The organism is Actinokineospora sp. UTMC 2448 (genome assembly GCF_024760565.1).
Taxonomy (GTDB): domain Bacteria; phylum Actinomycetota; class Actinomycetes; order Mycobacteriales; family Pseudonocardiaceae; genus Actinokineospora; species Actinokineospora fastidiosa.
Window position 1 is genome coordinate 4459927 of sequence record NZ_CP031087.1, and the last position, 112921, is coordinate 4572847.

Here is a 112921-nt window from a genome sequence, read left to right on the forward strand (position 1 = left end):
GGCCAGGGCCCAGCCGTCCGCCTTGGGAACCAGCAGCAGGTAGAGGAACACCGGGACGCCCGCGAGGCGCAGCACGCTGAGGGCGTTCGGGATCGTCCAGATCTTGTCCGCCGGTTCCGTCGTCACGGGCGGAGCGTATTTACGCCCGCTCGAAGACCTCGACGAGGGTCCGGCAGAAGGCGGGCAGGTCATCGGGCTTGCGGCTGGACACGAGCGTGCTCGGCGCGCCCTCGCAGACCACGACCTCGGCGTCGACCCACTCCCCGCCCGCGTTGCGGATGTCGGTCCGCAGGCTGGGCCACGAGGTGATCTTGCGGCCGCGCACCGCGTCCGCCTCGACGAGCGTCCACGGCCCGTGGCAGATCACCGCGACGGGTTTGCCCTGGTCGAAGAAGGATTTGACGAACGCGACGGCGTCGTCGTCCATGCGCAGCTGGTCGGGGTTGGCGACGCCCCCGGGCAGCACGAGCGCGTCGAAGTCGTCGGCCCCGGTGTCGGCCGCGGCGCGGTCGACGGGGAAGGTGTCGGCCTTGTCCAGGTGGTTGAACGCCTGCACGCGGTCCTTGCCCGTGGACACCAGCTCGGGCCTGCCGCCCGCCTGCTCGACGGCCTTCCACGGCTCGGTCAGCTCGACCTGCTCGGTCCCCTCGGGGGCGACCAGGAACGCCACTCGGCGGTCGGTGAGCATCGAGACCTCCAGATTGGTCGGTGGGGTTGCCCGAGGGTGTCCCGGATAGGTGGGTGATCAAACCTTTGTCGCTAGCGTGGTGGGGTGGATCTGGTGGCGCGGCTGCGCGCTGAGCTGGGGACCGGGCACGTGCTCACCGACCCCGACCTGCGCGCCGGGTACGAGACCGACTGGACAGGGCGGTTCACCGGCCGGGCGCTGGCCGTGGCGCGGCCCGGCGACCGCGACGAGGTCGCCGCCGTGCTGCGCGCCTGCGCCGAGGCCGGGGTCGCGGTGGTGCCGCAGGGCGGCAACACGGGCCTGGTCGGCGGGGGCGTGCCGCGCGGCGGCGAGGTGGTGCTCAGCACTACCCGGCTGACCGGCCTCGGCGAGGTGGACCGGGTGTCCGGGCAGGTCACCGCCGGGGCGGGGGTGCCGCTGGCCCGGCTGGGCGCGCACGCGCGGGCCGCTGGCCTGGACTTCGGCGTCGACATCGCCGCCCGCGACTCGGCGACCGTCGGGGGGATGGTGGCGACGAACGCGGGCGGGCTGCGGGTGGTGCGGTGGGGGCCGATGCGCGACCAGGTCGTCGGGGCCGAGGCGGTGCTGGCCGACGGGCGGGTCGTGGGCTCCCTGGTCGGGCTGGAGAAGGACAGCACCGGGTACGACCTCACCGGGGCGCTGGTGGGCAGCGAGGGCACGCTGGCCGTCGTGACGGCGGTGCGGCTGCGGCTGGTCCCCGCGGTGGCGCACCGGGCGACGGCGGTGCTGGGCCTGGCGTCCACGGCCGACGCGGTGGCCGCGATCGGGGTCCTGCGGGGTCCGCTGCTGAGCGCGGTCGAGGTGTTCTACGACGACGGCGTGCGGCTGGTGCGCGCGCACCGCGGCCTCACCGGGCCCTTCCGCGCGGACTGCCCGGTCTACCTGCTGGTCGAGTTCGCAGGCGACCACGACCCGACCGAGGACCTGGCGGCGGCGGTGTCCGGGCTGCCCGCCGTGGTCGACACGGCGCTGGCGACCGACGAGGCGGGCAGGCGCGGGCTGTGGGCCTACCGCGAGGGGCACACCGAGGCGATCAGCGCGCACGGCGTGCCGGTCAAGCTCGACGTCGCCGTCTCGCCCGCGCGGGCGGCGGAGTTCGAGACGGCGGTGCGCGCCGCCGTGTCCGCCGCTGCCCCCTCGGCGCGGCTGGTCCTGTTCGGCCACCTCGCGGAGGGGAACTTCCACGTCAACGTGCTGGACGCGGCGGACGGGCACGCCGTGTCCGACGCCGTGCTCACGACGGTCGCGCGGTTCGGGGGGTCGATCTCGGCCGAGCACGGAGTCGGCGTCGCCAAGGCGCCGTGGCTGCACCTGACCCGCACCCCGGCCGAGCGCGACCTCTACGCCGCCATCAAGGCAGCGTGGGACCCGGCGGGCGTGCTCAACCCGGGCGTGCTCATTCCCCGGTGAAGGACGGCGGGCGGCGCTCCAGGAACGCCTGCACGGCCTCGCCGAGGTCGCGGGAGGGCAGGAAGGCGGCGTTCCACGCCGAGACGTACCGCAGCCCGTCGGCGACCTGCTGCTCGCGGGCGTGGTTGAGCACGTCCTTGGTGCCCTGCACGACCAGCGGCGGGTTGGCGGCGATCTCGGCGGCGAGCGCGTGGGCGGCGGCGAGGACGGCGGCCTGGTCGTCGTAGACGTCGTTCACCAGCCCGATCTGCTGCGCGCGGGCGGCCGGGATGTCCTTGCCGGTGTACGCCAGTTCGCGCACGTGGCCCTCGCCGATGATCCCGGCCAGCCGCTGCAGGCTGCCCAGGTCGGCGACGATGGCGACCTTGACCTCGCGGACGCTGAACCTGGCGTCCGCGGAGGCGAGCCGGATGTCGGCGGCGGCGACGACGTCCACTCCCCCGCCGATGCACCACCCGGACACGGCCGCGATCACCGGCTTGCGGCAGCGGGCCACGGAGGTCACCGCGTCCTGCAGCGCGCGGATCTCGGTGAGGAACCGCGTGCGCGGGCCCGCCAGCGAGTCGCCCGCCAGCATGGAGCCCCAGGACGGCATCATCGCGGGCAGGTCGAGGCCGTAGGAGAAGTTCGCGCCGCTGCCGGTCAGGACGATCGCCCGCACCTGCGGGTCGGCGTCGAGCTCGGCGAAGACCTGCGGGAGCTCACGCCAGAAGTCCGGCCCCATGGCGTTGCCCTTGCCGGGGCCGAGCAGGGTGACCGTGGCGACGTGGTCGGGCGTGTCCCCGCCCGATTTGTCGACCTTCAGCGAAACCAGTGTCATGCGCGCCAGTATTACCCATGGGTAACTTAGCGGCCATACCCGATCGTGTACCCACCGGATGGCGCATGCTGTCGGGGGTGACCGGTAGGTTCCGCACGGATCATGCTGTTGATTGGAGTACCCGTGGCAGGTCAGATGTCCACGCCGATCTTCGACGAGTTGCTGCGCGAGATGACGGCCGCGGCCGAGGCCGCGCAGGCTCCCAAGCCGGAGCCCAAGCCCGAGCCGCAGGTCACCGGCACCGGCGGGCGCAGGCGCAAGCCGGAGTAGTCGACCGCCAAAGAGACGTTTGACAGAACGTGCGCGGAGTTCGCAGACTGCGGCCATGAGTGAGGGGGACCCGCGCACGAGCCTGCACGACATGCGGGCGCTGGCCCATCCGCTGCGCGTGCGCATCCTGACCCTGCTGACCGACTCGGCGATGAGCGCGGCCGAGGTCGCCCGCGAACTCGGCGGGACGCAGGCGAACGTCAGCTACCACCTGCGCAAGCTCTTCGACGCTGGCCTGCTCGACATGGTCGAGGAGGTGCCCATCCGCGGCGGTGTCGCCAAGCGCTACCGCCACCGCCCGCACCGCTCCCGGCCGCACCGCGACCGCGCGATGCTCACCGAGCTGACCAGGCGCAGCGCGCTGCGGGCCGCGCACGGCACGGCCAGCGACGCCGAGCTGTGGGTCGACCCGGACCTGTGGCAGGAGACCGTCGAGGCGGTGCGCGCGCTCAGCGAGCGCATGCACCGCGCCGCCCAGCCCCCGCACACCCCCGGTACCGTCCGGGTCAGCACGACGATCTCGCTGTTCGAGATGGAACCGGGGGAAGCACGTGGGGGACTCCGAGGCGACCGCGGTTAGCGGCACGCCCGCCGACCAGGGGAGACAGCCGTCGGGGATGTGGGAGCCGCTGCGGCACCCGATGTTCCGCAGGCTCGTCATCGGCCGCGTCACGACCTATCTCGGCAACGCCGTCGCGCCGGTCGCGCTGGCGTTCGCCGTCCTCGACCTGACCGGCTCGGTGGCCGCGCTCGGCATCGTGGTGGGCGCGCGGTCGCTGGCCAACGTCGCGCTGCTGCTGCTCGGCGGCGTGCTGGCCGACCGGCTGCCGCGCGGGGTGATCCTGCAGGGCGCGAGCGTGGCCGCCGCGGGCTCGCAGCTGGCGACGGCCGCCGCCGTCCTCATGGGATTCGCGAGCATCCCGCTGCTCGTCGTGCTCAGCGTGGTCAACGGCGCGGTCGCCGCGGTGTCGCTGCCCGCGGCCTCCGCGCTGACGCCGCAGACGGTGCCGCCCGCGCTGCTGCGCCAGGCCAACGCGCTCGCCCGGCTGGGGATCAACACGGCGCTGATCACCGGGGCGTCGTTCGGCGGCATGGTGGCCGCGCTGGTCGGCGCGGGATGGGCGATGGTCGCGACCGGCGCGGTGTTCCTGCTCGCCGCGTTCTTCTACGCGCGCGTGCGCGCCCCCGAGGTCGACAGCGCCGCACCGACCCGTCCGCTGGCCGACCTCAAGGCGGGCTGGCGGGAGTTCGCGTCGCGGCCGTGGGTGTGGTCGGTCGTGGCGGGCATGATGGTGGTCAACGCGGCCTTCGTCGGCGGCGTCCAGGTGCTCGGCCCGGCGATCGCGGACACGACCTTCGGCCGCCCGGCGTGGGGCTTCATCCTCGGCGCGCAGACGGCGGGCATGGCGCTCGGCGGGCTGATCGCCACCCGCTGGCAGCCCCGGCGCGCGCTGCTGGTCGGCACGGCGCTGATCGCGGCCAGCTCGGTGCCGCTGTTCGCCCTCGCCCACCTGCCCGCGCTGGTGCCGATGCTCGTCGCGATGGTGCTGTGCGGGGTGGCCGTGGAGCAGTTCGCCATCGCGTGGGACGTGTCGCTGCAGGAGAACGTGCCCGCCGACAAACTGGCGCGGGTCTACTCCTACGACGCGATGGGCTCGTTCATCGCGATCCCGCTGGGCGAGATCGCGATCGGTCCGCTCGCGCTGCACTTCGGCGCGCCCGCCACGCTCACCGGCGCAGGCGTGCTCATCGTCGTCGCGGTGGCGGCCGTCGTCGTCACACCGGGCATCCGGACACTGACTATCAGCAAGAAAGGCGTTGCGTAGCGCGGAGAACGGGCATGATGTGCGCCGTGGACGGTTACCAGCACGTGTCCCGCGCCCCGACGCTGCCGGGTGGCGCGCACCACGCGCACGCCGACGAGTTCGACGTCGCCGCGCTCTACGAGGGACCGTACGGGCAGGCGCGCACGGGCGACGCGCCGCTGGACGAGAAGCTGCGCCAGGCGTACTTCTGGATCGTCAACCACGCGATCATCAGCCCGCACTACGACATCGAGTTCCACGACGGGCCCAGCGCCGGGGTGACCCTGGGCGACAGCAAGGCCAGGCTGACCCTCCCGAGTGGACAGAGCTACTCCAGCTTCGTGCTCATCCCGCTGCTGACCTTCGCCGTCCGGCGGCGGTGCCTGCTGGTCGGCGGCCCCGGCCGGGGCAAGACGGCCAGCGCGGTGCTGATGGGCGTGCTCGCGGGCTACCCGCTGACCGAGATCCGCCGGGCGATGCAGCACGGCCACCCGCAGCTGACCATCGCCGACCTGCTCGGCACGCCGCTGCCCGCCGACCTGGTGCGCGCCGAGCGGCTGTCCGACATCGACATCGCGTGGCGGCGCTGGCTGTCGATGCGCGTGAAGATCATCGACGAGTACAACCGCATCCCCACACGCACCCAGTCGGCGCTGCTGACGCTGATGTCCGACGGCTACGCCGAGGTGTTCGACCAGGTCTACGAGGCCGCCGACGCCGCCTGGTACCTCACGGCCAACGACGACGCGGGCGGCGGCACCTACCAGGTCATCGACGCGCTCAAGGACCGCATCGACGTGGTGGTGCAGGCGCTGCCGTTCAACAGCCGCTTCCTCGGGGAGCTGGTGACGCGGGTGGAGCAGCGGCTGCGGCCGGAGGAGCTGGTGCCGCCGGAGATCGTGTTCAGCGAGGCCGAGCACGAGCGCATGTGGTCGGAGATCCTGCGGGTCCCGCTGCCCGCTGCCGTGCGCAGGCGGCTGGAGTTCTTCACCGCGCAGTTCGAGCTGCTGGAGGGCGCGGGCGAGCAGTTCGAGTACCGGACCAAGGACACCGCGCGGCTGGCCGGGGTCGACCCGCACCTGCTGGCCGCCGCCGACACCGGCCGCGACCGGCTGGCCGACCTGGGCGCGCAGACGCTCGGCGGGGTCTCGGTGCGGGCGCTGCAGAGCGTCCTGGCGTACGCGAAGGCGCTGGCCTACTTCCGCGACCGCGCCGAGGTCGGCCTGGACGACCTGCGCGCGGTGCTGCCGTTCGTGCTGCACGACAAGCTGCCCGCCGACGACCGCTCCCCCGCCTTCGACCAGCCGTCGCACAGTCCCTACCGGACGGACCGGGTGAGCTGGCTGCGGCACCTGTTCGACCGCGCGTGCGCCGAGTACGACCGGCTCGACCTCGACGCCGACGACCCGGTCGCGGCGATGCTGGAGGAGTTCGAGCGCGGTCTGGACGGCGTCGGCGAGCCGGAGGTGACGGCGCGGCTGGCGCGCATCGAGGGCGTGCTCAACGAGTGGGCGCGCGGGCGCAAGCTCTACGGCCACGTCCACGACGACGCGCTGGCGTTGAAGTACCTCCACCAGCGGTACGTGAACTACCGGGCGTGGCTGCGGTGGAAGGGCTGACGCCGTTCCAGCGGGCGCTGGAGGCCCGCCGCGAGCAGTACAACGCGCGGTTCCGGATGGCCAGGCACCGCAACCGGTCCCTCTCCCCCGCCGACGTGCTGGCCCACCTGCACACCCGGGTCGGCCCGGTGGTCGCCGCGGCGGGCGGGGACCCGGTCGAGGTGACCGACGCGCTGGTCGAGCTGTCCTTCGCCGCCGCGGAGCGCGACGCGCTGTCCTCGCCGGTGTTCGACGTGCTGCCCGCGCTGGCCGGGTTCGTCGGCGCGGCGCCCCGGCGGGTGCCCGCCGCGGTGCTCAACGCCGCGCTGCACCTGGCCGACGCCGACCTCGCGGGCTGGCTGCGCACGCTCGGCACGCTGGGGCGGCTGATCGCGCCGTCGGCGCCGGACCGGCTGCTGGCCGCGGGCGCGGTGGCGGCGTGGCGGCACGGCCTGGCCCGGTTGCGTGCGTCGGCGCTGGCGGCGGCGGCCGAGTTGGCGCCCGACCTGCGGGCGGTGGCGCTGGGGGTGTCCTCGCCGGTCTCCGACGCCGCGCTGGCCGCGCTGGCGGCCGACCCGTGGGCCGAGCCGAACGCGCGGGGCGCGGTCGCCGTGCGCGCGGTGCGGCGGGTGGGCGCGTTCACCGGGTTCGGCGGGCGGTTCCGGCGGCCGCCGGTCGTGCACGCCGTCGGCGGGCGCTGGTTCGCCGTGGCCGACCAGACGTGGGAGCTGGTGGCCGACCGCTTCGGCGCCGCGCTGCTGCCGGTGCCGGGGCTGCCGCCCGGCCCGCCCGGGGTTCCGGAGCTGTCGCTGCGGCCGGGCGGGCTCGTGGTGGACGACGCGGGGCCGGGCGGTGCGCTGGCGCTGCCGGAGCTGGCGTCGGCGACGAGCGTGGCCGGGCACGGCGGAACGCTGGCGGTGACCACGGCGTACTCGCACGCGGTGGTGTTCGTGGCGAGGACGACATGAGCGACCAAGCGGCGGCGGACGGGGCCGTGACGCAGTGGGCCGCGCTGTGGCCGGAGGCGCTGCGGGCGTGGGGCCGGTTCGTCGCCGTGCACCCGCCGATGCTGTGCGAGACCGGGGACGAGGCCCGCGCGGCTGGGCTGACCGGCAGCTTCGCGATGTTCCGCCTCGACGACCGCACGGTGGTGCTCGACCTGGCCGCGCTGTCCGCGCTGGGGCTGTCCGACCTGGGGCTGGAGGTGCTGGCGCACGAGGTGGGCCACCACGTGCTGTGCCCGGCGGACCTTGCCGACAACGGCAGGCTGCTGGCCCGCGTCCGGCGCGGGCTGCCCGAGCTGGAGCGGCACGCGCCGATGGTCGCCAACCTCTACGCTGACCTGCTCGTCAACGACCGGCTGCAACGCAGCAGGGGCTTGCGGATGGACGAGGTGTACCGGCGGATGCCGGGGCCCGCGAGTCCACTGTGGTCGTTCTACATGCGCGTCTACGAGATCCTGTGGGCGCTGCCGACCGGGACGCTCACGCCCAGGGTGGCCGCCGACGTCGACGCCGACGCGCAGCTGGGCGCCCGGCTGGCCCGGGTGTACGCCGCGGACTGGCTCGCGGGCGCCGGCGGGTTCGCCATGCTGTGCTACCGGTACCTCACCGACGCCGAGGCGCTGGTGGCGTTCACCTGCCGCAGCGCGGTCGGCGCGGACGCCCAGGTCCCGGGGCTGGCGCTGGACGACGACGGGCCGCTGCGGCACCCGGCGTTCGACCCGCTGGTCAACGACTTCACCGAGCCGCCTGCCGAGGAGCCGGAGCTGCCGTCGGGCGGGCAGTACCGGGAGCCGTTCGAGTACGGGCAGATCCTGCGGCAGCTCGGCGTGGACGTGTCCGATGAGGACGCCGCCACCCGGTACTACCGGGAGCGGGCCGCGCCGCACCTGGTGCCGTTCCCCACGCGGGAGCGGCCGGTGGTGCGCGAGCCGCTGCCGGAGGGGACGGCGGCCTGGGACGTGGGCGAGCCGCTGGACCGCGTCGACTGGCTGGCCACGGCGCTGCGGTCGCCGCACGTGGTGCCCGGGGTGACCACCGAGCAGCGGGTGATGGGCTGGATGGACGGGCAGGCCGCCGACCCCGAGCCGGTGGACCTCGACCTGTACGTGGACTCCTCCGGCTCGATGCCCGACCCGCGGCGGACGGTGTCGTACCTGACGCTGGCGGGCGCGATCCTGGCGCTGTCCGCGCTGCGCGTGGGCGCGCGCGTGCAGGCGACACTGTGGAGCGGCACGCGGCAGGTGCTGCGCACGGACGGGTTCGTCCGCGACGAGCAGGCGGTCCTGCGCGTGCTGACCGGCTTCTTCGGCGGCGGCACGGCGTTCCCGCTGCCGGTGCTGCGCGACACGTACCTGGAGCCGCGCAGGCCGACGCACATCGTGGTGATCTCCGACAACGGCGTCGACACGATGATCAAGGCGGTCGATGAGCGGGGCAGGCCGGGCGGCGACATCGCCGCATCGGCGCTCGCCGCGGCGGGCGCGGGCGGGACGCTGCTGCTCAACCTGTGGTCGGACGCCGAGGAGGCGCGCATCGCCGCGCTGACGCCCGGGTGGGACCTGCACCGGGTCGCCGACTGGGCCGACCTTGTCGACTTCGCCGCCGCGTTCGGCAGGCGCGCGTACGAGAGGAGCCCGGGGTGATCCCCTGCACCGTGGCCGACATGACCCGGCGGCTGGCCGACACGCCGCCGGACTTCCTGGCCGACCCGGCGGCGCTCGCGCCCGCCGCGATCGTCTCGGACACGCTGGTGCGCCTCGGCGGCAGGCCGCTGACCGACCGGCTGGCCGCGCGGTTCGCCTCCGGCGAGCCGAACTGGACGCGGCTGGTGCTGGTGACGTGCTGGCTGGCGGCGGACTCCGGCGGCTCGCCGGAGCGCCTGCACGACCTGCTGGCCACGGGTCTGGCCGACCTGGCCGCGCTCGTGCCCGCCGAGCGGTTCGCCACCGACCCGGACCGGCGCGAGGAGCTGGCCCGGGTGCTGCTGCGCGCGCTGGGCGTCGTGCCGCTGGGCGAGACCGCCGAGCAGGCAGCGGACCGGCTGGACACCGTCGACAGCGTCCGGCGGCACCGGCTGCTGGCGGACGCCAAGGCCGCCGAGGAGCGCGCCGAGGCGATCCGCAGGGCGATGGCGGAGAAGCGGGCCCGCGAGGCGGCGGCGCGGTACAGCCAGGTATGAGCGACTACCCGATCCCGGCGTACGAGCCGATGGCCGCCGCGGTGCTCAGCGACGCGGAGCGGTGGCCCGCGATGACGGCCGAGGGGGCGCGCCGGTTGGCCTGGCTGCGGTCGCACCCGCGCGCGCCGCTCTACAACCACGCGTGCGGCGACCGGCTCTCCGCCGAGGCGGTGGCCCGGTTGCGGGCGTACCCGCTGGAGTACGGGCCGCCGGACTGGGTGCCGTCGCTGCTGGCGTACGCGCGGGAGCGGGTGCCGAGGTATCGGGGCCGCACGTGGACGTCGTTGGCCGATGTGCTGCCGATCGGGCGCCATGAGCTGCTGTCGCAGGTGGAGCTGTCGGTGCCGGACGACGTCGATCTGGACGACCTGATCGTGCACAGCACGTCGGGTTCGCGGGGTCCGGCGGCGACGGTGCCGATGACGCCGGAGTTCTGCGCGCTGGACCTGCCGCTGCTGGAGCACGTGGTGGGGCGGGCGGGCATCCGGGTCCGGGGTGACGGGGTCGCGCTGGTGACGGTGTACCTGATGCCGGTGACGTACCAGTTCGCGTCGGTGTCGTCGTACTGGGGCGGGGCGGGGGTGGTGAAGGTCAACCTGCACCCGTCGGCGTGGCGGTCGCCGTCGGACGCGGTGGCGTTCCTGGAGGACTGCGACCCGGAGCTGTACTCGGGGAACCCGGTGTCGCTGGCGGCGCTGGCGGACCTGGGGCTGCGCACGCGCCCGTCGGCGGTGATCTCGGGCGCGATGGCGCTGGACGACCCGGCCGCGCTGTCGTCCCGCCTGGGCGCGCCGGTGTTCGACGTGTACGGGACGACGGAGACGGGCCTGATCGCGTACCGGGACGGCGACGCGCACACCCTGCTGCCGCGCCGCATGCACGTCGAGGTCCTGGACCCGGCTGGGCAGCCGTGCCCGGACGGCGTGCGCGGGGAGATCACGGTGACGTGCGGGGAGAACCCGATGCTGCCGCTGCTGCGCTATCGGACCGGCGATCACGCGTCCCTGGAGTGGCGGGACGGGGTGCGCGTGCTGGTGGGCCTGGAGGGCAGGGCGCCGGTCCGCTTCCGCGCGGCGGACGGGCGGTGGGTGGAGTCGATCGAGGTGACGCAGGTGCTGTCGCCGTTGGGGCTGGTGGCGTACTCGGTGCACCAGAACGGGGACGGCTCCGTGGTGGTGACCGTCCCCGTCGACGCGCCGGTCGGCCTGGTGTCCGCCGCGGCCGCGTCCCTGCTCGGTCCGGTGTCGGTGGTGCGGGCGGAGATCGGCGGCAAGGCCCAGCGGTACAGCAGCGATCTGGTCTAGACGATCCGGTAGAAGTTCCCGTAGTGGTCGGGCGAGTACCAGACCACCCCGGTCGTCACATCCCGCACAATCCGCCGCGCGTCCCGCGAGGCGCCGTAGGGGCGGGGGTGGGTGTCGTACTCGTAGAAGGTGTGGCCGGAGGGGAGCTGGCCCTCCCGGTTGTAGAACCGCCCACCCGCGAAGTTGTACTGCCCGTACGGCCACGCATACCACCCGCGGGAGGTGGGGAAGCCCAACTCCCGCCACCCGCTGTACGCCGTGCGGGCGGCGTCGCAGCCGGAGATGGTGCAGCTGGAGTAGACGGCGGCACTGGCAGGCGCGACCACAGTGGACAACAGCGCGGCCAGCAGGGCAAACAACGCAACACCCCGACGAAACACGACAACCTCCCCGATCCGATGTTGATCGGCACCATCGTGACCATGCACCTGGAAACCGATCAACATCCGGGAGGTGAACCACGGGAAACTGTCGGACCTCTGAGCTACGTTACTGCTCCGAACGGCTTAGCTTGATGTTTCCTTTGGGCGAACGCCAGTTCGATAATGAAACCAAGATCGACAACGATGGCGAGGAAGGAGGTCGCGGTCGCCGGGCCAACGGCAGCCGTCCGCAGGGGTTCGGGAGAGCTGGGGAGCTCCGCTGGTTGGCCTTGGTGAGGACCGGCTGCAGCCCCACACCAGCCGACCAGAAGACGACGACCAGGCACCGGCAGACATAGGAGCACGCACCGGTCGACGGAGGAAGAAGGGGAGGCGGCAGGGGGACACGAATGGTCAGGCAGACGCCCGCCGGACACGGATGGCCCGAGCCGTGGGCGGTGTGGGCGAGCCCAGCAGGCGGACTCGTCGCAAGGGCGGGCGGACTCGTCGCAAGGGCGGGCGGACTCGTCGCAAGGGCGGGTCCGCCTGCTGGGGGCGTGTGGGATGCGCGGGTTACTTGATGCCTGCGGCGTCCATGCCGCGGAGTTCGCGTTTGAGGTCGTGGATTTCGTCGCGGAGGCGGGCGGCCAGTTCGAATTGGAGGTCTCGGGCGGCGTTCATCATCTGGTCGGTCATGGATTGGATGAGGTCTGCCAGTTCGGCGCGGGGCATCTTGGAGGGGTCCTTGCCTGCGATGCCCGCGGACTTGGCGGCGCCCGGTTCGCCTGCGGCTCGTTTGCCTCGGGAGGTGTTGCGGCCGGAGCCGCCGACGGGGACGGTGTCGTCGGGTTCGGCCTCGGAGTAGACGCGGTCGAGGATGTCGGCGATCTTCTTGCGGAGCGGCTGGGGGTCGATGCCGTTGGCCTCGTTGTACGCGCGCTGCTTCTCGCGCCTGCGGTTGGTCTCGTCGATGGCGTGGCGCATCGAGTCGGTGATCTTGTCGGCGTACATGTGGACCTCGCCGGAGACGTTGCGGGCGGCGCGGCCGATGGTCTGGATCAGGGACGTGCCGCTGCGGAGGAAGCCCTCCTTGTCGGCGTCGAGGATGGCGACCAGGGACACCTCCGGCAGGTCGAGGCCCTCGCGCAGCAGGTTGATGCCCACCAGGACGTCGTAGTCGCCCAGGCGGAGCTGGCGCAGCAGCTCGACCCGGCGCAGGGTGTCCACCTCGGAGTGCAGGTAGCGGACCCTGATGCCCAGCTCCAGCAGGTAGTCGGTCAGGTCCTCGGCCATCTTCTTGGTCAGCGTCGTGACCAGGACGCGCTCGTCGCGGTCGGCGCGGAGGCGGATCTCGTGGACGAGGTCGTCGATCTGGCCCTCGGTCGGCTTGACCACGACCTCCGGGTCGACCAGGCCGGTCGGGCGGATGACCTGCTCGACGAACTCCCCGCCGGTCTGGCCGAGCTCGTACGGGCCCGGCGTCGCCGACAGGTACACCGTCTGCCCGATGCGGTCGGCGAACTCCTCCCAGGTCAGCGGCCGGTTGTCGACCGCGCTGGGCAGCCGGAAGCCGTGCTCGACCAGGTTGCGCTTGCGGGACATGTCGCCCTCGTACATGCCGCCGATCTGCGGCACCGTCACGTGCGACTCGTCGATGACCAGCAGGAAGTCCTCGGGGAAGTAGTCGAGCAGGGTCGCGGGCGCCGACCCGGCCGGGCGGCCGTCGATGTGCCGGGAGTAGTTCTCGATGCCCGAGCAGAAGCCGACCTGGCGCATCATCTCGATGTCGTAGCTGGTGCGCATGCGCAGCCGCTGGGCCTCCAGCAGCTTGCCCTTGCGCTCCAGGTCGGCCAGCCGGGCCTCCAGCTCGCCCTCGATGCCCTTGATCGCCCGCTCCAGCCGGTCGGGACCGGCCACGTAGTGCGTCGCGGGGAAGATGCGCAGCTCCTGCTCCTGCCGCACGACGTCGCCGGTCAGCGGGTGCAGGTAGTACAGCGAGTCGATCTCGTCGCCGAAGAACTCGACCCGGACGGCCAGCTCCTCGTACGCCGGGATGATCTCCACGGTGTCGCCGCGCACCCGGAACGTCCCGCGCGCGAAGGCGATGTCGTTGCGGCTGTACTGCACGTCGACGAGCGCGCGCAGGAACACGTCGCGCTCGACCGTGTCGCCCACCCGCAGCGGGATCGAGCGGTCGAGGTACGACTGCGGCGTGCCCAGGCCGTAGATGCACGACACCGACGCGACCACCACGACGTCGCGCCGCGACAGCAGGCTCATGGTCGCCGAGTGGCGCAGCCGCTCGACGTCGTCGTTGACCGAGGAGTCCTTCTCGATGTAGGTGTCGGTCTGCGGGATGTACGCCTCGGGCTGGTAGTAGTCGTAGTAGCTGACGAAGTACTCCACCGCGTTCTCGGGGAAGAACTCGCGCAGCTCGTTGGCCAGCTGGGCGGCGAGGGTCTTGTTCGGCGCCATCAGCAGCGTGGGCCGCTGCAGCCGCTCGATCAGCCACGCCGTGGTGGCCGACTTGCCGGTGCCGGTCGCGCCCAGCAGCACCACGTCCTGCTCGCCCGCCCGGATGCGCCGCTCCAGCTCGTCGATGGCCGCGGGCTGGTCGCCCGCGGGCTGGTAGGACGCGCGCATGCGGAAGCGCCCGCCGGTGCGCGGGATGTCGCCCACCGGCCGGTACTCGGAGTGGGCCAAGACGGGGTGCTCGGTCGCGAAAGCCACGTCCCGAGGCTACGCCCGCCCACCGACAATCAGCAGTCGCAGCCGCAACAGTCACAATCGCAGTCGCAGCTGTCGCACCACGCGTCCCGCCGCTTGTCCGACCACGGCCCCGGGTACGGGTCGCGGCAGCACTGCTGGCACGTTCCGCACTCGTACAGGCACGCGCCGCAGCCCACGAACACTCCGCGCGGCCTGGGCTGCGGGTTCAGCCTGGGCCAGCGCCAGCACAGGCACCGCGACGGCCGGTCGGCGCGGCGCCGGTGGCCGTGCGGCGGTACGGGTCCGTGCGGGCCGTGCCCGTGCGCGGCGGGCGGCCTGCCCTCCGGCGGCAGCCACTGCGGGTGCAGGTGGCCCGGCTGGTGCCCGCCCGGCGGGTGGTGGGCCGCGAAGGCCCGGTGCACGGCCATGCCCAGCTCGTGCACCAGCAGGGCGTGCACCAGCTTCTGGTCGCGGAACTCCGCCTCGGCCAGCGCGAGCCGCACACCCATCACGGCGTCGTCGCAGAGCCTGCGGATCTCGCCGAGGTCGGACCCGGTGGCGGTGATCGGGTTCCACTGGCCCGCGGCGCGGTCGGCGTCGAGGTCGTCCACGGCGTCGAGCAGGTGGGCGATGCGGCCGAACAGGCGCCCGGCCTCGGCCAGCGGCCCGGTGTTGCCCGGCCTGCCCGCCAGCACGGCGGTGTGGGCGAACGCGGCGGCCGTCGCCGTCTCGGTGGGCTCGGTGGCGGTCAGCACGGACGACCCGACGCCGACCGCGGCCTCGACCTCGCCCTGGCGGCCGACGGCGTCGAACAGGACCGCGGTGCCGAAGCCGAGGTCGGCACCGGTCCGGGCGCCCTGCCGCGCCCAGCGCCGGGCGACGGTGCGCGCCGCGGCGGCGACGGGCCTGCTGGCCAGCACGCCGTCGCGGTCCTCGACGTGGTCGCGCACCTTGGCCGAGGCGAGCACGAGCGACACCGCCGCGGCGAGCCGCGCGCCCGCCCCCTCGGCGACGGGCGTGCTGCGCATCGCGCGCAGCGGGCACGGCCCCGCGACCCGCCGGTCGTCGCGCTCGGCCTGGGCCTCCACGAGCGCGGAGATCGCGAGTCCGTCGTAGTTGGTCACGGTGCGGGCGAACTGGCCGTGGTCGTCGCGCAGGGCGAGGCAGAGGCCGCAGAGGTGGGCGAGCCACGACGTGGCGAGGTCGCCGGGCAGGCGGTGGCGGCAGGGCCGCAGGATTCCGAACATCGGGGGGTGGCCCTTTCCGGCACGGTGATCGCGCGGGAGCCTAGCCGGTATTCACCCGTTCGGGTGGGCAGTTCGGCGCGAAAGGACTGGGCTGCCGCGGGTCCTTGTGGGCACGATGGCGGCATGTCCGCCGAAACCTCGGTCCCGCTCGCCCGCCGGGACCACACGACCCACGCCCCCAAGGTCGAGGTGTTCGATCCGGCCGCGAGGACCAACGTCGATCCGAAGGGCTTCGTCCGCCTGGTCGACGAGTACCGGCACATCGGTCCCGGGCTCTACATGGCCCGGCCGGTGGACGGCCACCGCCGCATCGCCTACTTCGAGTCCGCCCTGCTGCCCGCGATGGGCCTGCGGGTCTCCCGGTGGCGCGGCCACCCGGGTGTCGATCTCGGACACGACTTCTACATCGACGTCGTCGACATCTCCGTGCACGGCGACCCCGCCAAGCACACCGACATCTGGCAGACGGTCGACCTCTACCTCGACGTCCTCGTCCGCACGGGACGGTCGGTGTGGGTGGAGGACAACGACGAACTGCTCGCCGCCGTGCGCGCCGGGGTCCTCGACCTGGGCGCTGGCGAACGCGCCCTGTCCCGCGCTCAGCGGGCGGTCGCGGGCATCGCGCACGCCGGGTACGACGTGAACCGCTGGCTTGCCGGTCACGAGATCGTGGTGCCCTGGCATCCCCTTTAGTGGGGAATGCGCGCCACGGTCAACCGCGGGTATCCGGTCGAGTCCGATTTTCGCTCGACCGATACCGCAGAGCGCACGAGTCGTGACATAACGAATCGGTTGGCGTGGTCACAGTCAGCGCGCTTGCGGCTACCCTCGGGCGACGTGGGCACGACCATCACGCCGCAGCTGGTCGACATTGTCGACACGGTCACCGCGGTTCGCAGCTACTCGTCGGGAACCTCGCGCAGCCTGCGGGTCTGCCAGATCGAACGGTGGGGCCTGCGGTTGGAGTGCCCGACGCCGGAGGACCCCTTCGCCGACTCCGAGGTCACCTGGCTGCTGCCGGAGCTGAACCTGCGGCTGACCCAGCAGCGGCCGAGGTCCCGGCACGCCCGCACCGGCCCGAGCGTGCTCAGCGCCGTCCGGGTGCGCACGGACGGCAGGCTCTGGCGCACCACCGACCTGCTGCTCGGCCTGGCCGCGCCGGGCGGCACGTCCGCGCGGATCGTGCGCTCGGAGGAGTTCGCCGCCGCCGTGGCCGGGCGCGTGCTGCGCGCGGCCGACGCCGACCTGGCGCTGTGCACCGTCCACAAGACGCTGGAGGAGCTGAGCCGCTTCCGCCACGACCTGTCGGCGTGGTTGGCCTACAAGCACATCTTCGAGGTGTGGCCGCCCTTCTAGGGCGTCCAGCCGGTCTCCCGCGCCCACGCCTCGGCGCGCCCGTGGGCCTGCTCGAACCAGGGCGTCTTGGCGTCGCCGTACTCGGTGATGGTCCCGGCCCGGGCCGCGAGCGTCCGCTTGAGCTCCTCGTACTCCGCGCGCGCGGCGGCGTCGGCGCGCAGCCAGGCGGGGAACAGCAGGCCGTAGCGCCAGTTGGGCATGCCCTCCTGACGGATGTGGACGTTGACCCACCGGTCGGGGTCGGCGCCGACGTGGGTGCGCTTGCGCCAGCGGGCCGGGTCGTCGTCCGCCGGGTACGGGGTGTCCTCCAGGCCGGGGTAGTGCGGGAAGCCCGCGTCGGCCAGCGGCGTCTCCAGCGCCTCGGCGGTGGCCGGGTCGGCGGTGACCTGGAAGTCGAGGATGTCCTTGGCGGCCAGGCCGGGCACCGACGTGGAGCCGACGTGGTCGACGCGGCAGCCGGTGGCCGCGGCGAGCCGGGCCCGGACGCGCTCGGCCTGCGCTGGCCAGGTCGGGTCGTACTCGACCAGCCGGGGCGCGCCGCGCGGGGTGTGGCGGCGCAGCCGCACGTTGGCCTCGTAGCGGACGATCCGGTCGGCCCAGAGCGCGTCGACCTCGGCGAGCACGAGGTCGGGGGTGCCGGAGTTGTCCAGCCAGACGTCGGCGAGGGCGCGCCGGGCCGCCTCGTCCGCCTGGGCGGCGATGCGGGCGCGGGCGTCGGCCTCGGCGAGGCCGCGCCCGACGAGCCGCTCGACCCTGGTCTCGACGGGAGCGTCCACGATGATCACCAGGTGGTAGAACGGGGCGAGGCCGTTCTCGACGAGCAGCGGCACGTCGTGCACGACGACGGCGTCGGCGGGGGCGGTGGCGATCAGCTCGGCGGTGCGGGCGGCCACGCGCGGGTGGACGATCGCGTTGAGCCGCTTGCGGGCGTCGTCGTCGGTGAAGACGCGGGCGGCGAGGGCGGCGCGGTCGAGCGCCCCGTCGACGATGACGTCCCGGCCGAACTCGGCGGCGATCTCGGCGAGGCCGTCGGTGCCGGGCTCGACGACCTCCCGGGCGACGCGGTCGGCGTCGATGACGAGCGCCCCGTGTTCGGCGAGCCTGCCCGCCACCGTCGACTTGCCTGACCCGATCCCGCCGGAGAGCCCGATGCGCAGCACCGGGGCATTGTGTCAGGAGCCGCCGCCGGGCGCGGTCAGCGCCCGGTCCGCGATCGCGGGCAGGACGCGTCGGGCCTGGTCGTCGGGCAGCAGCCTGGGCGAGGCGTCGACGACCACGGTCACGCGCCCGTGGCGGGCCACGACCATCCGGGACGCGCCCTCGATGTAGTGGCCGCGGCCGGGGCCGACGGCGACCTCGGTGACGGCCGCGCCCAGCTCGCGCTCGTCGGCGATGGTCAGCTCGACGCGCGCCTGCGCGGCGGCGGGCGTCTCGTAGGAGGCGAGGGTGACGATGAGCGCGGCCTTGGACCGGTCACCCGAGGGGACGCCGAAGTAGCAGTCGACGCGGGCGGTGCGCTTGATGTCGGGGACGGGCACGCCCGCGACCTCCTGCGTGCCGCCGCCGACCTTGACCTTGAGCGCGGCGAGGTCGTCGTCGGTGATCACCAGCCCGCAGTCGCGCGGGACCTTCCGCTCGGCCCTGGGGGTCGGCTTCGGGGTCGTGGTGGTGAACAGCGGGATCTCGGGCATGGTGGCGGGCTCGGTCGGGCCGGACCCGCAGCCCGCGAGCAGCAGGAGCGGTCCCCACAGCCACCTGGCGCGCATGGGACAACGGTAGGCCCGAGCCCGGGCTGTCCGCGACGGATCGACCGGGTGAAACGGCCAGTGGCCCCGCACCGGATCGGTGCGGGGCCACTGGCGGTGGAAACGATCAGACTCCGCCGGAGAGCTTCTCGCGGAGCGCGGCGAGCTGCTCGTCGCTGGCCAGGGTGCCGCCGCTCTGCGCGGCCTGCTCCCCGCCACCGGACGAGTAGTTCTGCTCGCCACCGGCGCTGCCACCCGTGGCCGCCTCGGCCGCCGCGGCGGCGTCGAGCTCGGCGGCCTTGGAGACCTGGCGCATGTGGGCCTCGTAGCGGGTGTGGGCCTCGGCGTACTGCCGCTCCCACTCCTCGCGCTGCTTCTCGAAGCCTTCCTGCCACTCCTGGGTGTCCGGGTCGAAGCCCTCGGGGTAGATGTAGTTCCCCTCGGTGTCGTACTCGGCGGCCATGCCGTACTGGGTCGGGTCGAACTCCGAGTCCGGCGTGAAGCCCTCGTTGGCCTGCTTCAGCGACAGCGAGATGCGGCGGCGCTCCAGGTCGATGTCGATGACCTTGACCATGACCTCGTTGCCGACCTGCACGACCTGCTCCGGGATCTCCACGTGGCGCTCGGCCAGCTCGGAGATGTGGACCAGGCCCTCGATGCCCTCGTCCACCCGGACGAACGCGCCGAACGGCACCAGCTTGGTGACCTTGCCCGGCACGATCTGGCCGATCGCGTGGGTGCGGGCGAACTGGCGCCACGGGTCTTCCTGGGTGGCCTTGAGCGACAGCGACACGCGCTCGCGCTCCATGTCCACGTCCAGGACCTCGACCGTGACCTCCTGGCCGACCTCGACGACCTCGGAGGGGTGGTCGATGTGCTTCCAGGACAGCTCGGAGACGTGCACCAGGCCGTCGACGCCGCCGAGGTCCACGAACGCGCCGAAGTTGACGATCGAGGACACGACGCCCTTGCGGACCTGGCCCTTCTGCAGCTGGTTGAGGAACTCGCTGCGGACCTCGGACTGGGTCTGCTCCAGCCACGCCCGGCGGGACAGGACCACGTTGTTGCGGTTCTTGTCCAGCTCGATGATCTTGGCTTCGAGCTCGCGGCCGACGTAGGGCTGCAGGTCGCGCACGCGGCGCATCTCGACCAGCGACGCGGGGAGGAAGCCCCGCAGGCCGATGTCGAGGATCAGGCCGCCCTTGACGACCTCGATGACCGTGCCACGAACCGGCTCGTCCGCCTCCTTGAGGGCCTCGATCGTGCCCCACGCCCGCTCGTACTGCGCGCGCTTCTTGGACAGGATGAGGCGGCCCTCCTTGTCCTCCTTCTGGAGAACCAGGGCCTCGACCTCGTCGCCGACCGAGACAACCTCGGCGGGGTCGACATCATGCTTGATCGACAACTCACGAGAGGGGATGACACCCTCGGTCTTGTAGCCGATGTCGAGCAGGACCTCGTCCCGGTCGACCTTGACGATCGTGCCCTCGACGATGTCGCCATCGTTGAAGTACTTGATCGTCGCGTCGATCGCGGCGAGGAACTCCTCCTCAGTCCCGAAGTCGTTGATGGCGACCTGCGGCTTGTTCGCCTGCGCGGCAGTCGGGACGGTGGTGGTGTCGGTGGACATCAGGTAGGTGGCTCCGCTACGGATTTGGGGTCGTTGTGGACAATGTGCGGCGCGCGGCGGACAACACGTCGCCGACGGACACCCAAATGCATGGAGATAGGCAGGCCAGCACGAAATCCACTGCGCGGGCGATATCCTACGCGGCTGGCCGCTGCCTGGGCAAACCTGGGGTGGCTGCGAAGATGGACCGGTGTCCAGCGACAGCCACGTCAGCGCGGAACGGGCCCTCGGCACCGCCGGGATCGCCCGCAGGCCGGTCGGGTCGACGGAGTCCCAGGCGGCGAATATCGCCTGGTGGGACGCCGACGCCGACGATTACCACGCCGAGCACGGCGAGTTCATCGGACCGGCGGAGTTCCGCTGGTGCCCGGAGGGGCTGACCGAGGCCGAGGTCGGCTTCCTCGGAGAGATCGCGGGCCGGTCGGTGCTGGAGGTGGGCTGCGGCTCGGCGCCGTGCGCGCGCTGGCTGACCGCGCAGGGAGCCTATGCCGTCGGGCTGGACCTGTCCGCGGGGATGCTGGCGCACGCGCGCCGGATGAACGCGGCGACGGGCATCGCCGTGCCCCTGGTCCAGGCGAACGGCGAGCGGCTGCCGTTCGCCGACGGTTCCTTCGACCTCGCCTGCTCGGCGTTCGGCGCGGTGCCGTTCGTGCCCGACGTCGGGGCGGTGTTCGCCGAGGTGGCGCGCGTCGTGCGGCCGGGCGGGACGTGGACGTTCGCGGTGACCCACCCGATGCGGTGGATCTTCCCGGACGACCCGGGGCCGGACGGGCTCACCGCGCGGACCTCCTACTTCGACCGGACGCCGTACGTCGAGGTGGACGCGGAGGGGCGCGCGACGTACGTGGAGCACCACCGGACCCTGGGCGACTACATCAGCGCGCTCGACGACGCCGGGTTCCACCTGTTCGACCTGGTGGAGCCGGAGTGGCCGGAGGGGCACACCCGCGAGTGGGGCCAGTGGAGCCCGCTGCGCGGCAGGCTGTTCCCCGGGACCGCGATCTTCCGGTGCGTGCGGTGATCCTGGACGCCCTGACGCGCGCGCAGGCGGCCCGGTTCGCCGCGCTGGACCCGCTGCTGCCCGAGCCCGCTCCCCCGCCGGACGGCGCGGTGCTGACCGCGGCGCTGCCCGGCGGCGAGCGGGTGGCCGGGGTGGTCGTGCGGACGCTGCACCAGCCCGGGGCGGCGCAGACGCTGTGGTCGGCGCGCGACGTGCGCGAGCTGCACCCGATCGTCGGCGGGACCGGCGGCGCGGGCGTGGACGCGCTGCTCAGCCGGTGGCGGCAGCGGCTGGAGCCGTCGGGGCCGGACTCCTCGTGCGTGGTGACCTGGCCCAGCCGGGACGCGGAGGCGACCGCGCCGCTGCTGGCGCACGGGTTCGTGCCGCTGACCGTGCTGGCGGCGCGGACCGGGCGGCTGCCGCTGGGGACCAGCGTGTGCGCGGTGCGCCGGGCGACGCCCGCGGACCTGGACGCGCTGGTGGACCTGGCGATGGCCGAGGTCGAGTACGCGGCGCTGGTGGGCGGCGGGATCGTGCGGCCGGACGCGCGGGCGATCAAGCGCGCGACGGTGTCCGGGCACCTGGAGCGCGGCGACCCGACCTGGATCGCGGAGCTGGAGGGCGTCGCGGTCGGCATGGTCGAGGCGTGGGAGACCGACGCGCAGCCGGGCAGCTGGGCGCGCACCCGGGTGCGGGCGGGGCGCTGGGTGTTCGTGAACTGCCTGTCCGTGCTGCCGTCGGCGCGCGGGCTTGGGGTGGGGCGGACGCTGATGGACGCGGTGCACGGCGCGCTGCTGGGGCCGCGGTCGGCGGGGTCGTTCCTGTACTACAACCCGCCGAACCCGCTGTCGCCGACGTTCTGGGCGCGCCAGGGGTACCGGCCGCTGTGGACGGTGTGGGAGCTGCGCCCGGCCGACGCCCTGCGCTGAGCCTTCCGGGCATAGTCGGGATCATGCGATACCGACTCTTCGGCACTACCGGGCTGCGCGTCTCGGAACTCCTGCTGGGCACGATGGCGTTCGACGACGCCGACCAGGCGCGCCGCCTGATCGGGGCGTACGCCGACGCGGGCGGCAACGTCCTGGACACCGCGTCCGCCTACGGAGAGGGCGAGGCGCTGCTCGGCTCGGTGGTCGCCGACCGGGACCGGTTCGTGATCGCCACGAAGTACACCCTCACCCGGGACGCGACCGACCCCAACGGGGGCGGGAACCACCGCAAGAACCTGATGCTGTCGCTGGAGCGGAGCCTGCGCAGGCTGCGCACGGACTACGTCGACATCCTCTGGGTGCACGTCTGGGACCGGCACACGCCGGTGGAGGAGACCATGCGGGCGCTGGACGACGCCGTCCGCGCGGGCAAGGTGCTCTACATCGGGATCTCCGACTCCCCCGCCTGGCTCACGGCGCGGGCGAACACGCTGGCGGAGTGGCGCGGCTGGACGCCGTTCGCGGGGCTGCAGGTGCCGTACAGCCTGCTGAACCGCGACGCCGAGCGCGAGCTGCTGCCCATGGCCGACGCGCTCGGGCTCAGCGTCGCGGCGTGGGCCCCGCTCGCGGCGGGCAAGCTGGCGGGCGGCACCAGGCGCAGCGACCCGGGCTCGCTCACCGGGCGGGAGCGCGCGGCGGCCGACGCGGTGCGGGCGGTCGCGGACGAGCTCGGCGCGACCCCGGCCCAGGTCGCTGTCGCGTGGACGCGGCGCCGGTCGCGCTCGGTGCTGCCGCTGGTGGGGGCGCGCGATGTCGACCAGCTCACCGACGTCCTGCGGTCCGTGGACCTGACCCTGCCCGAGGACGCGGTCGCCCGGCTGGAGGCGGCCGTGGAATTCCGGCTGGGCTTCCCCGCCGACTTCATCGCCGAGTGCGAGCCCAGCCCGTTCGTCTTCGGCGACGCCGCGACCCGGGTCGACGGGCGGTAGCGGGCGTCACCCGTCCTCCGGTTGCCCCTCGGTCCCGCGCGGCGCAGAATGTGAACTGACCGGTCAGTCTAAATCGGGGGTCGGGTCATGGAGATGCGCGCCGAGGCGGTGGCCGTCGCGGGGATGCTCGCGGCGACGTCGCTGCGGGTGGGGTCGGGCCAGCTCGCGGTGGTCGCCGGGGAGCCGGGCGACGGGCACACCGCGTTCGGGCTGGCGATCACCGGCAGGCTGCGGCCCACGTCGGGCACGGTGACCGGGGTCGAGCCCCGCCGGGCCGCGGTGGTGGACGCGCCCGGGGTCAGCGAGCCGGAGGGGAAGCTGCGCACCGCCGACGTCATCGCCGAGGCGCTGGCCCTGGCCGGGAGGCGGGCCGACGCGGGCGAGATCGCCCGCGGGCACGGCCTCGATCCCCGCGCGCGGTTCGAGGCGGCGCCCGCCGAGGCGCGCACGGCGCTGCTGACCGACCTCGCGGCCGCCGACCTGCTGGTCCTCGACTCCCCCGACCGGCACAGCGGCGACCCGCAGGCCTGGTGGCCCACGGCGCTGCGCCACGCCCGCCGCGGCCGGGCCGTCGTCGTGCTCTGCGGCGGCGCGGCCGCCCGGCTGCTGCCCATCACCCCCGCCCTGCTCGGCGAGACCGAGCAGCCCGAGCCCCTGGAGACCCGGTGAGCGAGCTAGCGAGCGAACCAATGTCACAGGGCCGCCGCGAGCGGCGCCTCGGAGCCTGCGAGGAGGCGTCGTGAGCGCCCTCCGTCTCGCCCGCACCGAGCTGCGGCGGATCACCTCGGGCACGCTGCCGAGGCTGGCGGTGCTCGCCCTGGTGCTGGTCCCGCTGCTGTACGGGTCGCTGTACCTCTACGCGAACGCCGACCCGTACGACCGGCTCGACCACATCCCGGCGGCGCTGGTCGTCGAGGACACCGGGGACGCGGGCGCGAAGGTGGCCGCCAGCCTGCGCGAGTCCGGCGCGTTCGACTGGCACGAGGTGGCCGCGCCGGAGGCGGTCGACGGCGTGCGCGCGGGCCGCTACACCTTCTCCCTCACCCTGCCCGCCGACTTCACCTCGGCCCTGACCTCCGCCGAGGGCGAGACGCCCCGGCAGGGCCTGATCACGGTCACGACGAACGACGCCAACAACTACCTGGTCGGCACGATCGCCGACCGGGTGGTGGCCGAGGTGCGGCGCTCGGTGGCGACGGAGGTGGGCACGGCCGCCGCCGAGAAGTTCCTGGTCGGCTTCGGCACCATCTACGACCGCACGCGCGAGGCCGCCGACGGCGCGACCCGGCTGACCGACGGCGCCACCCAGGCCGGGAACGGCGCGGCCGAACTCGCCAAGGGCCAGCGCGCGCTGCTGGACGGCGCGCGCTCGCTGGCCGCGGGCGCGGACAAGGCCGCCACGGGCGCGGCGACGCTGTCGGACGGGCTGGCGACCCTGCGCGCCAAGACGGCCCAGCTGCCCGCGCAGACGCGTGCGCTGGCCGACGGAGCCGCGCAGGTCGCGGCGGGCAACGAGAAGGTGGCCACCGCGGGCGAGGCGGTCGCGTCGGCGGCGGACAAGGTCGTCACCCGGCTCGACACCGAGGTGGAGAAGCACCTTCGGGAGGCGGGCGTCCCCGAGGACGTGATCGCCGAGACCGTCGGCGAGCTGCGCGCCCCGATCGATCAGGCGAACGCCCAGCTCCAGACCACGGCGGCCGACCTGCGGAAGCTGGCGGACGGGGCCGGGAAGGTCGCGCGCGGCGCGGACACGCTCGCCGACTCCACCCCAGCGCTCACCCAGGGCATCGCGAAGGCCGCCGACGGCGGCGCGGCGCTGGCGAGCGGAACCGCCGACCTCCGCGACGGCGCGATCAGGCTGCGGGACGGCGAGGCCACCGCGGTCGACGGCGCCGACCGGCTCGCCTCGGGCACGCGGCAGGTCGCGGGCGGGGCCGCCGAGCTGCGCGACGGCCTGGCGGCCGGGCTCGGCGAGATCCCGCACCCGGACGCGGCCGCCCGCGACGCCGCCGCGCGCGCGATCGGCGACCCGGTGGCGGTGCGGACCATCGGGGAGAACGCCGCGGGCAGCTACGGCGCGGGGCTGGCGCCGTTCTTCCTCGGGCTGGCGACCTGGATCGGGGCGTTCGTGCTGTTCCTGCTGCTGCGCCCGCTGTCGTCGCGCGCGCTGGCGGCCGGGCACAACGCGGTGCGCACGGCGCTGGGCGGGTGGCTGCCCGCGGCGGCGCTGGGGGTGGCGCAGGTCGTGGTGATGTTCGGGGCGGTGTCGTTCCTCGTCGACATCCAGCGGCCGCTGGGCGCGCTGGCGTTCCTGGCGCTGACGACGCTGGCGTTCACCGCGATCGTGCACGCGCTCAACGCGCTGCTCGGCGCGGTCGGCAAGTTCGTCGCGCTGGTGGTGCTGATCCTGCAGCTGATCAGCGCGGGCGGGACGTTCCCGTGGCAGACGCTGCCCGAGGCGCTGTACCCGCTGCACGCGGCGCTGCCGATGGGGTACGTCGTGGACGGGCTGCGGCACCTGATCTACGGTGGCTCGCTGTCCGGGCTGGGCGTCGACGTCGGCGTGCTGTGCGCGTACCTGATCGGAGGACTCGTGGTGTCCACTGTGGCCGCCCGACGGCAGCGGGTGTGGACCCCGTCGCGGCTGCGTCCGGAGCTGGTCCTGTGAGCCGCACGGACGCGACCCGCCGCAGGCTGTTCGAGGCGACGCTGCGGCTGGTGGGCACGCGCGGGATGGTCGGGCTCACCGTCGACGAGATCGCCGCGGAGGCGGGCGTCGCGAAGGGCACGGTGTACTACAACTTCGGCAGCAAGGACGGGCTGATCGACGCGCTGCTGCGCTACGGCGTCGACGTGCTCGCGTTCCGGCTGTCCGATGCGGGCGACGGGGACGCGCGCACGACCCTGTCGCGGCTGGTCGAGGGCATGCTCGACTTCTTCGCCGAGTACCCGACGTTCGCGCAGCTGCTGGTGAGCGAGCTGTGGCGCACGCCGAGCCAGTGGCAGGCCACGCTGTCGCTGCTGCGGGAGCGGATCACCGCCCTGATCCGCGCCCAGTTCCAGCGGCTGGCCGACTCCGGCGGGCTGCCCTCGGGCGTGCGGGTGGCCACGGCCGCGTCGGCGCTGTTCGGGACGGTGCTGGTGGTCGCCCTGGACTGGCAGGTGTTCACCCCGGACCAGACCCGCGACGAGGTCCGCGACAACGTGCTGGGCCTCATCCAGGGCCTGCGGGAGGGATGAGGGGTGCCGACCAGGGGCCGAGCCTCGGCGGGGTGGCCTGCTTGGGCGACGCCGCACGACCTCGGCCGTCGGCGGGGTGGCGTCGCGGCGCGGCCCGCTGCGAGCGCCTCACCTCACCTGGCGCCGGGGGCGCGGTCCAGGACCATGCAGGTCAGCCGGGCGGTGCAGGTGCGCCTGCCGGTGTCGTCGTAGATCGCGATCTCGAAGGTCGACGAGCTGCGGCCCACGTGCAGCGGGGTGCACACGCCGGTGACCTCGCCGTCGCGGACGGCGCGGTGGTGGGTGCAGGACAGCTCCAGCCCGACGACGGTCTTGCCCTCGGGCGCGTGCAGCGCCCCGGCGACCGAGCCCAGCGTCTCGGCCAGCACGCCGTTCGCGCCGCCGTGCAGGAGCCCGTACGGCTGCATGTTGCCCGCCACGGGCATCGTGGCGACCAGCCGGTCCTTGTCCCACTCGGTGATCTTGATGCCCATCCGGTCCTCGAGCAGCTGACCGGCGAGGTCCTCGCGGACCGGGTACCAATCCGGCACCGAAGACTCGCTCATTGACCCTCCTACGGGTGACGGCGACGTGCCGCGGGGTGACTGTCGGTGCTCCACCCTAGACTCGGGCCGTGCCTGCGAAGACCGTGCCCGCCAAGTCCGAGACGCCCGCCCCGACGGCCGTGCGCCGCCTGCTGCTCATCGACGGCCACTCGATGGCGTACCGGGCGTTCTTCGCGCTGCCCAAGGAGAACTTCTCCACCGGCACCGGCCAGCACACCAACGCGGTGTACGGCTTCACCTCCATGCTCATCAATCTGCTGCGCGACGAGGCCCCCACGCATCTCGCGGTGTGCTTCGACCTGTCGCGGCAGACGTTCCGCTCGGAGGCGTTCGCCGACTACAAGGCCAACCGCAGCGCATCGCCCGACGAGTTCAAGGGCCAGGTCAGCCTCATCCAGGAGGTGCTGACCGCCCTGCAGATCCCGATGCTGTCCAAGGAGAACTACGAGGCGGACGACTGCATCGCCACGCTGACGACGCTGGCCACCGCGCAGGGCTACCACGTGGCGATCTGTACCGGCGACCGGGACGCGCTGCAGCTGGTCACCGACCAGGTGACGGTGCTCTACCCGGTCAAGGGCGTCTCCGAGCTGGCCCGGTTCACCCCCGAGCTGGTGCTGGAGAAGTACGGCGTCAGCCCCGGCCAGTACCCCGACTTCGCCGCGCTGCGCGGCGACCCGAGCGACAACCTGCCGAAGATCCCCGGCGTCGGCGAGAAGACGATCGCCAAGTGGATGCAGCAGTTCGGCTCGCTGGACGCGATCATCGACCGGGTCGACGAGGTCAAGGGCAAGGTCGGCGACGCGCTGCGGGCGAACCTGTCCAGCGTGGTGCTCAACCGCCAGCTCACCGAGCTGGTGCGCGACGTGCCGCTGGGCGTCGAGCCGGACGAGCTGGCCGTGCGGCCGTGGGACCGCGACGCCGTGCACCGGCTGTTCGACGAGCTGGAGTTCCGGGTCCTGCGCGACCGGCTGTTCGAGACGCTGTCGACCGCCGAGCCCGAGGCCGAGGAGGGCTTCGAGGTCAGCGGCGGCGCGCTGGCCCCCGGCGCGCTGCCGGGCTGGCTGGCCGAGCACGCCGGGCCGGGCACCCGCGTCGGCCTGTCGTTCCGCGACCAGCAGGTCGGCGTGTCCGGGCAGGCCGTCGAGCTGCGGTCGATCGCGCTGTCGGGGGTCGACGGCGCGGGCGCGTACGTCGACGTCACGGCGCTGGACGAGGGCGACGAGACGGCGCTGCGCGCGTGGCTGTCCGACCCGGGGCGGCCGAAGCTGGCCCACGACGTCAAGCGCTCGCTGCACGCGCTGCGCCACCGCGGCTGGGAGCTGCACGGCCTGGTCACCGACACCGCGCTGGCGGCGTACCTGGTGCGGCCGGGCCAGCGCACGTTCAGCCTCGACGACCTCGTGCTGCGGTACCTGCAGCGCGAGCTGCGCGTGGAGCAGAACGACGGCGAGCAGCAGCTGTCCCTGCTCGACGAGGAGGGCGACGACGAGCGCAGGCTCGCCGCGGGCGAGATCGTGCGCGCGCGGGCCATCGCCGAGCTGGCCGACGCGCTCGACGCCGCGCTCGCCGAGCTGGGCCAGGACAAGCTGCTCGCCGAGATCGAGCTGCCGCTGCTGCGGGTGCTGGCCGAGCTGGAGGCCGACGGCATCGCCGTCGACGTGGCCCGGCTGCAGGAGCTGGAGTCGCACTTCGGCGCCCGGGTGCGCGACGCGGAGCGGGCGGCGTTCGACGTCATCGGCAAGGAGATCAACCTCGGCTCGCCCAAGCAGCTGCAGGTCGTGCTGTTCGACGAGCTGCAGATGCCCAAGACGAAGAAGACCAAGACCGGCTACACCACCGACGCCGACGCGCTGACCACGCTCTACGAGCAGACCGAGCACCCGTTCCTGCGCCACCTGCTCGAGCACCGCGACGCGATGCGGATGAAGATCACCGTCGAGGGCCTGCTCAAGTCCGTCGGCGACGACGACCGCATCCACACCACGTTCAACCAGACGATCGCGGCGACCGGGCGGCTGTCGTCCACCGAGCCGAACCTGCAGAACATCCCCATCCGCACGGCCGAGGGCCGGATGATCCGCGACGCGTTCATCGTCGGTCCCGGCTTCGGCGAGCTGATGTCGGCCGACTACAGCCAGATCGAGATGCGGATCATGGCGCACCTGTCGGAGGACGAAGGGCTCATCTCGGCGTTCCGCTCCGGCCACGACTTCCACGCCGCCACCGCGGCGCGGGTGTTCTCCGCCGAGCCGTCCGAGGTCACCGGGGAGCAGCGGGCCAAGATCAAGGCCATGAACTACGGCCTGGCCTACGGGCTCTCCGCGTTCGGGCTGTCGCAGCAGCTGCGCATCTCCACCGAGGAGGCGCGCGGGCTGATGGAGGAGTACTTCGCCACCTTCGGCGGCATCCGCGACTACCTGGCCGAGGTCGTCGCCCGCGCCCGCAAGGACGGCTACACCGAGACGATCTTCGGCCGCAGGCGCTACCTGCCGGACCTGACCAGCGACAACCGCCAGCGCCGGGAGATGGCCGAGCGGATGGCGCTCAACGCCCCGATCCAGGGCAGCGCCGCCGACATCATCAAGGTCGCCATGCTGCGCGTGCAGAAGGCGCTGCGCAAGGCCGGGACCGCGACCCGGATGCTGCTGCAGGTGCACGACGAGCTGGTGTTCGAGGTGGCCCCCGGCGAGCGGGAGTCGGCGGAGGCGCTGGTGCGCGCGGAGATGGCGGGCGCGTTCGACCTGCGGGTCCCGCTGGACGTGTCGGTCGGCTACGGCCGCTCGTGGCACGCGGCCCACTAGATGGACCTGTACGAGGCGATCGGCCGCCGTCGTGACGTGCGGGCCGAGTTCACCGACGAGCCGCTCGACGACGAGGTGCTGACCCGGGTGCTGGGCGCGGCCCACGCCGCGCCCAGTGTCGGCCTGACCCAGCCGTGGGACTTCATCGTCATCCGCTCGCCGTCGACCAAGGCCGCCTTCCACGCCCACGTGCGCTCCGAGCGCGACACCTTCGCCGCGACGCTGTCCGGCGAGCGGCGGGCCACGTTCGACCGCATCAAGATCGACGGGGTGCTGGAGTCGGCGGTGTCGGTGGTGGTCACCTACGACCCCGGCCGCGGCTCCCCCGCCGTCCTCGGCAGGCACGCCATCGCCGACGCGGGCCTGTACTCGGTGTGCCTGGCCATCCAGAACCTCTGGCTGGCCGCGACCGCCGAGGGCCTGGGCGTGGGCTGGGTGAGCTTCTACCGCGAGGACTTCGTGCGCGACCTGCTGGGCATCCCGGAGCGCGTGCGCCCGGTCGCCTGGCTGTGCCTGGGTCCGGTGTCGACCCTCCACACAGTCCCCGACCTGGAACGCCACCGCTGGCGCACCCGAATCCCCCTCGACGAGGTCGTGCACCGGGAACGCTTCCCGACGGTTGACTAGCCCATCTGGGGGTACATTCCGAGACGTGAACAGTCGACGCGGCCTCATCCTGGGCGGAACCGGAATGCTCGCGGGCGTGTCCACCACCCTGGTGGCCGCGGGCTGGCACATCGTCCTGCCGAGCAGGCGCTACGCGCCCCTCGCCGTCGACGGCACCGGCCGCGCCCGCTGGGTCCGCGCCGACTGGACCCGCCCCAACGACCTGGCCTGCCAGGCCGCCCGCGTCCTCGGCGGCCAGGCCGACCTCCTCGTGGCCTGGGTGGCCGACACCGTCCGCATCCCCGTCCTCCGCGCCGTAGGCCCCCTCCTCAAACCCCACGCCCCCGTCGTCGAGGTCCACGCGGACCGCCCCATGGACCCCGTGCTGGACACCCACCGCACCCACCAGGTCGTCCTGGGCGAGGTCGGCTACGCAGGCCGCACCCGCTGGCTCACCGACGAGGAGATCACCACCGGCGTCCTCGAGGCCATCGACCGCGCCCTCGCAGGCCAACCCCCCATGGCCCGCCGCCTGGCCGAACGCGTCTGACCCCACCCGCTCCGCTTCCCCTACGCTTCCTCACCACCCGCAACGCCGCCGTCGCCCCGCAACCCCGCCGTCGCGCCACCGAATCCGCGGTAGCGGCATCACCCCGTGGCGGCGTCACCCCCGCAGTCCGGAAGGCCCCGCCCATGGCTGACCGCCACCTCATCGACGTCCACGTCCTCCTCCTGCGCGACGACCACGTCCTCCTGACCCAACGCAAAGGCGGCGCCTGGGACGGCATGTGGCACCTCCCCTCCGGCAAACTCGACGCAGACGAACCCGCCACCACCGCCGCCGCCCGGGAAGCCGCCGAGGAGGTCGGCGTCCACATCGACCCCGCCGACCTCACCTGCGTCCACACCATCCACGTCAACGGCTCCGGCCCAGAACCCCGCCTCGGCCTCTTCTTCACCACCACCCGCTGGACCGGCGAACCCACCAACCAGGAACCCGACAAGTGCTCCGCCCTCGCGTGGTTCCCGCTCCACGACCTCCCCCACAACACCATCGACTACCCCGCCCGGGGCATCCACGCCTACCGCGACGGCACCACCTTCAGCGAACACGGCTGGCTCCCCCGCACCCAGCACGCGCACGTCGGATAGCACCCCGACTGTCCACTCTGCCGTCGAGGGTGAGCGACCCGCTCGGCCGTTGAGTGGCAGCGACTGTCGTCGAGTGCCAGCACCTCCCGGGGCCCACGCTCTCCACCGTCTAACCCTGCCGGGCACTCACCGCAAGGCTGCCACTCGTGGCTTCCGGGTGGGAGCGGTGACTTCCGGGTGGGGGCGGCCGTTGGCCCGGCGACCGCGACCTCCTTCCTCGCCATCGTTGTCGATCTTGGTTTCATTATCGAACATCCGTTCGCCCGAAGAGAACAGTCGACTAGTCCTTTCAGACCAGTAACGTAGCGGGGGGTACCGACAGAGAAAGGGCCCGCGGCATGGAGCCGCGGGCCCTTCTGTCACGCCAGGGGACTCAGCCCTCGCCGAGGTAGGCGGCGCGGACTCGGTGGTCGGCCAGGAGTTCGTGGCCGGGGCCCTCCAGGGTGGTACGGCCCAGGTCGACGACGTAACCGCGGTCGCACAGGGCCAGGGCGGCCAGGGCGTTCTGTTCGACCAGGAGGATCGTCGTGCCCTGCGCCTTGAGGTCGGCGAGGGTGTCGAAGATCTTCTGGGTCATGATCGGCGAGAGGCCCATCGACGGCTCGTCGAGCATGAGCAGGCGGGGGCGGGACATCATGGCCCGGCCGATCGCCAGCATCTGCTGTTCGCCGCCGGAGAACAGGCCCGCCTTGTTGTGGCGGCGTTCGCCGAGGACGGGGAACAGGTCGTACACCCGTTGGACGTCGGCGGTGACGCCGTCGTCCGTGCGGGTGTACGCGCCGAGGAGGAGGTTCTCCTCCACCGTCATGCGGGCGAACAGGCGCCTGCCCTCGGGGCAGTGGGCCACGCCCGCGCCCAGGATGGCGTGCGCGGGCTGGTTCGCGATCGACTGGCCGTCGAACAGGATGTCGCCCGCGCGCGGGCGGAGCAGGCCCGAGATGGTGCGCAGCGTGGTCGTCTTGCCCGCGCCGTTCGCGCCGATGAGGCAGACGATCTGGCCCGTCTCGACGACGAACGAGATGTCCCTGACCGCCTCGATGGCACCGTACGCGACCGTCAGACCGCGCACTTCCAGCAACGCGCTCATCGGCCCTCCTCACCTTCGGTCGCGGTCCCCGCGACGTCCTCCGGGGGCTTGCCCAGGTACGCCTCGATGACCCGGGGGTCGTCGCGGACGACGTCGGGCGTTCCCGCCACGAGCACCTCGCCCTGGACCAGCACGACCACGTGGTCGCACAGGCCGAAGATGAACTTGGTGTCGTGCTCGATCACGATGACCGACACGCCGCTGTCGCGGATCGCGAAGATCAGCTGGCGGGTGTCCTCGGTCTCCTGCGGGTTCATGCCCGCGGTGGGCTCGTCCAGCAGGAGCACCGACGGCTCGGTGGCCAGCGCCCGCGCGATCTCCAGGCGGCGCTGGTCGCCGTAGGGCAGGTTGCGCGACAGCTCGCCCTCGACCTGCGAGAGCCCGACGAAGTCGAGCAGCTCGCGGGAGCGCTCGCGGGCGAGCCGCTCCCCCTTGCGGAAGCCGGGGCCGTGGAAGATCGAGGCGATGGCGCCCTGACGCATCCGCACGTGCCTGCCGACCAGCACGTTCTCCAGCACCGACATGTTCGGGAACAGCCGGATGTTCTGGAACGTCCTGGCCACGCCCGCGGCCGCGACCTTGGCCGGGTCCGACGGCAGCGTCGTCCCGTCCAGCGAGATGCGGCCGCTGGTCGGCACGTACTGGCCCGTCAGGCAGTTGAAGAACGTCGTCTTGCCCGCGCCGTTCGGCCCGATGAGGCCCAGCACCTCCTCGCGTCCCACGGTGAGGGACACGTTGTTGAGGGCGGTGAGGCCGCCGAAGACCATGCTGACGCCGCTGGCCTCCAGCAGCGGCGCTGCCGAACGATCACTCGCGCTGCTCATGAGCGCCCCTCCGTCACACCAGTCCTGCCGAGCCGCTCGTCATCGGCCCGTTCCTGTTCGGCGACCGCGCGCTCCTCGGCCTCCTTGAGCGAGCCGCCCTCGGCGGTCTCGCCCGCCAGCTCGGCCCGCCGGACCTTGTCCGGGATGAGGCCCTGCGGGCGGAAGCGCATGATCAGCACGAGCGCGAGGCCGAACAGCATCAGCCGGTAGTCGCTGAACTCGCGCAGCTTCTCCGGCAGCACGAACAGCAGCGACGCGCCGACCACGGCGCCGGGGATGGACCCCATGCCGCCGAGGATGACCGCGGACAGCAGCGTGACGGACTCCAGGAACGTGAAGCTCTCGTAGGAGGCCGTGGTGAGCCGGTGCACGAGCACCGCGCCCGCGACACCGGCGATGGCCGCGCCGACCAGGAACGCCAGGACCTTGATCTTGCCGGTCTTGACGCCCATCGCGCGCGCGGCGTCCTCGTCCTCGCGGACGGCGATCCACGCGCGGCCGATGCGGCTGGACTTGAGGTTGGCGAACAGCACCATCACCAGCGCGACGATGACGACGGCCAGCAGGTAGTACAGGACGCCGCCCGCGAGCTCCGCGCCGAAGACGGTGATCGCCGCGTCGCCCGGGGTGCCGAGGAAGTCCAGCGGCGGGATGCCGGGGATGGCGTTGGAGCCGCCGGTGGCCCCCGCGATGTTGTTCTGCGCCGCCTTGAAGAAGATCTCGCCGAACGCCAGGGTGACGATCGCCAGGTAGTCGCCGCGCACGCGCAGCGTCGGCGAACCGACGATCGCGCCGAACACGCCCGCGACGATCGCGGCGATCACCAGCACCAGGACGAACGGCAGGTCGACGCCGAGGCTCGCGGACGCGGCGCCGCTGAGGTTCGCCGCGACGAACGCGCCGATGCCCATGAACGCCACGTAGCCGAGGTCGAGCAGACCGGCGAGGCCGACGACGATGTTGAGGCCGATCGCGGTCGCGGCGAACACCCCGATGTTGGTGGCGGTGTAGATCCACTGCTCGGTGCCCGCCTCGGTGAACGGCAGGACGAACGCGCAGGCCAGCAGGACCACGGCGCTGAAGGCCCGGTGCCGTTCGGCCACAGCGGACACCCAGCGCAGCAGGCCGGTCCCGTTGAGACCGCCGAACACGCCGAAGAGGAACGCCACGAACGACAGGAACACCGCGCCCGCGTACGGGTTGGCGGCGCCGCCGCGTCCGCCCGCGGTCAGGGTGTCGGCGACGACCTTGAGCAGCGCCGCATAGGCCAGGACCAGGACGAGCCACTCCAGCGGCTTGGCCAGCTTCAGGTCCCAGGTCACCGGCGGGGCGGCCGGGTAGGCCGAGCCCGCGACGATGGCCATGACGGCAGCGACCGCCGAGACGACCGCGCCGAAGGCGAACGCGCCGTGCGCGGAGGTGATGGTGCCGAAGCCGCCGCCCTCGACGATCAGGTACGCGGCGTTGACCACCGCGATGGCGAGCGCGCCCCAGCCGAGCGCCTTGGTCGTGCGGCCGCGGATCGCGGCGGGCGCGAACGCCACCGCGATCACCGCGACGCCGAGGAGCATGACGTGCAGGCGGAAGCCGGGCACGCCGAAGGGGGCGTCGAAGAACTGCAGTGTGGACAGTGCCGGGTAGGGCATGATGTTCAGCTGGAACGTCGCCCACGGCAGCAGGGCGCCGACGATGAGCAGCACACCGCCCACGATGGAGAGCGGTCGGGCGAGCCCGGGTTTGCCCGCGACGAGTTTGGTGATCATGCGCGAACCCTCTCCGTCTCCCCGAAGAAGCCCTGTGGGCGGAACACCAGGACCAGGATGAGGATCACGAAGATCCACACGTAGTCGTACGCGGTGCCGCCGGGCATGTACTGGCCGGCCAGGGTCTTGATCAGGCCGATGCAGAACGCGCCGACGACCGCGCCGCGCAGACTTCCGATCCCGCCGAGGACCGCCGCGGTGAAGGCGAAGATGCCGTTCTGGAAGCCGATGGTGATGTTGATGTTGTCGTAGTGCACGCCGTAGAGCACGCCGCCGACACCGGCGAGCGCCGCACCCAGGATGAAGGTGAGGACGATGACGCGGTCGGGGTTGATGCCCATGAGCCGCGCGGTGTCGGGGTCCTGCGCCGTCGCGCGCATCGCGCGGCCCAGCTTGGAGGTGTTCACGTACAGCTGCAGGGCGCCGGTGAGGATGATCGCCATCACCACGAGCAGCAGGCCGCTCGCGGGGACGGTGACGCCGAGGAAGGTCAGCTGTCCCTCGGGGAAGACCTCGGGGAAGGCCTTGGGCCGGGTGCCGTCCGGGAAGAAGTTGCGGACGGCCTCCTGCAGGAACACGGAGATGCCGAGCGCCGTGATCAGCGGCGCGAGGCGTGGCGCGTTGCGGAGCGGCCGGTAGGCGAACCGCTCCATGATGACGGCGACCAGGACGGAGAACGCAGCCCCGGCCAGGATCACGATCGGCAGCGCGAGGTACCAGGTTGACTGGATCCCGCTCGGCAGGGCCCACAGGTACGTCGCCAGCGCGGCGTAGGAGCCCACCATGAAGACTTCGCCGTGCGCGAAGTTGATCAACTGGATGATGCCGTACACCATGGTGTAGCCCAGCGTGATGAACGCGAGCAGACCACCGAGCACGATCCCGTTGACGAGTTGTTGCAGCAGGGTCACCACTGTGCTTACTCACCCACTCAGACATGCGGTGGGGGCAGGCCGCGGAATCGCCTGCCCCCACCTGAGGTTCGCGGAACTTCGGTGTTACTCGGTCACGGTGCCGGTCTTGACCGAAGTCCACTCCCCGGACGTGACCTTGTAGACGGTGAGCAGCTTGATGGTGCTGTCGCCGAACTCGTCGAAGCCGAGCTGGCCGTTGGCGCCCGCGAGCTGGGTCGCGCCGATGTTCTTGATCAGCGCGTCGCGCAGGCCCTCGTTCCAGGTGCCGCCGCCCTCGCTGAGGGTCTTCGCCAGCGCGGTGATGATCACGTTGGCCGAGTCGTAGGAGAAGGCGCCGTACGCGCTGTACGGGTCCTTGAAGCCGCGCGCGTTGTAGGCGTCGATGAACGCCTTGGCCGAGGGCAGGCTCTCCGGCGGGGCGCCGACGGAGGTGGCGAAGTCGCCCTCCTTGCCGCCCAGCTCGATGAAGGTGTCGTCGAAGATGCCGTCGCCGCCCATCAGCGGGACGTCGAGACCGGCGTCCTTCATCTGCTTGCTCAGCGGGCCAGCCTGCGGGTACTCGCCGCCGTAGAACACCGCGTCGGGGTTGAGGGGCTTGATCTTGGCGATGACGCCCGCGAAGTCGGTGTCCTTGTCGCTGACCTGCTCCTCGGCGACGATCTTCGCGCCGTTCTTCTCAGCGGCCTTCTTGACCTCGGCGGCGAGGCCGACGCCGTAGGTCTTGCCGTCGGTGACGATCGCGATGGACTTCTTGCCCGCGTCGCCGCTGAGGTACTGCCCGATCATCTTGCCCTGGTTCTCGTCCATGGTGCAGACGCGGAAGTAGCTGTCGAACGGGCGCTTCGGGTTGTTCAGGAAGTCGGTGCCCTTGGTGAGCGCCGTGGAGGTGTTGGCCGGGGAGACCTGGACGATCTTCTTGCCCGCGAGGATCGGCTGGACCGTCTGCGAGGTGGAGGAGTTCAGGGTGCCGACCACGCCGACGATGTTGGGGTCGGTGGCGAGCTTGGTCGCGGCCTGGCCTGCGACGGTCGGGGTCTTCTGGTCGTCCTGGGCGTCAAGGACGAGCCGGTACCCGGGGACCGCGCACTTCTCGTTGGCCTCCATCACCGCGAGGTCGGCGGAGTTCTTGATGCCCAGGCCGAGAGCGGACAGATCACCGGACAGCGGGGCAATGACGCCGACCGTCAGCGCGCCTTTGCTGGTGTCACAGGCCTGCTGGCCCCCCGCCTGCGGGTCCTCGGTCTTGTTCGTGCCGCAAGCGGCGAGCACCAAGAGGCCCGCGGCCACCAAGCCTGCGGTCTTGGCGGTCTGGTTTCGCACGAGTTGTCCTCTCTTCGTACCCGGGATCCGGGCGGGTGATCGGGCACCCCCGGTAGGGGCTGCGCCCGGAACATAATGACTGGCCCCAGGTTAGTCACGCACCCTCGGTCGTTGTGACCAGACCGCAATAAACGTCCTCGGGGTTGCCGATGGCCGTTATTCCCAGGGATTCCCTGTTGGCGCGGGCAGCGCGACGCCCCGGAACCGCCGAACGGGGCAAGGGGGTCGGGCGGGCCGAGGAGGGCGGGCGTAGGATCGCCGCCCCGGCTCGGCCCGAGTCGGGGCGGCAGGGCCAAACCCCAGGCCCACAGGCTATTTGTGACGGCTTTTCTTCATCCCGGGACGGTTTGTGGAGGAAGGTTTACACCGGACGGTCGAACACCGACCGCCACGAGTCGCGCGCGTTCTGTTCCCCGCACTGTCCGGATCCGACGCGAGCGGCACAGGCGGCGAACGGATGCCATTGCGCTGTTTTCCGCCATGTGCGCGCCATTGACCGCCGGGGCGCGCCGATTCCCCGATCCGATCTCGGCCGATTAACGGCGCCGCGTTGTCGGGCGCTGATCGGATCATCACGGGAAAGTGATTGCCGGATGGCAACCACCGGTGCGCGGAACGGGAACGACCGACTACGTGATGTGCTCCAGAACGGCCTCGGCGACGGCCTTCATCGTGGTCCTGCGGTCCATGGCGGTGCGCTGGATCCAGCGGAACGCCTCCGGCTCGCTGAGGCCCTGCTTGGTCATCAGCAGCCCCTTGGCCCGCTCGATGACCTTGCGCGTCTCCAGCCGCTCGGTCAGCCCGGCGACCTCGTTCTCCAGGGCGTGCAGCTCGGCGAAGCGGCTGACGGCCAGCTCGATGGCGGGCACGAGGTCGTGCTTGGCGAACGGCTTGACCAGGTAGGCCATGGCCCCGGCGTCGCGGGCCCGCTCGACGAGCTCGCGCTGGCTGAACGCGGTCAGCATCACCACGGGCGCGATCCGCTCCCTGGCGATCAGGGTGGCCGCGTCGATGCCGTCCATCCTGGGCATCTTCACGTCCATGATCACCAGGTCGGGCCGCAGCTCGCCTGCCAGCTGGACGGCCTGCTCGCCGTCGGCGGCCTCCCCGGCGACCTCGTAGCCCTCCTCGCGGAGCATCTCGACCAGGTCGAGCCGGATCAACGCCTCGTCCTCGGCGACGAGCACGCGGCGTGCGGCGGGCGCCTGCGCGTCGGCAGCCAACTCGGTCACCGGGGTCCTCCTGTTGCGCTTGGTAACCAGGAAATCGCGAGATTGCAGCCTACCGTCGCCGTGTTACCGGCAGGCGTCATGATGGAGGTGACCCGGCTGACAGCGAATGGTCGGGTTGGTTCCGGCGCATTTGGGCGGTTTCGGCAGCTAGCCGGGCGCCAATGGCGGCGGGATCGGGCGGCTCACGATGGTGACCGTGGTGCCGGTTTCGTCATGATCGATGGTCATGTGCTCGCTGCAGGCCCGCATGAGGCCCAGTCCCTTGCCTCGGTTGCCGGGCTCGGTGGGCGGGCGCCAGCGGCCCTGGTCCCGGACGACGAGCTCCACCTGGCGGTCGCCGGAGGGGTCCGTCAGGACCCGGCAGGTGATCTGGACGGCGGAGGGGGGCCTGGCGCGTTCGGCGGACAGGCCGTAGCCGTGCTCGATGCTGTTGGTGACGGCCTCGTTGACGACCAGGACGAGGTCGTCGATCTGCGCCGGGGACCAGCGCTGCCTGCGCAGCCAGGACCTCAGGCGCTCGCGGGCCAGCGACGGCGAGACCCAGTCGACCGGCAGGGTGAAGCGCAACTCGGGCTCGGCGTCCGCTTCCGAACGCGCGCCCGCCTGGCGCCTGTCCTGGTCTGAGCTGGGCGGCATGGGCGGGTCACCGCGGCTCTGCCGTGAGTGCGTCCTCCACCGTGTGGAAGAGCGCCAGGACCTGGTCGAGGCCGACGATCTCGATCGGCCGGATGACGGGCCGGGCGTGGTCGACGACGACGCGGAGCTGGGCGAGGCCGCGGTGGCGGACGGCCTCGGTGGCGCTCTCGCGCAGGACGCGGAGCCCGGACGAGCCCATGAAGCCCACCCGGCTCAGGTCGACGACCAGGGGCCGGGCGCCGAGCCGGTCGAACGCCGCGCCGATGGCCGCCGCGAGGCGCGGGGCGGTGAGGACGTCGATGTCGCCGTCGACGGCGATGATGATGGCGTCGTCCCGGTCGGTCGGGTGCACCGCCAGCAACTGCTCGCGGCTGGGGACGGCGAACCGCGCGCTCCCGTCGGGCGTGCGTTCGTCACTTGCGGGCTTCACACGCCGCACAGTACCGCCCTGGTCACTTGCCGCGCGGGTCCTCCCGGTCGTCCTGGTCGTCCGGCTGCGTGCCCGCCGCGGCCATCTCCGACGGCGCGGGCATGCGCTCGGCGCGTTTGCGGGGCTTCTGCATCGCCTCGGCGCGGAAGCGCTCGACCATGTGCGGGTAGTGCAGCTCGAAGGCGGGCCGCTCGGAGCGGATGGGCGGCAGTTCGGTGAAGTTGTGCCGCGGCGGCGGGCAGCCGGTGGCCCACTCCAGGGAGTTGCCGTAGCCCCAGGGGTCGTCGACGGCCACGGGCTCGCCGAAGCGGTAGCTGCGCACGACGTTCCACACGAATGGAACGACCGACGCGCCCAGGAGGAACGCCCCGATCGTGGAGACGGCGTGCATCGTGGTGAAGCCGTCGGAGGGCAGGTAGTCGGCGTAGCGGCGGGGCATGCCCTCGTTGCCCAGCCAGTGCTGCACGAGGAAGGTCGTGTGGAAGCCGATGAACGTCGTCCAGAAGTGCAGCTTGCCCAGGCCCTCGTCCAGGTAGCGGCCGGTCATCTTCGGGAACCAGAAGTAGATGCCCGCGAACGTGGCGAACACGATCGTGCCGAACAGCACGTAGTGGAAGTGCGCCACGACGAAGTAGGTGTCGGTGACGTGGAAGTCCGCCGAGGGCGCGGCCAGCAGCACGCCGGTCAGGCCGCCGAGCAGGAACGTCACCAGGAAGCCGACCGAGAACAGCATGGGTGTCTCGAAGGTGAGCTGCCCCTTCCACATCGTGCCCGCCCAGTTGAAGAACTTGATCCCGGTCGGCACGGCGATGAGGAAGGACATGAACGCGAAGAACGGCAGCAGCACCGCGCCCGTGGCGAACATGTGGTGCGCCCACACCGTCATGGACAGCCCGGTGATCGCCACTGTCGCGAACACCATGCCCTTGTAGCCGAACAGCGGCTTCCGGCTGAACACCGGGATGATCTCGCTGATGATGCCGAAGTACGGCAGGGCGACGATGTAGACCTCGGGGTGGCCGAAGAACCAGAACAGGTGCTGCCACAGGATGGCCCCGCCGTTGGCCGGGTCGAACACGTGCGCCCCGATCAGCCGGTCGGCCAGCAGCCCGAACAGCGCCGCGGTGAGGATCGGGAAGGCGAGGAGCACGAGGATGCTGGTGAAGAAGATGTTCCAGGTGAAGATGGGCATCCGCCACATCGTCATGCCGGGCGCGCGCAGGCACACCACGGTCGTGAACATGTTGACCGCGCCGAGGATGGTGCCCAGGCCGCTGACGATGAGCCCCACCGCCCACAGGTCGCCGCCGGGGCCGGGGGCGAAGGTGGCGGTGGAGAGCGGGGTGTAGGCGAACCAGCCGAAGTCGGCCGCGCCGCCCGGGGTCAGGAAGCCGAACATCGCGATGACGCCGCCGAAGAGGTACAGCCAGTACGACAGCGCGTTGAGCCGGGGGAACGCCACGTCCGGCGAGCCGATCTGCAGCGGCAGGATGAAGTTCGCGAAGCCGAACACGTTCGGGGTGGCGTAGAACAGCATCATCACTGTGCCGTGCATGGTGAACAGCTGGTTGTACTGCTCGTGGGAGAGGAAGTGCATGCCCGGCGCGCCGAGTTCGGCGCGCATCAGCAGCGCCATCAGGCCGCCGACCAGGAAGAACGCGAAGCTGGTCGTCAGGTAGAGCAGGCCGATCTGCTTGTGGTCGGTGGTCCTGAGCAGGCCGAGGAGCACCGAGCCGCGCGGGCGCGGGCGGGTGGGGTAGGGCCGGACCGGCACGGGCTTCTCGGTCAGGGTCACGACGTCCCCCGCTTGATGCGACGACCAGGGCGCTCGCGGGTACCCGGGATCGGCGGCGCGCATGCGCCCCGTCGGCCGATCGTGCCGGGACCGCGCCGGATTCGCTCAAGCCGGAGGGTTCAGGCCGCGCGGTGGTGGTCCAGCAGGCCGGTGGCGGCGGCCACGACCTCCTCGACCGTGACGCCCAGCAGGGCCGGGTCGGGGTCGTCGGCGAACGGGTCGCCGCGGCGGGCGGTGGCGGCGGTCAGGGTGACGTGCGGGCCGGTGGCGGGCGGGCCCCACTGCTCGGGGCCGACCGGTCCGAAGAGGACGACGGACGGCGTCCGGTACGCGGTGGCCAGGTGGGCGACGCCGGTGTCGCCGGAGACCAGCAGCCGGGCGTCGGCGATCAGCGCGGCCAGGGTGTCCAGCGGGGTGTGGCCCGCCAGGCAGTCAGCGCCGGACTCAGCGGCCACGCGCTCGGCCAGCGGCCGCTCGCTCTCGACGCCGGTGACCACGACGTGGTGGCCGTCGGCGCGCAGGGCGCGGGCGACGGCGGCGAAGCGCTCGGCGGGCCAGCGCTTGCTGCCGTAGGCCGCGCCGGGGTGGACCAGGACGGCGCCGGGGGCCGGTGACGCGACGCCGGGGTGGTCGAGGGTGTAGGCGGCGGGGTCGGCCGGGATGCCGTGGGCGGTGAGCAGGCGGCACCACCTGTCGCGCTCGTGCAGGTCGTCGCGCCACTCGGGCCCGGGCCAGCCGGGGGCGTGGCCGATGCGCCGGGCTGGCGCGAGCGCGTCGAGGATCTCGGTGCTGGTGGGGCCCGCGCCGTGCATGTTGACCGCGACGTCGACGCCGCGCAGGCGCTCGGGCAGCGGCTCGAGGCCGTGCACGGGGACCAGTTCGTCGACGCTGCCGGTCAACCGCAGGACGGGCGCGAGCCAGGGCTGGCACGCGTAGAGCACGCGCTGGTCCGGCCAGTGGGCGCGCAGCGCGCGCAGGGCCGGGACGGCGACCAGGAGGTCGCCGAGCTTGAGCGCGCGCAGGACGAGGATCATGCCGCGGGCTCGTCGGCTGCCTCGCCGCGGCCGACGAGGTCCGCGGTGTCGGCCAGGACGCCCTCGACGGGGACGTCGGCGACGAAGGACACCTGGTGCGGGCAGCGGGCCAGGTCCTGGCGGGTGCAGTCGGCGCCGCACTCGGGGCAGCGCGCGGTCCAGGAGATGTGCAGCCGGTGGCGCAGCCTGCCCGGCGGCCCGGCGTTGATCACGTTGCCCATCCAGTAGACCGACACGGTCGGGGCGCCGACGGCCTCGGCGAGGTGCCGCGGCCCGCTGTCGTTGGCCACCACGGCGCGGGCGGTGGCCAGGACGCCGATGAGGGCCTTCGCGTCCAGCGCGCCCGCCACCGAGCGCACCGAGGCCCGCGCGGCGGGCGGGAGCCGGTCGTGGGCGGCGGCGACCACCGCGGCGGCGAGGTCGGCCTCGTCCGCGGTGCCGATCACGACGACCTCGGCGTCGCCCGCGAGCGCGGCGGCGACCTCGCCGAAGCGCTCGGCGGGCCAGCGCCTGCGCGGGTCGGTGGCGCCCGGGTGCACGACGAGGCGGGGCCGGGCGGGTTCGCCGACGGCGCGGGCGGCGGCGGCGAGGTCGGCGTCGGTGACGGCCACGCGCGGGACCAGCGCGGCGGGGGGCGCGCCCGCCAGGCCCGCGACCTCCAGCGCGCGCATGATCTCGTGCTGGTAGTAGCTGAACGGCAGGCAGCGGGTCAGCTCGGCGGCGTCGGGGGTGCGGCAGCCGACGGTCCAGGTGGGACGCAGGCGCAGCAGGAACGGGTTGGACCAGCGGCCGCCGCCGTGCGCCTGCACGCCGAGGTCGAAGTGGCCCGCCCGGTCGGTGAAGCGCTCCACGGCGGCCTCGTCGGTGCCCAGCCCGTCGGGGTCGTGCACGCCGTGCACGCGGGGCAGCGGCAGCACGGCCGACACCGGGCCGGGGCGGTCGGCGAGCAGGTCGCGGTGGAACCCGGTGCCGAGGAGCACGATCTCGGCGTCCGGGTAGGCCGCGGCCAACGACTCGATCGCGGGTACCGCGAACAGCAGGTCGCCGAGCCCGCCGCCGCGCAGCACGGCGATGCGGGCGACATCGGGGAACGGCGGCGGCGTCGGGCCGATGGCGAGGGCTGGTGTCACGTCGTCGGGGCGCACGCAGCGGATCTACCCGTGGCCGGGGCGGGCAAACCCGCTCAGGAGGACTGCACCCGGTCCCGTTCCGCGCGCTGGTGCGGCACCCGGCCGGGGCCGTGGTCGGCCTCGGCGAGGCTGACGCCGCTGCCGGGCACGAGGCCGAACTGCACGACCTGGCGGCGGGCGACCAGGTCGGTGAACCAGTCGGCGACGACGCGCAGCCGGTTGGCAGGCAGCGCGAGCAGGTGGTAGCCGCGGGCGACGATCTTGGCGGGCAGCCCGCGCAGCGGCACGCGCAGCGGGTTGGCGACGGCGTCGCGGCCCGCGAGGTCGACGACGAACCCGAGGTCGCGGTGGCGGTAGGCGCGGGGGCGGCCGTAGCCCAGCTCGGCGGCGATGTTGCGGGCGGCGGCGCGGCCCTGCCGCTGGGCGTGCTGGGCGGTCATCGGGGTGGACTGGCCGGGGTGGAACACGTCGGGGACGGCGGCGACGTCGCCCGCGGCGTAGACCCGGGGGTGCTCGGGGACGCGCAGGTGGGTGTCCACCTTCAGCCGTCCCTTCTCGGTGGGCAGGCCCAGGCCCTCGACCAGCGGGTCGGGCCGCACGCCGACGCACCACACCACCGTGCGCGTCGGGATCTCGGCGCCGTCGCTGAGGCGCGCGCAGTCGGCGGTGACCTCGGTGACGCTGGTCTTGAGCCGCACGTCCACGCCGCGTTCGCGCAGCACCTCCTCGGCCGGGCCGGACAGGCGCTCGTCGAGGCCGGGCAGCACGCGCGGGGCGATGTCGAGCAGGATCCAGCGCACCTCGTCCTCGGTGACCTTGTGCCGGTGGCGCAGCGCCTGGCGGGTCAGCTCCTGGCCCTGGGCGACCAGTTCGGTGCCGGTGTAGCCAGCGCCGACGACGACGAAGGTGGCGCGGGCGGCGCGCTCGGCCGGGTCGTCGGACTGCTCGGCCAGCTCCAGCTGGCGCAGGACGTGGTCGCGGACGTAGATGCCCTCGGCGACCGACTTGAAGCCGATCGCGTGCTCGGCGACGCCGGGCACCGACAGCAGGCGCGTCACGCTGCCGACGGTGAGGACGAGGTAGTCCCACTCCAGGGTGTTCGCCTTGCCCTCCACGTCGATGACGGTGCAGGTGCGGGCGTCGAGGTCGACGGCGTCGGCGTGGCCGAGGACCAGCCGGGTGCGCGGGAGGGTGCCGTGCAGGGGCACGGCGACGCGGCGCGGGTCGAGGCTGCCGCCCGCGACCTCGGGCAGCAGCGGCACGTAGAGCATGTAGTCGGTCGGGTTCACCACGACCAGCTCGGCGGCCTCCGGCGGGAGCGCGCGTTCCAGCGCGCGGAGGCAGTGGTACCCGGCGAAACCCGCGCCGACCACCAGGATCCTCGGGCGGCGGGTCGAGTGCGACATGGACGGTCCCCTCGGTGTCGTCGGCAGTTCCGCGACGGCTACCCGAGGCGGCTCGGGCCGAATCCCCGTACGGGGGGATTGGCGCCGGGACCACCCGGGTAGGCCTGCGAACGCGCCAGAAGGAGGACGTGATGGCAAAGCAGCGTGGCCAGACCAAGGACAACCACAGCCCCACCAGGACGAAGGAGAACCACACGCCCGCCACCGCCGAGGACGACCTCGCCGGGATGTCGGTGGCGGAGCTGCGGGAGAAGGCCAAGCAGCTGGAGATCAGCGGCTCGCACTCCATGCGCAAGGACGACCTCGTCCAGGCGATCGGCGAGGCTATGGGCGGGCGGACCGCGCCTCGGCCGCGTCGGGAGGACGACAGCGCAGGCCGGGGCGGGGTGCGGAGCGGCAAGTCCTCGTCGAAGTCGCTGAAGTACGCCCAGGAGGTGACCTCGACCGGCGAGGAGCCCGAGCGGCCCGGCCGGAGCCTGGTGACCACCAACCACGACGTGATCCGGCGGTGGGCCGAGGAGCGCGACGCGGTTCCGGCCACCGTCGGCGGCACGGAGCACGGCGACCACCTCGGCGTCCTGCGCCTGGACTTCCCCGGCTACGGCGGCGACCGGCTGCGCCGGGTCGACTGGGACCAGTGGTTCGCCACCTTCGACGAGCGCGGCCTGAACTTCATCTACCAGGAGGAGCGCTCCGACGGCACGCCGAGCAACTTCTTCCGCCTGGAGAACCCGAACCGCGAGGACGCATGACGGATCCGAGGCGCGACCCGGAGGAGACGCTGGACGCCCTGGAGGAGCGCGTTTTCGGGCAGCGGCGCGACCAGCGCCGGGAGGAGCCCGACGGACCGGCGTTCGAGCAGGACATCGACCCCGAGGAGACCACGGCGGAGCACGGCGGCCACCCCGCGGGTGAGTCGCCTGCCTGAGACGGGAACCTGACGATGAGCGACATCGACCGGCGCGACCTGCCGCTGAGCGACTACGACCACCTCCCCGCGGGCGCCCTGCGCGACCGCGTGCGTTCGCTGACGGAGGGCGAGGTCCGCCAACTCCTGGACTACGAACAGGAACACGCCGCCCGCGCCCCGATCATCACGGCGCTGAGCGCGAGGCTGGAGGAACTGGCGGCGGGCGCGACCCCGTCATCCGGCACCCACGAGACCCGCCCGGAACAGCCCCCCGCCCCGAGCGCAGGCTCCCCGGTGACCCCGGCGACGTCGCCGGAGCCCATCCACCCGCCTCCCCACGGGGTGCCGGACTCACCGGGCAAGCCGAAGGGCGACCGGGCGCGCTAGGGGTTGCTCAAAGCAACCGAGCAATACCCGCTGGACATCCGAGATTCCGAGGAAGTGCCACCGGCCCCGACACGTCGCCGTGTCGGGGCCGGTGGTGGCCGCGCGGGGCGGAAGAAGGGGTATTGGCGACAAGCGGTAGGCGGCGGGACGACGAAGCGGCCGGCGACGGGACGAAGCAGCCAGCGACGGGACGAAGCAGCCGGCAGCGAAACGAAGCAGCCGGCAGCGAAACGAAGCAGCCGGCAGCGGGACGAAGGTGGACCGGGCCAGCTCGACCAGCTCGATCATCGATCCGCCGGAGCGACCATGCGGCGCGGTGGATCAGGCGGTGGCCGAGTCCCGCCTCCAGCCGAAGAGGCCGACTTCACCGCCGCCGAAGGGTGGTTCGGTGGCGCTGGCACGCGGATGGCGAAGAAGCGATCCGACCGCCGTCCGGATGTTCTGCCCATCCGGATGTTCTCATCATCCAGATGATGCGGTCATATGACGCGATCATCCGGATGTCGGCCGGGCTGGCGGCAAGGGGGCTGCGCCGCCGAGGGACCGCGGCCGGTCCCTCTCGCACCATCCCGTCCGGTTGCGAGGGTCAGCGGGGGTGGTTGTCCGTCAGGCGTTGGGTTTGTTCGCGGAGGATGTCGATCGTGCGGGTCACCCAGTCGGCGATCGTCTGTTGTTCGGCTGGGGTGTAGGTGGCGGTCAGGGCGGACATGGCGGCGCCGAGGCCTGCCAGGAGGTCGCCGTACGCGCCGGGGTTGGCGGTCAGGAGGACTCGGCGGCGGTCGGCGGGGTCGGGGGTGCGGGTGAGGATGCCCGCGCGCTCCAGGCGGTCGGCGATGCCGGTGACGGCGCCGGGGGTGAGTGCCAGGCGCTTGGCCAGGTCGCCCGCCGACATCCGGCCCTCCCCCGCGACGATCGCGTAGGCGCGCTGGTCGACGGCGGTGACGCCCAGATGGGCGCCCACCGCCTCGTGGAACGCGACCACCGCCGTGCTCAGCCGCATGCCCAGGTGCTGCCCGTCCATGCCGCTCACTTTACCGCCCGAGATATTTCAGTAGACTGAACTAAATTGTTCAGCGATCTGAAGGGTCTGCGATGGAGTGGTGGCTGGCCGCGGCGGTACCGCGATGGGCGGTCCGGTTCTACCTGCGGCACTGGAAACCGATCGTCGGGTTGTCGCTGGTGGGGTCGGTGCAGCGGCTGGCGATGGTGGGGTGGGGTGACGCCGTGCCGTCGGGGGTGGCGGCCGCGTCCGAGGTGGTGGTCGTGGTCGCCCGGGTCCTGCTGGTGGTCGTCGTGTGGCGGTTGGCGATGCGGGGCATCACGGTGGCGTGGCCGAGGATCCAAGAGTTCGTCACCGCCCACTGGCGTTCCCTTGTGTACCAAGGGTTAGGGCTGTCGGTCGCGTTCCTGGTCTTCGACCTCGGGGCGGAGCAAGGGGTCTCCGCGCTGCTGCCGGAGGCGTGGCGGCAGGGCTACCTGGCCGCGCTGCTCTTCGTGAAGAACCCGACCGTCATCGCGTTCACCGTCGTGTGGTGGATCGGCATGGTCCGGCAGGCGTGCGTGACCGCTACCCCCGCCGCTTCGGGACGGGGACCCGCATGAGGTCCTCGGCGACCACGACGTCCCCGGAGAACACCGCCGCCGCCTCCGCGTGGAACCGGGCCGGGTCGTCGTAGCGCTGGGAGAAGTGGGTCAGCACCAGCGTGCGGACCCCGCACTCGGCGGCCACGCGCCCGGCCTGGGCGGCCGTCAGGTGGCGGTACTCCTCAGCGAGGGCCTGGTCCTCCGACAGGAAGGTGGACTCGATGACGAGCAGGTCCGCGCCGTCCGCGAGGGCGAAGACCGCGTCGCACAGGCGGGTGTCCATGATGAACGCGAACCGCTGCCCCCGGCGCGGCTCGCTGACGTCGGCCAGCCGGACCGTCCGGCCGTCGACGACCACCTCCCCGTCCCGCTGCAGTCGGCCGACGATCGGGCCGGACAGGCCGTGGCGGTCCAGCAGGTCCGGCCGGATGCTCCGCCCGTCCGGCTCGACCAGCCGGTAGCCGAAGGTCTGCACGCGGTGGTCCAGCGCCCGCGCCGACAGCGTGCCGAACGCCCCCACCGCGATCGGGCCGTCGCGGTCGACCGGCTCCTCCCGCAGGTCCAGCACGTCGTGGAACGCGCAGGCGTGGCGCAGAGCGCGGAAGTGGTCGGTCCCGCTCGCCGGGTAGTGCGCGTGGACGGGACGGGCCACCCGGTCCAGCGACAGCCGCTGCACGACGCCGGGGACGCCGAGGCAGTGGTCGCCGTGGAAGTGGGTCAGGCAGATCCGGGTGATGTCGGTGGCGGACACCCCCGCCAGCGTCAGCTGCCGCTGCGTCCCCTCCCCCGGGTCGAACAGCAGCCCCTCCCCGTCCCACCGCAGCAGGTAGCCGTTGTGGTTGCGCCGCCGCGTCGGCACCTGGCTCGCGGTGCCCAGCACGACCAGTTCCCGGGGAGACATGCCCCGAACCCTATGGCCTCTTCCCCGCTCCCCCAACCCGATTATTCGTCCACAGTGGAAGCGGGCCGCCCGGGCACCGATGGGAGACGGCCGCCCGATCGTCATCGGGCGGCCGATCCCCCCACCGGGGCGCCGGGCGCCAGCGCAGTGGTGCCCGGCGGCTCTCGTCGGCTAGCCGTAGCTCAGGGCGCGCGATGCGGGGAGCTCGGCACGCCGGGAGAGCGATCCTCGGGGCTCACCGCCTCACGGCACGGTGTAACCAAGGGTGTAGTCGCCGCTTCCGCTGTAGGCGTGGACCCGGTAGCGGTAGTATCCGGCGGTGCCGGTGTAGTCGATGGTCTCGGTGTTGCCCGGCGTGATGCCCTGCGCGACGGTCGCCCAGCCGTAGCTGGTGTACTTCTGCAGGTACACGTCGAAGTCCGAGCCGTCGGGACCGCACAGGTTCGCCCGGTGCGCGCCGGTCGTGGTGGTGCGGTAGTAGCCGCCGGTGGGCTGGTACTGGCTGCCGCCGCTGGCGAGGGTGCCGGTGGCGCTGTGCTCGTGGTCGCCGCAGTCGCCGCCGCCGCCGTCCTCGGTGATGCTCCAGGAGAACGACGCCGAGTCGGCCTTGCCCGCCGCGTCGGTCGCGGTGACGACGACCTTGTTGTCGCCGACGGTGGTCGGGGTGCCGCTGATCAGGCCGGTGGAGGCGTTGATGGCCAGGCCAGCGGGCAGGCCCTCCGCGGTCCACCGGTACGGCGCGGTGCCGCCGGTGACGCGCAGCTGCAGGTTCACCGGGGTGCCGACCGCCGTGGACTGGTCGCCCGGCTCGGCGACGTCGGGGTTGGTCGGGTCGGGGTTGCCGTCGCCGATGAACCCGGTGTAGAGCAGCAGGTTCGGCGAGCCGGTGCCGATGCCGGTCAGCTTGCCGCTGCTGGCGTTGGTGACCAGCGCGTCGCGGACCTGCTGCGGCGTGGCGCTCGGGTTGGCGCCCAGGTACAGCGCCGCCGCGCCCGCGACGTGCGGCGAGGCCATCGACGTGCCGGAGATGGTGTTGGTCGCGGTGTCGCCGGTGTGCCAGGCGGAGAGGATGCTGGCGCCGGGCGCCCAGATGTCCAGGCAGCGCCCGTAGTTGCTGGGGCCGATGCCGGTGTACCGGGTGTCGCTGCTGGTGCTGTTGCCGACGGTGATGGCCTCCGGCGTGCGCGCCGGGGTGAAGTTGCACGCGTCGGAGTCGCTGTTGCCCGCGGCCAGCGTGTAGGTGACCCCGGAGGCGATGGACCGCCGGACCGCGCTCTCCAGCGCGGTCTGCGTGCCGCTGCCGCCCAGGCTCATGTTCACGACGGCGGGCTTGGCCGCGTTCGCCGTCACCCAGTCGACGGCCCTGACGACGGTGTCCCACGGGCCGCTGCCCGCGCAGTCGAGCACGCGGACCGGCACGATGCGCGCCTTCTTGGCCACGCCGTAGGTCGTGCCCGCCGCCGAGCCCGCGACGTGCGTGCCGTGGCCGTTGCAGTCGCTGGGGTTGGTGTCGTTGTCGATGAAGTCCGGGCCCGCGGTGATCCGACCGGTGAAGTCGCGGTGGGTCATGCGCGTGCCGCTGTCGATGATGTAGACGGTGACGCCCGTGCCACCCTGCGACGGGTAGGTGTAGGACTGGTTGAGCGGCCGGTCCCGCTGGTCGATGCGGTCCAGGCCCCAGGGCGGGTTGGTCTGGGTGTCCGCCGCGCGGGCCATGGTGACCTGCTCGACGAACTCCACCCTCGGGTCGGCGGCCAGGCGTCGGGCCTGCCGCTCGCCGATGACCAGCGAGAACCCGCGCATGGCGTGCTCGTAGGTGTACTTGACCTGGCCGCCGTAGGAGTTGGCCAGCGCGGCCGCGCTCGCGGACACGGCTGCCGTCCGGTCCTTCAGCGCGACGATGTAGCGGTCGGCGACGGCTCCGGGACCGCCTGCGCCGAGGATGACGCCTTCGTCCGCTACTGCGGGCGAAGCGGTTGCGGTGAGACCGGCGAGGGTCACCGCGGCCACGACTGCGGCGGAGATTTTGCCGCGTCGTCTGATCTGTGCAGGGATCATCTTTGAGTTCTCCGATGAACGAAGGAAAACGTTCGGTCAGGAACATAACGCGGATTTATGCCGATAACGTGGCGGGTTTCCGCCACTAGCCGGAACTCGCCATCACGGCGGAGTACCGTGTCGCCGCATGGACGCGATGCTGGAGCCGGTCGGCATGGGCCGGGCCGAGAGCGCGCTGTACGTCGCGCTGATCGACACCCCGCACCTGACGCTCCCCGAACTCGCCGCGCGGACGCACCACTCGACCGCGCAGGTGCGCCGCCCGCTGGCGCGGCTGCTGGACAGCGGGCTGGTCACCCGGCTGGCGGGCACGCCAGCCCGGTACGTGCCCGCGCCGCCGGAGGTCGCCATCGACGCGCTCGTGGTGCGCCGCAGGCAGGAGCTGGAGAACCTGCGGGTGGCCGCCCGCGACCTCGGCCGCCGCCTCGACGCCGCGCCCAGCGGCCGGGCCGCCGAGCTGATCGAGCTCGTCGAGGGCGAGGAGGCGGTGCGCCAGCAGCTGGCGCGCATCCAGCTGAGCGCGGAGCAGGAGGTGTGCATTGTGGACTGCCCGCCGTACATGACCGGCAGGCCGATGGACAACCCGCCGGAGTGGCAGGCGCTGGCCCGCGGCGTGGTCTACCGCTCGATCTACCACACGCCCGCGATCGCCGACCACGGCCGCATCGCCGAGATCCGCCGCTACATGGCAGCGGGCGAGCAGGCCCGCGCCCTGCCCGACATCCACATGAAGATGACCATTGTGGACAGCCGGATCGCGCTCATCCCGCTCAGCTTCGACGCCGCCGAGACCGGCGTGCGGATCATCGTGCACCAGTCGCCGCTGCTCAGCGCGCTGGTGGCGTGCTTCGACATGCTGTGGGAGCGGGCCACCCCGCTCGGCCCCGATGCGGGCAGGACCCCGATGACCGAGCCGAGCGAGACCGACCGGCAGATCCTCACCATGCTCGCGGCGGGCATGAAGGACAAGGCCATCGCCCGCGCGCTCGACATCGCCGAGCGCACGGTCACCCGCAGGCTGACCGAGCTGATGAACACCCTGGACGCGACGACCCGCTTCCAGGCCGCCCTGCAGGCCAGCAGGCGCGGCTGGCTCTGAGCGCTACCCGGCCCAGGGACCGACGCCGCCCACGCGCTCGACGCGGTAGCGCACCACGTAGCCGGGCCCCTTGGGCGCGGGGAACTCCGCGTCCGGGGCCATGTAGACCTTCGCGAGCCGGTCGAGCAGGTCCCAGGCGTCGTCGCGCGCCTCGACGGTGGCCCGCGCCCGCACCACGGCGTACTCGTTGAGGAAGACGCCGGGGTCGCGCGGGGCGTCGAAGGAGAGCACGACCCTCGGGTCCCGCCGGATGTTGCGCAGCTTCACGTACCAGGACATGTGGCCGCTGACGAGGTCGTCGCCGTCCATGCCGATCCAGATGACCGAGACCTGCGGGCTCCCGTCGGGGTTGATGGTGCTGAGGTGGGCCATCGGACCGGCGGCGATGAGCGCGCGCAATTCAGGTGACATGTCACCATCCTGCCCGAGGACGGCGCACCAAGATCAGATGTTCCGCAGGACGGACACCACGATGCCGAGGATGACCGCGTCGTCGCCGTCGATCGGGTCGTACGCGGGGTTGCACGGGTCGAGGTAGACGTGGCCGCCTCGGCGGCGGAGGACCTTGACCGTCGCGTCGCCGTCGATCATGGCGGCGACGATCTGGCCGGTGTGCGCCTCGGGCTGGCTGCGGACGACCACGATGTCGCCGTCGCAGATGGCGGCGTCGACCATCGAGTCCCCGCGCACGCGCAGGCCGAAGACGGTCCCCCGGCCGGTCAGCTCGGCGGGCAGCCGCAGGACGTCGTCCACGTGCTCGTCGGCGGTGATGGGCACGCCCGCGGCGATGTCGCCGACCACCGGCACCGCCACCGAGCCGTCGGGCCCCGCCTGCTCGGACGACCCCAGGAACAGCCGGACGTCGATCGGCCGGGACACCGCGCGCGAGCGCCGGATGAACCCGCGCTCCTCCAGGCTCGCCAGGTGCCGCGACACCGACGACGTCGAGCGCAGGCCCACGGCGTCGCCGAGCTCGCGGGTGCTCGGCGAGTACCCGTGCTCGCGCACCCAGTCCCGCACCGCGGCCAGGATCTGCCGCTGCCGGGGCGGCAGGGTGGAGGTGTCGAGGTGGTCGAGCTCGTCGAAGGTCACCGGCGGATCGTATCGAGCGCGTCCGCCGTCCGAGGACGTCACCCGACGGGGAACGTGCACCTAGGACACACCGGCGCTGCCGGTCCGAATGGTTCAGACCCTTGCCCGGCGCTGGCCCGCGCTCCTAACATCAACACCTCGCGTTGCCCTGGATAAAACGCATGTTGCGGTCCGCGCAACAGGATGGGGGTCGGGATGCGGCTGAGGCACTTGGTCTTCGCGGCGGCGGTGGCACTGGTGGCGGCCTGCGCCCCCGTGCAGTCGGGGCCCGCGGACGCGGGCGGGGACGAGCGGTCGGGGCAGCTGCGGGTGTGGCTGTTCGACGAGGTGAACCGGGACGCGAAGGACGCCGTGGTGCGGGCGGCGGTGGCCGAGTTCGAGGGGTCGCACCCGGGGGTCACCGTGGACGTGCAGTACATCCAGGTGCAGACCAGGGCGGAGCGGTTCAAGGCGGCGTTCAGCGATCCCAAGAGCGCGCCCGACGTCGCCGAGTTCGGCAACACCGACCTCGCCGGGTTCGTCGCGGCGGGCGGGTTCGCCGACGTGAGCGCCGACGTCGCCGGGTGGGCGGAGGGCAAGGACCTGCTGCCGTCCGTGCTGGACACCGCCCGGGTCGACGGGAAGCTGTACGGCGTGCCGTGGTTCGTCGGCGTGCGCGCGCTCTACTACCGCACCGACGTGTTCGCCGAGCTGGGCGTCGAGCCGCCCGCCACGCTCGGCGAGATCGCCCCGCTGGCGCGGAGGATCCGCGCCGCCAAGCCGGACATGCTGGGCATCTCCGTCGGCGGCAAGTACGTCTACGGCGCGCTGCCCTTCGTCTGGGCGAACGGCGGCGACATCGCCAAGCGCGATGGCGCCGCCTTCGTCTCCACTGTGGACAGCGCGGAGGCCAAGGCCGGATGGGCGCAGTACACCGAGTTGCTGAGCGACGACATCTGCCCGCCGCAGGCGTGCGCGGGCAACGGCGGCGACGCCAGCGTCGAGGCGTTCCGCGCGGGCAAGGCCGCGATGACGATCGGCGGCGACTTCAACCGCAAGTCCGTCGACGCCAGCGCCGCGGCGGGCAAGTACGCCGTCGTCCCGCTGCCGGGCACGACCGAGGGCTCCATCGCCCCGGCCTTCGCGGGCGGCAACCTGCTGGGCGTGTTGAGCGGCACCGGGCGGCGCACGCTCGCCGCGGAGTTCGTCCAGGTGCTGGCGGGCAAGAAGTACCAGCGCGAGATGTACGAGGCGATGGGCAACCTGCCGACCTTCGCCGACGTGCAGCGCGAGGTCGCCGAGTCCGACGCGTTCCTCGCGCCGTTCATCGCGACGCTGGAGAACGGCACCCGGTTCGTCCCGGTGACCCCGGCGTGGGCGAAGATCGACGCCCAGGCCGTGCTGCCGACGCTGATCCAGCAGGTGGCGACCGGCGCGCAGGACGTCGACACGGCGGCGGCGGCCGCGGCCGAGGCGATGAACGCCGCCTTCGCCTCGTGAGGGCGGGGCAGGGGCGCGCCGCCTACGCCTACCTCGCCCCGGCCCTGCTGGTCCTGATCGGCCTGCTCGGCTACCCGGTCTACCAACTGGTCCTGATCTCGCTGCACGACTACGGCCAGGAGCAGGTCAGCGGCGGCGCGCCGGTGGAGTTCCTCGGCCTGGGGAACTATCGGGCGCTGCTGGGCGGAGAGCAGTTCTGGACGGTGCTGACGCAGACCGTCGGGTTCGCCGCGGTGTGCGTCGGCGGCACGCTGCTGGTCGGCGCCGCGCTCGCGGTGCTGGCCACGCGCGTGCGGCCGTGGGCGCGGACGGTGCTGTTCCTGGCCGCGCTCGGGGCGTGGGCGACGCCCGCGGTGGCCGGGTCGACGATCTGGCTGTTCCTGTTCGACGCCAACCTCGGGTTCGTCAACGAGGTGCTCGGCACCACCGGGTTCTCCTGGACCTACGGGCGGTGGACGGCGTTCGGGCTGGTCGCCGCGCAGGTGATCTGGTGCTCGTTCCCGTTCGTCATGATCACCCTGTACGCGGGCATCCGGGCGATCCCGGCCGAGGTGCTGGAGGCCGCCGCGCTCGACGGCGCCTCGACGCGGCGGATCGCGCTCAGCGTGATGCTGCCGCTGCTGCGCCCGATCCTGCTGGTGGTGACCATCCAGTCGATCATCTGGGACTTCAAGGTGTTCACGCAGATCTACATCATGACCGGCGGGGGCGGGATCGCGGGCCGCAACCTGGTGCTCAACGTCTACGCCTACCAGCAGGCGTTCGCCGCCAGCGAGTACGGGCTGGGGGCGGCGATCGGCGTGGTGATGACCGCGTTGCTGCTGCTGTTCACCCTGGGGTACCTGCGGGCCCTGCGCCGGTCGGGGGAGGCGCTGTGAGGCGGGGTGTCGCGGACGCGGTGACGGTGGTGATCGCCGCCGTCGTGGCGTTCCCGCTGTACTGGATGGTGCTCACCGCGCTGAAGCCCGACGACGAGGTGATCTCCGCCGAGCCGCGGCCGTGGACCCTGCGGCCGACCCTGGACAGCTTCCTGCGCGCGCTGACCGTGGAGGACTTCGGGCGGTACCTGGCCAACAGCGTCGTGGTCGCCGTCGCGGTGGTGGCGCTGAGCATGGTCATGGCGTTCCTCGCCGCGACCGCGCTGACCCGCTTCCGGTTCCGCGGCCGCACCACGATGCTGATCATGCTGCTGGTCGTGCAGATGGTGCCGGTGGAGGCGCTGACCGTCCCGCTGTTCTTCCTCATGCGCTCGGTCGGCGACTCCGTGCCCGCGCTGGGGCTGAACCACCTGGGGTCGCTGGTGCTGGTGCACCTGGCGTTCAGCCTGCCGTTCGCCATCTGGATGCTGCGCGGGTTCGTGGCGGCGGTCCCGGACGAGTTGGAGGAGGCGGCCACGCTGGACGGCGCGAGCCGGTTCCGGTTCCTCTGGCAGGTGCTGTTCCCCTTGGTGGCCCCCGGCCTGGTCGCGACCAGCGTGCTGTCGTTCATCCACGCGTGGAACGACTTCCTGTTCGCCAAGACGTTCATCATCTCCGACGCGGACAACCAGACGCTCCCGCTGGCGCTGCAGGTGTTCCTCAAGCCGGACCAGAACGACTGGGGCGCGATCATGGCCGGGTCGACGCTGATGACGATCCCGGTGCTGGTGTTCTTCATCCTCGTCCAACGCCATCTGGCAGCGGGCCTGGGCGGCGCGGTGAAGTCGTGAGGATTGTCGGTCGGCGCCGATAGCCTCCCGCCATCCACACAGGAGGAGGAACCATGGGCGCGTCCGGCTGGGACTACTACACCGACTACGACCCCGATCCGCGGGCCGTCCTGGCCCGCCTGCACGAGCGCGTGCTGGCCGAGGGCGACTACTACTGGGCCGACGACGACGTGCCCAGGCCCGCGACGCGCGCGGAGCTGCACTCCTTATACGAGGCGCACGAGCACCTCGCCGAGGAGGGCACCCACTCCATCCTGGACATCGACCGGATCGCGCCTGTCGGGACGCGCGACGACTTCGGCACCATCGTGGCGCTGCCGCCGGAGCGGCTGCGCGCGGCGCTGGGCACCGAGCGGCCCACCCGGGCGCAGTTCGACGCGGTGTACCGGGGCGGCGCGGATCTCCTCGACGACTTCCCGCGCTGGAGCGGCCGGTGCGCCGTCCTCTACGACGACGACGCCCCGGCGCAGATCGTCCTCTGGGGGTACTCCGGCGATTAGCGGCTATCCGCGGACGAGGTCGGCGGTGATCGGGCCGGGGCGGCGGTCGGGGACGAAGCGGTAGCTCAGGCCGGTCGGGGTGGCGGTGATCGTGGTGTGGCCCGCCGTGCGGCAGCGCTCGCTCCGGTCGGCCGGGTCCGGCTCGCGGGTCTCGCGCAGCACGATCGCCTCCTGGGTCGAGCGCTCCAGTTTCAGCGACCCCGTGCAGCCCAGGCCCGGATAGCTCGCCGTGCCCACGGCCTCGCCGAATCCGCCCTGTCTGATGGTGATCTCGGCGGAGTAGTCCACGGCGCGCGGGTCCTGGGCGCCCATCGGGTCCTGCACGCGCTCGGCCTTCCACGTGCCCACCCAGTCCTTCGGCACGCGGCTGACCTGCTCGGTGCACGGCGACGTGCTCAGCAGGGCGGACATGTCGCGCTTCGGGTACGGGCCGAGGATGCCGCTGTTGTAGCTGATCAGCCCCATGTCGCCCCACCAGCCCCGGTAGCCGTACCAGGGCTGCGTCCGCAGGTCGCGCACGTCAGTCCAGGTCGCCCAGCGGATCTGCCTGCGGGTCGAGTCGGTGCCGAGCTGCTGGCCGTCGGTGCGGGAGAAGTCGCCCTCGAACGCGTAGGACGCGTGCGAACCCTTGGCGGAGAGCACCACGGGACGGCCCTCGTGGGTGTCCAGGCGGTCCCAGACGACCTGGCAGGCGGGCACGTTGTGCTTGGAGAACGCCACGCCGGTCGCGCGGTCGCCGTCGACCTGCACGCCGACGCGCTCCCAGTCGGCCTCGTGCTTGTTGTTGAAGTCGTTGTAGGCGTAGAAGAACCAGTACACGTATACGCCCCGGCCCGGCCGGTCCCCCGGCCAGTACTCCCAGTACACCGGCGCCGTCACCACGCCGTCGACGGGCTTGTTGCCGTCCCGCGCGTCGTCGTCGTCGAGGTCGAGGATGAAGCCCTTGCCGCCGCCTTCCTTGACCACCACGTCGGACCGGTACACGACATCGTCGCGGTGCGGGCAGTCGCGGCTGTCGAGGCGGGCGGCCGGATGGGTGTGCTCGCCGCTGCCCAGCTTGGCCTCGTCCGGGGGCGCCGCGACGAGCTCGGGGTCCCCGCACGGCGCGCCGTGGTCGAACCGCAGGGTCGACCGGCGCACGAATTCCGAGGCGTCGGCGGGGAAGTTCGCCTCGTCCCCGTGCAGCCACACCTCCGGGGCGAACCGCTCGGCCATGGCCTGGCTGCCCGGCTCGACGGGGGCCGAGGGCAGCGCCGGGGTCCACAGCCGCTCGACCTCGCTGGCGAGCGGTTTCCGTTCGCCGTCCACAAGGAACAGCCGCCCGTCGCGGTCCAGCTCGACGGACGTGCCGTTCGCCAGGTCGCGGACGGTGGCCAGGTCGCGGTCGTCGGTGCGCGTCCAGTCGACGCCGTCGTAGCGCCATTGCTGGCGCGGGAGCAGGTCCGTGCAGGTCGGCCTGCTCAGCGGAGCGCCGGACTCGCACTTCCAGGTGTGGGCCGTCGTGCGGATCGTGCCGTCCGCTGCCCACCACAGGTCCGACCGGGCGCTGCTCCACGCCGCGTCGCGCACGTCCGGGGACTCCGCGCGCAGCTGCCGGTCGGTGGTGACCACCTGGGGCGCGGGACTGGTCGGGTCGAACCACACGACGGTCGCGGTCCCGGTCCACGCGCTGGTGGTCCCGGTGGCGATGTAGGCGTACACGGGCGCGTCCCGCCAGCCGCGCGGGGTGTACGCGCTGTCGGACGGGCTCCCGATGTCGCCGGTGTTCCCGACGGTGGTGGTGGCGCCCGTGGCGGGGTCGAACACGACGACGTCGCTGATCGGGCGCGCGCCGTCCGCGACGATCCGGAACTGGACCAGGCGCTCGCCCGCGCCGTCGACGGAGAGGAGGCCCCTGGCCCCGCCGAGGTCCGGCCGCACCGTCCCGTCGGGGCGCAGGGTGGCGAGGTCGTAGCGGGCCATCTCGGTGGCGCTGTACCCGCCGATGGCGTAGACCTTCGCGCCCACCACCGCGATGCTGTCGCACTCGCAGCGGGCCGTCGCCATCTCGCCGCTGGTGGTGTCCACCGAGAAGAGGCGGGTCGAGGTGGCCACGAGCAGCCGGGCGGCGTCCGGGGTCCACTCGGCGTCGGTGACGTACTCGTCGGCGGTCAGGTCGACCTCGGCGATGGTGGCGGAGCCGTGGACCACGCGGATGGCGGTGGACGTGGCGTAGGCGAGGACCGGCGGGACCGCCGCCTGCCGGGCGGGGACGGGCTCGGTCCTCGGCGTCGGCGGCGACGTCGTGCACGCCGCCAGGAGCAGTACCGCGATTCCCGCCAACAGCCGCATAGCGCCTCCCCCAGCGATGTCCAGACCGTACGCCCTCTTCGGGAACTTCGCGGCCGTTCGGGCCGACTGGGAGGAACAGGAAACGATCTCTGGGGAGGCAAGGGTGGAACGACGCACGTTCCTGCGGGCTTCGGCCCTGTCCGTCGGCGCGGCGACCGGCGGCGCGCTCACCGCCGAGGCGTCCGGCCCGCTGCGGGTGCAGGTGCTGATGTTCGACGGGGTGGAGGAGCTGGACTTCGTCGCGCCGCTCGAGGTGCTCAGCCTGGCGGGCCAGATGAGCGGCGGGGCGATCACCACGAGGATGGTGACCACGGGCAGGCCGGGCACCGTCACCTGCTCCTACGGCACCCGGGTGGCGGTGCCGGGCCGGTGGTCGCCCGAGGACGCCGACGTGCTCGTGGTGCCCGGCGGCGGCTACACGGACCGGACCGGCCCCGGGGTGCACCGCCTCATCGCCGACCGCGCCTTCCTGCGCGAACTGGCCGCCGCCGACGTCCTGCCGGTGGCCATCTGCACCGGCACGATGGTCCTGTCGGCCGCCGGGATGACCAGGGGCCGCAACGCGACCACCCACTCCGGAGCCAAGGCCGACCTGGCCGCCCAGGGCGCCACGGTGATCAACGCCCGGGTGGTCGACGACGGCGACCTCATCACGGCAGGCGGCATCACCTCCGGCCTGGAACTGGCCCTCTGGCTGATCGAGCGCTTCGTGGGCGCCCGCCTGGCCCAACGCGTGGAAACGGTCCTGGAGTACGAGCGCCGAGGCACGGTCTGGCGCGCATAACCGCCACCGCCGCCGCGACGGGAACCCGGCCCGCCGCCGCCCGGGCTGAGGAACCACGACCGACAGGCGCCCGCCCAGAACCCGGCCGCTGGCGGCGGTCCGGGTTCGCGGGGGTCTACCCGGGACCCGACCGCTGGTGCCGGTCCGCGTTCGCGGCGGCAGGCATCTGCCCGGCGGGCACCCGGGACGGCGGCGATTCCGGGAGCGCGGGCGTCAGCGTCTGCCCGGCGGGAACCCGGCGCGGCGGCGGGCGGGGGTGTGGGTGTCAGGCCTCCGGTGTGGCGAAGGTCTGGTGGACGTCGGTGATGTCGCATCCCCGCAGGGCCAGGCCCGCTGGGGGCGGGGCGGCGGGGCGGGGCTTGCCGACCAACACGACCAGGCAGTCCCCGGTCGCCGCTGAGGCGATGAGCCAATGGCGGTTGTGGTCGTTCTCGTGCAGCGCGGTCCGCTTCCAGAGCTGCTTGCGGTCCGACTGGCCGCACGGCAAGTGGACGATGTCGGGGGCCGCCAGGGCCAGGCAGGTGCCCGTGCTCTGGTTGACGATCCGGTACGTGTCCGGGCCGTATCCGCCGCGCCACGTCCACAGTTCGGTCGTCCGTCCCTCGCATCGGGCCACGATCACGGCCTCGACGTCCGCCGTGAGGCAGTGGCCCGTGGCCAGGTTCGTCAGCGGCAGGTAGCGCGGTGCCTCGGCGGGCTGCCCGGCTGGCCGGACGTCGGGCGAGGTGGTCTCGGGCGAGGTGGTCTCGGCCGATGTGGTTGTGGCCGAGGTGGGTGCGGCTGAGGTGGGGCCGGTCGCGGTCGGGAGGGAGGTGGTCTCCCCCGCCGTGGGGGCGGTCGGGTGGTCGTCCCGGTCCCAGGCGGCCACGACAGCGAGCGCGGCCAGGACGATCGCGGCCATCGCGGTGGCGAACCACCGGCCCCCGCCCGACCGGGCGACGACGTGGATCTCCTTGGCCGAGCCGACCTGCACCACGGCGCCCTCCACGGCGCCGGACACCGTGTTGGACACGCCGCTGGCGGCCGCGTCGTCCGGGCGGTCCGGTGGCACGCGATCATCATGGCACGCCAGGGGAAGGAGACGGGGCCGGTGGGCCAGGGCGTCGGCATGGTCGCGGTCACCGACGTGGACGACACCTCCCGCCCCGGCAGGCGGGGCTGCCGTGCTCGCGGCGGTCACCTTCGCCAACGGGGGCGACAACATCGGCGCGCCGCCGTCGGGACCGACTGGCCGGTGGTGTTCACGACGGTCTTCCTCGTCCTGGCCGGGGTCTGATCAGAGCCGCGCGGGCACGTCGGGGAACGAGCCGTCGCCGAAGAGGACGCGGGCGGCGGCGGACCGTCCGGGAGGCGTGCGCAGCAGGGTGAACGCCGCCTCGGCCGCGGCCGGTCCCCGGACCAGGGAGAGGGCGTCGCGCAGCAGGAGGCGGACGCGGAAGCGGGCGCGCAGCGCGGCGCCGTCGTAGTGCCGCAGGACGTCGGCGTCGCCCGTGCGGAGGTAGTCGCCGGTGACGGTGGCGGCGAACTCGGCCATGCGCAGGCACGGGTCGAGGCCGCCCGCGGTCAGCGGGGACACCGCGCCCGCCGCGTCGCCGACGAGCAGGCCGTCGGGGCAGGCGATGCGGCGCAGGACGCCGCCGACCGGGATGGGCCCGCCCCGGCGGCGCACCGGTCCGGCGGGCTCGGGCAGGTCCGGGAATCCGGCGCGGAACGCGCGCAGCAGCTTCGGTAGCGGCGCGGATAGGCGCTCGGGCAGTCCGGCGAGACCGACGTGCGCGTGGTGTCCGTCGTCGACGACCCAGGCGAGGTAGCCGGGGGCGAGGCGTGGGTCGACGACACAGTGGAACGTCGGCGTCCCCCCTCCCCCGACCGGGTACACCTCCTCCACCCCGATGAGCAGCCGCCGGTTGGTGTCGAGCCCGAGCCTGCGCGCCACCGTCGACCGCGCGCCGTCCGCGCCGATGGTGAACCGGCCCGTGACCTCAGTGGACGGGTACGCGACCCCGAGCCGCACCCGCGCACCCGCCGCCGTGGCCTCGGCGAGCGCGTGCGCGTACATCCCCTCCATGTCAGCGACCCTGAACTCATCCCGCTCACTCACCACCTCGACCGGCCCCCGCAGCGAGGGCGGATACAACACGACCCGCCGCACGGCAGGCCCGAGATGCCGGTCCGGCACGGCGAAGTCCACCAACGTCCGCCGCACGAAGATGCCGGTGGTCCTGATCCCCACCCCCAGATCCCCACGCCGCTCGCACACCACGACGTCGAACCCCTGCTCCGCAAGCGACCGCGCCGTCCGCAACCCCGCCAACCCAGCCCCCACGACAACCACGTCCACCATCTCCATGACGCCCGAACGTATTGCCCCACCACAGCCCGCGCCGCCCGCCGCACAACACCTTCACAGCCCTTCCACCGCACCCGCGCAGGACCGCGGCGGGACCTAAGATCCTCCCGATGACGTCTCCCGATCCCCTGGACGCCGTCACCGTCACCCCGAAGACCGGCGACGAGCCCTTCACCCGCGCGGGCCGCCCGCTCGACGGCGCGCGGCTGCGCGGCTTCTGGAGCTGGTCGTGCTCGGACCTCATCGGCAACGCCATGCGCGGCGTCCTCGCCGAGTACATCGTCGGCTTGGCGCTGGGCTGCGTCGACGGCGGCACGCGCCGGGAGTGGGACGCCGCCGACCTGGTCACGGGCACCGGCCTGCGGGTGGAGGTCAAGTCAGCGGCCTATGTGCAGAGCTGGAAGCAGACCCGGCTGTCGACCATCGCCTTCGACATCCGGCCCACGGCCGGCTGGGACTTCGCCACCAACACCTACGCGACCGAACGCAAGCGTCAGGCCGATGTCTACGTGTTCTGCGTCTTCACCCCCACCGACAAGGCGACCGCCGACCCCCTCGACGTCGACCAGTGGGACTTCTACGTCATGTCCACCGATCGGCTGAACATGGTGGCTGGCGGGCAGAAGTCGATCTCGCTGGCGGGTCTGCTGCGGCACCGGCCCGTGCGGTGCTCGTTCGACGGGTTGGCGGGGTGTGTTGGCGACGTGGGGTGATCGGGTGGGTCGTTCCCGTGCTGTTCCCCGGTCCTTCCGTTTCCCGGCGGACACCCGTCATCTCGGCGTAGTGTCGGCCCGTGCGTTGTGGCAGACCTTGCGTGACACCACGACCGGATCGTGTGGCCAAGCTCGCTTTTTGTAGGTTCTCTACAACTGACGGGCTCCGGCATGCTCGACGCGGGCCATTGGTGTACCGGTCGGTAACCGAGCAGGGTCTTCGCAGGTGCAGGCGACGTCCGCAGGACCCGGGCGTCGCCTTCTGTGCGTGGGTACTTGGGAGGACCAGCCGGTGTTCAGTCGTGTCGCCATCGTCAACCGCGGAGAGGCCGCGATGCGGCTCATCCACGCCGTGCGGGACCTCTCGGCTGAGGCCGGGACGCGGATCGAGACGGTCGCGCTCTACACCGACGCCGACCGCGGCGCGACCTTCGTCCGGGAGGCGGACATCGCCTACCCGCTGGGCCCCGCCTCGGCCCGCCCGTACCTCGACCACGCGGTGCTCGAACGGGCGCTGATCGAGTCCGGCGCCGACGCCGCCTGGGTCGGCTGGGGGTTCGTCGCCGAGGACCCGGCGTTCGCCGAGCTGTGCGAGAAGATCGGCGTGACGTTCGTCGGGCCGAGCGCCGACGCGATGCGCAAGCTCGGCGACAAGATCGGCGCGAAGCTGATCGCCGAGGAGGTCGGCGTCCCGGTCGCGCCGTGGAGCCGGGGCGAGGTCGCCACCCTCGATGACGCGCTGCGCGCGGGCGACGAGATCGGCTACCCGCTGATGCTCAAGGCGACCGCGGGCGGCGGCGGGCGCGGCATCCGCATGGTCGCCTCCCGCGATGACCTGACCGAGGCCTACGAGCGCACCAGCCAGGAGGCGCTGCGCGCCTTCGGCTCCGGCGTGGTCTTCCTCGAGCGCCTGGTGACGGGCGCCCGGCACGTCGAGGTGCAGGTCATCGCCGACGGCCAGGGCACGGCGTGGGCGCTGGGCGTGCGCGACTGCTCGGTGCAGCGGCGCAACCAGAAGATCATCGAGGAGTCGGCGTCGCCGGTGCTCTCCGCGGAGCAGACCGCCGAGCTGAAGGCGTCGGCCGAGCGGCTGGCGCTGGCCGTGGACTACCGGGGCGCGGGCACCGTGGAGTTCCTGTACCACCCGGGCGAGCGGATGTTCGCCTTCCTGGAGGTCAACACCCGCCTGCAGGTCGAGCACCCGATCACCGAGATCACCACCGGCACCGACCTGGTCAAGCTGCAGCTGCACGTCGCCTACGGCGGCAGGCTGGAGGGCGCGCAGCCCGCCGAGCTCGGCCACGCCGTCGAGGCCCGGCTCAACGCCGAGGACCCCGACCGCGACTTCGCGCCCGCGCCCGGCCGCATCGCCCGGCTGGCGCTGCCCGCCGGTCCCGGCATCCGGGTGGACACCGGCGTCAGCGAGGGCGACACCATCCCGGCCGACTTCGACTCGATGATCGCCAAGATCATCGCCTACGGCCGCGACCGCGCCGAGGCGCTGGGCAGGCTGCGCCGCGCCATGGCCGAGACCACCGTCATCATCGAGGGCGGCGCGACCAACAAGAGCTTCGTGCTCGACCTGCTCGACCAGCCCGAGGTCATCGACGCGACCGCCGACACCGGCTGGATCGACCGCGTCCGGGCCCAAGGCCGCCTCACCGCGCACCGGCACTCCGCCGTCGCGCTGGTCGCCGCCGCGATCGAGGCGTACCAGGACGAGGAGGAGGTCAACCGCCAGCGGCTGCTGTCCACCGCGCACGGCGGGCGCCCGCAGGTGCGCCACGAGAGCGGCCGCCCGCTGGACCTCAAGCTGCGCGGCGTCGGCTACCGCGTGCGGGTCGCCAGGATCGGCCAGCAGCGCTTCCGCGTCGGCGTCTCCTGCGGCGGGGACGAGCACGCCGCCGACGTCGAGATCGAGCGCTTCGACGCCCACAGCGGCCTGATCACCGTCAACGGGCGCCGCTTCCGGCTGGTGTCGGCCACGCACGGCCCGATCCACCTCGTCGAGGTCGACGGCGTCACCCACCGGATCAGCCGCGACGAGGGCGGTGTCGTGCGCTCCCCCGCGCCCGCGCTGGTCGTGGCGACCCCGCTCGCCGTCGGCGACGAGGTCGACGCGGGCGCGCCGATCATCGTGCTGGAGAGCATGAAGATGGAGACGGTGCTGCGCGCGCCGTTCCGCGCCCGGGTCCGCGAGTGCCCGGTGTCGGTGGGCAGCCAGGTGGAGACCGGCGCGCCGCTGATGCGCCTGGAGCCGCTCGCCGACGGCGGCGCGGCCGCCGACGCCGCCGTCGAGACCGCCGAGATCGACCTGCCCGCCGAGCCCACCGGCGTGTCCGCGGCCGACCGGGTGCGCGCGGGCCTGCGCGACCTGCGCAGCCTGCTGCTCGGCTTCGACGTCGACCCCGACGACCGCGACCGGGTGCTGGCCGACTATCTGGCCGCCCGCGCCGAGCTGGGCGGGCGGCCGATCGAGGGCGAGCTCGACCTGCTCGGCGTGTTCGCCGACCTGTCGGAGCTGAGCCGCAACAAGCCGGGCAGCGAGCTCGACGTCGTGCCCGGCAGCCCGGTGCACAGCCCGCGCGAGTACTTCCACAGCTACCTGCAGAGCCTCGACGTCGAGCGGGCGGGCCTGCCCGAGGGCTTCCAGGCGAAGCTGCGCCAGGTGCTCGGCCACTACGGCGTCGCCGACCTCGACCGCACGCCCGAGCTGGAGGCCGCGGTCTTCCGGATCTTCCTGGCGCAGCAGCGGATGGCGACCGACGTCGCGGTCGTCTCCGAGCTGCTGCGGCAGTGGCTGGCTGGCTCGCCGCCGGCGGAGTCGCTGAGCGAGCGCGTCGGCCTGGCGCTGGAGCGGCTGGTCGAGGCCACCCAGGTGCGCTTCCCCGCAGTGTCGGACCTGGCCCGCGGCGTGGTGTTCCGCTGGTTCGCCCAGCCGCTGCTGCGCCGCAACCGCGCCGAGGTCTACGCCGCCGTGCGCGACGGGCTGCGCTACCTCGACCGCAACCCCGACGCCCCGGACCGCGCCGAGCGGATCCAGGCCATGGTGGCCAGCTCCGAGCCGCTGGTGCGGCTGCTCGGCCAGCGGATCGGGCGGCCCGGCCGCGACCACGCGCCGCTGCTGGAGGTGCTGACCCGCCGCTACTACGGCAACCGAGGGCTGTCGGACGTCGCCGCGCGGGAGATCGGCGGCTGCCGGTTCGTCACCGCCGAGCACGCGGGCCCCGACGGCGCGCGCCGCGTGGTCACCACCGCGGTCGACATCGCGTCGCTGCCCGCCGCCCTCGGCGCGGTGGGCGCGGTCGCCGCCGACGTCCCCGACGGCGCCCTGGTCGCCGACCTCTACGTCACGTGGGAGGGCCAGCCGGACGCCGACGGGATGGCCGAGCGGCTCGGCGCGCAGTTGGCCGAGCACGCGCTGCCCCCGGGCGTCCGCCGGATCACCACCACGGTCGCGGGCACCAGCGGCGCGGTGATGCACCACCACTTCACGTTCCGGCCCGACGGCGCGGGCTTCGCCGAGGACCGGCTGATCCGCGGCCTGCACCCGCAGATCGCGCAGCGCCTTCAGCTGCAGCGGCTGCGCGAGTTCGACCTCACCCGGCTGCCGTCGGCGGACGAGGAGATCTACCTGTTCAAGGCCGTCGCCCGCAGCAACCCGGCCGACGAGCGGCTGTTCGCGATGAGCCAGGTCCGCGACCTGACGCCGCTGCGCGAGGCCGACGGCAGGCTGGTCGCGCTGCCCGCGGTGGAGGACACCTTCGCCGGGTGCCTCGACGCGATCCGCAACATCCAGGCGCGGCGGCCGCAGAACCGGCGGTTCGACACCAACCGGATCATGATGTACGTCTGGCCCGCCACGGACGTGACCCGCGACGAGCTGAACACCCTGGTCCAGCGCATCCTGCCGACGACGGTGGGCGCCGGGCTGGAGGAGGTGCAGTTCCTGGCCCGCCAGCGCACCGAGACCGGCGAGCTGACCGAGGTCGCCGCGCGGATCACGCTGACCCCGGGGCACGGCGCCCGGCTGGACGTGGGCGAGCCGTCGACGGAGCCGGTGGAGCCGCTGGACGACTACCGCCAGAAGGTGCTGCGCGCCGCCCAGCGCGGCAACGTCTACCCCTACGAGCTGACCGGCCTGCTCGCCGGGCCCGACGGCGGCTTCGTCGAGCACGACCTCGACGAGCACGGCGTGCTCGTGCCGGTGGACCGGCCCAAGGGCCGCAACACCGCGGCGATCATCGCGGGCGTGGTCACGACCCCGACCGAGCGCCACCCCGAGGGCGTCACGCGGGTGGTGCTGCTCGGCGACCCGACGAAGGCGCTCGGCGCGCTGTCGGAGCCGGAGTGCTCGCGGGTGATCGCCGCGCTCGACCTGGCCGAGCGGATGGGCGTGCCGCTGGAGTGGTTCGCGCTGTCGGCAGGCGCGAAGATCTCGATGTCCTCGGGCACCGAGAACATGGACTGGGTGGCCGCGGCGCTGAAGCGGATCGTCACGTTCACCCAGGACGGCGGCGAGATCAACATCGTGGTCGCGGGGATCAACGTCGGCGCCCAGCCGTACTGGAACGCCGAGGCGACGATGCTCATGCACACCAAGGGCGTGCTGGTGATGACGCCGGACTCGGCGATGGTGCTCACCGGCAAGCAGTCGCTGGACTTCTCCGGCGGCGTGTCCGCGGAGGACAACTTCGGCATCGGCGGCTACGACCGGGTGATGGGCCCCAACGGCCAGGCGCAGTACTGGGCGCCGAACCTGTCCGCGGCCCGCGACATCCTGATGGCGCACTACGACCACACCTACGTCGTGCCCGGGGAGAAGGCGCCGAGGAGGGCGGTCACCACCGACCCGGCCGACCGCGACATCTCCGGCTTCCCGCACGCCGTGGTGGACAGCGACTTCACCACCGTCGGGCAGATCTTCTCCGCCGAGCACAACCCGGACCGCAAGAAGCCGTTCGACATCCGCACGGTGATGCGCGCGCTGTCCGACCAGGACCACCCGGTGCTGGAGCGCTGGGCGGGCATGGCCGACGCGCACACCTCGGCCGTGCAGGACGTCCACATCGGCGGGTGGCCGGTCTGCCTGGTCGGCATCGAGTCGCGCGCGGTGCCGCGCCGCGGCTTCCCGCCCACCGACGGCCCGGACACCTACACCGCGGGCACGCTGTTCCCGCAGTCGTCGAAGAAGACGGCGCGGGCGATCAACTCCGCCTCCGGCAACCGGCCGCTGGTCGTGCTGGCGAACCTGTCGGGCTTCGACGGCTCGCCGGAGTCGATGCGCAAGCTGCAGCTGGAGTACGGCGCGGAGATCGGCCGCGCGATCGTCAACTTCCAGGGCCCGATCGTGTTCTGCGTGATCTCGCGCTACCACGGCGGAGCGTTCGTGGTGTTCTCCAAGGCGCTCAACCCCAACATGACGGTGTTGGCGCTGGAGGGCTCCTTCGCCTCGGTGCTGGGCGGAGCCCCGGCCGCGGCCGTGGTGTTCTCCAGCGAGGTGAACAACCGCACCGCGACCGACCCGAGGGTGACCGACCTCAAGGCCAGGGTCGCCGCGGCCAGCGGGGTCGAGCGCGCGTCGCTGACCGCGCAGCTCGCCGAGGTCCAGTCCGCCGTCCGCGCGGAGAAGCTCGGCGAGGTCGCCGCGGAGTTCGACCGCGTGCACAGCATCCAGCGCGCGGTCGAGGTCGGCTCGGTCGACGCGATCATCACCGCGGCCGAGCTGCGGCCGAGGGTCATCGCCGCGATCGAGGAGGGCATGCGGGCCTGACGCCCCGGCCGGGGAAGGGGTCGCACGGCCCCTCCCCCGGTTAGGGTCGCGGTCATGGAGCCGCTGGTACCGCGCTACGGGAACGGCACGCTGGCCGACGTCCTGCCCTCGCTGTTGGCCGGGATGGACGTGCCGGGCACGGCGGACACGCTCGGCATCGCCGGTCCGACCCGGGTCTGCCTGCTGCTCGTCGACGGCCTGGGCAGGCGGCTGCTCGACGACCACGCCGAGGACGCGCCGTTCCTGGCGTCGCTGGGCGCAGACCGGATCACCGCGGGCTTCCCCGCGACCACGGCCACCAGCATCGCCTCCCTGGCGACCGGCCAGCCGAGCGGCGGGCACGGCATCGTCGGCTACTCCTTCGCCGTCGACGGCCCCGACGGGGAGGAACTGCTCAACACCCTGCGCTGGCACCGGCACGGCGAGAACGGCGACCTGCGGGCGGTGCTCGTGCCCGAGGAGGTCCAGCCGCACCCGACGGCCTTCGAGCGGGCCGAGGCCGCCGGGGTGCGCGTCCGGTTCGTGGCCCCGCGCGACCACCGCGGCAGCGGGCTGACCCGGGCCGTGCTGCGCGGCGGGGAGTTCCACGGCGTCCACGCGCTGGGCGACCTGGTCAGCCGCGCCTCCGCAGCGCTGCGGGAGCCCGGTCGGGCGCTCTGCTACGCCTACCACGCGGACCTCGACGCGCTCGGGCACGTCTACGGGCCCGGCAGCGAGCCGTGGCGGTGCCAGCTGGTGTTCGTGGACCGGCTCGCCGCCGCGCTCGCGGAGGCCCTGCCCCCGGACGCCGCGCTGGTGGTCACCGCCGACCACGGCATGGTGGAGGTCGACGACCCCGCGGACTTCGACACCGCCGAGGACCTGCGGGACGGCGTGCGGCTGCTCGGCGGGGAGGTCCGCGTCCGCCACGTCTACACCGAGCCGGGGGCGCTGGACGACGTGCGGGCGCGGTGGTCGGCCGTGCTCGGCGACCGCGCCTGGGTCGCGACCCGGGACGAGGCGATCGCGCGCGGCTGGTTCGGGCCGCGGGTCGAGGACCGGGTGCGGCCGAGGATCGGCGATGTCGTCGTGGCCGCGCGCGGCGGGCTCGGCGTGGTGCGGTCGGCGGCCGAGCGGTGGTTGAGCGCGCTGCCAGGGCAGCACGGCTCGCTGACCGCCGAGGAGCAGTTCGTCCCGCTGCTCGTGGTCCGGCGCTAGACGTCCTCGACCGTCATGTCGACCCGCAGCCGCCGGACGGCGGGGCGCAGCCGGTTGGTGAAGAACTCCGCCGACGCCTCGGCCTCCACCTCGACCACCAGCGTCGGGTGGACCGGCAGGTACTCGGTGCGCGACCGGCCGAAGCCGCCGCCGGACGCCAGCTCGGCGCGCTCGCCGGTGACCGCGACGTGCCTGCCCACCTCGTCGCGCAGGGGCGTGGGCAGCGGCAGCGACAGCCCGATGCCCCGCAGGCCGCCGTCGTCGTCGCGGCGGGCGAGCACCACCTCCTCGGGGCGGCTCGGGCGGCCGGTGACGCCGATGACGACCGCGTCCAGCACGGCGGTGTGGCGGACCTTGACCCAGTCGCCGGTCCGGCCCGCCCGGTACGGCCGGTCCGCCGCCTTCACCACGACGCCCTCGATCCCGATCCGCGCGCCCGCCGGGTCCATCCAGCGGCGGATCGCGGCGGCGCGGTCGTCGGTAGCGGGCATCAGCTGCAAGGGCGGGTCGATGGCGGCCATGACGTCCGTCAGCCTGCGCCTGCGGTCCAGGTAGGGCCGGGGCCGCCAGTCGCGGTCGGCGTCGGCGAGGATGTCGAAGACGACGAAGTACACGGCCACGCCCGCGCCCGCGCGGGACCGCGGGGCCGAGGTCAGCGCGGAGAAGTCCAGCCTGCCCTCGCGCAGCGCCACCAGCTCGCCGTCGAGCACCAGGTCGCCGAGCCCGCGACCGGCGGCCACGATCTCGGGGAAGCGGGCGGCGAGGTCGTTGTCGCGGCGCGACTGGACGAAACCGGACGCGGTGAACAGCAGGGCCCGCCAGCCGTCGAACTTCGGCTCGAACCGCCACCCCGGCCCGGCGGCCGGGACCCGGCGCTGCGGTCGGGCCAGCGCCAACTCCACCGGCGGTACGAGCACGCCCGCGCTCCCTGCTCCCCTCACCGGGGAGCCTAACCAGCGGACGCGGAAGATCGCATGTCCTCGCAGGTCAAGCATGATCCGTTGAGGACAGTCGAGGAAGAGGACGGCCGGAGTGGACTGTCCCGACGGGACGTGCCGCGACGGTCGCACCGTCCGAATCGGATGGTTCGGGCGGTGCGACCGGCGGGCGGCGTGGTCGGGCCTTGCTCGCCGAACCCCGTGGTGAACGTCATCGGTGTCGGCCCGGTTGACCGGGGACTCGACCGAGACTGTTCGCAGGCCGTGACGGCCAGGAGAGCATCAAGACGAGCGGTCGCCCGGCTCGCGCCGGTACTCCCGCGCCTGCCCGTCAGAAACCGGACAGGAGTGGCTGGCACTTCCATGGAGGCGATGCGCCAACACTGTCGATGCTACCCCCTCCGGGCCCGGTTGAGCGGAAAAGATGCGAGGGCGCGTGGGCGTCCTGCGAGGCGTACGGTGAGGCTGTCGCCCCGGCCGTCGCCGGGGGCGATGCACGCGGCCCACTGTCGAGTGAAAGGCCGGACGGATGTCGCCAGACCCCACCCCCGAGTGCCCCGCGTGCCCGCACCCGCTGAGCGCCCACGACGCCACCGCCCGGCGGTTCTGCGCGGCGATGGCCGCGAGCGGCCGCACCCGTCGCTGCCTGTGCTCGGGCGAGTCGGCGGGCATGACCTACAGCAACTCGACCAGGGCTCCCATCAGCGGAGACGCCGATCGCGAGCGCTGAACCGCCGCCCGCGTCGCGCGCCTCCCCGTGTGCCATGGGACACTTCCTGCGGCCCGGGGGAACGAATCGGAGGCGTGCCGGGTTGTACGGGGTGGTCGCGGAGTTTTGTGTTCGTGTTCATCACGCTCGCGGAAACGATGTTGCGGGCGTCACTTTCTTTGCCTTGCAGGACAAGCTGGAGAAGTCGCCGTCTGAGACCCCCGACCGAGGGCCGCGTCCGCGGCCCGCATCCAGCCCCAAGCAAGGAGCAAATGCATGACCCAGGGAACCGTGAAGTGGTTCAACGCCGAGAAGGGCTTCGGCTTCATCTCCCACGAGGGCGGCCCGGACGTGTTCGTCCACTACTCCGAGATCGACGGCTACGGCTTCCGCAGCCTGGAGGACAACCAGCGCGTCGAGTTCGAGATCACCCAGGGCCCCAAGGGCCCGCAGGCGACCGGCGTCCGCGCCGTCTGATCCGCACGCCTCCCGCTGCCCCTCACCCGTTCCGGGTCGAGGGGCAGCGGTCTGCGCGCACCCTTCCGTGAGGCGGGACTAGGCCGACCGCCCCAACACCACCGCGTTGTCGCTCGGCGCCGGGCTGTCCTCAGCCGGGGCGTCAGCGGCTGCCTGCCGGAGCGTGGTGACGGCTGCCATCACCGGCCTCTCCTCGCTGGGCGCTGCCGCGCCGTCACGCGGGACGCCGACGGCAGGCGCCTTGGTGGTCACGGCCTCGGCATCCCCCTGCGGAATCGAAGGCGAAGGCTCCCCATCGGCAGCGGGGGGATCGTCGTGGAGGAGGGGGACCGCGGCGGCCAGGAGGCGGTGGGCGGCCTGGATGCTCTCGGCGATGCGGGCGCGGTGGGCGCGGAGTTCGTCGACCTGGCGGCGGGCGGCGGTGATCCGGCGCTCGGCCTCGGCGGTCGCGTCGGCGACGATGCGGGACGCGCGCTCACGGGCCGCGGTTTCCTCTTTGGACAATGTCGCCATCGCCTCGGCCCTGCGGGCGGCCATCGCCGTCTCGAAGTCGGACTGGACCTGCTCGCGGAGGGCGGCGGCGCGTTCGTCGAGGTCGCGCCTGCGGTGTTCGGCGGCGCGGGTCATGGTCGCGATGCGGTCGTGGGCCTGGCGGAGGAGGGCGCGGTGTTCGGACTCCAGGTCGCGGCGGCGGGTCTCGAGGTCGGCCAGCAGGCGCTCGGTGCGCTCGCGGGCGCGGGCGGCGGCCTGCTCGGCGGCCGCCCAGTGCTGCTCGGCCGCCGACTGGGCGCGGCCGGTGATCTCGGCGGCCTGCTCGTGGGCGAGGTCCACCATCCGGCGCAGGCGCTCGGGCAGGGTCGCCGGGTCCACCGGCGTCCTGGACAGCCGGTCGACGCGGGCGCGCAGGTCGCGCACCTCCGCGCGGGCCTGGTCGAGCAGCCGCGCCAGGTCGTCGGCGCGGGCGGCGGCGGCGTCCCGGTCGGCGGCGAGCAGCCGCAGCTCGACCTCGGTCTCCTCGACGTAGCGCCGGACCTGGCCGGGGTCGCAGCCGCGCCACACCAGGTCGAAGTCGGTGCGCAGCGGAACAAGTTCGGACCGAGTGTCCACCGCGGTCACGACGGCATCCCTCCTGTCATCGTCATGGGGTCCCGGGATCTTTGTTAGCACTCTCGCCCACAGAGTGCCAATCCGCCGTCAGGGTTCGCCGAGCCGCTCCCGCAGTTCGGCGACCTCGCCCCGGGCGGCCGCCAGCAGGTCCTCCAGCTCGATGATGCGCGTGGTCGCCGCCAGCGAGTGGCCCTCGTCGAACAGCACCCGCACGCGCGCGACCAGTTCGAGCTGCCTGCGGGTGTAGCGGCGGTGCCCGCCGTCCGAGCGCACCGGGCGCACCAGGTCCGCGGTGTCGAGGCTGCGCAGGAACGCCTGCCGCACGCCGAGCAGACCGGCGGCCTGCCCGATGGTGTAGGCCGGGTAGTCGAGGTCGTCCAGGTCATCGAGCGGCACGGCGGCTCCAGGCGCTTGACAGAACTTGCAGTCGTGGCTATAAGAAATATAGATCGGTCAGTGACCTGGTGATAGTGGCCCGGGAGTGATCGACATGCCAGGTGCCGACGTGCGCACGGCGGACTTCGCCGACCTGGTCCTCGCCGACCAGGACTGGCTCGACGCCGAGTTCGCCGCGATCATCGCCGCCAACTTCCCCACCGCCCCGGTACCCTCCGCCGCGCGCCCCGCGCCGCGCCCCGCCGTCCCCGCGCGCACGTCCCGCCCACGTCCTGCCCGGGTGCCCCACCGGATCGATCCGCACCAGCGCTCCCCTCCGCGACGACAGCCGACCACGCCGGACACCAGAAGGAGGTGAGGTCCACACCGGACGGCGCCCACGCGCGACCAGCGCCGCCGTCCCGGCATTCCCCTGTCGACGGATTCCCGTCCGCCGCGGCCTCTTCGGGCCGCGGCGGACTCAGCATGCAGACCCCACCCTCGGAAAACTCGACTTCCGGAGGACTCCACCCACTGCGGACCCGACACGCGGCGCATTCGACTCGGGCGGACTCGGTTCGTGGCCGACTGCGGCGGCCTCAGCCTGCCGAGGACGCGAGCTGCGCGGCACTCGACCCGCGCGGCACTCGGCCTGGGGCGACCGGACCCGTAGCGGCTCGGCCCGCCGGGGGACGGCTGTGTTCGGCCGTCCCCCGGCTGGGCTCAGGAGTCGAGCAGGGCGTGCATCTCGGTGATTTCCGCCTGTTGAGCGTCGATGATCTGCTGGGCGAGGGCCTTGGCCTCGGCGTTGCCGCCCTCGGCTAGCTCGATCCTGGCCATCTCGACCGCGCCCTCGTGGTGCTCGATCATCATCTCCAGCCAGCGCCGGTCGAAATCGGCGTTCTTGGCGTCTTCGAGCCGCGTCATGTCCTCGGCGCTCATCATGCCGGGGCCGTGGCCCTCGTGGCCGCCTGCCGCGGTGGGGGCGCCCCATGCCGCGAGCCACTGGGTCATGGTCCGGATCTCCGGGGCCTGCGCCTGCTCGACGCGCTCGGCCAGGCTCAGCACCTCCGGGGTGGTGGTGCGGCCCTCGACCAGCGCCGCCATCTCGACGGCCTGCTCGTGGTGGGGGATCATGCCCTGCGCGAAGGCGATGTCGGCAGCGTTGTGGTCGGCGGCCGCGCTCGTCGGGGTGGTCGGGGGCGGGGTGGTGGAGCCGTTGTCCGCGCCCGCGCACCCGGCGAGCAGAACACCCGCGGCCACCATGGCCGCGGCGAACGTCGTGGTCTTCATCTGTCCTTCTGTCCTGTCGGTGTGGATTCGGCGGTGACGAGACCGCCGGTCTACAGCCGGAGGACGCAGACGGAATGCAGGGTCGCTCTGCCGCCGGGCAACACCGGCGACGGCGGGGCCACGGGAACGGCGACGGACCGGGGAGGCGCGCGGCCGCGCGAAGCCCGCCTGAGCCGCCAGCCGACGAGCGCGGTGACCAGGACGAGCATCCCCAGCAGGATCGCCAGGCACAGGTGCAGCAGGCCGTGGTCGCCAGCGGGCTCGGAGTCGACCGGACAGCAGTCATGGGACGCCGACGCGGCAGAGCCGTGATGGGCGGGCACGGCGGGATCGGTGGAGGCCAGGTGGTGCATGGACAGCACCGCGAACACCAGCGCGCAGGCGAGCAGCCAGCGCGGGATGGCGTTCGGGCCGACCATTCGCGCGATCGTACCGACGCGCGGGCCCGCGCCCCCGAGGGGACGCGGGCCCGCGGTCGGGGGGATCACGCCGCCGTCGCCTCGGGCCTGATGCCGCGGAAGCCGCGCAGCCGCAGGCTGTTCGTCACCACGAACACCGAGCTGAACGCCATCGCCGCGCCCGCGAGCATCGGGTTGAGCAGCCCGGCAGCGGCCAGCGGCAGGGCGGCGACGTTGTAGGCGAAGGCCCAGAACAGGTTGCCCTTGATCGTGGCCAGCGTCCGCCGCGAGAGCCGGATGGCGTCGACGGCGGCGAGCAGGTCGCCGCGCACCAGGGTCAGGTCGGCCGCCTCGATGGCGGCGTCGGTGCCGGTGCCCATGGCCAGGCCGAGGTCGGCCTGGGCGAGCGCGGCGGCGTCGTTCACGCCGTCGCCGACCATGGCCACCACCCGGCCGTCGGCCTGCAGTCGCTTGACCGCGTCGACCTTGTCCTCGGGCAGGACCTCGGCGATCACCTCGGAAATGCCCACCTCCGCGGCGACCGACCTGGCCACGGCCTCGTTGTCGCCGGTCAGCAGGACCGGGGTCAGCCCGAGGGCCCGCAGCTCGCGGATGGCCTCGGCCGAGGTCGGCTTGACCGTGTCGGCCACGACCAGGACCGCGCGGGCCCGCCCGTCCCAGCCGACGGCCACGGCGGTCCGGCCGCGCTGTTCCGCTGCCGCCTTCGCCTCGGCGAGGTCGGCGGGCAGGTGCTGGGACCACTGCTCCAGCAGCGCCGTGCGGCCCACGACCACGCCGTGCCCGTCCACCACACCCTGGACGCCGAGGCCCTCGACGTTCCCGAAGTCCGCCACCGAGGGCAGCTCGCCGACCTCCTCGCGGGCGCCGCGGGCGACGGCCTGGGCGATCGGGTGCTCGGAGGCGTCCTCCACCGCACCGGCCAGGCGCAGCGCCTCGGCCCGGTCGACGCCCTCGGCGACGTGGACCTCGACCAGCGACATCTGGCCGGTGGTGACCGTGCCGGTCTTGTCCAGCACCACGGTGTCGACGCGGCGGGTGGACTCCAGGACCTCGGGGCCCTTGATCAGCACGCCCAGCTGGGCGCCCCGGCCGGTGCCGACCAGCAGCGCGGTCGGCGTGGCCAGACCCAGCGCGCACGGGCAGGCGATGATCAGCACCGCGACCGCGGCGGTGAACGCCGCCGCCACGCTGCCGCCCGCGCCCAGCCAGAACGCCAGCGTCCCGGCGGCCAGCGCGATCACGATCGGCACGAAGACGCCCGACACGCGGTCTGCCAGCCGCTGGACCTCGGCCTTGCCGGTCTGCGCGTCCTCGACCAGCTTGGCCATCCGCGCCAGCTGGGTGTCGGATCCGACCCTGGTGGCGCGGACGACGAGCCTGCCGCCCGCGTTCACCGTGGCCCCGACGACCTCGCTGCCCGGCCCGACCTCGACCGGCACGGACTCGCCGGTCAGCATGCTCGCGTCGACCGCGGACGACCCGTCCTCGACGACGCCGTCCGTGGCGATCTTCTCGCCGGGACGCACCACGAACCGGTCCCCCACGGCCAACCGGTCGACCGGGATCCGCGTCTCGCGGCCGTCGCGCAGCACGGCGACGTCCTTCGCGCCCAGTTCCAGCAGCGCCCGCAGGGCCGCGCCCGCCCGGCGCTTGGAGCGGGCCTCGAAGTAGCGCCCGGCCAGGATGAACGTGGTCACCCCGGCGGCGACCTCCAGGTAGATGTTGGCCTCGCCGCTCATCCGCTGGATGGTCAGCTCGAACGGGTGCGTCATCCCCGGCTCGCCCGCGGTGCCCCACAGCAGCGCGTAGAGCGACCACAGGAACGCCGCGATGGTGCCCATCGAGATCAGCGTGTCCATGGTGGCCGCGCCGTGCCGGAGGTTGGCCCACGCCGCCTTGTGGAACGGCCACGCCGCCCACACGATCACCGGCCCGGCCAGGGCCAGCGAGATCCACTGCCAGTAGGTGAACTGCAGCGCCGGGACCATCGCCATCGCGATGACCGGCGCCGACAGCACGGCCGACCCGATCAGCCGCTGCCGCAGCGAGCGGGTGGTGTCCTCCTCTGCGGCGGGCGCCTCGGGCTCACCCGACGCGGGCGGCTTCGGCAGGGCGGCCGCGTAGCCCGCCGCCTCGACCTGCTCGACCAGCGTGGCCGGGTCCATGTCGGCCGGGAAGACGACCTTGGCCTTCTCCGTGGCGTAGTTGACGCTGGCGGTGACGCCGTCCAGCTTGTTCAGCTTGCGCTCGATGCGGTTGGCGCAGGAGGCGCACGTCATCCCGCTGATGGCGAGTTCGACCTCGCCGGTGGCGGCGGGCAGCGCCCGGGTGTCCGATGTCATGGCGTCCTCCCCTAGTGCCCGTGTCCGGGCTCGCCGTGCCCCGCGCCGCCGTCGTCGGACGGGGGCGTGGCCGTCGGCCTCGGCGCGTGGTCGCTCACGGTGACCGTGAACTCGGCGGTCCGCACCTCGCCGTCGTGCTGGAAGTCCAGGAACAGGCGGTAGGCGCCCTCGGTCGGGACCTCCACGCCGAACCCGATGTCCGGGCCGGCCGGGGTGCGCCCGTCGCCGGGCGTGCCGTCCGGGTGCACGTGCAGGTACGCCAGGTCCCCGGAGCGCAGCGCGACCAGGTGGCCGTAGGCGCCCAGGTAGGGCTGCAGGTCGGTGACCGGCACGCCGTCCTTGGTCACCGTCGCGGTGACCTCCGACGAGCGGCCCGCGACGAGGTCGCCGGAGAGCTGGACCCGGTAGCCGTCGACCTCGGCGGCCCACGAGTCCTGGTGCTCGACGCGCTGGGCGTCGCCGTCGGCGAAGAGGTCGACGCCGAGCGTGAGCCCCTGGCCGCCGGTCGGCACGAAGTCGGCGAACGCCCGGTACACGCCCGGGTCGTCGACCGTCAGCGGGACCGACCAGACGCCGTCCCCGGACATCTCCGGGTGGACGTGCTGGAACCCGCTGAGGTCGCGGCGCACCACGATCAGGTGCATCCGCTTGTCGTGCGACACGTCGAAGGCGGTGACGGGGTGGCCGTCGGGGCCGGTGACGCGGAAGGAGAAGGGCTGTTGGCGGCCCGCGGTCAGCGTCGTCGAGACAGGGGTGAGGGTGTAACCGCCCTTGGACGACGCGAGCCCGGCGGGCTCATGGGGGGTCGCCGCGACGGTGTCGCTGTGACCGCCCCCGTGCCCGGGGCCCTCGGCCTCGGGCACCCCGGCCGCGCCGGGGAAGGGGCCGACAGCGGAGCCGACGGCCCAGGCGCCCGCGGCGACCAGGACGACGGCCGCACCGTAGGCGGCGAGCTTCCCTGCTGTGTTCATGTCAGTCGCTTCCTACGCGGTCAGCTGGTAGCCCGCCTCCTCGACCGCGGCGCGCACGCGCTCCCGGTCGAGCGGCTGGGCGCTGACGACGGTGACCTTGCCGGTGGGCACGTCGACGTCGATGTTCTGCACACCGTCGATCGTGCCGACCTCCTCACGCACGGAGGCGGCGCAGTGCCCGCAGGTCATCCCGGTCACGGTGTAGGTGGTCTCGGTCATGGCGTTCCCTCTGTCGGTTCTAGGACCGCACGAGCCGTGCGATCGCGGCGCTGGCCTCGGCGACCTTCGCGTCGGCGGTCTCCCCGCCCTCGGCGACGGCCTGGGCCACGCAGTGCTTCAGGTGCTCGTCGATCAGGCCGATCGACACCGCCTGCAGGGCCTTGGTGACCGCGGAGATCTGGGTCAGCACGTCGATGCAGTACTCATCGCTCTCCACCATCCGGTGCAGCCCGCGCACCTGACCCTCGATGCGCTTCAGTCGCTTGAGGTAGGCATCCTTGTCCTGGGCGTAGCCGTTCATGCCGCCCCTCCCTTCGCCGGTCGTCCGGTAACCCTGTGGGGGTATGGCTCATTTCTACCCCCAGGGGGTATCCCTGTCAAACCGTGGAGCCAGGTGTCGCGCGTCACGGCAGCATACCCCCTTGCCGTATGCACGACCGCGGTGCTACCTTCGCCGCTGCCCATACCCCCTAGAGGTATAGGCACCGACATCGCAGTGGAGGCGAGAGATCAGCATGGTCCGCATCCAGCCGCCCGCCGAGCCGCCCGCGCACTCCCGGGACCTGCTCGCCGAGCTGACCGCCCGACGGGGGGCGCCGGGGCCGATGGTCGCCACCATGGCCCACTCCCCCGCGCTCCTGCAGGGCTACCTCGAGCTGTCCCGCGCCATCAAGCGGGTGAAGCTGCCCCGCGCGCTCAGCGAGAAGATCTCCCTGACCGTGCAGGAGTGGCTGGGCTGCGCGCTGTGCCTGGCCGCCCATGCCGACGCCGCCCGCGCCGCGGGTCTCAGCGAGAGCGACATCGCCCTGGCGCGCGAGGGCGTCTCCACCGACGACCGCGAGACCGCGCTGCTCGACCTCGCCGTCCGCGTCCTGGCCGAGCCCGCGTCGATCACCGACGACGACCTCGCCCGGGTCCGGGCCCACGGCTGGGGCGACCGCGCGATCGCCGATGTCGTCGGCCTGGTGAGCCTCAACCACCTGACGGGCGCGTTCAACCTCGTCGCGGGCCTCGAACCCGACTCGCCCTGATACCCCAAGCGGGTATAGCTTCATCCCCAGACCGAGGAGGCCTGTTTCCCATGTCCACAGAGCACCACCACGAACCGGCCCACGACCAGGGCAGCTCCGACCACGCCGGTCAGCACGGCGCCCATCACCGCGGTGACCATCAGAACGGTGGCCGGCACGGGGCCCACCAGCACGGCGGGGCGAGCTGGCGGGTCGCGGCGTCGGCCACGCTGCACTGCCTCACCGGGTGCGCCATCGGCGAGGTCCTGGGCATGGTCATCGGCACCGCGCTGGGCTGGGGGACGATCGCCACGATCGCCCTCGCGGTCGGCCTCGCGTTCCTCTTCGGCTACGCGCTGACGATGTGGGGCGTGCTCAAGGCCGGCGTGAGGTTCAAGCAGGCCGTCAAGATCGCGCTGGCCGCCGACACCGTCTCCATCACCGTCATGGAGATCATCGACAACGGGGTCATGGTGGTCGTCCCCGGCGCCATGGACGCGGGCCTGGCCAGCGCCCTGTTCTGGGGCGCGCTCGCCTTCGCGTTCCTGGTGGCCTTCCTGGTCACCTGGCCGGTCAACAAGTGGCTGATCGGCCGGGGCACCGGCCACGCGGTGGTGCACGCCTACCACCACTGACGGAGGAGCGCCGCCCGCGCGGCGCTCCTCCCGCCGTCAGGAGTTCGCGGTCGCCGAGCTGATGTCGCCCAGGGCGGAGTCCTGGTCGCGCTCCAGGGCGGCGTCGCCGAGGGAGAAGACCCCGACGGGCTTGCCCTTGTCGACCACGACGATGCGGCGGACCGCGTTCTCCCGCATGCGGTCCAGCGCGGCGTCGATGTCCTCGTCCGGGCCTGCGGTGACGACCTCGCTCGAGCACACGTCCCGCAGCACGCAGCCTGCGAGGTCGTCCTGCTCGGCCACGGCCCTGACCACGATGTCGCGGTCGGTGACGATGCCCGCCAGCTCCCCGTCGTCGACGACCAGCACGTCACCGATGCCGCGCTCCCGCATCTTCACCGCCGCCTGCCGCACCGCGGTGTCGCCGGGCAGTGCGACGGGGTTGGCCGTCATGACCTCGCGTAGTGCCTGGCCCATGATCCCTCCCGGGGCTCGTCGTCCGGCACACGCTTACCCGGCACGGGTGGGGCGAAACCCGGGTCAGCCGCCGACGTACTCGGCGAGGTGGCGGCCGGTGAGGGTGGACCGGGCGGCGACCAGGTCGGCCGGGGTGCCCTCGAAGACGACCCGGCCGCCGTCGTGGCCCGCGCCGGGACCCAGGTCGATGATCCAGTCCGCGTGCGCCATGACCGCCTGGTGGTGCTCGATGACGATGACCGACTTGCCCGAGTCGACCAGCCGGTCGAGGAGGCCGAGCAGGTGCTCGACGTCGGCGAGGTGCAGGCCTGCGGTCGGCTCGTCGAGGACGTAGACGCCGCCCTTCTCGGCCATGTGCGTGGCCAGCTTGAGCCGCTGCCGCTCGCCGCCGGAGAGCGTGGTCAGCGGCTGGCCGAGGGTGAGGTAGCCGAGGCCGACGGTGGCGAGCCGGTCGAGGACGGCGTGCGCGGCCGGGGTGTGCGCCTCGCCGCCGCCGAAGAACTCCTCGGCCTCCGCGACCGACATCGCCAGCACCTCGCTGATGTCGCGCCCGCCGAGGCGGTACTCCAGCACCGACGCCTGGAACCGCTTGCCCTCGCACTCCTCGCAGGTGGTGGCCACGCCCGCCATGATCGCCAGGTCGGTGTAGACGACGCCCGCGCCGTTGCAGGTGGGGCACGCGCCCTCGGAGTTCGCGCTGAACAGGGCGGGCTTCACGCCGTTGGCCTTCGCGAACGCCTTGCGGATGGGCTCCAGCAGCCCGGTGTAGGTGGCCGGGTTGCTGCGCCGCGAGCCGCGGATGGGCGTCTGGTCGACGGACACGACGCCCACGTCCGCCGGGATGGAGCCGTGGATCAGCGAGCTCTTGCCCGAGCCCGCCACGCCGGTGACCACGCACAGGACGCCCAGCGGGACGTCGACGTCGACATCGCGCAGGTTGTGGCGGTCGGCCCCGCGGATCTCCACCTTGCCGGTCGGCGTGCGCACGCTCGGCTTGAGCGACGCCCGGTCGTCGAGGTGGCGGCCGGTGACCGTGGCGCTGGAGCGCAGCCCGGCGACGGTGCCCTCGTAGCAGACCGCGCCGCCCGCCGTGCCCGCGCCGGGGCCGAGGTCGACCACGTGGTCGGCGATCTCGATCACCTCGGGCTTGTGCTCCACCACGAGCACGGTGTTGCCCTTGTCGCGCAGCTGCAGCAGCAGGTCGTTCATCCGCTGGATGTCGTGCGGGTGCAGGCCGGTGGTGGGCTCGTCGAAGACGTAGGTGACGTCGGTGAGCGGCGAGCCGAGGTGGCGGACCATCTTGGTGCGCTGGGCCTCGCCGCCGGAGAGCGTGCCGGAGGGCCGGTCGAGCGAGAGGTAGCCCAGCCCGATCCGCACGAACGAGTCGAGGGTGTGCGCCAGCTTGCCCAGCAGCGGCGCTACCGACGGCTCGTCGAGGCCGCGCACCCACTCGGCCAGGTCGCTGATCTGCATGGCCGAGGCGTCGGCGATGCTGATCCCGGCGATCTTCGACGAGCGGGCCAGCTCGCTCAGCCGGGTGCCGTCGCACTCGGGGCAGGTGGCGAAGGTGACCGCCCGCTCCACGAAGGCGCGGATGTGCGGCTGCATCGCCTCGGGGTCCTTCGCCAGGAACGACTTCTGCACCTTGGGGATCAGGCCCTCGTAGGTGAGGTTGACGCCCTCGACCTTGACCTTGGTCGGCTCCTTGTAGAGGAAGTCGCGCATCTCCTTCTTGGTGAACCGGCGGATCGGCTTGTCCGGGTCGACGAAGCCCGACTCGGCGTAGACCCGCACGGTCCAGAAGCTGTCGGACTTCCAGCCGGGGATGGTGAACGCGCCCTCGGAGATGGACTTGGAGTCGTCGTAGAGCTGGCTGAGGTCGATGTCGGAGACCGAGCCGCGGCCCTCACAGCGCGGGCACATGCCGCCGGTGACGCTGAAGCTGCGGCGCTCCTTCACCTTCGTGCCCGCGCGCTCGACCGTCACCGCGCCCGCCCCGCTGATCGAGGCGACGTTGAAGGAGAACGCCTGCGGCGAGCCGACGTGCGGCTGCCCGAGCCTGCTGAACAGGATGCGCAGCATCGCGTTGGCGTCGGTGGCGGTGCCGACGGTCGACCTCGGGTCCGAGCCCATCCGCTGCTGGTCGACGATGATGGCGGTGGTCAGCCCGTCGAGGACGTCGACATCGGGCCGGGCCAGCGTCGGCATGAAGCCCTGGACGAAGGCGCTGTAGGTCTCGTTGATCAGCCGCTGCGACTCCGCGGCCACGGTGCCGAACACCAGCGAGCTCTTGCCCGAGCCGGACACCCCGGTGAACACCGTCAGCCTGCGCTTGGGGATCTCGACGCTGACGTCCTTGAGGTTGTTCACCCGCGCGCCCTGCACGCGGATCCAGTCGTGCGCGTCGGCGACGTGCGGCGCGGGCGCCCGGGTGCCCTTCCTCGTGGCCATGGCCGTTCTCCCTCTGCTGGTGCGGCCCCCTCCAGGCGACCGCGTCGCTGCCACCCTAGGTGAGCGCCGAACGGCCGCGCTTCTCGAATCCTGACCGCCGTTCACCTGGTCAGCGTCGATGGACCGACACCGCGTAGTCACCGTCGGTGAAGGGGTCGCGCGACCAGGTGGCGAACCGCTCCGCGAGCGTCAGCCCCGCGGCGGCGCAGTGGGCGTCGTAGTCGGCGAGGGTGTAGGCGCGGTCCAGGGAGAAGCCCGCGATGAGCACCCCGCCGGGAGCCACGTGCCGGGCGGCGCCCGCGACCAGCGCGGGCTCGGTGCCCGGCGGGGTGAACAGGGGGACGTTGCCCGCCATCACCACCACGTCGAACACCCGGCCGAGGTCCAGCCCGGTGAGGTTGCGGCGCAGCCACACCAACTCCGGCGCACGGCGCTCGGCGGCGGCGACCATGGAGGCGTCCGCGTCGACGCCGACGACCTCGATGCCGTGGCGGGCCAGTTCGATGGCGACTCTGCCGGACCCGCAGCCTGCGTCTAGGACGGTGGTGGGGGTGTAGGCGCGGACGAAGGTGGCCTCACCGTGCACGTCCACGCCGTCGGCGGCCAAGCGGTCGAAGCGGCTCTGGTAGTCCTCGCCATTCCACGTCACGGCACTACGGTCGCATATGTGGATTCGCGCTGAGCGGTGGTTCGCTCCCTCGGCCTCAAGTGTTTAACCCTGGGAGGGCGGAGTAAAGGGCGCCTTCGGCGTCGCTGCGCGACAGGCTTCGCCTGCCCTTGACACCGCCCTCCCAGGGTTAAAGACGGCCAGGACGAGGGAGCAGGGGGCAGAGTGGTCGACGAACCACCAGGTGTTGTCCCTGTGTGGCGGTCGGTCAGGCGAAGGCCCCTGCGTGGTCGTGGAGGAAGTCCTTCACGTCGCGGGGTGGGTGGCCGACTACGTTCTGGTAGTCGTTGGTGGTGTAGTCGCCCCAGCCTCTTGCGTAGGCCTGCGAGTATTCGATCAGCATGTCTGCGATCCACCACGGCATCCCGTGGCTCAGCAGGGTTTTGCGGTGGTCCTCATCGGATACCGGGTGGTATTCGACCGGCTTGCCCAGGATTTCGGTGAGGAGGCGGGCTATCTCGGTGAAGGAGACCGGGCGGGGGCCGGTGGGGGTGTAGGTCATGCCGTGGTGCTGTGTGGGGGTGTCGGTGAGTATTCGTGCGGCGAAACGGGCGATGTCGCGGACATCGATCATGCCCAGGCGGGCGGCGGCGGCGTTGGAGGAGAACGTGCCGTGGGTGGCGATGCCGGGCGCGTCGTTCAGGAGGTTCTGCATGAACCAGTGGGGGCGCAGGATGGTCCAGTTCATCCCGCACGCCGCCACCTCGTGATCGGATAGGGCGTGGAGGCGTCCGCTGCGGGTCGGGGCGTCGTGGGCCGCGCCGACGGCGGAGAGGCGGACCACCCGCTCGACGCCCGCCTGACGGGCCGCCCACAGCGCGTTCGAGCTGTTCTCCGGGGCGCGCGGTCCGTTGGGGACCAGCAGCCACAGGTCGTCGACGCCGTCGAAGGCGCCCGTCAGCGAGCGCGGGTCGTCGAGGTCGCCCGTCGCGATCTCGACGCCGGGTGGCAGCGTGGCCCTGGTGGGGTCGCGGACCAGTGCGCGGATGTGGAGGTCGGAGCCCTCCAGTTCGGCGAGCAACGCGGTGGAGACGCTGCCGGTGGCGCCGGTGATCAGCAGGGTTCGGGTCATGGCCGGGTCCTTCCGGTGGGGATTCAGCGGGAGAGCAGCGCGCGGGCCGTCCGCGGGGTGAGCTGCGCGCCGAGGATCGAGAGCATGGCCAGGACGAACCCGGCGGTCTGCAGGGTGGTGAGCGGCTGGTCCAGCACGGCCCAGCCCAGCACGGTCGCCACGACGGGGGACAGCAGGACGAGGAACGACACCGCCGTCACCGGGAGCCTGCCCACGCCCTGGAACCAGAGCACGTACGCGGCCAGCGTGCCCACGACCGCCAGCCACAGGTACCCGCCGACCGCGGCCGCGTCGAACACCGGCAGCGGCCCCTCGACGGCCGCGAACGGCACGAGCAGCAGGCCGCCCGCGGCGAGCTGCCACCCGGTGAACGGCAGCAGGCCCACGCCGTCCGGTTTGCCCCAGCGTTTGGTGAGCACGACGCCCGCGGCCATCGAGGCCGCCGCCGCGCCGCCCGCCACGATGCCGAGCACGTCGAAGCCCGCCTCCGCGCGCAGCACCATCAGGGCGACCCCGGCCACGCCCGCGACGCCCCAGCCGAGCCGCCATCCCGTCGGCCGCTCCCCCAGCAGCGCCAGGGCGAGCCCGGCGACGAGGAGCGGCTGCGTCGCGGTGAGGGTCGCCGCGACCCCGCCGGGCAGCCGGTAGGCGGCGACGAACAGCAGCGCGTTGAACGCGCCGATGTTGAGCGCGCCCAGCACCGCCGCGCGCCACCACCACCCGCCGCGCGGCAGCGTCCTGGTCAGCGCCAGGACCGCGAGCCCGGCCGGGAGCGTGCGCAGCACGGCGGAGAGCAGCGGGCGGTCCGGCGGCAGGAACTCGGTGGTCACCAGGTACGTCGTGCCCCAGCTGACGGGGGCGACGGCGGCCATCGCGGTGAAGGCCGCCGTGCGCGGTGCGGCCCGGGCGGGAGCATGCGTCATCAGAACCTCTCAACATTGAATTGTTCAACGTCGAAGACTTTAAGGGTGCTTGTTAGGCTCCGTCAACCGCTTCGGGTCCCGAGGAGGATGCGGATGGGCGACCACGTCGACCGGGTGCTGCGGCAGTGGGCAGCGGAGCGCCCCGACCTCGCGGCCGCGCCGATGGGCGTCGTCGGCCGTGTGCAGCGGGCGAGCCGCCTGCTGGAGCGCGGGCTGACCGAGAACTTCGCCCGGCACGGCCTGCAGCTGTGGGAGTTCGACATCCTGGGCACCCTGCGCCGGTCCGGCCCGCCGTACCGGCTCACCGCGGGCGCGCTGTCCGCGAGTTCCATGGTCACCTCGGGCGCGATCACCAACCGCATCGACCGGCTGGTCGCCCGCGGCCTGGTCACTCGCGAGACCGACCCCGGGAACCGCCGCTCGGTGGTCATCACCCTGACCGAGAGCGGCTGGACCGCGGTCGAGGACGTCCTGGAACACCATGTGTCCCATGAGGAACGCGCGCTATCGTGCCTGAACGCCGACGAGCAGCGCGAACTGGCGAGACTGCTGCGCAAGCTGCTGATCGGGCTGGGCGACGTTCCCGGAGGCGACGCGGTGGAGTGAGTTCCGTCCAATCAGGACGCCAGTCGGGACGGGCTACCGCTCGGGCCGCCAGACATAGCGGATGTCGGGCTCCCGCTCCTCGTTGCGGCTGCCGTCCGTGCTGTCCACCGCGACGAAGCCGTGCCGTTCGTAGAAGCGGCGGGCGGGATGGTTGGCCTGGAAGGTCCGCAACGCCAAGCCGTCCGGACGCAGGCGTTTGGCCAGGTCCAGGAATCGGTTCCCCAGCCCCCGTCCGCGCCACGACGGGTCCAGGTAGAGCTGGTCCAGTTCCTGGCCGTCAAGCACCAGCAGACCCACCACCGCGCCATCGGCCACCGCGACCCAGCTTTCGCCGCGCGGCACCACGACGTGGGTGAACCACCGGCGCACCGCGTCGTCGTCGTGGGCGCGGCGGACCCCCGGCAGCGCGGCGGTGAAGGAACGCAGCCACACCTCCGCCATCGCCGCCGCGTCGGCGGGGTCAGCTGGCCGGATCATCGCCCAGCGCCACCGACGCGACCTCCGCCCACTCGTACGCGCGGCGGTCGCGGTTCAGGTCGATCAGGGAGACCGCGGCGATCGTGACGGCGGCGGTGTGGTCGCCGTGGTCGGCGAGGGCCTTGGCGATCGGCTCCCTCGGCCCCGCCGAGTTGGAGTACGCCAGGGTGACGTGCGCGCGGAAGCCGTCGGCGGACTCGGGCACCTTGTCCGCTCCCCACACCGCCGCGATCGCGTCGCGCAGGGACCGGCGGACCTCGGTGAGGGGGTGCGCCGGGGAAGCGGGCAGCTGGATCGTCTCGGCGTCCACATAGGCCGGACCCAACGTGATCGTGAACGGCGACAGGCGCGCGCAGCGCTCCCGGGCCGCCTCGACGATCCGGTCGAGGTCGCCGCGAGCGACCTCGTCGGTGAAGCCGACGCCCTGGGTCGTGAGGTGCAGCCAGCGCACCGGAACCGGGTCCAGCATCGGCAGCGCCCGCACCAGGGGCGCGTAGTCGGCGACGAGCCGGGCGGCCGCGGGATCGGCGGCGAAGGTGAAGTGCCAGGTGTAGAACGACCGGCCCACCCGCCAGCCGGGCCGCCACCACCAGTGGTCCCGCATGCGCTCATGCTCGGTCACGCGCACCTCTTCCGGTTGGGGGACAACGGGTTCAGGCCGTCAGCTCGGCGATGACCGGGTGCCGGGCGAACTCGGTGATCTCCTCGCGCATCCGCTCGGCGATGGGCTCGCCCGGGAAGGCGGCCGTGGCCGCGCGGACCTCGCCGAGCCGGTGCAGCAGCGGCCGGACCCGGTGCTCGGGCGCGGTGGCCATGACCGGCGCGAGCGCGTCCGCGGCCCCGTCCAGCTCGCCCAGCGCGAGCCGCGCCTTGACCTGCTGCAGGCGGACCATGCGCTCGGAGCCGGGATTGCGCCGTTCGGCAGGCAGGGTGTCGAGCCTGCTCACAGCCCGGTCGGCCTGCTCCGCGGTGACGGCGGGCTCGCCGAGGGACAGCGCGGCGTCGGACCAGAACCCGGCAGCGCGCTCCGGCCCGCAGGTGAACGGGCCGGGCACGTCGTCGTCGCGGACGTCGGCGGTGTCGGCGTTGCGCTGCGCGGTGACGACGGCCTCGCGCGCCTGCTCGTCGCGGCCGAGCCGGGCGAGGTCCAGCGCGTAGGCGCTGGCCAGGAACGTGCGCGCGGTTCCTTGGGCGTGGGCGAGGCCGTCGGCGGCGAACTGGGCGGCGCGGGTGTAGTCGTCCTGCCAGAACGCGGCGGTGTGCTGGGTGGCGCGCACCCACGCGCGGAGCCCGTCGTGGTCGGCGTTCTCCGCGCACGCCCACGCGGTCCTGGCGTGCGTCTCGGCCACCGCCGGTCGGCCGAGGTCGACCGTCATCCAGGCCAGCAGGGTCAGCGACCACCCCGCGGCCGCGTACAGCTCCCGCGCCTGCGCGGGCCGCTGTCTTCCTTCCAGCAAAGCGAAAGCGCGGTCGCGCAGGGCGCGCGTGCGGGCGAACAGCGGCATGGTGGGGACGCTCAGGTACGTGGCGGCGACGCGCCGCACGTCGGCGTGGAGCTGGTCGACGGTCAGGTCCCCGACGTTGGTCGCCTCGATCCTCGCCAGCAGTGCTGCCGACTCGTCGGCGGCGTCCATCACAACCCCCTCCAGGTCGATACCGGCGTGCGGGGATGCGGTCGGCGCCCAGCCGGTGGGGGCGAAGCCGAGCGCCGTGTCGTCCGGCGCGCGGAGGACCTGCCGCAGCGCGGCGCGGTAGTGCGCGGCAGGCCAGCGCACCACGCCGCGTTCCCAGCGGCCGACGGCACGGGCGTCGAGGTCGTAGCGCTTACCCGTGCTCTCCCATAACCACGCGTTGACCGCTTCCGCCAGTTCGGCGCGGCTCATCGGCTCCCCGGGCACGCGCCGCGACGGGGTGCGGTGGCGGGCGGCGCGGAGTCGGCCGTTGGGCTCGGACACGGATCAAGTCTATCCGCGCGGACCCGGGGCGTCATTGATCATGATCTGCCCCGGGCTGCCCACGGTTGCCCCTCGGTCTGCGCTGTACGCGCGGAGCGCGGCCGGGCACCCTGGCGGTATGACCGCGATCTCCATGTCCGGCGTCACCGCCGTTCGCGTGGTCGTGGGGGAAGTGGGGGGAAACATGCGTCACCCGGAGACCTCGTGAACTACACAACACCTGAGCAGGTCGACCTTGTCTCCGCGGTCACCAGGCTCGCCGACACACTGGAAGACCTCTTGCCGCTGATGCGCAACTACGCCAACGGGCTGATCGTCGGGTGGGCGACACCGGAGAAGGCCGACGCGCTCGCGGGTGTGCTGGAGCAGACGGCACGCCTGGTCAGGGAACACGCGCCGCACCCGATCATCGAGGGCTGATCGGGCTTTCAGTCCAGGCAGAACTCGTTGCCCTCGGGGTCGGCCATCACGATGAAGCCCGCGCTCATCGGCGGTTCCGGCTCGTGCCGCCGGATCCGGGTCGCGCCCAGGGCGACGAGCCGGTCGCATTCGGCCTCCAGCGCGGCCATCCGCTCATCGCCGCGCGCGCCGGGCGCGGCGCGGACGTCGATGTGGACGCGGTTCTTGGCGACCTTGTCCTCCGGCACCTGCTGGAAGAACAGCCGGGGGCCCTGCCCGTCCGGGTCCTCGATGGCCGACCTGGTGTTGCGCTGGTCCTCGGGAACGCCGACGCGCGCGAGGAAGTCGTCCCACGCGGCCAGCGGGTCGGCGCCCTCGGGCAGTTCGACCCCGGGCGGGCCGGGGTGGACGTACCCCAGCGCGTCGCGCCAGAAGGAGGACAGCGCGCGCGGGTCGTGGGCGTCGAAGGTGATCTGGATCTGTCGGCTCATCGGGTTGCTCCGTGTGGGTGTGTCATGCGGACGGGAATGGTCTGGACGACCGGACCAGGGTTCGGTCTCAGGCGTCCATGTGCTCACCCTGACACCGATAGCGGACAGGTGGTGTCCGCTATTTCTGGCAGGGTGGTGCCATGGCGGGCGGCGATGAGCGAGGCACAACGGAGCGCGTCCTGGCCCTGGTCGGCCTGTTGCAACGACGCCGGGTGTGGACCGGGCCGGAACTCGCCGCGCGGCTGGGGGTCACCGCGCGCACGGTCCGCCGCGACGTCGAACGGCTGCGCGCGCTCGGCTATCCGGTGCACGCCGCCAACGGCGTCGGCGGGGGCTACCAGCTCGGCGCCGGACAGGAGCTGCCGCCGCTGCTGCTCGACGACACCGAGGCGATCGCCACCGCGGTCGCGCTGCTCACCGGCACGGTGACGGGCGCGGACGAGGCCGCGCTGGGCGCGCTGGCCAAACTCGACCGCGTCCTGCCCAGCCGCCTGCGACACGAGGTGCGCGCGCTGTCCTCGGCGGTGGAGTCCTTCGGCGGCGGTCGCGCGCCGGTCGCCCCGGACGTGCTCATGACGCTCGCCAGGGCGTGCCGCGACGAGGTCGAGGCGGGCTTCGACTACCCGTCCGGCGACCGGGTGCGGCGGCGTCGGGTGGAGCCCTACCGCCTGGTCGCCTCCGACCGGCGCTGGTACCTGCTCGCCTACGACCTCGACCGCGACGACTGGCGCACCTTCCGGGTCGACCGGATGACCGACGTGGCCGCCCGCGGCTGGCGCTTCCGCCCGCGCCCCGCCCCGGACGCGGCGGCGTACGTCCAGGAGGGCGTCGCGAGCCGCGTCTACCGCCACCAGGCGCGTTTCCTCGTCCACGCGCCCGCGGAGGCGGTGCGCGCGCAGATCCCGCCCGCCGCCGCCGTCGTCCGGCCGCTCGACGGCGACCGGTGCGAGGTCGTCAGCGGCGCGGGCAGCCTCGATTTCGCGCTCATGCACGTCGTGCTGCTGGGCCACCGCTTCACAGTGCTCGATCCGCCGGAGCTGCGCGACCGCTGCCGCGTGCTGGCCGAGCGGCTGCTGGGGGCCATGCCCGATGTTGACAACGCGCAGTCGGACACTCCAGGCTGAGAGCGCTCCCAGTCGCTTCGGCCGAAGAGGATCGCCGATGACCCCGCGTCGCGCCGCCCTGCTGGTCCCCGCCCTGGCCGCCGCCCTCCTGGCCGCACCGCCGTCCCAGGCGCAGCCCGCGGCCGACGTCGAGGTGACGGTCAACGCGCGCGCCGGGCTGGAGGCGGTCGGCGACGCCGCGATCGGGGTGAACCACGCGATCTGGGACTCCCAGCTGGGCACGCCGGAGGTCGCGGACCTGTTGCGGGGCGCGGGGATCCAGGCCATGCGCTACCCGGGCGGCTCGTACTCCGACATCTACCACTGGCGCGACCACACCGCCCCGGGCGGCTACGTCGCGCCGGGGACCGACTTCGACACGTTCATGGCCGGGGTGCGGCGCGCGGGCGGCCAGGCGATGGTGACCGCCAACTACGGCACCGGAACGCCCGAGGAGGCCGCGGCGTGGGTCCGCTACGCCAACGTGGAGAAGGGCTACGGCGTCAAGTACTGGGAGATCGGCAACGAGCTGTACGGCAACGGCCACTACGGCGCGGAGTGGGAGGCCGACGAGCATCCCGACAAGAGCCCGGCCGGGTACGCGAACCTGGTCAAGGAGTACGCGCTGGCGATGAAGGTTGTCGACCCGGGCATCCAGGTCGGCGCGGTGCTCACCACGCCCGGCGAGTGGCCGGACGGCATCACCGCGGCGGGCGACGCCGGGCCGTGGAACGAGGTCGTGCTGGCGGTTGCCGGTCCGCACATCGACTTCGTGATCCTGCACTGGTATCCCGCGGGCGGCTCCGGTGCGGCGACGCTGGCCAGGGCCGACCACGCGCCGGTCATGGTGCGGATGGCGCGCGAGCAGATCGCCCGGCACGCGGGCAAGGACCTCGGGATCGCGTTCACCGAGCTGAACACGACGTACGGCCGCAACACCCAGCCCGGCGCGCTGTTCGCCGCCGACGCGTACGCCTCGCTGCTGGCGAACGGCGTGTTCAATGTGGACTGGTGGAACGTCCACAACGGCATGGGGAACGTCACGACCGTCGCCGGGCACACCGACTACGACGACTTCGGCCTGCTCTCCAGCGGGAACTGCTCCGCCGACGGCACGGTCTGCCAGCCCGCGCTCAACACGCCGTTCGCGCCCTACCACGCGCTGGCGATGACCTCGCGGCTGGCCGAGCCCGGCGACCAGTTCGTCGCGGCGGCGTCATCCGACCCGATGGTCAAAGTGCACGCCACGCGCAAAGCCGACGGCGGTCTCGCGGTGATGCTGGTCAACCGGGACCCCGAGAACGCCAAGACCGTCGCCCTCGACTACGCGGGCTACTCCCCCGCGGCGAGCGCCGAGGTCCTCAGCCACGGCAACGGGGACACGGCGATCACCACCACGACGGGAGCCAGCGCGTCCGTGGCGGTCGAGCCCTACTCGATCACCACGCTGCTGCTGCGTCCGACCGCCGAGGTGACCGGACCGGCAGCGCCCGCCCGGCCGACCGCGACGGCGACCGACCGGACCGCGACGCTCACCTGGCCCGCCGCCGCGCCCGGCGTCAAGTACGAGATCCACCGGCAGTCGGGCGCGCACACCGAGCAGTGGGGCGAGACGACCGGCACGTCCTTCACCGTCCACAACCTCACCCCGAGCACCCGCTACATGGTCAACCTGATCGCCCGCGACGGCGCGGGCAAGGTGTCCTGGGCGTCGCCGCCGGTCGAGTTCACCACGGCCACACCCGCCACGTCGACGTGCGCGGTCAGGCTGACCGACGTCACGAACTGGGGCAACGGTTATGTGGGCAACGTCGACATCACCAACACCGGGACGCGGCCCGTCGACAGCTGGACGCTGGCCTTCGACTGGCCCACCGGGTGGCAGCGGGTGGACAGCGGCTGGAACGCGACCTGGACCCAGACCGGCGCGACCGTCCGGGTGGCCAACGCCGACGGGAACCGGGTGATCGCCCCCGGGGAGACGGTCACCGCCGGTTTCGTCGCCTCGTACCACGGCCCCAACGTGCCGCCGCGGGTGTTCACGCTGAACGGGACCCACTGCACGACCCGGTGAGGGCCGGTCGTCAGGCGCGGACTGCCTGACGACGGCCGGTGAGCAGGTGGTCGACGCTGTAGCGGCCCGCACCGACGGCGGCCAGCAACAGCGCGGCCGCGCCGAGCACGAGGACGAACTCGTACCCGCCCTCAGTGACGAACAGGCCCGCACTCGCGTGCACGAACGCGAACGCGCCGATCATGTCGACGAGCAGCAGCAGACCGACGACGGGCACGGCAAGCCCGATGACCAGCGCGACGCCGCCCGCGAGCTCCACGATGGTGGCGAACCAGGCCGCCACGGGCGCGGCAGGCACGCCGACCTGCTCGAAGAACGCCGTGGTGCCCTCCATGCCGTTGGTGAACAGCTTCTGCCAACCGTGCGCGAAGAACACGACACCGACGGCAACGCGGGCGAGCAGCACAGCGAGGTCACGGGCGGGTGCGGGGATGGTCATGACGGGGTCCTCTCGGTGAGGGGGATGGATCGGACGGTTCAGGTGCGGCAGGCCGAACCTGGAAGGTGGACGACTATCCGGGGCTGCGGGAGACAGGGGACCGGCCGCGACCCGGGGCGCAACTGCACCCTCGGCGGGATTGCGAGCGCATGGCTAACCACGAGGTGCCCGGAGGCGCGGGATCGGTCACGCCCCGCCCCGAGGCGCAGCCAGCAGCCCCGCCGGGATTGCGAGGAGCCGGACCAACCCGACATGCCGGACCAGTCACAACCCGCCGCGAGGTCCAGCCTGCAACCTCGCCGGGACCACGCGGTGCGCCGCTCACCGAGGTGCCCGGAGGCGCGGGATCGGGCATGGTTCGGCCCGTCGTAAGCAGCCCGGAGCAGCTGGCAAACCTCCACGGGGCCGTGAGGTTCACGGCTGTTCCGTGGCGGCGGGAGGCGTGGGGTCGGTGACAATTCGGCCTGCGGTGCGCACGCCGGACCAGCGGGCGAGTTCGGCGGCGAGGTCGAGGCGTTCGACGATGGCGGCGTCGGCGTGGGGGCCCCAGGCGGCGCGGGGGAGCATCCACATGATCTCGAACTCGTTGCCGTCGGGGTCGGCTCCGTAGACGCTCTTGGTGGCGCCGTGGCTGGACTCGCCGGTGTACGCGCCCGCGGCGGTCAGGCGCTGGCGGAACTCGACCAGTTCGTCGACGGTGTCGAGCTGCCAGGCGAGGTGGTAGAGGCCGATGCCGCGGCGGCGGGGGCCGTCGGCCGGGCCGATGCCGAACAGGCCCAGGTCGTGGTGGTTGCCGGAGCGGGGCAGCCGCAGGAACGCGGCGTTCAGCGGCTCCTCGTGGCTGACCAGCTCCATGCCGAACACCTCGGTGTAGAAGCGGGCGGAGCGGTCGAGGTCGGCCACGAACAGCACGGCGTGGTTGAGGCGGACGGGCGAGACGGTCACGGAATCCTCCTTGCGCGGGGTCACGCGGCGACGGCGAAGCCCGCCGTCCAGGCGACCTTCTCGGCGGCGGCCAGGGTGAGCTGCAGGAAGCCGACGGCCTCCAGTTCGCGGGCGCGGCGCAGCGGGCCCGCGTCGACGGCGCGCAGCCCGCCCGCGGTGACGATCCCGGCGAGCAGCGCCTTGGCATCGGCGTCGTCGCCCGCGATCAGGACGGTGGTGGGCTGCCCGCCGACCGTCCCCGTGGACAGGGTGGCCGCGAAGTTGGTGTTGAACGCCTTGACGACCCGCGACGCGGGCAGCGCCTCGGCCAGTTCGGCCGCCGCGGAGCCGTCGGCGGGGACGACGAGGGAGTCGAACGTCGTGAAGTCCACGGGGTTGCTGATGTCGACGACGACCTTGCCCGCGAGCTGCGCGCCCCGCTGGGCGACGACGTCGGCGAGCGCGCCGTACGGGACGGCGAGGACGACGATCTCGCCGGTGACCGGGGCGTCGTCGCGGCCGAGCAGGTCCACGGCGCCGCCGCTCCTGCCGACGACGTCCGCGATGGCCTTGGCCATGGTGCCGGTGCCGATGATGCTCACGCGTGCCATGTCGGTGCTCCTGTCGGTCGGGTGTCCGTGCACCCCCTACAAGGATGTTGAAGGTTCAACTATTCCGCAAGTGACGGGGACCACTTGTGCGGGTGGATCGGTCAGGAATCGAGAAGTGCGGGTCTCGGCGGCGCGCATAGCGTGATCGACATCATCGGCATGGAGGGAGATCACATGTGCAACCCGCTGTGGGGACGCGCCCGCGCGGAGGCGCTGCGGCAGGACGACCTCGCCCGGCTGCGCCGCGTCCGCGACCGGATCGGCCGGGAGCACGCGCGGCCGTTGGACGTCGGCGCGCTCGCCCGGGACGCGGGCATGCCGCCGGGCCACCTCAGCCGTCGGTTCCGGCTCGCGTACGGGCTGTCGCCGTACGCCTACCTGGTCGGGCGGCGGGTCGAGCGGGCGCGGGCGCTGCTGCGGTCGGGAGAACTCGGCGTGGTCGAGGTCGGCGTCGCGGTGGGCTTCCCGACGCCGGGGGTCTTCGCCGACCGCTTCACAGAGGTGACGGGCGTGTCCCCCGTGGACTTCGCCGCACCGGTCAGGAATGAAGAAGCGTCGGCCGTCGAGCCGCGGCTAGCGTGATTCCCATGGCACACATCGAATCCGTCACCATCGAGGTCGCCGACACCGCGGCCGCCCGTCACTTCTACACCACCGCGTTCGGGCTGGACGCGGAGATCCGCCTGCGCCCAGCGGAGTCGCCGTCGAGCGGCTTCCGCGGGTTCACGCTGGCGCTGACGGTGGCCCAGCCCGCCACCGTGGACGGCTTCGTCGCGGCCGCCGTCGCCGAGGGGGCGACGGTGGTCAAGCCCGCCGCGAAGTCGCTGTGGGGCTACGGCGGGGTCGTCCAGGCGCCGGACGGGACCATCTGGAAGATCGCGACGTCGGCCAAGAAGGACACCGGCCCGGCCACGCGGGACATCGACGCCATCGTGCTCCTGCTGGGCGTCGCCGATGTGGCGGCGACCAAGCGGTTCTACAGCGAGCGCGGCCTCACCGTGGGCAAGAGCTTCGGGCGCATGTACGTCGAGTTCGAGACCGGCCCGATCACCCTGGCCCTGTACCGCCGCCGCGCCCTCGCCAAGACCGCGGGCGTCGCCCCCGACGGCACCGGCTCCCACCGCCTCGTGATCAACGGCGACGCGGGCCCGTGCACCGACCCGGACGGGTTCGCGTGGGCGCCCGCGCCCGTGGCCTCGACGTCCTGATAGGACTGTACCTTCCACTGCCGTTCCCCTGGAGGGACCATGACGACCGCGCCACCACGGACGCTCGCGGAGCGGGTGCGCGACACGCGCGCCAGGCTGGAGACCGACGTCGACCTGTGGGTCGCATCGGCGGGCCAGCCCGGCGGCGTCCACCTCATCCCGCTGTCCTTCCTGTGGGACGGGACGTCGATCCTTATCTCGACCCCGAGGGCCTCGGTCACCGGCCGCAACCTGCTGGCCGACGGCCGGGTGCGGCTCAGCCTGGGCACGACCCGCGACGTGGTGATCGTGGAGGGCACCGCCGAGCCGATCGCCGAACCCGACCGGGAGACCGGCGACGCGTTCGCGGCCAGGACCGGGTTCGACCCGCGCGAGCTGGCCACGCCCTACCAGTACTTCCGCATCCACCCGCGGCGCGTGCAGGCCTGGCGGGAGGAGAACGAGCTCCGCGGCCGCCTCCTCATGCGCGACGGCCGCTGGCTGGACCGCGCGGACGCGGAATCCTGACCGACCGGACGCTTGCTTGCTGCCCACGCACCCCAAGCCATGAACCCACCCGGCGCCACCGGGAAGGGCCGACGGCGCCCGGGACAGCCGGTCGGCTGCTGCGCGGGGGCGGTCGCGGGTACGGTCGGGGTCAGCTGGCCGAAGCCGTCGGCCGTCGAGGAGGCGTCGGTGGTTGATCTGTCTCGGTTCGCCCGGGTCGGGTTGGGGAGTTGGCCTACTCCGCTGGAGGAGTGCCCTCGGCTGTCCGAGGCGCTCGGCGGGCCCCGGGTGCTCGTCAAGCGGGATGACGTGAACGGGCTCGGCGTCGGCGGGAACAAGCTGCGCAAGCTGGAGTTCCTGCTCGGCGCGGCACTCGCCGAGGGCGTCGACACCGTGATCACCTCCGGCGGGATGCAGACCAACCACGGTCGGCAGACGGCCGCCGCCTGCGCGCGGCTCGGGTTGCGCTGCGAGTTGGTGCTGACGAGGCGCGTCACCAGCCTGGTCGGGTCGGGGGCGCGGGTCGCGCCCCGGGACGACGAGGCGTACGAGCGGTCGGGCAACGTCGCGCTGGACCTGCTCTACGGCGCGCGGCTGCACGTGTGCGACACCGACGCCGACGCGGAGGCCATCCATCGACGGCTCGCCGAGGAGGCGGCGGCGGAGGGGCGCAAAACCGTCACGCTCCCGGTCGGCGGGTCCAACGCCGTCGGCGCGCTCGGCTACGTCGCCGCCGCCGCGGAGTTGCGGGACCAGCTGAGCGAGGTGGACCGGATCGTGTGCGCGATCGGCAGCGCGGGCACGGTCGCCGGGCTCGCGCTCGGCGCGGCGCTGCTGGACTGGCCCGTCACCGTCGACGCCGCGTCGGTCTCCGGCCCGATCGAGCGCCACACGGCCGACATCGACCGCCTGACGGCCGAGGCGTCCGCGCTGCTCGGCGTCCCCGCCCCGAGCATGGCGCACGTCCGGGTGACCGACCACGCCCTCGGCCCCGGCTACGGCGTCCCCACCCCGGCGGTCTGGGACGCGATCCGCCTCTTCGGCCGCACCGAGGGCATCACGCTCGACCCGGTCTACACCGGCAAGGCCGCCGCCACCCTCATCGACTCCGCCCGCACCGGCGGGATCCCCGCCACCGACACCGTCGTCTTCCTCCACACCGGCGGCCTCCCCGGCCTCTACGGCTACGCCCCGGACCTGATCAAGGAAGCCGAGGCCTGACCGTCCTGTCGCGGTAAAGCGTCAGCGGCCTGTCCAGAAGTCCAGTCGGTGCTCCGCCCGGTAGTCGACGCCCGTGACCGCGCCCGGGGCCAGCTGCTGGACGTGCTCGCCGTCGGCGAACGGCGGCCAGGCAGGCAGGCCCTCGCCGTTGGGGTCGCCGGTGCTGGCGAACGTCGTCCAGTAGCGGATCATGAGGTCGGACAGTCCTTTGTGGTCACTCGCGAGGTCCTCATCGCGGAACAGGTAGCCGATGTCGCTGCTGTGGGTCGCGCCCTGCGGCGTCGCCCCCTCGTCGGCGAACTCGAAGGCGTGGACGGGGGTGTGGCGGGCGAGGAGTTCGTGCTGGCGGAACGTCGGCCGCGCCCACACCCGGTCGGTGAGCACCTGCGCCCACGCCAGGCTCGCGCTGGGGTAGGCGCTGAGCGGGTACTCGCGGGCGATCTCGTCGGCGTCGTCGCCGAAGGCGGCCGCCAGGAGCCTCGGGTAGTCCGCCGCGGCGACCGGGCCGCGGAAGATCTCCACGATCCCGCGGTGTTCGTGCCGCGCGTTGCCCGCGAGCACGGGCACGCGGGCGAAGTCGCCGTCGGCGAGGGCGTCGGCGGGCAACCGCGGCAGGTCGTCGCCGCCGTAGCCGTACGGCTGGAAGATGTTCATCACCTGCGGGTGGTCGAGCAGCGTCTCGGCGGGCAGGCCGCGCAGGCACGCGAGGTCGGCGCACCCCAGCTCCGCGGCGACGGCCTGGCCGATCCCGGCGATCTCGGCCTGGTCCCGCCACGCCAGCCACGGCAGCGCCTCCAGCCCGGGGTACCACGCCTCCGCGGGCAGGTCGATGAGCGCGAACCCGCTGTGCATGACCGCCTTGTCGAACAACCCGCGCGACGCGGGCGACACCAGGTGGGCGGCCACCGAGGAGGCGCCGTACGACACCCCGAACAGCGTGATGTTGCCCGGATCCCCGCCGAAGGCGGCGGCGTTGCGGCGCACCCAGTCCAGCGCGGCCCGCTGGTCGGCGAGGCCGAACATGCCCGAGCCGGGCAGGCCGGGGTAGCCGAACCCGCCGAAGACGCCCAGCCGGTAGTTGATCGTCACCACCACGACGTCGCCCTGCGTCGCCAGGGCGCGCGCGTCGAAGTGGTGGCCCGCGCCCACCGAGCCGTCGCCGTGCACCCACACCATGACCGGCCGCGCGCCTTGCGTGGACGGCGTGGTGACGTTGAGGAACAGGCAGTCCTCATCGGTGGACCGGTCGTCCGAATAGGACGTCCCGATCTGGGGGCACGGACTGCCCGGCGCGGTGGCGTCCCGCACCCCCGTCCACCGCTCGGCCCGCGCCGGCGCCGCCCACCGCCGCTCCCCCACGGGCGGCGCCGCGTACGGGATCCCCTGGAAGACGGTGTGATCAGCGTGCACGACGCCGCGCACGTCCCCGCTGTCCGTGCTGGCGACGCCGTCCCTGCCGTCCGCTCCCCCGCATGACGTGAGCAGCAACGCGGCCCCCATCAGCGCCCATGTCCTCCGGCCCATGTCCCCGTCCCCCTTGTCGTGGCGAGCTCGACCATGGTGACCAGCTCGCGTTCGCAGCGATCGAGGTCGATCTCCGCCCGATTCCCCAGCCGGGCCAGCACGCCGTCGCGCAGCGCCATGACGAACACCGCCATGGTGTCGGCGTCGAAGTCCCGGAACTCCCCGGCGCGCTGCCCTTCCCGCAGCAGGTCGGCCATCTTGCGGTGGTCGCCGTCCCCCGCGGTCGCGGCGGAGGCGTGCGCGCGCACCTCGTGCAGGGCGATGGCGTGGTTGCGGTGCTCGGCCATGAAGCGCACGTTGGCCGTGAGGAACGCCCGCAACTCCTCCGCCGCGCCCGCCCCCCGGTCCATGCGCTCCAGGACGAACCCGGCGAACACGCGCGTGACCTCGGCGTACACGGCGTCGACCAGTTCCTGCTTGCCCTTGAAGTGGTACGAGATCAACCCGGTGCTGCTGAGCCCGGCCACCGCCGCGATCCGCTTGAACGAGGCCGCCGCGTACCCGCCCTCGGCCAACACCTCGACCGCCGCGGCCACGATCTGCGCCCGCCGGGCCTGCTCGGTCACCGACTTTGCTCGCACGAGCAAATTCTAGCACGCGTGAGCAAAGCCCGGCCGGGGCCACCCGATGGCCCTTGATGGCCCCTCCCGGTTCCGAGATCCTTGACCGTCGAGAGGCATCCGACCCGAGCCGGAGGCGCCCCGTCGTGGACATCGAGTTTCGGCACCTGCGGCTGGTGGTCGAACTCGCCGACGCCGGGAGCACGGCGCGGGCCGCGGCGCGGCTGGGGATGGCCCAGGCCGCGCTCGCGGCGCAGCTCGGCCGGATCGAGGCGCGGCTGGGCGGGCAGCTGTTCCGGCACGACGCCCCGGGCGTGGCGCTGACGGAGTTCGGCGAGGTCGTCGTGGCCAAGGCGCGGCTGATCCTGAGCGACGCGCGGGAGTTGCGCGGGTTCCACCCGGACCGGCCGCGGCCGGAGCGCGCGCCGCCTCGGCTGCGGCTGGCGTCCTACCCCAGCTCGCCGCTGACGGCCCTGGCGCGCGGCGTCCGCGCCCTGCGGCCGGACACCGGGATCACCGCCAGCACCGAGATCTCCTGCGGGCGCATGGTCGACCTCCTCGCGGCGGGCGAGCTCGACGTCGTCCTGCTCAGGGAGATCATCGGCAACCCGCTGCCGCTCCCCCGCGGCGTGCGGACCAGGGTCCTGCTGCCCACCGACCCGCCGTTCATCGGCCTTCCCGCCGACCACCCGCTCGCGGACCTGCCGGAAGTCCCGCTGGCCGCACTCGCCGACGCTGAGTGGATACTCTCGGCCGACCCGGACGACCCCCTCATCCCGGCCTTCCTGGCCTGCTGCGCGCGGCACGGCTTCACACCCGACGTCACGGCCCGCGCGGGCGACAGCGGGCACATGGCCGAGTTCGTCGCGGCGGGCAACGGCGCCTGTCTCGTCGCCGCCTCGTCGACCCCGAGCCCGGGCGTGGTCATCCGCGCGTTGACGGGCGCGGAAGGCATCCATCGCCGCTGGCTGCTCGCGTGGCGGCCCGGCCGAGGGGCCGACGACCTCATCGACGCGATCCACCGGCTGGCGATCACCGCCTTCCGCGACTGCTATCGGCGGTGCGAACACGCGCGCTCGTGGTTCGCCGCACACCCCGGGGTGTTCCCCGGGTTCTGACTCAACCCGCCGCGATCGCCGCCCGGACCGCGGGGGCGATCTCGTTCGCCCAGCGGCCGAGCGAGGCGCGGTCCTGCGTGCCGCCGGTGGGCGAGAACAGGATGAAGCCCGACGCGCCGTGGTCCAGGACGGCGCCGGTTAGCTCGTCGACCCACTGCTCGACCGAGCCGCCGATCCAGCGGCCGTCCGCGTCGCGGGTGGCGGCCAGCGGCCGGTCGGTGATGCGGCCGGGCAGGTTGTAGACGGTGCGGACGTCGCGGGGGTCGCGGCCCGCTGCCGCCGCGGCGGCGTCGATGACCGGCCGGGACGTGCGGTACCGCTCGCTGAGCCAGTCGGCGGCGTGGCCGGGGATCCACCCGTCGGCAACCCGGCCGGTGGCGGCCAGCGACTTCGGCCCGTTCGACCCGGTCCACACCGGCGGCGCGGCGACGGGAGCGGGATCGATGCCGTCCACCTGGTAGTGGCTCCCCCGGTGGGTGACGGGCGGGCCGCCGCCGGAGAGCTTGCGCACCAGGACGATCGCCTCCTCGAAGGCGTCCACCGCCGCGCCGGGCGAGAGCCGGGGCACGCCCATGGCGGTGATCCGGTCCCACAGCCCGCCCGCGCCCATCCCGAGGACGATCCGGCCGCCGGACAGCGCCGACAGCGAGGTCACCGTCCGCGCGAGCATGGGAGCGGGCCGGGTCGGCAGGTTGGTGACGTTCACGAAGCCGGAGATGCGGCTGGTGCCGCCGAGCAGGAACCCGATGGCGGCGTAGGCGTCGAGCCGGTCGCCGAAGTACGGGTGGTCCGACAGCGACACGACGTCCAACCCGTCGCGGTCGGCCTGCCGCGCCATGGCCAGCAGCTCCGCCCCGCCGTCGACGCCGCTGTGCGCGCCGAAGCCGAAGACGACGTCCGGTACCGACATAGCCCTCACACCTTTCACCGAAGTTCGTACTGCGAACCATATTGGTTCGTAGTACGAACTTCATGGCAGTGTGGCGGGCGTCTCAGCGGGCGTCCGGCTCCCCGAAGACCTCGGGCACCGCGTTGTCCATCACGACCCGGCCGAGCAACGCCGCGAGCGTCTCGCGCTCGGCGTCGTCGAGCCGCGCGGGGAGGGCGTCGACCCGGCGGCAGGTCTCGGCGTAGAACCCCTCGGCGAGCGCGGCGCCGCGCCGGGTGAGCGCGACCCGCACCGCCCGCAGGTCCTCGGGGTCGGGTTCGCGGCGCACCAGCCCGTTGCGCTCGGTGCGGTCCACCAGCCCGGTGAGGCTCGACTTGGCCAGGCCGAGGGTCGCGCCCAACTCGCCCATGCCGTACGGACGCGCCATCAGCACACACAGCAACTGCCCCTGCTGCGCCGTGAGCCCGTGCTCCCGCGCCGACTCGGCGTAGACGGCGTTCACCAGGAACGCCGACCGCACGAGCGCGGCCACGACCCCGATCCGCCCGTCACCCTGCTTGCCCATTCGGCCAGGGTAGCGCTTAATTCGCGGCACGAACTAAGCGTCCGCATCGGCGCGGTCTACGCGCTGGACCGGATCGCGACCAACGCTCCCGCCGACCGCGGCACCATCCCGTTCATCCTCTGCGCCTACCGGCCGGACTGGACGGTTCACCGGGTGCGGAAACGGCTAGGGCCTGCCGCGGTCGAGGAAGCAGCGGACCGCGGGCTGCGTGGGCCAGCGGGCGGCGAGGCGCAGGCGCAGGCCGCGCAGTTCGTGGCTGATCGTGGTCATCGGGATGGCCGTGGCCTCGGCGAGGACCGGGGCGGCGATGGCGACGGCGGCCTCCGGCTGGCCCGCGCAGGCGTAGCAGTCGGCCAGCCGCAGGGCCAGCAGCACGGTTGCCGGGCGCAGGTGGGCGGGGACGACGGCCAGGGAGTGCTCGGTCGCCGTGATCGCGGCGTGGGCGACGGCGCGGTCGGCGGTGGCCGCGGCGATGTCGCGCAGCGCGCCGCCGATGCCCGCCTCGACGTGGACCTGGCCGTGCACGCCCGCGAGCCAGGGCGCCTCCCGCTCGTCGTCAGCGGTCACGCGGTCGAGGTGGCGGCGGGCGGCGGCGATGTCGGCGCTGGTCTCCCGCAGGTCGCCGAGGAGGGCGTGGCCGCGGGCGCGGTACAGGTGCGCGAGCGCCGACGTCCACGCCCGGTCGGGGGCGATGGCGGACAGGGCGTCGGCGTAGGACACGGCACTGTGGCCGTCGTCCTCCAGACGGGCCAGGGAACCCATGTCGCACAGCAACGCGGCGCGCAGGCTCGCGTCGTCGCACAGCGTCGCCCAGTTGAGGGCCTTGCCGTACAGCGCCATCGCCGCGCCGTGCTGGCCGGACAGCGTGCGCAGCTGACCGGCGAGACCGGCGTACCGGGCCGCGAGGTGGAACAACGCGGGCCGGTGCGCCGCCGCCGCGGGCGTCAGGGAGCGGACGATCAGGTGCAGCACGGCCTCGACGGCGGTGTGGATGCCCACCGGCCCGTGTTCCTCGCCGATGCGCGCGTACACGGCCAGTTGCGCGGCCAGGACGTGGATGACGTCGCCGCCGGTGTCCCCGGGCTCGGTGGTGAACGCGGTGTGGATCGCCGTCGCCGCGTCGGCCGGGGGGATGGCGCAGCCGTCGTCGCCGTGCAGCGGGCAGGTAAGGCCGTGGTGCGGCAGGCGCGCGGGCCAGCGGGCGGGCTCCCACGCGACGCCGAGCGCGCCGGGGGCGGCGAGCCCGCCGGGGAGCGGCGCGGGCGAGCCGACGCCCGCCGCGCTCTCGGCGTGGTACCGGGCCAGCCGCCCGTCCGCGCCCAGGACGGCGTCGATGCGCTGGACGAGGTCGGGCGGGGGCTGCCGGTCCCCCGACTCCCACCGGCTGACGACGCTGTTGTGGTAGCCCAGCTCGGCCGCCAGCCGGGCCTGCGACAGGCCCGCCAGCTTGCGCCAGTGCCTGAGGACGCCGCCGAAGCCGGGGCCGTCCGGGTCGCCGTTCAGCTTCGCCTCCCGTCGCGAGGGTGGGGACGAGTGTGCCCGACCGAGGGGGTGACCGGTAGCGGGCAGCCCGCCCGGCCGGAAGGCACGGCCGGGCGGGCTTTTCCTCTCCCTACGCCCCTTGATCTGGGGACGTCTTGATCAAGGGGACGTCTTTGCTCAGGGGACGTCGTAGCCGAGCGTGTAGGCGCCGGTCCCGCTGTAGGAGTGGACGCGGTAGCGGTAGTAGCCCGCCGTGCCCGTGTAGGTCAGCTCCTCGTCCGCGCCGGGCGAGGTGGAGCGGGCCACCGTCGACCAGCCGTAGCCGGTCCACTTCTGCAGGTACAGGTCGAAGTCCGTGCCGTCGGGACCGTCGAGGCAGCCCGCGTGGGCGCCTGCGACGGTGGTGAGGAAGTAGCCGCCGTCGGGCTGGTAGACGCTGCCGCCGGAGGCCAGGGTGCCGGTCTTGACCGTCTCGCGGCCGTCGCAGCCGCCGGGCGGCGTGGTGCCGTTGACGGTCAGCGTGAAGGTCGTCGTGCGGGTCGTGTCGGCGCCGACGGCGTTGACGGTGATCGGGTAGGCGCCCGCCGGGGTGGCCGCGGTCGTGCTGATGGTCATCGCCGAGGACTCGCCGGAGGTGACCGACTCGGGGCGGAACGCGGCGGTCGCGCCCTCGGGCAGGCCCTTCGCCGCCAGCGTGACGGCCTGCGGGTCACCGGAGACCGTGCTGGTGGACACCGTCGCCGTCACCGAGCCGCCCGCGTCGGTGGCGCCGGAGGACGGCGAGACCGACACGGCGAAGTCGTCCTCGGCGGGCGTGCCGCTGTCGACGTGGAGCAGCTTGTTCGGCGAGCCCGTCCGCGGGTCGGTGACCACGCCGGAGGTGGCGTCGGCGACCATCCTGTCGCGCACCTGCTGCGGGGTGAACGTCGGGTTGGCCGCGGTGATCAGCGCCGCGACGCCCGCCACGTGCGGGGAGGCCATGGAGGTGCCGCTGGCGGTGGAGGTGGCGTCGTCGGCGGTCCACCACGTCGAGGTGATGCCCACACCCGGGGCGAACAGGTCCAGGCAGCTGCCCCAGTTGGAGAACGACGCCCGCCGGTCGGTCTTGTCGGTCGCGCCGGTCGTGATCGCCTCCGGCGTGCTGGCCGGGGACTTGGTGCACGCGTCGGCGTTGTCGTTGGCCGCGGCGACGGCGAAGGTGACGCCGTCGCGGATCGCGGCGGAGACGGCGTCGTTGAGCGCCTGGTACTTGCCGCCGCCGATGCTCATGTTGGCCACGGCCAGCTCGCCGGGGTCGTGGTCGGCGGCCACCCAGTCGATGCCCGCGATGATGTCGCTCCACTGGCCCGAGCCCTGGCAGTTCATGATGCGCACGCCGACGAGCGTGGCGCCCTTGGCGATGCCGTGGGCCGTGCCGCCGACCGTGCCCGCCACGTGGGTGCCGTGGCCGTGGCAGTCGCTGCTGTCGTTGTCGTCGTCCACGGTGTCGCGCCCGTGCACGGCGCGGCCGCCGAAGTCGTTGTGCGTCACGCGCACGCCCGTGTCGAGGATGTAGACCCGCACGCCCGCCCCGGTGTTGGGGTAGGTGTAGGAGTTGTCCAGGGGCAGCGCGCGCTGGTCGACCCGGTCCAGGCCCCACGACGCCGTCGGCGACTGGGTGCCCACCAGCCGTGCCGTGTGGTCCTGTTCGACGTAGGCCACCGACGGGTTCGCCGCCAGCCGCCGCGCCGCCGCCTCCGGCAGCGAGACCGCGAAGCCGCGCAGCGCGTCCCGGTAGGTGTGGGTGACGGCGCCGCCGTACGCCTGGGCCAGGTCGGCCGCCCGCGCCTCGACACCGGCCGCGGAGACCGCGGTGTCCTTGAAGACGACGATGTAGGAGTCGGCGATCGCGGTCGCGCCGCCAGCGGACCGGATCTCGCCGGTCGCCGCGGCGCTGGTGGGCGCCAGCGTCAGCGGCAGGGCGACGGCGGCGGCCAGGATCGCGGCGCGCCGGGCCGTGCGGTGGCCGTAGCCGCCGCGCCGGGTGTTGTCGTGCATGTCTCGGTTCTCCTTACTCGACCCGCTCACGGGGAGGGGTGATGCGGACGCGCCCCGAGGCAGGGTGTTCGGGGGCGCCGCCCGCGGCCGGGCGCAGGGGACCCGGCGCGGGTGGGCGAACCGTCGCAGCCCCCGCGATCGGCGGGCAACGGCGGGACCGAGGGGCGCAAAGAACCGGCAAACGGCACCCGGAACCCTTACCGCGCGTGACCGTTCCGCACCCGGACGCTCGACATCGCGTCACGGCGACTGTCAAACCGCGGCAAGGGGTTCACAGGTAGGGCTTGGTGATCAGCTCGATGGCGTGGCCCGCGGGGTCGAGGAAGTAGACGCCGCGGCCGCCGTGCTCGGTGTTGGTCTCGCCGGGGCGGGTCATCCCCGGGTCGGCCCAGTGCTCGACTCCCGCTGCGCGCAGGCGGGCATGGGCGCGGTCGAACAGGTCGTCGTCGAGCAGGAAGGCGTAGTGGTGCAGCTGGATCTCGTCGACACCAAGCAGCTCCGCGAACTGCAACAGCACGCCGTCGTCGAGCAGGATGTTGGTGAACGGGCCCCACGACGGCGCCTCGGGCAGGTCGAGCAAATCGCGGAAGAACCGGCAGACTCGCCGCCGTCCTTGGCGGGGATGATGGTGTGGTTGAACTTCACGGGCACGGCGGGTCTCCTAGGGCAGCGGTGTCGGGGCGATGCGGGCGAGGGCGCCGGATTCCAGGGCCGTCCACAGCGCACCGTCCGGGCCGAGGGTGATGCCGTGGGGCTCGGAGCCGGGGGTCGGCAGGTCGTGGACGGTGATCTCGCCGTCGACGGTGATGGAGCCGACGCGGTTGCCGCCCCATTCGGTGAACCACAGGGCGCCGTCCGCGCCCGGGGTGATGGCGTGCGGGCGGCCGGCGCGGTCGGGCAGCGGGAACTCCCGCACCTGCCCGTCCGTGGTGATCCGGCCGATCAGGCCCGCGGCGATCGCGACGAACCAGAGCGCGCCGTCCGGTCCTGCGGTGATCCCGACCGGCGCGGCGGCCGGAGTGGGCAGCGGGTGGACGGTGACCGCGCCGTCCACGGTGATCCGCCCCACGGCGTTGGCCTGGTTCATGGTGAACCACAGCGCGTCGTCGGGGCCCGCCGTGATCGCCGAGGGGAACGCGCCGGGCCGCGGGAGCGGGAAGCCGATGACCTGCCCGTCGGTGGTGAGGCGGGCGATGCGGTCGGCGGCGGTCTCGGTGAACCACAGCGCGCCGTCGGGGCCGGGGGTGATGCCGAACGGCCCGCTGCCCACGGCGAACTCCGTGACCTTGCCGTCCGTGGTGATCCGGCCGATCCGGTCCGCCCGGTACTCGGTGAACCAGAGCGCGCCGTCGGGGCCGGGAGTGATGACGGTGGGCCCGCTGTCCGGGTCGAGCCGGTGGTAGGCGGGCTCGCCGCCGGGGACCAGGCGGCCGATCATTCCACTGTGGACCATCGTGAACCACAGCGCGCCGTCCGGTCCGGTGGTCACCGCGTACGGGCTGCCTTCCGCGACGGGGAACTCCTCGATCAGGGTCACTGCTGCCGCTCCAGGCTCGCCGCGATGCGCTCGATGTCGACCGGGGCGCCCGCCATGATGGTCCGGACGTGCTCGGTGATGACGTCGACGGGCCAGTCCCACCACGCGGCCCGGCGCAGCCGCTCCACGTCGGCGTCGTCGTAGCGCCGCCGGATGGGGCGGGCGGGGTTGCCGCCGACGATCGTGTAGGGCGGCACGTCGGCGGTGACGACCGCGCCCGCGGCGATGATGGCGCCGTCCCCGATCCGCACGCCGGGCATCACCGTGGCCCGGTAGCCGAACCAGACGTCGTTGCCCACCACGGTGTCGCCCCGGCTGGGCATGCCGGTGACGATGTCGAGCGTCCGCTCGGCCCACGCGCCGCCGAACATGGTGAACGGGTAGGTCGAGACGCCCATCGTGGGGTGCTCCGCGCCCGCCATCAGGAACCGCGTGCCCGAGGCGATCGCGCAGAACCTGCCGATGACCAGGCGTTCGGGCCCGTAGGCGTAGAGCACGTTGCGCTGCTCGAACGCGGTCGCGCCGTCGGGGTCGTCGTAGTAGGTGTACTCGCCGACCTCGATGGTCGGGGAGCTGATGAGCGGTTTGAGGAACACCACCCGTTCGTGCGCGGGCAGCGGGTGCTGGGTCATCGGGTCCGGTGTCAACTGTCCACTCCTGCTTCGGTCGGGACGGGGTCGAGGAAGCCGTAGCCCGCGCGGACGCGGGCGCCGTCGGTGACCAGGACGACCACGCCGATGATCACGGCAGGGCCGCCCTCCGGCGCCAGTTCCCAGGTGAGCCGCACCACGCCGTGGTGGCCGTCGGCGCTCCCGGCGGCCCGGTAGCCCAGGCCGGGGAACTGGCGCTGCGCGGTGGCGATCACCGCGTCGACGGCGGCGCGGCCCGCCGCGGTGGCGATCGGGTCGACGTGGACCGCGTCGTCGGTCCACAGCGCGTCGACGAGCGCCCGCCGCCTGGCCGGGTCGCGCTCGTTCCAGGCCGCCAGGTAGCGCCGGGCCACGTCGTCAGGGTCGGACATGGTCACCCCTCCTCGTGTCTCGATCACACGCTAGGGCCGGGGGCGGGACGCGGAATCCGTCACGCCCCGGTACTTCGGTGCGGGCGCGACCGTCCGGTTAAGTACTGTCGGGCCGTGTTGCGCGGTCGGGGTGCGGAGATATCGGTCATCGACGGGCTGCTGGCGGACTGCCGGGCGGGCCGCAGCGGGTGCCTGCTCATCACCGGGGAGCCGGGCATCGGCAAGACCGCGCTGCTGGAGCACGCGGCGGCGGCCGCGGCGGGGCTGCGGGTCGTGCGCAGCACCGGCGTCGAGTCCGAGGCGCACCTGCCGTTCGCCGGGCTGCACCTGCTGCTGCGCGGGGCCATGGACCGCGTCGACGCCCTGCCCGCCCCGCAGGCGCGCGCCCTGCGCGGGGCCTTCGGCCTCGCCCCGGCCGAGCCGGGCGACCGGATGCTGGTCGGCCTCGCCGTCCTCTCGCTGCTCGCCGAGTACGCCGACGGCGAGCCCGTGCTGTGCCTGGTCGACGACGCGCAGTGGCTCGACCGCGCCTCGACCGAGGCCCTGCTGTTCGCCGCGCGGCGGCTCGACGCCGAGGGCGTCGGGCTGGTCATCGCCGCCCGGACCGACTTCGCCGCGCCCGGCCTCGCCCACCTGGCGCTGACCGGGCTCGACGCGCCCGCCGCCGCCGCGGTGCTGGCCGACCACGCCGCCGCGCTGAGCCCCGCCGACCGGTACCGGGTGCTCGCCGAGGCCCAGGGCAACCCGCTGGCCCTGCTGGAGCTGCCCGCCGCCATCGCCGAGGGCGGGCCGGTCGCCGCGGGCGCGGCGCTGCCGATGACCGACGCGGTCCAGGCGGCGTTCCTCGACCAAGCGCGGCGGCTGCCCGAGTCGACGCTGCGCCTGCTGCTCGTCGCCGCCGCCGAGGACACCGGGGACCGCGCGGTCCTGCTGCGCGCCGCCGAGCCGCTGGGCTGCCTGCCGACGGACCTGGTGCCCGCCGAGGCCGCTGGCCTGATCCGGGTGGACACCCACACCGTGCGCTTCCGCCACCCGCTCGTGCGGTCGGCGGTGTACCGGGCCGCGCCGGTCAGCCTGCGCATCGTGGTGCACACCGCGCTCGCCGACGCGCTCGACCGGCCCGACGACGCCGACCGGCGCGCCTGGCACCGCGCCGCGGTGACCAGCGGCCCCGACGAGCGGGTGGCCGCCGAGCTGGAGGACACCGCCCAGCGGGCCGCCACGCGCAGCGGGTACGCCGCCGCGACCGCGGCCTACGAGCGCGCCGCCCGGCTGTCCTCGTCCGCTGCGGATCGCGCCCGCAGGCTCGTGCTGGCCGCGGAGGCGGCCGCCGAGGAGGGGGACGTCGACCGCATGGCCGACCTCGCCGCGTCCGCGCGTCCGGACGACCCCGCCCTGGCGGTCCGCGCCATCCGGGTGCGCGCCGCGGCGGCGTTCCACCACGGCTCGCTGCGCACGGCCAGCGGGCTGCTCACCGAGGCGGCGGCGCTCACCCCGGACCCGGCGGAGGCGGCCCGCGTCCTGCTCGACGCCGTGCACGCCGCCTGGTACCTCGGGGAGCGCGAGACCGCCGAGACCGCGGACCTGCTGGACGCCCTGCCGCTGCCGCCCGAGGACCCGCTGACCCCCGTCGCCCACCTGCTGACCTGGGCGGTGCGCTCCGCGATCGGCCGGGGCGACCGGGACCCGCTGACCCGCGCCGAGCGGGTCGACGCCGCCCGCCGCACCGGGTACGGCGGCCCGCACGACACGATCCTGGTCGCCGCGACCAGCCTGCAGGTCGCGGGCCAGGACGCCGAGGCGCGCCGGGTGGCGGGCGCGCTCCTGGCGCAGTGCCGGGAGAACGGGTGGATCGGCCGCACGCCGCCGGTGCTGGCCTGCCTCGCCCGGGCGTCGGTGTTCCTCGGCAGGCACCCCGACGCCGCCGACGAGGCGGGCGAGGCGCTGCGGATCGCGCGCGAACTGGGGCACCGGCAGTGGATCGCCGAGACCAGCGGCGTGCTGGCGTACCTGGCCGCGGTCTCCGGCGACGAGCGGGACTGCCACGCCTTCGCCGACGACGCGCTCGCCGCGCCGGAGCCCGACGCGCCGCCGCCCGGCCTGTCCTGGGCGCAGTGGGCGCTGGCCCTGCTCGACCTCGGCAACGCCCGGTGGGAGTCGGCCCTGTCCCGGTTGGCCGCCCTGCACAGCGGGCCCGTGCGCCACCAGCTGCCCGGCGCGCGGAGCGTCCCCGACCTCGTGGAGGCGGCGGTGCGGCTGGGCAGGCCGGAGGACGCCCGCGCGCCGCTCGTCCTGCTCGAGGACTGGGCGCGGCAGGCGGGCCAGCCGTGGATCGACGCGCACGTGCGGCGCTGTCGCGCGCTGCTCGCGCCGGAGGAGGACGCCGAGGGGCTGTACCAGGCCGCGCTGGGGCTGCATCCCGACGACCGGCAGTTCGAGCGCGCGCGGACCGCGCTGCTGTACGGCGAATGGCTGCGCCGGGCGCGCCGCAGGTCCGAGGCCAGGACGCAGCTGCGCGCGGCGTTCGAGGCCTTCCGCAGGCTCGGGGCCGTCCCGTGGGCGCGACGGGCCCGCGCCGAACTCGACGCGACCGGCGAGGCCGTGCCCGTCGCCGCCGAGGGGCCGCTGGCCGCCCTCACCCCGCAGGAGCGCACGATCGTCCGGCTCGCCGCCCGCGGACTGTCCAATCGGGACATCGCGGCGCAGCTGTTCCTCAGCCCGAGGACCGTCGGCTACCACCTCTACAAGGCCTATCCGAAGCTCGGCGTCACGGCGCGGACGGAACTCGGCGCCCTTGCCGAAAGTGAGGGACTTTCCGCCGATTCCCGGCTTGATCGGGTGCGCTAGGCTGGTCGCACCGTCGCCGACACCGGGGGCATCGTGACGAGTATCTACTTAGGACAAGGGCCGAACCCGGTGGAGCCCGACCTCGTCGAGCTCGCGCTCGGCCTGGTCGCGTTCCTGGTGTTGCTGGCCATCTTCACGAAGGTCGTGGCGCCCCGCTTCGAGCGCCTGTACGGCGAGCGGACCGCGCGGATCGAGGGCGGGATCGCCGACGCCGAGGCGGCGCGGGCCAAAGCCGCGCAGGCCCTGGCGGAGTACCGCGCACAGGTGAGCGCCGCTCGCGCCGAGGCATCGGCGATCCGCGACAGGGCCCGAGCCGAGGCCGAGGCCGCCCAGGCGCGGGTGAACGCCGAGGCCCAGGACCGCGTCCAGCGCCTGATCGACCGCGGCGAGGCCGACCTGGCCGCCCAGCGGGAGCGCGTGCTGGCCGATCTGAGCCCGGAACTGGGCCGCCTCGCCCTCGACCTGGCCACCCGCGTCATCGGCGAGCCCCCTGCGCAGCACATCGTGGACCGCGTTCTGACCGACTCCGACGCGGGCCGGACACCGCCCGCGCTTCCCCGCTGAACGGCGCCACAGAGGGGTCGTTTCCGGTTGGCTGGCACCCGGCCACGCTGGTCGAGGCGGCGGGTTACGCGGCCGCTCCGCCGAATCCGCCTGCCTCGCCACCGAGGAGGAGGGCTGCCCCGCGCTGCGGCACCCCGCTCGCTCGCCCACGGCGACGGTGACCAGCACAACCGCGCCAGCGGGAGCGAGCCGACACAGCACACCTCACTCGCACGGCGAGAGCAAGCAGCACAACCGCGCTGGAGTGGGCGAGCTGCAAAGCGACGGTAAGCACAACCGCGTCGGTGCCCGCGAGTTGGGGCACCACCTCACTCGCACATGGCGACGGTGAGCAGCACAACCGCGTCGGTGCGGGCGAGGACTCCGTGCCTGCGGGGTGGGACGGGGGCCAGGTGGCCCTCGGCGAGTTCCCAGCTCTCGTCCTGGGTGTGCAGCCGGACCTGCCCGCTCAGGACGTGCAGGGTCGCCGCCGGGGGCGCGTTGTGCTCGGCGAGTTCGGCGCCCTCGGTGAGCGCGATCAGGGTCGCCCGCTGCACCTGGTTGGACACCAGCGTCTTGGCGGCCCGGTGCGCGGGGGCGCGGCGGGCCTCGTCCAGCAGGGCCGCTGCCAGTTCGGTCACGGGTGCCACATCGGGGTGGTCGGTCACGCAACACGCTCCCATCCGCACGGGGTATCACGGCTGCGCTTGACGATATAGCCCCGGGCGGCATCGGGCTGGGTGGCGGGAAACCGCCGGGCGGCAGCGGTAACGACAAGATCGTCTTCGCCGACTGGGTGTACGGCGGTCCCGCAGGTCCGCCGTCGCCGATCCTCCGGAGAAACCCATGCCCACGCTTCGCCGCGGTATGCGTGTCCAGCGCCAGGGAGT

Annotated in this window: 114 protein-coding genes and 2 pseudogenes (2 of these 116 running past the window's edge); 53 read left to right on the plus strand and 63 right to left on the minus strand. The window is 73.2% G+C overall.

Annotation, left to right across the window (positions count from 1 at the left end; all coding sequences use genetic code 11):
* On the minus strand, positions 1-126 hold the start of the coding sequence (locus Actkin_RS20290; RefSeq protein ID WP_229786929.1) for a cardiolipin synthase ClsA. Its footprint begins 441 nt before the window's first position; only the first 126 of its 567 coding nucleotides appear in the window; the start codon lies at positions 124-126; its stop codon lies off the left edge, out of view.
* 13 nt (positions 127-139) lie between these two features.
* Positions 140-688 carry a type 1 glutamine amidotransferase domain-containing protein gene (locus tag Actkin_RS20295; protein ID WP_189211090.1) on the minus strand — a complete coding sequence of 183 codons (549 nt, stop codon included), beginning with the start codon at positions 686-688 and terminating at the stop codon, positions 140-142.
* Between the two features lie 84 nt (positions 689-772).
* Between Actkin_RS20295 and Actkin_RS20300 the strand changes: the two genes are divergently transcribed.
* Entirely contained in the window at positions 773-2119 is a 1347-nt protein-coding gene (locus tag Actkin_RS20300; protein ID WP_258903820.1) for an FAD-binding oxidoreductase, read from the plus strand.
* Here the strand turns inward: Actkin_RS20300 and Actkin_RS20305 are convergent.
* Positions 2106-2939 carry a crotonase/enoyl-CoA hydratase family protein gene (locus Actkin_RS20305; RefSeq protein ID WP_258903821.1) on the minus strand — a complete coding sequence of 278 codons (834 nt, stop codon included), beginning with the start codon at positions 2937-2939 and terminating at the stop codon, positions 2106-2108. The genes Actkin_RS20300 and Actkin_RS20305 overlap by 14 nt on opposite strands.
* A 123-nt stretch (positions 2940-3062) precedes the next feature.
* Between Actkin_RS20305 and Actkin_RS20310 the strand changes: the two genes are divergently transcribed.
* Genes Actkin_RS20310 through Actkin_RS20345 form a run of 8 tightly spaced genes read left to right on the plus strand, consistent with a single transcriptional unit; the run spans position 3063 to position 11099 of the window.
* Entirely contained in the window at positions 3063-3209 is a 147-nt protein-coding gene (locus Actkin_RS20310) for a hypothetical protein (protein WP_189211092.1), read from the plus strand.
* Positions 3210-3264: 55 nt separating this feature from the next.
* Positions 3265-3789 carry an ArsR/SmtB family transcription factor gene (locus Actkin_RS20315; RefSeq protein ID WP_258903822.1) on the plus strand — a complete coding sequence of 175 codons (525 nt, stop codon included), beginning with the start codon at positions 3265-3267 and terminating at the stop codon, positions 3787-3789.
* Between the two features lie 37 nt (positions 3790-3826).
* The gene (locus Actkin_RS20320) at positions 3827-5035 is read left to right on the plus strand and encodes an MFS transporter (RefSeq protein ID WP_258903823.1); all 1209 of its coding nucleotides are present in this window, start codon (positions 3827-3829) and stop codon (positions 5033-5035) included.
* A gap of 26 nt (positions 5036-5061) precedes the next feature.
* Entirely contained in the window at positions 5062-6633 is a 1572-nt protein-coding gene (locus tag Actkin_RS20325) for a MoxR family ATPase (protein WP_229786931.1), read from the plus strand.
* Positions 6612-7580 carry a hypothetical protein gene (locus tag Actkin_RS20330; RefSeq protein ID WP_258903824.1) on the plus strand — a complete coding sequence of 323 codons (969 nt, stop codon included), beginning with the start codon at positions 6612-6614 and terminating at the stop codon, positions 7578-7580. The genes Actkin_RS20325 and Actkin_RS20330 overlap by 22 nt, the downstream gene beginning before the upstream one ends.
* Positions 7577-9259, plus strand: a complete 1683-nt coding sequence (locus Actkin_RS20335) for a vWA domain-containing protein (protein ID WP_189211096.1) — start codon at positions 7577-7579, stop codon at positions 9257-9259. The genes Actkin_RS20330 and Actkin_RS20335 overlap by 4 nt, the downstream gene beginning before the upstream one ends.
* Complete coding sequence (locus tag Actkin_RS20340) at positions 9256-9795, plus strand: hypothetical protein (RefSeq protein WP_189211097.1); 540 nt, start codon at positions 9256-9258, stop codon at positions 9793-9795. Before Actkin_RS20335 ends, Actkin_RS20340 begins: the two co-directional genes overlap by 4 nt.
* Entirely contained in the window at positions 9792-11099 is a 1308-nt protein-coding gene (locus Actkin_RS20345; RefSeq protein WP_258903825.1) for an AMP-binding protein, read from the plus strand. The genes Actkin_RS20340 and Actkin_RS20345 overlap by 4 nt, the downstream gene beginning before the upstream one ends.
* On the opposite strand, the gene Actkin_RS20350 is transcribed toward Actkin_RS20345, so the two are convergent.
* The 3 genes from Actkin_RS20350 to Actkin_RS20360 all read right to left on the minus strand — a co-directional run bounded on the left by Actkin_RS20350 (position 11096) and on the right by Actkin_RS20360 (position 15417).
* The gene (locus Actkin_RS20350; protein WP_229786932.1) at positions 11096-11458 is read right to left on the minus strand and encodes a ribonuclease domain-containing protein; all 363 of its coding nucleotides are present in this window, start codon (positions 11456-11458) and stop codon (positions 11096-11098) included. The genes Actkin_RS20345 and Actkin_RS20350 overlap by 4 nt on opposite strands.
* A 576-nt stretch (positions 11459-12034) precedes the next feature.
* Positions 12035-14191, minus strand: coding sequence for an excinuclease ABC subunit UvrB (gene uvrB, locus Actkin_RS20355; RefSeq protein WP_258903826.1), 2157 nt, complete (start codon positions 14189-14191; stop codon positions 12035-12037).
* Positions 14192-14220: 29 nt separating this feature from the next.
* Positions 14221-15417, minus strand: coding sequence for a DUF5685 family protein (locus tag Actkin_RS20360; protein WP_258903827.1), 1197 nt, complete (start codon positions 15415-15417; stop codon positions 14221-14223).
* Positions 15418-15540: 123 nt separating this feature from the next.
* Here Actkin_RS20360 and Actkin_RS20365 point away from each other — a divergent pair, with 123 nt between their 5' ends.
* Positions 15541-16110, plus strand: coding sequence for a DUF402 domain-containing protein (locus Actkin_RS20365; protein WP_189211102.1), 570 nt, complete (start codon positions 15541-15543; stop codon positions 16108-16110).
* A gap of 144 nt (positions 16111-16254) precedes the next feature.
* Complete coding sequence (locus Actkin_RS20370) at positions 16255-16773, plus strand: ribonuclease FAU-1 family protein (protein WP_189211103.1); 519 nt, start codon at positions 16255-16257, stop codon at positions 16771-16773.
* On the opposite strand, the gene coaE is transcribed toward Actkin_RS20370, so the two are convergent.
* The 3 genes from coaE to rpsA form a co-directional block, all read right to left on the minus strand.
* Positions 16770-17933, minus strand: coding sequence for a dephospho-CoA kinase (coaE, locus tag Actkin_RS20375; RefSeq protein WP_258903828.1), 1164 nt, complete (start codon positions 17931-17933; stop codon positions 16770-16772). The two genes, Actkin_RS20370 and coaE, sit on opposite strands and share 4 nt — an antisense overlap.
* A gap of 12 nt (positions 17934-17945) precedes the next feature.
* Positions 17946-18539 carry a hypothetical protein gene (locus Actkin_RS20380; RefSeq protein WP_258903829.1) on the minus strand — a complete coding sequence of 198 codons (594 nt, stop codon included), beginning with the start codon at positions 18537-18539 and terminating at the stop codon, positions 17946-17948.
* A gap of 106 nt (positions 18540-18645) precedes the next feature.
* Entirely contained in the window at positions 18646-20148 is a 1503-nt protein-coding gene (gene rpsA / locus Actkin_RS20385) for a 30S ribosomal protein S1 (RefSeq protein WP_189211106.1), read from the minus strand.
* Positions 20149-20338: 190 nt separating this feature from the next.
* Between rpsA and Actkin_RS20390 the strand changes: the two genes are divergently transcribed.
* From Actkin_RS20390 to Actkin_RS20415, 6 genes are all read left to right on the plus strand, one after another.
* Positions 20339-21169: a class I SAM-dependent methyltransferase gene (locus Actkin_RS20390; protein WP_258903830.1), complete on the plus strand. Its 831-nt coding sequence runs from the start codon at positions 20339-20341 to the stop codon at positions 21167-21169.
* Positions 21166-22077 carry a GNAT family N-acetyltransferase gene (locus Actkin_RS20395; RefSeq protein WP_309569075.1) on the plus strand — a complete coding sequence of 304 codons (912 nt, stop codon included), beginning with the start codon at positions 21166-21168 and terminating at the stop codon, positions 22075-22077. The genes Actkin_RS20390 and Actkin_RS20395 overlap by 4 nt, the downstream gene beginning before the upstream one ends.
* 23 nt (positions 22078-22100) lie before the next feature.
* Complete coding sequence (locus Actkin_RS20400) at positions 22101-23066, plus strand: aldo/keto reductase (protein ID WP_258903831.1); 966 nt, start codon at positions 22101-22103, stop codon at positions 23064-23066.
* 87 nt (positions 23067-23153) lie between these two features.
* On the plus strand, positions 23154-23735 hold the full coding sequence (locus Actkin_RS20405; protein ID WP_258903832.1) for an ABC transporter ATP-binding protein: 582 nt from the start codon (positions 23154-23156) through the stop codon (positions 23733-23735).
* A gap of 70 nt (positions 23736-23805) precedes the next feature.
* The gene (locus Actkin_RS20410) at positions 23806-25734 is read left to right on the plus strand and encodes a YhgE/Pip domain-containing protein (RefSeq protein WP_258903833.1); all 1929 of its coding nucleotides are present in this window, start codon (positions 23806-23808) and stop codon (positions 25732-25734) included.
* Positions 25731-26306, plus strand: a complete 576-nt coding sequence (locus Actkin_RS20415; protein WP_258903834.1) for a TetR/AcrR family transcriptional regulator — start codon at positions 25731-25733, stop codon at positions 26304-26306. The genes Actkin_RS20410 and Actkin_RS20415 overlap by 4 nt, the downstream gene beginning before the upstream one ends.
* Before the next feature lie 113 nt (positions 26307-26419).
* Here Actkin_RS20415 and Actkin_RS20420 read toward each other — a convergent pair whose 3' ends face one another.
* Positions 26420-26851, minus strand: coding sequence for a hotdog fold thioesterase (locus Actkin_RS20420; RefSeq protein WP_258903835.1), 432 nt, complete (start codon positions 26849-26851; stop codon positions 26420-26422).
* Positions 26852-26934: 83 nt separating this feature from the next.
* On the opposite strand from Actkin_RS20420, the gene polA reads away from it, so the two are divergent.
* The 4 genes from polA (at position 26935) to Actkin_RS20440 (ending at position 31413) form a co-directional block, all read left to right on the plus strand.
* On the plus strand, positions 26935-29655 hold the full coding sequence (gene polA / locus Actkin_RS20425) for a DNA polymerase I (RefSeq protein WP_396123000.1): 2721 nt from the start codon (positions 26935-26937) through the stop codon (positions 29653-29655).
* Positions 29656-30282, plus strand: a complete 627-nt coding sequence (gene bluB / locus Actkin_RS20430; protein ID WP_258903837.1) for a 5,6-dimethylbenzimidazole synthase — start codon at positions 29656-29658, stop codon at positions 30280-30282.
* A 25-nt stretch (positions 30283-30307) separates the two neighbouring features.
* Positions 30308-30811, plus strand: coding sequence for a Rossmann-fold NAD(P)-binding domain-containing protein (locus Actkin_RS20435; RefSeq protein WP_229786935.1), 504 nt, complete (start codon positions 30308-30310; stop codon positions 30809-30811).
* Positions 30812-30954: 143 nt separating this feature from the next.
* Complete coding sequence (locus tag Actkin_RS20440; protein ID WP_258903838.1) at positions 30955-31413, plus strand: NUDIX hydrolase; 459 nt, start codon at positions 30955-30957, stop codon at positions 31411-31413.
* A 373-nt stretch (positions 31414-31786) separates the two neighbouring features.
* On the opposite strand, the gene Actkin_RS20445 is transcribed toward Actkin_RS20440, so the two are convergent.
* From Actkin_RS20445 to Actkin_RS20505, 12 genes are all read right to left on the minus strand, one after another.
* A complete protein-coding gene (locus Actkin_RS20445) occupies positions 31787-32500 on the minus strand; it encodes an ABC transporter ATP-binding protein (RefSeq protein ID WP_258903839.1) in 714 nt (237 codons plus the stop codon).
* On the minus strand, positions 32497-33324 hold the full coding sequence (locus Actkin_RS20450) for an ABC transporter ATP-binding protein (protein ID WP_189211116.1): 828 nt from the start codon (positions 33322-33324) through the stop codon (positions 32497-32499). The genes Actkin_RS20445 and Actkin_RS20450 overlap by 4 nt, the downstream gene beginning before the upstream one ends.
* On the minus strand, positions 33321-35087 hold the full coding sequence (locus Actkin_RS20455; protein WP_189211117.1) for a branched-chain amino acid ABC transporter permease: 1767 nt from the start codon (positions 35085-35087) through the stop codon (positions 33321-33323). The genes Actkin_RS20450 and Actkin_RS20455 overlap by 4 nt, the downstream gene beginning before the upstream one ends.
* Positions 35084-35998 (minus strand): branched-chain amino acid ABC transporter permease, encoded by a 915-nt coding sequence (locus tag Actkin_RS20460; RefSeq protein WP_229786936.1) that lies wholly within the window; start codon positions 35996-35998, stop codon positions 35084-35086. The genes Actkin_RS20455 and Actkin_RS20460 overlap by 4 nt, the downstream gene beginning before the upstream one ends.
* Positions 35999-36085: 87 nt before the next feature.
* Positions 36086-37321 (minus strand): branched-chain amino acid ABC transporter substrate-binding protein, encoded by a 1236-nt coding sequence (locus Actkin_RS20465; RefSeq protein WP_189211119.1) that lies wholly within the window; start codon positions 37319-37321, stop codon positions 36086-36088.
* Positions 37322-37950: 629 nt separating this feature from the next.
* Positions 37951-38553, minus strand: a complete 603-nt coding sequence (locus Actkin_RS20470) for a two-component system response regulator PdtaR (protein WP_189211120.1) — start codon at positions 38551-38553, stop codon at positions 37951-37953.
* Between the two features lie 147 nt (positions 38554-38700).
* A complete protein-coding gene (locus tag Actkin_RS20475; RefSeq protein WP_189211121.1) occupies positions 38701-39189 on the minus strand; it encodes an ATP-binding protein in 489 nt (162 codons plus the stop codon).
* Positions 39190-39196: 7 nt separating this feature from the next.
* A complete protein-coding gene (locus Actkin_RS20480; protein ID WP_189211122.1) occupies positions 39197-39619 on the minus strand; it encodes an anti-sigma factor antagonist in 423 nt (140 codons plus the stop codon).
* Positions 39620-39641: 22 nt separating this feature from the next.
* Positions 39642-41414 (minus strand): aa3-type cytochrome oxidase subunit I, encoded by a 1773-nt coding sequence (gene ctaD, locus Actkin_RS20485; protein ID WP_258903841.1) that lies wholly within the window; start codon positions 41412-41414, stop codon positions 39642-39644.
* A gap of 119 nt (positions 41415-41533) precedes the next feature.
* Entirely contained in the window at positions 41534-42448 is a 915-nt protein-coding gene (locus tag Actkin_RS32650) for a glycosyltransferase family 9 protein (protein WP_189211124.1), read from the minus strand.
* Positions 42445-43593 carry a glycosyltransferase family 9 protein gene (locus Actkin_RS20500; RefSeq protein ID WP_258903842.1) on the minus strand — a complete coding sequence of 383 codons (1149 nt, stop codon included), beginning with the start codon at positions 43591-43593 and terminating at the stop codon, positions 42445-42447. Before Actkin_RS20500 ends, Actkin_RS32650 begins: the two co-directional genes overlap by 4 nt.
* Before the next feature lie 38 nt (positions 43594-43631).
* A complete protein-coding gene (locus Actkin_RS20505) occupies positions 43632-44984 on the minus strand; it encodes an NAD(P)/FAD-dependent oxidoreductase (protein ID WP_258903843.1) in 1353 nt (450 codons plus the stop codon).
* Between the two features lie 131 nt (positions 44985-45115).
* On the opposite strand from Actkin_RS20505, the gene Actkin_RS20510 reads away from it, so the two are divergent.
* Genes Actkin_RS20510 through Actkin_RS20520 form a run of 3 tightly spaced genes read left to right on the plus strand, consistent with a single transcriptional unit; the run spans position 45116 to position 46281 of the window.
* Positions 45116-45736: a Rho termination factor N-terminal domain-containing protein gene (locus Actkin_RS20510; protein ID WP_189211126.1), complete on the plus strand. Its 621-nt coding sequence runs from the start codon at positions 45116-45118 to the stop codon at positions 45734-45736.
* Entirely contained in the window at positions 45733-45912 is a 180-nt protein-coding gene (locus tag Actkin_RS20515; protein ID WP_189211127.1) for a hypothetical protein, read from the plus strand. Before Actkin_RS20510 ends, Actkin_RS20515 begins: the two co-directional genes overlap by 4 nt.
* Before the next feature lie 15 nt (positions 45913-45927).
* A complete protein-coding gene (locus Actkin_RS20520; protein ID WP_258903844.1) occupies positions 45928-46281 on the plus strand; it encodes a DUF8129 domain-containing protein in 354 nt (117 codons plus the stop codon).
* Between the two features lie 586 nt (positions 46282-46867).
* On the opposite strand, the gene Actkin_RS20525 is transcribed toward Actkin_RS20520, so the two are convergent.
* Positions 46868-47302: a MarR family winged helix-turn-helix transcriptional regulator gene (locus Actkin_RS20525; protein ID WP_258903845.1), complete on the minus strand. Its 435-nt coding sequence runs from the start codon at positions 47300-47302 to the stop codon at positions 46868-46870.
* A 71-nt stretch (positions 47303-47373) separates the two neighbouring features.
* Here Actkin_RS20525 and Actkin_RS20530 point away from each other — a divergent pair, with 71 nt between their 5' ends.
* Entirely contained in the window at positions 47374-47883 is a 510-nt protein-coding gene (locus Actkin_RS20530; RefSeq protein ID WP_258903846.1) for a hypothetical protein, read from the plus strand.
* Here Actkin_RS20530 and Actkin_RS20535 read toward each other — a convergent pair.
* Both Actkin_RS20535 and Actkin_RS20540 read right to left on the minus strand, forming a co-directional pair.
* On the minus strand, positions 47849-48766 hold the full coding sequence (locus Actkin_RS20535; RefSeq protein ID WP_258903847.1) for a ribonuclease Z: 918 nt from the start codon (positions 48764-48766) through the stop codon (positions 47849-47851). The genes Actkin_RS20530 and Actkin_RS20535 overlap by 35 nt on opposite strands.
* A 243-nt stretch (positions 48767-49009) precedes the next feature.
* The gene (locus tag Actkin_RS20540) at positions 49010-50776 is read right to left on the minus strand and encodes a S8 family serine peptidase (protein WP_258903848.1); all 1767 of its coding nucleotides are present in this window, start codon (positions 50774-50776) and stop codon (positions 49010-49012) included.
* A 175-nt stretch (positions 50777-50951) separates the two neighbouring features.
* On the opposite strand from Actkin_RS20540, the gene Actkin_RS20545 reads away from it, so the two are divergent.
* The gene (locus Actkin_RS20545; protein ID WP_189211133.1) at positions 50952-51923 is read left to right on the plus strand and encodes a helix-turn-helix transcriptional regulator; all 972 of its coding nucleotides are present in this window, start codon (positions 50952-50954) and stop codon (positions 51921-51923) included.
* A gap of 3 nt (positions 51924-51926) precedes the next feature.
* Here Actkin_RS20545 and Actkin_RS20550 read toward each other — a convergent pair whose 3' ends face one another.
* Complete coding sequence (locus Actkin_RS20550) at positions 51927-52334, minus strand: PPOX class F420-dependent oxidoreductase (RefSeq protein ID WP_189211134.1); 408 nt, start codon at positions 52332-52334, stop codon at positions 51927-51929.
* Positions 52335-52367: 33 nt separating this feature from the next.
* Positions 52368-53015, minus strand: a complete 648-nt coding sequence (gene lexA, locus Actkin_RS20555) for a transcriptional repressor LexA (RefSeq protein WP_189211135.1) — start codon at positions 53013-53015, stop codon at positions 52368-52370.
* Between the two features lie 195 nt (positions 53016-53210).
* Between lexA and Actkin_RS20560 the strand changes: the two genes are divergently transcribed.
* The 4 genes from Actkin_RS20560 to Actkin_RS20575 are packed head-to-tail and all read left to right on the plus strand — an operon-like array spanning position 53211 to position 56702.
* Positions 53211-54494 carry an extracellular solute-binding protein gene (locus Actkin_RS20560; protein WP_189211136.1) on the plus strand — a complete coding sequence of 428 codons (1284 nt, stop codon included), beginning with the start codon at positions 53211-53213 and terminating at the stop codon, positions 54492-54494.
* Entirely contained in the window at positions 54491-55372 is an 882-nt protein-coding gene (locus Actkin_RS20565; protein WP_189211137.1) for a carbohydrate ABC transporter permease, read from the plus strand. The genes Actkin_RS20560 and Actkin_RS20565 overlap by 4 nt, the downstream gene beginning before the upstream one ends.
* On the plus strand, positions 55369-56202 hold the full coding sequence (locus Actkin_RS20570; protein WP_189211138.1) for a carbohydrate ABC transporter permease: 834 nt from the start codon (positions 55369-55371) through the stop codon (positions 56200-56202). The genes Actkin_RS20565 and Actkin_RS20570 overlap by 4 nt, the downstream gene beginning before the upstream one ends.
* Before the next feature lie 53 nt (positions 56203-56255).
* Positions 56256-56702, plus strand: coding sequence for a hypothetical protein (locus Actkin_RS20575; protein ID WP_258903849.1), 447 nt, complete (start codon positions 56256-56258; stop codon positions 56700-56702).
* A gap of 3 nt (positions 56703-56705) precedes the next feature.
* Here Actkin_RS20575 and Actkin_RS20580 read toward each other — a convergent pair whose 3' ends face one another.
* Positions 56706-59033 (minus strand): hypothetical protein, encoded by a 2328-nt coding sequence (locus tag Actkin_RS20580; RefSeq protein WP_258903850.1) that lies wholly within the window; start codon positions 59031-59033, stop codon positions 56706-56708.
* A 103-nt stretch (positions 59034-59136) separates the two neighbouring features.
* Here Actkin_RS20580 and Actkin_RS20585 point away from each other — a divergent pair, with 103 nt between their 5' ends.
* Positions 59137-59817, plus strand: coding sequence for a DJ-1/PfpI family protein (locus tag Actkin_RS20585; RefSeq protein WP_258903851.1), 681 nt, complete (start codon positions 59137-59139; stop codon positions 59815-59817).
* Between the two features lie 265 nt (positions 59818-60082).
* Here Actkin_RS20585 and Actkin_RS20590 read toward each other — a convergent pair whose 3' ends face one another.
* Positions 60083-60868, minus strand: a complete 786-nt coding sequence (locus Actkin_RS20590; protein ID WP_258903852.1) for an RICIN domain-containing protein — start codon at positions 60866-60868, stop codon at positions 60083-60085.
* Positions 60869-60877: 9 nt separating this feature from the next.
* Here Actkin_RS20590 and Actkin_RS20595 point away from each other — a divergent pair, with 9 nt between their 5' ends.
* Positions 60878-61093 carry a hypothetical protein gene (locus Actkin_RS20595; RefSeq protein ID WP_258903853.1) on the plus strand — a complete coding sequence of 72 codons (216 nt, stop codon included), beginning with the start codon at positions 60878-60880 and terminating at the stop codon, positions 61091-61093.
* Here the strand turns inward: Actkin_RS20595 and Actkin_RS20600 are convergent, their stop codons facing one another.
* On the minus strand, positions 61094-62167 hold the full coding sequence (locus Actkin_RS20600) for an FAD-dependent oxidoreductase (RefSeq protein ID WP_258903854.1): 1074 nt from the start codon (positions 62165-62167) through the stop codon (positions 61094-61096).
* Between the two features lie 110 nt (positions 62168-62277).
* Between Actkin_RS20600 and Actkin_RS20605 the strand changes: the two genes are divergently transcribed.
* The 3 genes from Actkin_RS20605 (at position 62278) to Actkin_RS20615 (ending at position 69850) form a co-directional block, all read left to right on the plus strand.
* The gene (locus tag Actkin_RS20605; protein WP_258903855.1) at positions 62278-62880 is read left to right on the plus strand and encodes a hypothetical protein; all 603 of its coding nucleotides are present in this window, start codon (positions 62278-62280) and stop codon (positions 62878-62880) included.
* A gap of 292 nt (positions 62881-63172) precedes the next feature.
* The gene (locus tag Actkin_RS20610; protein ID WP_258903856.1) at positions 63173-68653 is read left to right on the plus strand and encodes an ATP-binding protein; all 5481 of its coding nucleotides are present in this window, start codon (positions 63173-63175) and stop codon (positions 68651-68653) included.
* A gap of 54 nt (positions 68654-68707) precedes the next feature.
* Positions 68708-69850 carry an alkaline phosphatase family protein gene (locus Actkin_RS20615; RefSeq protein ID WP_258903857.1) on the plus strand — a complete coding sequence of 381 codons (1143 nt, stop codon included), beginning with the start codon at positions 68708-68710 and terminating at the stop codon, positions 69848-69850.
* Here Actkin_RS20615 and Actkin_RS20620 read toward each other — a convergent pair.
* Positions 69847-70767 carry an ATP-dependent DNA ligase gene (locus tag Actkin_RS20620; RefSeq protein WP_189211147.1) on the minus strand — a complete coding sequence of 307 codons (921 nt, stop codon included), beginning with the start codon at positions 70765-70767 and terminating at the stop codon, positions 69847-69849. The genes Actkin_RS20615 and Actkin_RS20620 overlap by 4 nt on opposite strands.
* 550 nt (positions 70768-71317) lie before the next feature.
* Here Actkin_RS20620 and Actkin_RS20625 point away from each other — a divergent pair.
* Both Actkin_RS20625 and Actkin_RS20630 read left to right on the plus strand, forming a co-directional pair.
* Positions 71318-71518 (plus strand): RGCVC family protein, encoded by a 201-nt coding sequence (locus tag Actkin_RS20625; protein ID WP_258903858.1) that lies wholly within the window; start codon positions 71318-71320, stop codon positions 71516-71518.
* A 255-nt stretch (positions 71519-71773) separates the two neighbouring features.
* On the plus strand, positions 71774-71974 hold the full coding sequence (locus Actkin_RS20630; protein ID WP_189211148.1) for a cold-shock protein: 201 nt from the start codon (positions 71774-71776) through the stop codon (positions 71972-71974).
* Positions 71975-72052: 78 nt separating this feature from the next.
* Here the strand turns inward: Actkin_RS20630 and Actkin_RS20635 are convergent, their stop codons facing one another.
* Together Actkin_RS20635 and Actkin_RS20640 are read right to left on the minus strand one after the other, a co-directional pair.
* On the minus strand, positions 72053-73090 hold the full coding sequence (locus Actkin_RS20635) for a cellulose-binding protein (RefSeq protein ID WP_258903859.1): 1038 nt from the start codon (positions 73088-73090) through the stop codon (positions 72053-72055).
* Positions 73091-73168: 78 nt separating this feature from the next.
* Positions 73169-73477 carry a MerR family transcriptional regulator gene (locus Actkin_RS20640; RefSeq protein ID WP_189211150.1) on the minus strand — a complete coding sequence of 103 codons (309 nt, stop codon included), beginning with the start codon at positions 73475-73477 and terminating at the stop codon, positions 73169-73171.
* A gap of 94 nt (positions 73478-73571) precedes the next feature.
* Here Actkin_RS20640 and Actkin_RS20645 point away from each other — a divergent pair, with 94 nt between their 5' ends.
* A complete protein-coding gene (locus tag Actkin_RS20645; RefSeq protein ID WP_258903860.1) occupies positions 73572-73835 on the plus strand; it encodes a hypothetical protein in 264 nt (87 codons plus the stop codon).
* A gap of 344 nt (positions 73836-74179) precedes the next feature.
* Here the strand turns inward: Actkin_RS20645 and Actkin_RS20650 are convergent, their stop codons facing one another.
* From Actkin_RS20650 to Actkin_RS20675, 6 genes are all read right to left on the minus strand, one after another.
* Positions 74180-74749 carry a DUF305 domain-containing protein gene (locus Actkin_RS20650; RefSeq protein WP_258903861.1) on the minus strand — a complete coding sequence of 190 codons (570 nt, stop codon included), beginning with the start codon at positions 74747-74749 and terminating at the stop codon, positions 74180-74182.
* Between the two features lie 50 nt (positions 74750-74799).
* Positions 74800-75168 (minus strand): hypothetical protein, encoded by a 369-nt coding sequence (locus tag Actkin_RS20655; RefSeq protein ID WP_258903862.1) that lies wholly within the window; start codon positions 75166-75168, stop codon positions 74800-74802.
* 65 nt (positions 75169-75233) lie between these two features.
* Complete coding sequence (locus Actkin_RS20660; protein ID WP_258903863.1) at positions 75234-77510, minus strand: heavy metal translocating P-type ATPase; 2277 nt, start codon at positions 77508-77510, stop codon at positions 75234-75236.
* 11 nt (positions 77511-77521) lie between these two features.
* Positions 77522-78481 carry a DUF8832 domain-containing protein gene (locus tag Actkin_RS20665; protein ID WP_258903864.1) on the minus strand — a complete coding sequence of 320 codons (960 nt, stop codon included), beginning with the start codon at positions 78479-78481 and terminating at the stop codon, positions 77522-77524.
* 12 nt (positions 78482-78493) lie between these two features.
* The gene (locus Actkin_RS20670; protein WP_189211156.1) at positions 78494-78700 is read right to left on the minus strand and encodes a heavy-metal-associated domain-containing protein; all 207 of its coding nucleotides are present in this window, start codon (positions 78698-78700) and stop codon (positions 78494-78496) included.
* A gap of 19 nt (positions 78701-78719) precedes the next feature.
* On the minus strand, positions 78720-79001 hold the full coding sequence (locus Actkin_RS20675; protein WP_189211157.1) for a metal-sensitive transcriptional regulator: 282 nt from the start codon (positions 78999-79001) through the stop codon (positions 78720-78722).
* Between the two features lie 214 nt (positions 79002-79215).
* Between Actkin_RS20675 and Actkin_RS20680 the strand changes: the two genes are divergently transcribed.
* Together Actkin_RS20680 and Actkin_RS20685 are read left to right on the plus strand one after the other, a co-directional pair.
* On the plus strand, positions 79216-79731 hold the full coding sequence (locus tag Actkin_RS20680) for a carboxymuconolactone decarboxylase family protein (RefSeq protein WP_258903865.1): 516 nt from the start codon (positions 79216-79218) through the stop codon (positions 79729-79731).
* A 50-nt stretch (positions 79732-79781) separates the two neighbouring features.
* The gene (locus Actkin_RS20685; protein ID WP_258903866.1) at positions 79782-80345 is read left to right on the plus strand and encodes a DUF4396 domain-containing protein; all 564 of its coding nucleotides are present in this window, start codon (positions 79782-79784) and stop codon (positions 80343-80345) included.
* 36 nt (positions 80346-80381) lie between these two features.
* On the opposite strand, the gene Actkin_RS20690 is transcribed toward Actkin_RS20685, so the two are convergent.
* The 5 genes from Actkin_RS20690 to Actkin_RS20710 all read right to left on the minus strand — a co-directional run bounded on the left by Actkin_RS20690 (position 80382) and on the right by Actkin_RS20710 (position 85914).
* Positions 80382-80801 (minus strand): CBS domain-containing protein, encoded by a 420-nt coding sequence (locus Actkin_RS20690; RefSeq protein ID WP_258903867.1) that lies wholly within the window; start codon positions 80799-80801, stop codon positions 80382-80384.
* A 63-nt stretch (positions 80802-80864) separates the two neighbouring features.
* Entirely contained in the window at positions 80865-83252 is a 2388-nt protein-coding gene (locus tag Actkin_RS20695; protein WP_189211161.1) for an ATP-binding cassette domain-containing protein, read from the minus strand.
* Between the two features lie 109 nt (positions 83253-83361).
* On the minus strand, positions 83362-83901 hold the full coding sequence (locus Actkin_RS20700) for a class I SAM-dependent DNA methyltransferase (protein ID WP_258903868.1): 540 nt from the start codon (positions 83899-83901) through the stop codon (positions 83362-83364).
* 226 nt (positions 83902-84127) lie between these two features.
* Positions 84128-84991 carry an SDR family oxidoreductase gene (locus tag Actkin_RS20705; protein ID WP_258903869.1) on the minus strand — a complete coding sequence of 288 codons (864 nt, stop codon included), beginning with the start codon at positions 84989-84991 and terminating at the stop codon, positions 84128-84130.
* A 23-nt stretch (positions 84992-85014) separates the two neighbouring features.
* Positions 85015-85914, minus strand: coding sequence for an EamA family transporter (locus Actkin_RS20710; RefSeq protein ID WP_258903870.1), 900 nt, complete (start codon positions 85912-85914; stop codon positions 85015-85017).
* Positions 85915-86007: 93 nt separating this feature from the next.
* Between Actkin_RS20710 and Actkin_RS20715 the strand changes: the two genes are divergently transcribed.
* Positions 86008-86520 (plus strand): MarR family winged helix-turn-helix transcriptional regulator, encoded by a 513-nt coding sequence (locus tag Actkin_RS20715; protein WP_189211165.1) that lies wholly within the window; start codon positions 86008-86010, stop codon positions 86518-86520.
* A gap of 33 nt (positions 86521-86553) precedes the next feature.
* Here Actkin_RS20715 and Actkin_RS20720 read toward each other — a convergent pair whose 3' ends face one another.
* The 3 genes from Actkin_RS20720 to Actkin_RS20730 are packed head-to-tail and all read right to left on the minus strand — an operon-like array spanning position 86554 to position 88952.
* Entirely contained in the window at positions 86554-86997 is a 444-nt protein-coding gene (locus Actkin_RS20720) for a GNAT family N-acetyltransferase (RefSeq protein WP_258903871.1), read from the minus strand.
* Entirely contained in the window at positions 86981-87619 is a 639-nt protein-coding gene (locus tag Actkin_RS20725) for a 2'-5' RNA ligase family protein (RefSeq protein WP_258903872.1), read from the minus strand. Before Actkin_RS20725 ends, Actkin_RS20720 begins: the two co-directional genes overlap by 17 nt.
* 31 nt (positions 87620-87650) lie before the next feature.
* A complete protein-coding gene (locus tag Actkin_RS20730) occupies positions 87651-88952 on the minus strand; it encodes an NsdA family TPR-like regulatory protein (protein ID WP_258903873.1) in 1302 nt (433 codons plus the stop codon).
* Between the two features lie 204 nt (positions 88953-89156).
* Between Actkin_RS20730 and Actkin_RS20735 the strand changes: the two genes are divergently transcribed.
* Positions 89157-89372 (plus strand): hypothetical protein, encoded by a 216-nt coding sequence (locus Actkin_RS20735; protein ID WP_189211167.1) that lies wholly within the window; start codon positions 89157-89159, stop codon positions 89370-89372.
* Positions 89373-89380: 8 nt separating this feature from the next.
* Here Actkin_RS20735 and Actkin_RS20740 read toward each other — a convergent pair whose 3' ends face one another.
* Positions 89381-89842: a VOC family protein gene (locus Actkin_RS20740; RefSeq protein WP_258903874.1), complete on the minus strand. Its 462-nt coding sequence runs from the start codon at positions 89840-89842 to the stop codon at positions 89381-89383.
* 140 nt (positions 89843-89982) lie between these two features.
* Here Actkin_RS20740 and Actkin_RS20745 point away from each other — a divergent pair, with 140 nt between their 5' ends.
* Complete coding sequence (locus Actkin_RS20745) at positions 89983-90966, plus strand: helix-turn-helix transcriptional regulator (RefSeq protein WP_258903875.1); 984 nt, start codon at positions 89983-89985, stop codon at positions 90964-90966.
* Positions 90967-91003: 37 nt separating this feature from the next.
* Complete coding sequence (locus Actkin_RS20750; RefSeq protein ID WP_258903876.1) at positions 91004-93019, plus strand: cellulose binding domain-containing protein; 2016 nt, start codon at positions 91004-91006, stop codon at positions 93017-93019.
* A gap of 10 nt (positions 93020-93029) precedes the next feature.
* Here the strand turns inward: Actkin_RS20750 and Actkin_RS20755 are convergent, their stop codons facing one another.
* The 3 genes from Actkin_RS20755 to Actkin_RS20765 form a co-directional block, all read right to left on the minus strand.
* Positions 93030-93458: a DoxX family protein gene (locus Actkin_RS20755; protein WP_258903877.1), complete on the minus strand. Its 429-nt coding sequence runs from the start codon at positions 93456-93458 to the stop codon at positions 93030-93032.
* Positions 93459-93872: 414 nt separating this feature from the next.
* Positions 93873-94403, minus strand: a complete 531-nt coding sequence (locus tag Actkin_RS20760; RefSeq protein ID WP_189211172.1) for a VOC family protein — start codon at positions 94401-94403, stop codon at positions 93873-93875.
* A gap of 20 nt (positions 94404-94423) precedes the next feature.
* Positions 94424-94993 carry an NADPH-dependent F420 reductase gene (locus tag Actkin_RS20765; RefSeq protein ID WP_258903879.1) on the minus strand — a complete coding sequence of 190 codons (570 nt, stop codon included), beginning with the start codon at positions 94991-94993 and terminating at the stop codon, positions 94424-94426.
* Positions 94994-95167: 174 nt separating this feature from the next.
* On the opposite strand from Actkin_RS20765, the gene Actkin_RS20770 reads away from it, so the two are divergent.
* The 4 genes from Actkin_RS20770 (at position 95168) to Actkin_RS20785 (ending at position 97908) form a co-directional block, all read left to right on the plus strand.
* Positions 95168-95575, plus strand: a complete 408-nt coding sequence (locus tag Actkin_RS20770) for a helix-turn-helix domain-containing protein (protein WP_189211174.1) — start codon at positions 95168-95170, stop codon at positions 95573-95575.
* Positions 95576-95580: 5 nt separating this feature from the next.
* Entirely contained in the window at positions 95581-96201 is a 621-nt protein-coding gene (locus Actkin_RS20775; protein WP_258903880.1) for a VOC family protein, read from the plus strand.
* Positions 96202-96240: 39 nt separating this feature from the next.
* The gene (locus Actkin_RS20780) at positions 96241-96708 is read left to right on the plus strand and encodes a pyridoxamine 5'-phosphate oxidase family protein (RefSeq protein WP_258903881.1); all 468 of its coding nucleotides are present in this window, start codon (positions 96241-96243) and stop codon (positions 96706-96708) included.
* A gap of 168 nt (positions 96709-96876) precedes the next feature.
* Entirely contained in the window at positions 96877-97908 is a 1032-nt protein-coding gene (locus tag Actkin_RS20785) for a D-cysteine desulfhydrase family protein (RefSeq protein WP_258903882.1), read from the plus strand.
* A gap of 21 nt (positions 97909-97929) precedes the next feature.
* On the opposite strand, the gene Actkin_RS20790 is transcribed toward Actkin_RS20785, so the two are convergent.
* A complete protein-coding gene (locus Actkin_RS20790) occupies positions 97930-99432 on the minus strand; it encodes a carboxylesterase/lipase family protein (protein WP_258903883.1) in 1503 nt (500 codons plus the stop codon).
* On the minus strand, positions 99408-100013 hold the full coding sequence (locus tag Actkin_RS20795) for a TetR/AcrR family transcriptional regulator (RefSeq protein ID WP_258903884.1): 606 nt from the start codon (positions 100011-100013) through the stop codon (positions 99408-99410). The genes Actkin_RS20790 and Actkin_RS20795 overlap by 25 nt, the downstream gene beginning before the upstream one ends.
* A 125-nt stretch (positions 100014-100138) precedes the next feature.
* On the opposite strand from Actkin_RS20795, the gene Actkin_RS20800 reads away from it, so the two are divergent.
* Positions 100139-101110 (plus strand): LysR family transcriptional regulator, encoded by a 972-nt coding sequence (locus Actkin_RS20800; RefSeq protein ID WP_258903885.1) that lies wholly within the window; start codon positions 100139-100141, stop codon positions 101108-101110.
* Position 101111: 1 nt separating this feature from the next.
* On the opposite strand, the gene Actkin_RS20805 is transcribed toward Actkin_RS20800, so the two are convergent.
* From Actkin_RS20805 to Actkin_RS20815, 3 genes are all read right to left on the minus strand, one after another.
* Positions 101112-102020 carry an LLM class flavin-dependent oxidoreductase gene (locus tag Actkin_RS20805; RefSeq protein WP_258903886.1) on the minus strand — a complete coding sequence of 303 codons (909 nt, stop codon included), beginning with the start codon at positions 102018-102020 and terminating at the stop codon, positions 101112-101114.
* 82 nt (positions 102021-102102) lie between these two features.
* On the minus strand, positions 102103-102564 hold the full coding sequence (locus Actkin_RS20810) for a MarR family winged helix-turn-helix transcriptional regulator (protein ID WP_258903887.1): 462 nt from the start codon (positions 102562-102564) through the stop codon (positions 102103-102105).
* A 165-nt stretch (positions 102565-102729) separates the two neighbouring features.
* Positions 102730-103596 carry an NsdA family TPR-like regulatory protein gene (locus tag Actkin_RS20815; protein WP_258903888.1) on the minus strand — a complete coding sequence of 289 codons (867 nt, stop codon included), beginning with the start codon at positions 103594-103596 and terminating at the stop codon, positions 102730-102732.
* A gap of 25 nt (positions 103597-103621) precedes the next feature.
* Between Actkin_RS20815 and Actkin_RS20820 the strand changes: the two genes are divergently transcribed.
* Positions 103622-103969, plus strand: coding sequence for a hypothetical protein (locus Actkin_RS20820; RefSeq protein WP_258903889.1), 348 nt, complete (start codon positions 103622-103624; stop codon positions 103967-103969).
* On the opposite strand, the pseudogene Actkin_RS32770 reads toward Actkin_RS20820, so the two are convergent.
* The 6 genes and pseudogenes from Actkin_RS32770 to Actkin_RS20845 form a co-directional block, all read right to left on the minus strand.
* Positions 103924-104190 (minus strand): annotated as a pseudogene (locus tag Actkin_RS32770) (helix-turn-helix domain-containing protein); the annotation flags it as partial. The gene Actkin_RS20820 and the pseudogene Actkin_RS32770 overlap by 46 nt on opposite strands.
* Before the next feature lie 33 nt (positions 104191-104223).
* Positions 104224-106083 carry a S8 family peptidase gene (locus Actkin_RS32655; RefSeq protein WP_309569076.1) on the minus strand — a complete coding sequence of 620 codons (1860 nt, stop codon included), beginning with the start codon at positions 106081-106083 and terminating at the stop codon, positions 104224-104226.
* A 271-nt stretch (positions 106084-106354) separates the two neighbouring features.
* Positions 106355-106734: pseudogene (locus Actkin_RS20830) on the minus strand (VOC family protein).
* Between the two features lie 10 nt (positions 106735-106744).
* On the minus strand, positions 106745-107620 hold the full coding sequence (locus tag Actkin_RS20835; protein ID WP_258903890.1) for a Vgb family protein: 876 nt from the start codon (positions 107618-107620) through the stop codon (positions 106745-106747).
* Positions 107617-108252: a CatB-related O-acetyltransferase gene (locus tag Actkin_RS20840; protein ID WP_396122778.1), complete on the minus strand. Its 636-nt coding sequence runs from the start codon at positions 108250-108252 to the stop codon at positions 107617-107619. Before Actkin_RS20840 ends, Actkin_RS20835 begins: the two co-directional genes overlap by 4 nt.
* Before the next feature lie 11 nt (positions 108253-108263).
* Positions 108264-108641: a nuclear transport factor 2 family protein gene (locus tag Actkin_RS20845; RefSeq protein WP_258903892.1), complete on the minus strand. Its 378-nt coding sequence runs from the start codon at positions 108639-108641 to the stop codon at positions 108264-108266.
* 114 nt (positions 108642-108755) lie between these two features.
* On the opposite strand from Actkin_RS20845, the gene Actkin_RS20850 reads away from it, so the two are divergent.
* Together Actkin_RS20850 and atpF are read left to right on the plus strand one after the other, a co-directional pair.
* Positions 108756-111488 carry a helix-turn-helix transcriptional regulator gene (locus Actkin_RS20850; RefSeq protein WP_258903893.1) on the plus strand — a complete coding sequence of 911 codons (2733 nt, stop codon included), beginning with the start codon at positions 108756-108758 and terminating at the stop codon, positions 111486-111488.
* A 33-nt stretch (positions 111489-111521) separates the two neighbouring features.
* Positions 111522-112052, plus strand: a complete 531-nt coding sequence (atpF, locus tag Actkin_RS20855; RefSeq protein WP_258903894.1) for a F0F1 ATP synthase subunit B — start codon at positions 111522-111524, stop codon at positions 112050-112052.
* A 308-nt stretch (positions 112053-112360) separates the two neighbouring features.
* Here atpF and Actkin_RS20860 read toward each other — a convergent pair whose 3' ends face one another.
* Entirely contained in the window at positions 112361-112672 is a 312-nt protein-coding gene (locus tag Actkin_RS20860) for a cupin domain-containing protein (protein WP_308425890.1), read from the minus strand.
* 226 nt (positions 112673-112898) lie between these two features.
* On the opposite strand from Actkin_RS20860, the gene Actkin_RS20865 reads away from it, so the two are divergent.
* Positions 112899-112921, plus strand: partial view of a trypsin-like serine protease gene (locus Actkin_RS20865; protein WP_258903895.1) — the beginning only. 715 nt of this gene lie beyond the right edge of the window; the window shows 23 of its 738 coding nt (coding positions 1-23); its start codon is at positions 112899-112901; its stop codon lies off the right edge, out of view.

Coding starts and splice junctions, on each gene's coding strand:
- Actkin_RS20810 (WP_258903887.1), bottom strand. CDS start 102,564: ATGGGCAAGCAGGGTGACGGGCGGATCGGGGTCGTGGCCGCGCTCGTG.
- Actkin_RS20305 (WP_258903821.1), bottom strand. CDS start 2,939: ATGACACTGGTTTCGCTGAAGGTCGACAAATCGGGCGGGGACACGCCC.
- Actkin_RS20745 (WP_258903875.1), top strand. CDS start 89,983: ATGGCGGGCGGCGATGAGCGAGGCACAACGGAGCGCGTCCTGGCCCTG.
- Actkin_RS20665 (WP_258903864.1), bottom strand. CDS start 78,481: ATGAACACAGCAGGGAAGCTCGCCGCCTACGGTGCGGCCGTCGTCCTG.
- Actkin_RS20695 (WP_189211161.1), bottom strand. CDS start 83,252: ATGGCCACGAGGAAGGGCACCCGGGCGCCCGCGCCGCACGTCGCCGAC.
- Actkin_RS20675 (WP_189211157.1), bottom strand. CDS start 79,001: ATGAACGGCTACGCCCAGGACAAGGATGCCTACCTCAAGCGACTGAAG.
- Actkin_RS32655 (WP_309569076.1), bottom strand. CDS start 106,083: ATGCACGACAACACCCGGCGCGGCGGCTACGGCCACCGCACGGCCCGG.
- Actkin_RS20400 (WP_258903831.1), top strand. CDS start 22,101: ATGCGATACCGACTCTTCGGCACTACCGGGCTGCGCGTCTCGGAACTC.
- Actkin_RS20780 (WP_258903881.1), top strand. CDS start 96,241: ATGACGACCGCGCCACCACGGACGCTCGCGGAGCGGGTGCGCGACACG.
- Actkin_RS20295 (WP_189211090.1), bottom strand. CDS start 688: ATGCTCACCGACCGCCGAGTGGCGTTCCTGGTCGCCCCCGAGGGGACC.
- Actkin_RS20550 (WP_189211134.1), bottom strand. CDS start 52,334: ATGTCACCTGAATTGCGCGCGCTCATCGCCGCCGGTCCGATGGCCCAC.
- Actkin_RS20820 (WP_258903889.1), top strand. CDS start 103,622: ATGACGTCGCCGCCGGTGTCCCCGGGCTCGGTGGTGAACGCGGTGTGG.
- Actkin_RS20720 (WP_258903871.1), bottom strand. CDS start 86,997: ATGATCCGGCCAGCTGACCCCGCCGACGCGGCGGCGATGGCGGAGGTG.
- Actkin_RS20450 (WP_189211116.1), bottom strand. CDS start 33,324: ATGAGCAGCGCGAGTGATCGTTCGGCAGCGCCGCTGCTGGAGGCCAGC.
- Actkin_RS20560 (WP_189211136.1), top strand. CDS start 53,211: ATGCGGCTGAGGCACTTGGTCTTCGCGGCGGCGGTGGCACTGGTGGCG.
- Actkin_RS20755 (WP_258903877.1), bottom strand. CDS start 93,458: ATGACCATCCCCGCACCCGCCCGTGACCTCGCTGTGCTGCTCGCCCGC.
- Actkin_RS20740 (WP_258903874.1), bottom strand. CDS start 89,842: ATGAGCCGACAGATCCAGATCACCTTCGACGCCCACGACCCGCGCGCG.
- Actkin_RS20790 (WP_258903883.1), bottom strand. CDS start 99,432: ATGGGCCGGAGGACATGGGCGCTGATGGGGGCCGCGTTGCTGCTCACG.
- Actkin_RS20365 (WP_189211102.1), top strand. CDS start 15,541: ATGTCCGCCGAAACCTCGGTCCCGCTCGCCCGCCGGGACCACACGACC.
- Actkin_RS20685 (WP_258903866.1), top strand. CDS start 79,782: ATGTCCACAGAGCACCACCACGAACCGGCCCACGACCAGGGCAGCTCC.
- Actkin_RS20600 (WP_258903854.1), bottom strand. CDS start 62,167: ATGGAGATGGTGGACGTGGTTGTCGTGGGGGCTGGGTTGGCGGGGTTG.
- Actkin_RS20750 (WP_258903876.1), top strand. CDS start 91,004: ATGACCCCGCGTCGCGCCGCCCTGCTGGTCCCCGCCCTGGCCGCCGCC.
- Actkin_RS20580 (WP_258903850.1), bottom strand. CDS start 59,033: ATGCGGCTGTTGGCGGGAATCGCGGTACTGCTCCTGGCGGCGTGCACG.
- Actkin_RS20405 (WP_258903832.1), top strand. CDS start 23,154: ATGGAGATGCGCGCCGAGGCGGTGGCCGTCGCGGGGATGCTCGCGGCG.
- Actkin_RS20670 (WP_189211156.1), bottom strand. CDS start 78,700: ATGACCGAGACCACCTACACCGTGACCGGGATGACCTGCGGGCACTGC.
- Actkin_RS20420 (WP_258903835.1), bottom strand. CDS start 26,851: ATGAGCGAGTCTTCGGTGCCGGATTGGTACCCGGTCCGCGAGGACCTC.
- Actkin_RS20630 (WP_189211148.1), top strand. CDS start 71,774: ATGACCCAGGGAACCGTGAAGTGGTTCAACGCCGAGAAGGGCTTCGGC.
- Actkin_RS20520 (WP_258903844.1), top strand. CDS start 45,928: ATGAGCGACATCGACCGGCGCGACCTGCCGCTGAGCGACTACGACCAC.
- Actkin_RS20475 (WP_189211121.1), bottom strand. CDS start 39,189: ATGCCGCCCAGCTCAGACCAGGACAGGCGCCAGGCGGGCGCGCGTTCG.
- Actkin_RS20650 (WP_258903861.1), bottom strand. CDS start 74,749: ATGAAGACCACGACGTTCGCCGCGGCCATGGTGGCCGCGGGTGTTCTG.
- rpsA (WP_189211106.1), bottom strand. CDS start 20,148: ATGTCCACCGACACCACCACCGTCCCGACTGCCGCGCAGGCGAACAAG.
- Actkin_RS20360 (WP_258903827.1), bottom strand. CDS start 15,417: ATGTTCGGAATCCTGCGGCCCTGCCGCCACCGCCTGCCCGGCGACCTC.
- Actkin_RS20605 (WP_258903855.1), top strand. CDS start 62,278: ATGACGTCTCCCGATCCCCTGGACGCCGTCACCGTCACCCCGAAGACC.
- Actkin_RS20510 (WP_189211126.1), top strand. CDS start 45,116: ATGGCAAAGCAGCGTGGCCAGACCAAGGACAACCACAGCCCCACCAGG.
- Actkin_RS20775 (WP_258903880.1), top strand. CDS start 95,581: ATGGCACACATCGAATCCGTCACCATCGAGGTCGCCGACACCGCGGCC.
- Actkin_RS20545 (WP_189211133.1), top strand. CDS start 50,952: ATGGACGCGATGCTGGAGCCGGTCGGCATGGGCCGGGCCGAGAGCGCG.
- Actkin_RS32650 (WP_189211124.1), bottom strand. CDS start 42,448: ATGATCCTCGTCCTGCGCGCGCTCAAGCTCGGCGACCTCCTGGTCGCC.
- Actkin_RS20840 (WP_396122778.1), bottom strand. CDS start 108,252: ATGACCCAGCACCCGCTGCCCGCGCACGAACGGGTGGTGTTCCTCAAA.
- Actkin_RS20515 (WP_189211127.1), top strand. CDS start 45,733: ATGACGGATCCGAGGCGCGACCCGGAGGAGACGCTGGACGCCCTGGAG.
- Actkin_RS20535 (WP_258903847.1), bottom strand. CDS start 48,766: ATGTCTCCCCGGGAACTGGTCGTGCTGGGCACCGCGAGCCAGGTGCCG.
- Actkin_RS20345 (WP_258903825.1), top strand. CDS start 9,792: ATGAGCGACTACCCGATCCCGGCGTACGAGCCGATGGCCGCCGCGGTG.
- Actkin_RS20440 (WP_258903838.1), top strand. CDS start 30,955: ATGGCTGACCGCCACCTCATCGACGTCCACGTCCTCCTCCTGCGCGAC.
- bluB (WP_258903837.1), top strand. CDS start 29,656: ATGGACCTGTACGAGGCGATCGGCCGCCGTCGTGACGTGCGGGCCGAG.
- Actkin_RS20525 (WP_258903845.1), bottom strand. CDS start 47,302: ATGGACGGGCAGCACCTGGGCATGCGGCTGAGCACGGCGGTGGTCGCG.
- Actkin_RS20335 (WP_189211096.1), top strand. CDS start 7,577: ATGAGCGACCAAGCGGCGGCGGACGGGGCCGTGACGCAGTGGGCCGCG.
- Actkin_RS20770 (WP_189211174.1), top strand. CDS start 95,168: ATGTGCAACCCGCTGTGGGGACGCGCCCGCGCGGAGGCGCTGCGGCAG.
- Actkin_RS20505 (WP_258903843.1), bottom strand. CDS start 44,984: ATGTCGCACTCGACCCGCCGCCCGAGGATCCTGGTGGTCGGCGCGGGT.
- Actkin_RS20625 (WP_258903858.1), top strand. CDS start 71,318: ATGTCGCCAGACCCCACCCCCGAGTGCCCCGCGTGCCCGCACCCGCTG.
- Actkin_RS20655 (WP_258903862.1), bottom strand. CDS start 75,168: ATGGTCGGCCCGAACGCCATCCCGCGCTGGCTGCTCGCCTGCGCGCTG.
- Actkin_RS20380 (WP_258903829.1), bottom strand. CDS start 18,539: ATGCGCGCCAGGTGGCTGTGGGGACCGCTCCTGCTGCTCGCGGGCTGC.
- Actkin_RS20715 (WP_189211165.1), top strand. CDS start 86,008: ATGGGCGACCACGTCGACCGGGTGCTGCGGCAGTGGGCAGCGGAGCGC.
- Actkin_RS20320 (WP_258903823.1), top strand. CDS start 3,827: ATGTGGGAGCCGCTGCGGCACCCGATGTTCCGCAGGCTCGTCATCGGC.
- Actkin_RS20765 (WP_258903879.1), bottom strand. CDS start 94,993: ATGGCACGCGTGAGCATCATCGGCACCGGCACCATGGCCAAGGCCATC.
- Actkin_RS20705 (WP_258903869.1), bottom strand. CDS start 84,991: ATGACCCGAACCCTGCTGATCACCGGCGCCACCGGCAGCGTCTCCACC.
- Actkin_RS20455 (WP_189211117.1), bottom strand. CDS start 35,087: ATGATCACCAAACTCGTCGCGGGCAAACCCGGGCTCGCCCGACCGCTC.
- Actkin_RS20845 (WP_258903892.1), bottom strand. CDS start 108,641: ATGTCCGACCCTGACGACGTGGCCCGGCGCTACCTGGCGGCCTGGAAC.
- Actkin_RS20445 (WP_258903839.1), bottom strand. CDS start 32,500: ATGAGCGCGTTGCTGGAAGTGCGCGGTCTGACGGTCGCGTACGGTGCC.
- Actkin_RS20530 (WP_258903846.1), top strand. CDS start 47,374: ATGGAGTGGTGGCTGGCCGCGGCGGTACCGCGATGGGCGGTCCGGTTC.
- Actkin_RS20615 (WP_258903857.1), top strand. CDS start 68,708: ATGGAGCCGCTGGTACCGCGCTACGGGAACGGCACGCTGGCCGACGTC.
- Actkin_RS20660 (WP_258903863.1), bottom strand. CDS start 77,510: ATGACATCGGACACCCGGGCGCTGCCCGCCGCCACCGGCGAGGTCGAA.
- Actkin_RS20805 (WP_258903886.1), bottom strand. CDS start 102,020: ATGTCGGTACCGGACGTCGTCTTCGGCTTCGGCGCGCACAGCGGCGTC.
- Actkin_RS20680 (WP_258903865.1), top strand. CDS start 79,216: ATGGTCCGCATCCAGCCGCCCGCCGAGCCGCCCGCGCACTCCCGGGAC.
- Actkin_RS20595 (WP_258903853.1), top strand. CDS start 60,878: ATGGCACGCCAGGGGAAGGAGACGGGGCCGGTGGGCCAGGGCGTCGGC.
- Actkin_RS20645 (WP_258903860.1), top strand. CDS start 73,572: ATGCCAGGTGCCGACGTGCGCACGGCGGACTTCGCCGACCTGGTCCTC.
- Actkin_RS20575 (WP_258903849.1), top strand. CDS start 56,256: ATGGGCGCGTCCGGCTGGGACTACTACACCGACTACGACCCCGATCCG.
- Actkin_RS20690 (WP_258903867.1), bottom strand. CDS start 80,801: ATGGGCCAGGCACTACGCGAGGTCATGACGGCCAACCCCGTCGCACTG.
- Actkin_RS20710 (WP_258903870.1), bottom strand. CDS start 85,914: ATGACGCATGCTCCCGCCCGGGCCGCACCGCGCACGGCGGCCTTCACC.
- Actkin_RS20315 (WP_258903822.1), top strand. CDS start 3,265: ATGAGTGAGGGGGACCCGCGCACGAGCCTGCACGACATGCGGGCGCTG.